General features: G+C 62.0%; 88 protein-coding genes (1 of these 88 cut by a window edge). 48 read left to right on the top strand and 40 right to left on the bottom strand.

The window, feature by feature from the left end; genetic code table 11:
• Nucleotides 1-520 (top strand): Crp/Fnr family transcriptional regulator (locus VOI21_RS20655; protein ID WP_323771849.1); only part of this gene is annotated, 520 nt, incomplete at its 5' end.
• 13 nt (nucleotides 521-533) lie between these two features.
• On the opposite strand, the gene VOI21_RS20650 is transcribed toward VOI21_RS20655, so the two are convergent.
• Nucleotides 534-749: a DUF1858 domain-containing protein gene (locus VOI21_RS20650; RefSeq protein ID WP_323771848.1), complete on the bottom strand. Its 216-nt coding sequence runs from the start codon at nucleotides 747-749 to the stop codon at nucleotides 534-536.
• Between the two features lie 118 nt (nucleotides 750-867).
• On the opposite strand from VOI21_RS20650, the gene VOI21_RS20645 reads away from it, so the two are divergent.
• From VOI21_RS20645 to VOI21_RS20610, 8 genes are read left to right on the top strand one after another with little or no spacing between them, the layout of a single operon-like run.
• Nucleotides 868-1,320, top strand: coding sequence for a cytochrome c (locus VOI21_RS20645; RefSeq protein WP_323771847.1), 453 nt, complete (start codon nucleotides 868-870; stop codon nucleotides 1,318-1,320).
• 13 nt (nucleotides 1,321-1,333) lie between these two features.
• A complete protein-coding gene (locus VOI21_RS20640) occupies nucleotides 1,334-2,683 on the top strand; it encodes a cbb3-type cytochrome c oxidase subunit I (RefSeq protein WP_323771846.1) in 1,350 nt (449 codons plus the stop codon).
• Nucleotide 2,684: 1 nt separating this feature from the next.
• Nucleotides 2,685-3,479, top strand: coding sequence for a CbbQ/NirQ/NorQ/GpvN family protein (locus VOI21_RS20635; protein WP_323771845.1), 795 nt, complete (start codon nucleotides 2,685-2,687; stop codon nucleotides 3,477-3,479).
• A gap of 5 nt (nucleotides 3,480-3,484) precedes the next feature.
• On the top strand, nucleotides 3,485-5,371 hold the full coding sequence (locus VOI21_RS20630) for a nitric oxide reductase activation protein NorD (RefSeq protein WP_323771844.1): 1,887 nt from the start codon (nucleotides 3,485-3,487) through the stop codon (nucleotides 5,369-5,371).
• A 1-nt stretch (nucleotide 5,372) separates the two neighbouring features.
• The gene (locus VOI21_RS20625; protein ID WP_323771843.1) at nucleotides 5,373-5,546 is read left to right on the top strand and encodes a protein NnrT; all 174 of its coding nucleotides are present in this window, start codon (nucleotides 5,373-5,375) and stop codon (nucleotides 5,544-5,546) included.
• Nucleotides 5,543-5,782, top strand: a complete 240-nt coding sequence (locus tag VOI21_RS20620; RefSeq protein WP_323771842.1) for an NnrT protein — start codon at nucleotides 5,543-5,545, stop codon at nucleotides 5,780-5,782. Before VOI21_RS20625 ends, VOI21_RS20620 begins: the two co-directional genes overlap by 4 nt.
• 12 nt (nucleotides 5,783-5,794) lie before the next feature.
• A complete protein-coding gene (locus VOI21_RS20615) occupies nucleotides 5,795-6,979 on the top strand; it encodes an NnrS family protein (protein WP_323771841.1) in 1,185 nt (394 codons plus the stop codon).
• A gap of 3 nt (nucleotides 6,980-6,982) precedes the next feature.
• A complete protein-coding gene (locus VOI21_RS20610) occupies nucleotides 6,983-7,651 on the top strand; it encodes an NnrU family protein (RefSeq protein WP_323771840.1) in 669 nt (222 codons plus the stop codon).
• 113 nt (nucleotides 7,652-7,764) lie between these two features.
• Here VOI21_RS20610 and tcuB read toward each other — a convergent pair whose 3' ends face one another.
• The 3 genes from tcuB to VOI21_RS20595 are packed head-to-tail and all read right to left on the bottom strand — an operon-like array spanning nucleotide 7,765 to nucleotide 10,932.
• A complete protein-coding gene (gene tcuB, locus VOI21_RS20605) occupies nucleotides 7,765-8,844 on the bottom strand; it encodes a tricarballylate utilization 4Fe-4S protein TcuB (protein WP_323771839.1) in 1,080 nt (359 codons plus the stop codon).
• Nucleotides 8,828-10,240 (bottom strand): FAD-dependent tricarballylate dehydrogenase TcuA, encoded by a 1,413-nt coding sequence (tcuA, locus tag VOI21_RS20600; RefSeq protein WP_323771838.1) that lies wholly within the window; start codon nucleotides 10,238-10,240, stop codon nucleotides 8,828-8,830. Before tcuA ends, tcuB begins: the two co-directional genes overlap by 17 nt.
• Before the next feature lie 11 nt (nucleotides 10,241-10,251).
• Entirely contained in the window at nucleotides 10,252-10,932 is a 681-nt protein-coding gene (locus VOI21_RS20595; RefSeq protein ID WP_323771837.1) for a GntR family transcriptional regulator, read from the bottom strand.
• A gap of 155 nt (nucleotides 10,933-11,087) precedes the next feature.
• Between VOI21_RS20595 and VOI21_RS20590 the strand changes: the two genes are divergently transcribed.
• The gene (locus VOI21_RS20590; RefSeq protein WP_416358997.1) at nucleotides 11,088-12,071 is read left to right on the top strand and encodes an AbrB family transcriptional regulator; all 984 of its coding nucleotides are present in this window, start codon (nucleotides 11,088-11,090) and stop codon (nucleotides 12,069-12,071) included.
• A gap of 143 nt (nucleotides 12,072-12,214) precedes the next feature.
• Here VOI21_RS20590 and VOI21_RS20585 read toward each other — a convergent pair whose 3' ends face one another.
• The 4 genes from VOI21_RS20585 to VOI21_RS20570 all read right to left on the bottom strand — a co-directional run bounded on the left by VOI21_RS20585 (nucleotide 12,215) and on the right by VOI21_RS20570 (nucleotide 17,313).
• A complete protein-coding gene (locus VOI21_RS20585; protein ID WP_323771836.1) occupies nucleotides 12,215-13,024 on the bottom strand; it encodes a universal stress protein in 810 nt (269 codons plus the stop codon).
• A gap of 1 nt (nucleotide 13,025) precedes the next feature.
• Nucleotides 13,026-14,114, bottom strand: a complete 1,089-nt coding sequence (locus VOI21_RS20580) for a 4-oxalomesaconate tautomerase (protein ID WP_323771835.1) — start codon at nucleotides 14,112-14,114, stop codon at nucleotides 13,026-13,028.
• Between the two features lie 13 nt (nucleotides 14,115-14,127).
• Nucleotides 14,128-16,158 carry a tripartite tricarboxylate transporter permease gene (locus VOI21_RS20575; RefSeq protein WP_323771834.1) on the bottom strand — a complete coding sequence of 677 codons (2,031 nt, stop codon included), beginning with the start codon at nucleotides 16,156-16,158 and terminating at the stop codon, nucleotides 14,128-14,130.
• A 75-nt stretch (nucleotides 16,159-16,233) separates the two neighbouring features.
• On the bottom strand, nucleotides 16,234-17,313 hold the full coding sequence (locus tag VOI21_RS20570) for a tricarboxylate transporter (protein WP_323771833.1): 1,080 nt from the start codon (nucleotides 17,311-17,313) through the stop codon (nucleotides 16,234-16,236).
• 147 nt (nucleotides 17,314-17,460) lie between these two features.
• Between VOI21_RS20570 and VOI21_RS20565 the strand changes: the two genes are divergently transcribed.
• Both VOI21_RS20565 and VOI21_RS20560 read left to right on the top strand, forming a co-directional pair.
• Complete coding sequence (locus tag VOI21_RS20565; RefSeq protein WP_323771832.1) at nucleotides 17,461-18,132, top strand: response regulator transcription factor; 672 nt, start codon at nucleotides 17,461-17,463, stop codon at nucleotides 18,130-18,132.
• An 11-nt stretch (nucleotides 18,133-18,143) separates the two neighbouring features.
• Nucleotides 18,144-19,493, top strand: coding sequence for a sensor histidine kinase (locus tag VOI21_RS20560; RefSeq protein ID WP_323771831.1), 1,350 nt, complete (start codon nucleotides 18,144-18,146; stop codon nucleotides 19,491-19,493).
• Here VOI21_RS20560 and VOI21_RS20555 read toward each other — a convergent pair.
• From VOI21_RS20555 to VOI21_RS20535, 5 genes are read right to left on the bottom strand one after another with little or no spacing between them, the layout of a single operon-like run.
• On the bottom strand, nucleotides 19,490-20,068 hold the full coding sequence (locus tag VOI21_RS20555; RefSeq protein WP_323771830.1) for a maleylpyruvate isomerase N-terminal domain-containing protein: 579 nt from the start codon (nucleotides 20,066-20,068) through the stop codon (nucleotides 19,490-19,492). The genes VOI21_RS20560 and VOI21_RS20555 overlap by 4 nt on opposite strands.
• Entirely contained in the window at nucleotides 20,065-21,165 is a 1,101-nt protein-coding gene (locus VOI21_RS20550) for a cupin domain-containing protein (RefSeq protein WP_323771829.1), read from the bottom strand. Before VOI21_RS20550 ends, VOI21_RS20555 begins: the two co-directional genes overlap by 4 nt.
• Nucleotides 21,166-21,180: 15 nt before the next feature.
• The gene (maiA, locus tag VOI21_RS20545) at nucleotides 21,181-21,825 is read right to left on the bottom strand and encodes a maleylacetoacetate isomerase (protein WP_323771828.1); all 645 of its coding nucleotides are present in this window, start codon (nucleotides 21,823-21,825) and stop codon (nucleotides 21,181-21,183) included.
• A complete protein-coding gene (locus VOI21_RS20540; RefSeq protein WP_323771827.1) occupies nucleotides 21,822-22,517 on the bottom strand; it encodes a fumarylacetoacetate hydrolase family protein in 696 nt (231 codons plus the stop codon). Before VOI21_RS20540 ends, maiA (VOI21_RS20545) begins: the two co-directional genes overlap by 4 nt.
• A gap of 21 nt (nucleotides 22,518-22,538) precedes the next feature.
• Complete coding sequence (locus VOI21_RS20535) at nucleotides 22,539-23,750, bottom strand: 3-hydroxybenzoate 6-monooxygenase (RefSeq protein ID WP_323771826.1); 1,212 nt, start codon at nucleotides 23,748-23,750, stop codon at nucleotides 22,539-22,541.
• A 253-nt stretch (nucleotides 23,751-24,003) separates the two neighbouring features.
• On the opposite strand from VOI21_RS20535, the gene VOI21_RS20530 reads away from it, so the two are divergent.
• Nucleotides 24,004-24,477: a MarR family transcriptional regulator gene (locus VOI21_RS20530; protein WP_323771825.1), complete on the top strand. Its 474-nt coding sequence runs from the start codon at nucleotides 24,004-24,006 to the stop codon at nucleotides 24,475-24,477.
• Nucleotides 24,478-25,059: 582 nt separating this feature from the next.
• On the opposite strand, the gene VOI21_RS20525 is transcribed toward VOI21_RS20530, so the two are convergent.
• The 6 genes from VOI21_RS20525 to VOI21_RS20500 all read right to left on the bottom strand — a co-directional run bounded on the left by VOI21_RS20525 (nucleotide 25,060) and on the right by VOI21_RS20500 (nucleotide 34,260).
• Nucleotides 25,060-28,380, bottom strand: a complete 3,321-nt coding sequence (locus VOI21_RS20525) for a trypsin-like peptidase domain-containing protein (RefSeq protein WP_323771824.1) — start codon at nucleotides 28,378-28,380, stop codon at nucleotides 25,060-25,062.
• Nucleotides 28,381-28,461: 81 nt separating this feature from the next.
• The gene (locus tag VOI21_RS20520) at nucleotides 28,462-29,700 is read right to left on the bottom strand and encodes a Tm-1-like ATP-binding domain-containing protein (protein ID WP_323771823.1); all 1,239 of its coding nucleotides are present in this window, start codon (nucleotides 29,698-29,700) and stop codon (nucleotides 28,462-28,464) included.
• The gene (locus tag VOI21_RS20515; protein ID WP_323771857.1) at nucleotides 29,697-31,181 is read right to left on the bottom strand and encodes an aldehyde dehydrogenase; all 1,485 of its coding nucleotides are present in this window, start codon (nucleotides 31,179-31,181) and stop codon (nucleotides 29,697-29,699) included. Before VOI21_RS20515 ends, VOI21_RS20520 begins: the two co-directional genes overlap by 4 nt.
• 7 nt (nucleotides 31,182-31,188) lie before the next feature.
• On the bottom strand, nucleotides 31,189-32,712 hold the full coding sequence (locus VOI21_RS20510; protein WP_323771822.1) for a tripartite tricarboxylate transporter permease: 1,524 nt from the start codon (nucleotides 32,710-32,712) through the stop codon (nucleotides 31,189-31,191).
• 13 nt (nucleotides 32,713-32,725) lie between these two features.
• A complete protein-coding gene (locus VOI21_RS20505; protein ID WP_323771821.1) occupies nucleotides 32,726-33,268 on the bottom strand; it encodes a tripartite tricarboxylate transporter TctB family protein in 543 nt (180 codons plus the stop codon).
• 53 nt (nucleotides 33,269-33,321) lie between these two features.
• The gene (locus VOI21_RS20500; RefSeq protein WP_323771820.1) at nucleotides 33,322-34,260 is read right to left on the bottom strand and encodes a tripartite tricarboxylate transporter substrate-binding protein; all 939 of its coding nucleotides are present in this window, start codon (nucleotides 34,258-34,260) and stop codon (nucleotides 33,322-33,324) included.
• 128 nt (nucleotides 34,261-34,388) lie between these two features.
• On the opposite strand from VOI21_RS20500, the gene VOI21_RS20495 reads away from it, so the two are divergent.
• Both VOI21_RS20495 and VOI21_RS20490 read left to right on the top strand, forming a co-directional pair.
• Nucleotides 34,389-35,201, top strand: a complete 813-nt coding sequence (locus VOI21_RS20495; RefSeq protein WP_323771819.1) for an IclR family transcriptional regulator — start codon at nucleotides 34,389-34,391, stop codon at nucleotides 35,199-35,201.
• Between the two features lies 1 nt (nucleotide 35,202).
• Entirely contained in the window at nucleotides 35,203-36,558 is a 1,356-nt protein-coding gene (locus tag VOI21_RS20490; protein ID WP_323771818.1) for an aspartate aminotransferase family protein, read from the top strand.
• A 94-nt stretch (nucleotides 36,559-36,652) separates the two neighbouring features.
• Here the strand turns inward: VOI21_RS20490 and maiA (VOI21_RS20485) are convergent, their stop codons facing one another.
• Nucleotides 36,653-37,270 (bottom strand): maleylacetoacetate isomerase, encoded by a 618-nt coding sequence (gene maiA / locus VOI21_RS20485; protein ID WP_323771817.1) that lies wholly within the window; start codon nucleotides 37,268-37,270, stop codon nucleotides 36,653-36,655.
• Between the two features lie 140 nt (nucleotides 37,271-37,410).
• Here maiA (VOI21_RS20485) and hmgA point away from each other — a divergent pair, with 140 nt between their 5' ends.
• Nucleotides 37,411-38,766, top strand: coding sequence for a homogentisate 1,2-dioxygenase (hmgA, locus tag VOI21_RS20480; protein WP_416358996.1), 1,356 nt, complete (start codon nucleotides 37,411-37,413; stop codon nucleotides 38,764-38,766).
• Nucleotides 38,767-38,825: 59 nt separating this feature from the next.
• The gene (gene fahA / locus VOI21_RS20475) at nucleotides 38,826-40,091 is read left to right on the top strand and encodes a fumarylacetoacetase (RefSeq protein WP_323771816.1); all 1,266 of its coding nucleotides are present in this window, start codon (nucleotides 38,826-38,828) and stop codon (nucleotides 40,089-40,091) included.
• A gap of 2 nt (nucleotides 40,092-40,093) precedes the next feature.
• Here fahA and VOI21_RS20470 read toward each other — a convergent pair whose 3' ends face one another.
• A complete protein-coding gene (locus VOI21_RS20470; protein WP_323771815.1) occupies nucleotides 40,094-40,657 on the bottom strand; it encodes a DUF2585 family protein in 564 nt (187 codons plus the stop codon).
• A 56-nt stretch (nucleotides 40,658-40,713) separates the two neighbouring features.
• Between VOI21_RS20470 and VOI21_RS20465 the strand changes: the two genes are divergently transcribed.
• Genes VOI21_RS20465 through VOI21_RS20445 form a run of 5 tightly spaced genes read left to right on the top strand, consistent with a single transcriptional unit; the run spans nucleotide 40,714 to nucleotide 44,303 of the window.
• Nucleotides 40,714-41,664, top strand: coding sequence for an MBL fold metallo-hydrolase (locus VOI21_RS20465; protein ID WP_323771814.1), 951 nt, complete (start codon nucleotides 40,714-40,716; stop codon nucleotides 41,662-41,664).
• Nucleotides 41,661-41,948 (top strand): hypothetical protein, encoded by a 288-nt coding sequence (locus VOI21_RS20460; protein ID WP_323771813.1) that lies wholly within the window; start codon nucleotides 41,661-41,663, stop codon nucleotides 41,946-41,948. Before VOI21_RS20465 ends, VOI21_RS20460 begins: the two co-directional genes overlap by 4 nt.
• 35 nt (nucleotides 41,949-41,983) lie before the next feature.
• Nucleotides 41,984-43,606 carry an FAD-dependent oxidoreductase gene (locus tag VOI21_RS20455; RefSeq protein ID WP_323771812.1) on the top strand — a complete coding sequence of 541 codons (1,623 nt, stop codon included), beginning with the start codon at nucleotides 41,984-41,986 and terminating at the stop codon, nucleotides 43,604-43,606.
• Between the two features lie 3 nt (nucleotides 43,607-43,609).
• Nucleotides 43,610-43,807: a DUF2783 domain-containing protein gene (locus VOI21_RS20450; protein ID WP_323771811.1), complete on the top strand. Its 198-nt coding sequence runs from the start codon at nucleotides 43,610-43,612 to the stop codon at nucleotides 43,805-43,807.
• A gap of 16 nt (nucleotides 43,808-43,823) precedes the next feature.
• Nucleotides 43,824-44,303 carry a MarR family winged helix-turn-helix transcriptional regulator gene (locus tag VOI21_RS20445; protein WP_323771810.1) on the top strand — a complete coding sequence of 160 codons (480 nt, stop codon included), beginning with the start codon at nucleotides 43,824-43,826 and terminating at the stop codon, nucleotides 44,301-44,303.
• Here VOI21_RS20445 and VOI21_RS20440 read toward each other — a convergent pair.
• Nucleotides 44,300-44,881, bottom strand: coding sequence for a VOC family protein (locus VOI21_RS20440; RefSeq protein WP_323771855.1), 582 nt, complete (start codon nucleotides 44,879-44,881; stop codon nucleotides 44,300-44,302). The genes VOI21_RS20445 and VOI21_RS20440 overlap by 4 nt on opposite strands.
• Nucleotides 44,882-45,001: 120 nt before the next feature.
• The gene (locus VOI21_RS20435) at nucleotides 45,002-46,024 is read right to left on the bottom strand and encodes an AraC family transcriptional regulator (protein ID WP_323771809.1); all 1,023 of its coding nucleotides are present in this window, start codon (nucleotides 46,022-46,024) and stop codon (nucleotides 45,002-45,004) included.
• 159 nt (nucleotides 46,025-46,183) lie between these two features.
• Here VOI21_RS20435 and VOI21_RS20430 point away from each other — a divergent pair, with 159 nt between their 5' ends.
• The 9 genes from VOI21_RS20430 to VOI21_RS20390 all read left to right on the top strand — a co-directional run bounded on the left by VOI21_RS20430 (nucleotide 46,184) and on the right by VOI21_RS20390 (nucleotide 56,069).
• Nucleotides 46,184-47,464: an NAD(P)/FAD-dependent oxidoreductase gene (locus VOI21_RS20430; RefSeq protein ID WP_323771808.1), complete on the top strand. Its 1,281-nt coding sequence runs from the start codon at nucleotides 46,184-46,186 to the stop codon at nucleotides 47,462-47,464.
• Nucleotides 47,461-48,999, top strand: a complete 1,539-nt coding sequence (gene peaA / locus VOI21_RS20425; RefSeq protein WP_323771807.1) for a quinohemoprotein amine dehydrogenase subunit alpha — start codon at nucleotides 47,461-47,463, stop codon at nucleotides 48,997-48,999. Before VOI21_RS20430 ends, peaA begins: the two co-directional genes overlap by 4 nt.
• Nucleotides 49,000-49,018: 19 nt before the next feature.
• Nucleotides 49,019-50,449 (top strand): quinohemoprotein amine dehydrogenase maturation protein, encoded by a 1,431-nt coding sequence (peaB, locus tag VOI21_RS20420; protein ID WP_323771806.1) that lies wholly within the window; start codon nucleotides 49,019-49,021, stop codon nucleotides 50,447-50,449.
• Complete coding sequence (qhpC, locus tag VOI21_RS20415; RefSeq protein ID WP_323771805.1) at nucleotides 50,446-50,769, top strand: quinohemoprotein amine dehydrogenase subunit gamma; 324 nt, start codon at nucleotides 50,446-50,448, stop codon at nucleotides 50,767-50,769. The genes peaB and qhpC overlap by 4 nt, the downstream gene beginning before the upstream one ends.
• An 8-nt stretch (nucleotides 50,770-50,777) precedes the next feature.
• Nucleotides 50,778-51,854, top strand: a complete 1,077-nt coding sequence (gene peaD / locus VOI21_RS20410) for a quinohemoprotein amine dehydrogenase subunit beta (RefSeq protein ID WP_323771804.1) — start codon at nucleotides 50,778-50,780, stop codon at nucleotides 51,852-51,854.
• A gap of 5 nt (nucleotides 51,855-51,859) precedes the next feature.
• On the top strand, nucleotides 51,860-53,578 hold the full coding sequence (locus VOI21_RS20405; protein ID WP_323771854.1) for an ABC transporter ATP-binding protein: 1,719 nt from the start codon (nucleotides 51,860-51,862) through the stop codon (nucleotides 53,576-53,578).
• A complete protein-coding gene (locus VOI21_RS20400) occupies nucleotides 53,575-54,210 on the top strand; it encodes a hypothetical protein (RefSeq protein ID WP_323771803.1) in 636 nt (211 codons plus the stop codon). Before VOI21_RS20405 ends, VOI21_RS20400 begins: the two co-directional genes overlap by 4 nt.
• Nucleotides 54,211-54,547: 337 nt before the next feature.
• Nucleotides 54,548-55,588 (top strand): hypothetical protein, encoded by a 1,041-nt coding sequence (locus tag VOI21_RS20395; RefSeq protein WP_323771802.1) that lies wholly within the window; start codon nucleotides 54,548-54,550, stop codon nucleotides 55,586-55,588.
• A complete protein-coding gene (locus tag VOI21_RS20390) occupies nucleotides 55,560-56,069 on the top strand; it encodes a hypothetical protein (RefSeq protein ID WP_323771801.1) in 510 nt (169 codons plus the stop codon). Before VOI21_RS20395 ends, VOI21_RS20390 begins: the two co-directional genes overlap by 29 nt.
• Before the next feature lie 497 nt (nucleotides 56,070-56,566).
• Here VOI21_RS20390 and VOI21_RS20385 read toward each other — a convergent pair whose 3' ends face one another.
• From VOI21_RS20385 to VOI21_RS20365, 5 genes are all read right to left on the bottom strand, one after another.
• Nucleotides 56,567-57,229, bottom strand: coding sequence for an aspartate/glutamate racemase family protein (locus VOI21_RS20385; protein WP_323771800.1), 663 nt, complete (start codon nucleotides 57,227-57,229; stop codon nucleotides 56,567-56,569).
• On the bottom strand, nucleotides 57,226-58,062 hold the full coding sequence (locus VOI21_RS20380) for an ABC transporter permease (RefSeq protein WP_323771799.1): 837 nt from the start codon (nucleotides 58,060-58,062) through the stop codon (nucleotides 57,226-57,228). Before VOI21_RS20380 ends, VOI21_RS20385 begins: the two co-directional genes overlap by 4 nt.
• Before the next feature lies 1 nt (nucleotide 58,063).
• A complete protein-coding gene (locus VOI21_RS20375) occupies nucleotides 58,064-58,930 on the bottom strand; it encodes an ABC transporter permease (RefSeq protein ID WP_323771798.1) in 867 nt (288 codons plus the stop codon).
• A gap of 101 nt (nucleotides 58,931-59,031) precedes the next feature.
• Complete coding sequence (locus tag VOI21_RS20370; protein ID WP_323771797.1) at nucleotides 59,032-60,303, bottom strand: PotD/PotF family extracellular solute-binding protein; 1,272 nt, start codon at nucleotides 60,301-60,303, stop codon at nucleotides 59,032-59,034.
• A 53-nt stretch (nucleotides 60,304-60,356) separates the two neighbouring features.
• On the bottom strand, nucleotides 60,357-61,331 hold the full coding sequence (locus VOI21_RS20365) for an ABC transporter ATP-binding protein (protein WP_323771796.1): 975 nt from the start codon (nucleotides 61,329-61,331) through the stop codon (nucleotides 60,357-60,359).
• Between the two features lie 246 nt (nucleotides 61,332-61,577).
• Between VOI21_RS20365 and VOI21_RS20360 the strand changes: the two genes are divergently transcribed.
• Nucleotides 61,578-62,264 carry a GntR family transcriptional regulator gene (locus VOI21_RS20360; protein WP_323771795.1) on the top strand — a complete coding sequence of 229 codons (687 nt, stop codon included), beginning with the start codon at nucleotides 61,578-61,580 and terminating at the stop codon, nucleotides 62,262-62,264.
• Entirely contained in the window at nucleotides 62,261-63,091 is an 831-nt protein-coding gene (locus tag VOI21_RS20355) for a GNAT family N-acetyltransferase (RefSeq protein WP_323771794.1), read from the top strand. Before VOI21_RS20360 ends, VOI21_RS20355 begins: the two co-directional genes overlap by 4 nt.
• An 85-nt stretch (nucleotides 63,092-63,176) precedes the next feature.
• On the opposite strand, the gene VOI21_RS20350 is transcribed toward VOI21_RS20355, so the two are convergent.
• Nucleotides 63,177-64,433: a ribulose-bisphosphate carboxylase large subunit family protein gene (locus VOI21_RS20350; protein WP_323771793.1), complete on the bottom strand. Its 1,257-nt coding sequence runs from the start codon at nucleotides 64,431-64,433 to the stop codon at nucleotides 63,177-63,179.
• The gene (locus tag VOI21_RS20345) at nucleotides 64,430-65,794 is read right to left on the bottom strand and encodes a four-carbon acid sugar kinase family protein (RefSeq protein ID WP_323771792.1); all 1,365 of its coding nucleotides are present in this window, start codon (nucleotides 65,792-65,794) and stop codon (nucleotides 64,430-64,432) included. The genes VOI21_RS20350 and VOI21_RS20345 overlap by 4 nt, the downstream gene beginning before the upstream one ends.
• A 125-nt stretch (nucleotides 65,795-65,919) precedes the next feature.
• Between VOI21_RS20345 and nanR the strand changes: the two genes are divergently transcribed.
• The gene (nanR, locus tag VOI21_RS20340; RefSeq protein WP_323771791.1) at nucleotides 65,920-66,660 is read left to right on the top strand and encodes a transcriptional regulator NanR; all 741 of its coding nucleotides are present in this window, start codon (nucleotides 65,920-65,922) and stop codon (nucleotides 66,658-66,660) included.
• Nucleotides 66,661-66,813: 153 nt separating this feature from the next.
• Entirely contained in the window at nucleotides 66,814-68,658 is a 1,845-nt protein-coding gene (locus tag VOI21_RS20335; protein ID WP_323771790.1) for a hypothetical protein, read from the top strand.
• Between the two features lie 235 nt (nucleotides 68,659-68,893).
• On the opposite strand, the gene VOI21_RS20330 is transcribed toward VOI21_RS20335, so the two are convergent.
• From VOI21_RS20330 to VOI21_RS20315, 4 genes are all read right to left on the bottom strand, one after another.
• Nucleotides 68,894-69,916: a Gfo/Idh/MocA family oxidoreductase gene (locus VOI21_RS20330; RefSeq protein WP_323771789.1), complete on the bottom strand. Its 1,023-nt coding sequence runs from the start codon at nucleotides 69,914-69,916 to the stop codon at nucleotides 68,894-68,896.
• 7 nt (nucleotides 69,917-69,923) lie between these two features.
• Nucleotides 69,924-70,751 (bottom strand): phosphogluconate dehydrogenase C-terminal domain-containing protein, encoded by an 828-nt coding sequence (locus VOI21_RS20325; RefSeq protein WP_323771788.1) that lies wholly within the window; start codon nucleotides 70,749-70,751, stop codon nucleotides 69,924-69,926.
• A gap of 494 nt (nucleotides 70,752-71,245) precedes the next feature.
• A complete protein-coding gene (locus VOI21_RS20320; RefSeq protein ID WP_323771787.1) occupies nucleotides 71,246-72,487 on the bottom strand; it encodes an L-rhamnose isomerase in 1,242 nt (413 codons plus the stop codon).
• Between the two features lie 52 nt (nucleotides 72,488-72,539).
• Nucleotides 72,540-74,642 carry a bifunctional rhamnulose-1-phosphate aldolase/short-chain dehydrogenase gene (locus VOI21_RS20315; RefSeq protein WP_323771786.1) on the bottom strand — a complete coding sequence of 701 codons (2,103 nt, stop codon included), beginning with the start codon at nucleotides 74,640-74,642 and terminating at the stop codon, nucleotides 72,540-72,542.
• A gap of 187 nt (nucleotides 74,643-74,829) precedes the next feature.
• Between VOI21_RS20315 and VOI21_RS20310 the strand changes: the two genes are divergently transcribed.
• The 7 genes from VOI21_RS20310 (at nucleotide 74,830) to VOI21_RS20280 (ending at nucleotide 81,940) form a co-directional block, all read left to right on the top strand.
• Nucleotides 74,830-75,636 (top strand): DeoR/GlpR family DNA-binding transcription regulator, encoded by an 807-nt coding sequence (locus VOI21_RS20310; RefSeq protein ID WP_323771785.1) that lies wholly within the window; start codon nucleotides 74,830-74,832, stop codon nucleotides 75,634-75,636.
• A gap of 38 nt (nucleotides 75,637-75,674) precedes the next feature.
• A complete protein-coding gene (gene rhaS, locus VOI21_RS20305) occupies nucleotides 75,675-76,676 on the top strand; it encodes a rhamnose ABC transporter substrate-binding protein (protein ID WP_323771784.1) in 1,002 nt (333 codons plus the stop codon).
• Between the two features lie 68 nt (nucleotides 76,677-76,744).
• Nucleotides 76,745-78,265 (top strand): sugar ABC transporter ATP-binding protein, encoded by a 1,521-nt coding sequence (locus VOI21_RS20300; protein WP_323771783.1) that lies wholly within the window; start codon nucleotides 76,745-76,747, stop codon nucleotides 78,263-78,265.
• A gap of 9 nt (nucleotides 78,266-78,274) precedes the next feature.
• Nucleotides 78,275-79,258 (top strand): ABC transporter permease, encoded by a 984-nt coding sequence (locus VOI21_RS20295; protein WP_323771782.1) that lies wholly within the window; start codon nucleotides 78,275-78,277, stop codon nucleotides 79,256-79,258.
• Nucleotides 79,255-80,241, top strand: a complete 987-nt coding sequence (locus VOI21_RS20290; RefSeq protein WP_323771781.1) for an ABC transporter permease — start codon at nucleotides 79,255-79,257, stop codon at nucleotides 80,239-80,241. Before VOI21_RS20295 ends, VOI21_RS20290 begins: the two co-directional genes overlap by 4 nt.
• Nucleotides 80,241-80,555, top strand: a complete 315-nt coding sequence (gene rhaM / locus VOI21_RS20285; protein ID WP_323771853.1) for an L-rhamnose mutarotase — start codon at nucleotides 80,241-80,243, stop codon at nucleotides 80,553-80,555. Before VOI21_RS20290 ends, rhaM begins: the two co-directional genes overlap by 1 nt.
• A complete protein-coding gene (locus VOI21_RS20280; protein WP_323771780.1) occupies nucleotides 80,552-81,940 on the top strand; it encodes an FGGY-family carbohydrate kinase in 1,389 nt (462 codons plus the stop codon). Before rhaM ends, VOI21_RS20280 begins: the two co-directional genes overlap by 4 nt.
• Before the next feature lie 57 nt (nucleotides 81,941-81,997).
• Here VOI21_RS20280 and VOI21_RS20275 read toward each other — a convergent pair whose 3' ends face one another.
• The 6 genes from VOI21_RS20275 to VOI21_RS20250 all read right to left on the bottom strand — a co-directional run bounded on the left by VOI21_RS20275 (nucleotide 81,998) and on the right by VOI21_RS20250 (nucleotide 89,026).
• Nucleotides 81,998-83,272, bottom strand: coding sequence for a CynX/NimT family MFS transporter (locus tag VOI21_RS20275; RefSeq protein WP_323771779.1), 1,275 nt, complete (start codon nucleotides 83,270-83,272; stop codon nucleotides 81,998-82,000).
• Between the two features lie 678 nt (nucleotides 83,273-83,950).
• Nucleotides 83,951-85,126 carry an L-rhamnonate dehydratase gene (locus VOI21_RS20270; protein ID WP_323771778.1) on the bottom strand — a complete coding sequence of 392 codons (1,176 nt, stop codon included), beginning with the start codon at nucleotides 85,124-85,126 and terminating at the stop codon, nucleotides 83,951-83,953.
• Nucleotides 85,127-85,140: 14 nt separating this feature from the next.
• Complete coding sequence (locus tag VOI21_RS20265; protein WP_323771777.1) at nucleotides 85,141-86,148, bottom strand: 4-hydroxythreonine-4-phosphate dehydrogenase PdxA; 1,008 nt, start codon at nucleotides 86,146-86,148, stop codon at nucleotides 85,141-85,143.
• Nucleotides 86,145-87,425, bottom strand: a complete 1,281-nt coding sequence (locus VOI21_RS20260) for a TRAP transporter large permease (RefSeq protein ID WP_323771776.1) — start codon at nucleotides 87,423-87,425, stop codon at nucleotides 86,145-86,147. The genes VOI21_RS20265 and VOI21_RS20260 overlap by 4 nt, the downstream gene beginning before the upstream one ends.
• Nucleotides 87,422-87,985, bottom strand: a complete 564-nt coding sequence (locus VOI21_RS20255) for a TRAP transporter small permease (protein ID WP_323771775.1) — start codon at nucleotides 87,983-87,985, stop codon at nucleotides 87,422-87,424. The genes VOI21_RS20260 and VOI21_RS20255 overlap by 4 nt, the downstream gene beginning before the upstream one ends.
• 57 nt (nucleotides 87,986-88,042) lie before the next feature.
• Nucleotides 88,043-89,026 carry a TRAP transporter substrate-binding protein gene (locus tag VOI21_RS20250; protein ID WP_323771774.1) on the bottom strand — a complete coding sequence of 328 codons (984 nt, stop codon included), beginning with the start codon at nucleotides 89,024-89,026 and terminating at the stop codon, nucleotides 88,043-88,045.
• 154 nt (nucleotides 89,027-89,180) lie between these two features.
• Between VOI21_RS20250 and VOI21_RS20245 the strand changes: the two genes are divergently transcribed.
• The 6 genes from VOI21_RS20245 to VOI21_RS20220 form a co-directional block, all read left to right on the top strand.
• On the top strand, nucleotides 89,181-89,834 hold the full coding sequence (locus tag VOI21_RS20245; protein WP_323771773.1) for a GntR family transcriptional regulator: 654 nt from the start codon (nucleotides 89,181-89,183) through the stop codon (nucleotides 89,832-89,834).
• Nucleotides 89,835-90,556: 722 nt separating this feature from the next.
• Nucleotides 90,557-91,639, top strand: a complete 1,083-nt coding sequence (locus VOI21_RS20240) for a tricarboxylate transporter (RefSeq protein ID WP_323771772.1) — start codon at nucleotides 90,557-90,559, stop codon at nucleotides 91,637-91,639.
• A 92-nt stretch (nucleotides 91,640-91,731) separates the two neighbouring features.
• Nucleotides 91,732-93,732: a tripartite tricarboxylate transporter permease gene (locus VOI21_RS20235; RefSeq protein ID WP_323771771.1), complete on the top strand. Its 2,001-nt coding sequence runs from the start codon at nucleotides 91,732-91,734 to the stop codon at nucleotides 93,730-93,732.
• A gap of 10 nt (nucleotides 93,733-93,742) precedes the next feature.
• Entirely contained in the window at nucleotides 93,743-94,837 is a 1,095-nt protein-coding gene (locus VOI21_RS20230; RefSeq protein WP_323771770.1) for a 4-oxalomesaconate tautomerase, read from the top strand.
• A gap of 16 nt (nucleotides 94,838-94,853) precedes the next feature.
• Nucleotides 94,854-96,536, top strand: coding sequence for a thiamine pyrophosphate-binding protein (locus VOI21_RS20225; protein ID WP_323771769.1), 1,683 nt, complete (start codon nucleotides 94,854-94,856; stop codon nucleotides 96,534-96,536).
• Nucleotides 96,533-96,868 carry the beginning of an NAD(P)-dependent oxidoreductase gene (locus tag VOI21_RS20220; RefSeq protein ID WP_323771768.1) on the top strand. Its footprint extends 654 nt past the window's final position, so 336 of the gene's 990 nt are visible here — the first part of the coding sequence; its start codon is at nucleotides 96,533-96,535; the stop codon falls past the right edge of the window. Before VOI21_RS20225 ends, VOI21_RS20220 begins: the two co-directional genes overlap by 4 nt.

Below are 96,868 nucleotides of genomic sequence, written 5' to 3'. Positions count from 1 at the left end.
TGTCCGCGTGGTGCGGGTCACGGCGACCGGCGAACAGGTCACGGCGTTGCACATCCCGGCGGGGCAGTTGCTGGGCATCGCCCGCGCGCTGGGGCGCGACAGCTATCCCGCAACGGCCGTGACGGCGACCGAGTCTATCGCGCTCAGTTGGCCGACGCGATTGTGGGACACATTCGTGGCCGAATATGACGGCTTTGCCACTGAGACTTACAAGACCCTGGGCCACCGCGTCGGAGAGATGAACACCCGCATCGTCGAATTGGCCACTCAGCAAGTCGAACAGCGGGTGGCAAACGCGCTGCTTCGGCTGGTCAACCAGACAGGTCGCAAGGTCGAGGGCGGGATAGAGATCGATTTTCCGATCACGCGCCAGGACCTTTCGGAATTGACGGCGACAACCCTGCACACCGCCAGCCGCCTTCTCAGCGGGTGGGAAAAACTGGGGCTGGTGGAAAGCAAGCGCAAGCGGATCAAGGTCTGCGATCCGCACGCTCTGGTTCTGTTGAGCCAAGGCCACTAACACAAGATACCGGTCAGACGCTCCCTTCGATCGCCGCGCGCAGCTCGGCGACAAAGGTGTCCTGATCAAGGTGATATTCGGCGCAGGCGTCGGTGATCGTGTGGAACGGTGCAATCAGGCACCCCACACAAAGCATCCCGTGCTGCAGGAAAACCGATACCGTCTGGGGCCACTGATTCATTAAGTCTGACAAAGGCAGGTCGGGGTCGTCAAAGCGCGGGCTGCTCATGGCATATCCTTTCATGGATATGATCCACATCTTTCCGTTCTAAATGTTGTTCTGGCGCAAACTTTGACGTTTGGGGCCGCGCTAAGCGTGGGTGACCTGAATGACAAGGAGGCCGGACATGGCTGAATTCCTAACCAAGTCACGGGCGCGCAACGTTTTCTATGGGGGCTCGATCTTTTTCGTGGTCGTCTTCATCGCGTTGACCGTGCACAGCCACCGCTACGTGGTGACAACATCAACCGCCGGCATGCCGCTGACCGAAGAGGTGGCGCTGGGCAAGCATGTGTGGGAGCGGCATTCCTGCATCAACTGCCACTCGCTGCACGGCGAAGGCGCGTATTTCGCGCCCGAGGTCGGCAACGTCATGACCCGCTGGGGCGTGCTGGACGATCCCGAAGGTGCCTATGAAATCCTTGACGGCTGGATGAAGGCACAGCCCTCGGGCGTCGAGGGTCGCCGCCAGATGCCATATTTCGAGATCACCGAAGAAGAGATGCGCGGGCTGGCCGAATTCCTGCGTTGGGCCGATCAGACCGACACCCAGGGCTGGCCGCCCAACGATGCCGGCTAAGGAGGACAAACCAATGAAATACCAATCACAAAAGGTGGCGCTGGCCTACTTCGTCTGCGCGATGGCCTTGTTCGGCATTCAGGTGCTGGGCGGTCTTCTCGCGGGCTGGATCTATGTCTCGCCCAACTTTCTGTCGGAACTATTGCCGTTCAACATCATCCGCATGATCCACACCAACGCGCTGATCGTCTGGCTGCTGCTGGGTTTCTTCGGGGCAGCCTATTTCCTGATTCCCGAGGAATCAGAGCGTGAGATCTATTCGGTCAAGCTGGCCTATCTGCAGTTGATCATCCTGATGGTCGGCACGCTGGGGGCCGTCGGCAGCTATCTTGTCGGCATCCACGGCGGGCGCGAATTTCTTGAACAACCTCTCTGGGTCAAGTTCGGGATTCTCGTCGCGGCGCTGATCTTCCTGTTCAACATCTCGATGACCGTGCTGGCGGGCAAGAAGACGGCAATCACCAACGTGCTGCTCATGGGCCTGTGGCTGTTGTCGCTGCTCTGGGTCTTTGCCTTCATCAACCCCGACAACCTCAGCCTAGACAAAATGTACTGGTGGTTTGTCGTGCACCTCTGGGTCGAGGCGACCTGGGAATTGGTGATGGCGTCGATTCTTGCCTTCTTGCTGCTGAAACTAACCGGCGTGGACCGCGAAGTGGTCGAGAAATGGCTGTATGTCATCGTCGCCACGGCGCTGTTCTCGGGCATCCTTGGCACCGGGCACCACTTTTACTGGATCGGTCTGCCGGGCTACTGGCAGTGGATTGGCTCCATCTTCTCGACGTTTGAGGTGATCCCGTTCTTCCTGATGATGAGCTTTGCTTTTGTCATGGTCTGGAAGGGCCGCAAGAACCACCCCAACAAGGCCGCCCTTTTGTGGTCGCTGGGGTCCAGCACGGTCGCCTTTTTTGGCGCGGGCGTCTGGGGCTTTCTGCACACCCTGCATGGCGTGAACTTCTACAGCCACGGCACGCAGATCACCGCCGCGCACGGGCACCTGTCCTTTTACGGGGCCTATGTGGCGCTGAACCTTGCGATGTTCACCTACGCAATGCCGATGCTGCGCGGACGTGAACCGTATAACCAAGTGCTCAACATGGTGTCGTTCTGGTTGATGACCGGAGGCATGGCGTTCATGACCTTTGTGCTGACGTTTGCCGGGACCATCCAGACGCATATGCAACGCGTCATCGGCGACTACTACATGGACGTGCAAGAGGGCTTGTCGCTCTTCTACATGATGCGCTTTGGTGCTGGCCTCGCGGTGGTCATCGGTGCGCTGTTGTTCATCTACTCGATCCTTGTGGTGCGCAAACGTGAGATCATCACCCCCGGTGCGGCCAACCCCGCTGTTGGAGGTTGAGATGAACATGCAAACCACGCCGACCCTGCCGTTCTACCAGCCCGCCGCCAAAGAGTGCGCGCTTTTCGAGACGGCCTATGACAACGGTTTGCCCCTTCTTCTGAAGGGGCCGACCGGCTGCGGCAAAACACGTTTTGTCGAACATATGGCCGCACGGCTTGGCAAGTCACTGTACACAGTGGCCTGCCATGACGACCTGTCGGCGGCGGACCTTATCGGGCGCTACCTGCTGAAAGGGGGCGAGACCGTCTGGGTAGACGGTCCCCTGACCCGCGCGGTGCGCGACGGCGGCATCTGCTACCTTGATGAGGTGGTCGAGGCCCGCAAGGACGTGACCGTGGTGCTGCACCCGCTCACCGACACGCGGCGCACCCTTATGATCGACCGCACAGGAGAGGAACTGGTCGCCCCCAAGGGCTTTATGTTGGTCGCCTCCTACAACCCAGGCTACCAGAACGTGCTGAAACGGCTGAAACCGTCGACGCGCCAGCGGTTCCTGTCGATCTCCTTCGATTTTCCGGGGGAAGAGGCGGAAATCGCCGTGGTGTCACGCGAAAGCGGGCTGGAACCGGGGCGCGTTGCCCCCTTGGTGCGGTTGGCAGGCCGGATCAGGACGCTGTCGGGCATGGATCTTGAGGAAGGCGTTTCAACCCGTCTGCTGATCTATGCCGCCACGCTGATGGCCGGTGGCATGGGCGTCGATCAGGCGCTGGAGGCCGCTATCGTGCAACCCCTCAGCGATGAACCCGACGTGGGCGTGGCGCTGCGGGATCTGATCTCGACAATCTACGGGTGATAAAGATGCGCCTCTCCGATCTCATGGAACCAGAAGAGACCGTCGGAAATCTCTGGCACGATATGGCCAACGGGATTGGAAAGGCCGTCACCTACCCCGAGTCGGGCGTCACGCTTGGCTCGGTCCGGCCCAGCCTGTCGGTGCTGTTTCGCGCTTTGGGCGGGGCGGCAGGGGTCGAACTGACCGAGGCACCGGCAACCCTTGTCCGCCACCGCATGCCGATACGGCGCAAGCTGGGCGCGGAACAAGACCGCGAATGGGTGGCGCAGTACGATGGCGAACGCCTGTCCCTGCCGCCGCTCCTCGCCGATTTTCCAGAGGCGCGTCTGAACCGCGCCGCCTATTTCTGGCTGGTGGCGCTGGCCGCCGTCAGCGATCTTTCCGAACTGGACCTTGACTCAGAAGGCCCGGCGCTTGATTGCGTACAGATCCGCGCCAATGCCGCCGCCGCCGATGCCGCCTATGCGGTCTGCCCCGGGCTGCGGGGACACTATGCCGACATCGCCGAACTCTGTGCCGCCGCACGGCCCGACCTGACACGCCCCGCACAAGAGGCGATCTTTGAAACCGCGATCCGCGATCAACTCTGCGGCGGCTCACCCGTTCTCGCGTCGCCTGACACACCGCGCGGCTACAAACCCTTTGCGCCAGTGCCGATCTGGCTGCGATTTGCCGCCCCCGGCTCAGGCAGTGCCGCGACAGAGGAACAGGCCGATCCAGCCGCCCCGCCGCCTACCGCCGCGCTGACCAGCCGCAAGCTGGGCATGCGCAAGGATCAGGACCAGCAGAACCGCAAGGACAGCTTTATCATCCACCGGTTCGAATCGATCCTGTCCTGGGTCGAGTCGATGAACATCAACCGCAGCGTCGACGATGACGACGACGAGAACGCCCAGAAGGCAGCTGACGATCAGGACAACATCACCCTGTCGAAACACGACCGAAAGGCCGCCACACGGCTGCGCCTGCATTTGGATCTTTCGCCCGCCGATGCCGACCATGAGGCGCTTGCCGGCGAACACACCTATCCCGAATGGAACCATCGTTCGCGCAGTTACATGGACGGCCATTGCCGGGTGCTGGACGCCCCCGCGCAGCCCGACGCCGCCCATCCCTACCGCGCGGATGAGCGCCGCATCCGCGAGGTGCGCCGCCAGTTCGAGGCGCTGCGCCCGCGCCGCATCCTGCAACCGCGTCAGGTGGACGGGTCAGAGCTGGATCTTGACGCGCTCTTGACCGCGCGCGCCGATCTGGTCGCCACCGGGCGCGGATCGGATCGTATCTGGCAAAGCGCCCGCCAGACCGAACGTGACCTGTCGGTCGCCTTCCTGATCGACACCTCACGCTCGACAGAGGCGGCCATCGGCGACACCTCGGTGATCGAGGTCGCACGCGAGGCGATGGCCGCGCTGGCCGCAGGCATCGACGCCGCAGGCGACCGGTTGGGTATATGGGGTTTTTCCTCGCTCCGCCGTGACCGGGTGTTCCTGACCCGGTGCAAAGATTTCGACGCACCGATGAATGCCGCGATCACCGCCAATATCGGCGCGTTGAAACCCGGCCATTACACGCGACTTGGCGCGGCCATCCGCCATGCCAGCGCGCAACTGGCGGCGGAACCGTCCGCCCGCAAGCTGCTGATCGTGCTGACCGACGGCAAGCCAAACGATCTGGACCACTACGAAGGCCAGCACGGGATCGAAGACAGCCACATGGCCGTGCGCGAAGCCCGCCTTGCAGGCCACGCCCTGCACGGCGTCATCATCGACGAGGACGGACAGGACTGGTTCGCCCGCATCTTTGGACGTGGCGGTTTCACGCTATTGCCCAACCCAGAGCGCCTGACCCGCGCCTTGCTCGACATTTATCGCAGACTCACACAGGAGACCTGACATGCGCAAAATTTACATCCTCCCCGCCTTTTTCGCGGCCCCCGCATGGGCCGAAGGATTCGACCGCCCGATCCCGCAGGCGCAATCCGCCACCGCAGAGTTCTGGTACGCCCTCGCCTGTATCGCGCTGGTCCTGTCCATGATCGCGGTGCAGCGGTTGGTGTCCCGGCGATGACCGGGCGCGGCTGGTCCACGCGCCAGATCGCTCTGGCGCTGTACCCGTTTGGGGCGGGCGCGATGGGCGTGAACGTGTTCTTTGCCGCGCTGATCTTTAGCTGGGTCGGCGGACCGATCTTGTCGACCGGCTGGGCCATCGCCATCGGCTGTGTGATCGGCGTTCCGGCCACATGGGCCTTTGCCCGCCACATCCGTCACCTGATGGACGCGGCCGACGCTCAAGCGTCAGACTGAAAGGAGCCCGTTATGGCACTGAGTTCCGCAGAGCAAATGCGCGCATGGCGGGGGCCGGCGCTGTTCAGTTTCGGGTTCCGTCCCTTCTTTCTGTTCGGTGCGATCTGGGCGGCTTTTGCAATGGTCCTCTGGATCATGGCGCTGTCGGGTGCGCTGGACCTGCCAACGCGGTTCGATCCGGTGTCGTGGCATGCGCATGAATTCCTTTTTGGCTACCTTGGTGCGGTTCTGGCGGGCTTTTTGCTGACCGCCGTGCCGAACTGGACCGGTCGTCTGCCGCTGGTGGGCTGGCCCTTGGCGGCGCTCTTTGCGCTGTGGGGCGCAGGGCGCGTAGCGGTGCTGATTTCCGCCTTTCTGCCGCCGGGGATTGCGGCGGGGACGGACCTGGCCTTTCCACTGGTCCTTGGCGCGGTGATCCTGCGAGAAATTGTGGCGGGCAAGAACTGGCGCAACCTGATGGTGCTGGGGCTGCTGACGATCTTCACGGTGGCCAATGCGCTGTTTCACCTAGAGGCCGCGCGCGGCGACTATGCGGCGCAGGGGACAGGCCTGCGCCTAGGCTTGGCCACCGCGATCATGATGATCGGTGTCATCGGCGGGCGTATCATCCCGTCCTTCACCCGAAACTGGTTGGTCAAAGAGGGTCGCGCCGCACGACCCACGCCACCGATGCAGCGCTTTGACAAAGCCGTGCTGTTGGCCAGCGTCGCGGGTCTGCTCCTGTGGGTGTTGTTACCTCTGGAGCCGATCACGGCCGTCCTCCTGCTGGCTGTCGGCGCCTTGCACCTAATGCGACTGTCACGCTGGCAGGGTCAACACACCGGGGCAGAACCGCTGGTCTGGGTGCTGCATGTCGCCTACGCCTTTATCCCGATGGGCGCGATTGCGCTGGGGCTCGCCGGCTTGACCGGCACCGGAACCGCCGCCGCGCAGCACCTATGGATGGCCGGGGCCATCGGGTCGATGACCTTGGCGGTGATGACGCGGGCGACGCTGGGCCACTCAGGGCAACCGCTGCTGGCCGACCGCTGGACACTGGCGATCTACCTGTCGTTCTTCGGCTCCGTGACGGCGCGGTTCGGGGCGGACGCGGTGCCGGTACTCATCCATGTTTCCGGCCTGTTGTGGCTCATTGCCTTTGGCGGGTTTGCCGTGGCTTATGGCCGCCTGTTGCTGCGCGAAAGGACCAAGGGGTAATAGATGAGCTGGACCGGATTTGCCGCCGTTTTCGTGGCGTTTTTCCTGACCCATTCCATCCCGGTACGCCCAGCCGTCAAATCGCGGATCGTGGGCGTGGTGGGCGCGCGGGGGTTCACGATTGGCTATTCCGCGCTGTCGATCGGAATGCTGGCGCTGCTGATCTGGGCCGCGGGACAGGCGCCCTATATACAGCTTTGGCCGCAGATGGGCTGGCAGCGGCACCTGGTGCATGTGGGGATGCTGGCGGTCTGTCTGATCCTGGCGCTGTCGATTGCGCGGCCCAATCCCTTTTCCTTCGGTGGCGCGCGAAATACCGAATTTGATCCCTCGCGCCCCGGCATCGTGCGTTGGCTGCGCCATCCGATCCTGCTGGCGCTGGCGCTCTGGGCCGGGTTGCACCTGCTGCCGAACGGAGACCTTGCCCATGTGATCCTGTTCGGCGTGCTGGGGACCTTTGCGATCGCGGGGCGTGCGATCATCGACCGCCGCAACCGCCGCCTGAAGGGGGCCGCCGTCTGGAAGGATCTGCGCAGCCGCGTGGCATCTGGACCGCGCTTTCATGCGCCTCTCTCTTGGGGTGGCCTTGGCATCCGCCTTGGTCTGGCCGTGGCGGGCTTTACCTTGCTGCTATGGATGCATCCCGTGGTAATCGGCGTATCGGCCCTTTGACGCGGGCGTCAAACCACCAATTCAAGCGGTGATCATGGTCAGCAGAGGCGCAGCCCGGCCAAGGTGAAGGCCAAGGCCGCCTCTGGAGCACGTCCAGTCACGCTGTCAGCTTTTTATCCCTGCCGCAGACGCTGATCGCTTGCATCCTTGGCCAATGCCGCCATCCGGTAGAAGCCATGCGCCATCTTGGAATAGGGCGTGAGCAGGAAAAAGGTCAGAACAGCCCCAAGGTGCAATTGCAGTAGCCAGCCAACCGACCCGGTCCCGGACGCCGCGTAAAGCGCCAAGCCCGACGCCGCCACGACAAAGAGCAAAGCAACAAAGGCCATCTCCCCTCCCCAAGCTGATGGTGCGCCAAGGTTCGGGTCTGCCTTGGTCTTGAGCCACGCCAGCCCCGCCGTTCCGAGGCAAAGCAACAGCCCGCCCGGCACACCCAGCAGTTTGGGAAGGCTGAAGAACCCGTAAGGAGCCTCCATCCCAAAGACATAGTGGAGCAGCGTCCCGCTGGAGGTCGACGCAAAGCACAGCAAAAAGCCGTAGAGCACCGCCTGATGAAAGTGCCGCCGCGCCTGACTGAACCGGTCCTCATCCTCGAAATTGCAGCCATCGCCATGGCCGCCTTCGAGGTTCTTCATCCGACCGGCAGAGCGCATGGCCGCCCCGACATCAGACAGTGTAACCCCCTGCCCGCCCACCGTGCGCCAGTAGTCTCGCAACGACACAGCAATCGCGGCCAACGGCAGCAAAAATGCAGGTGCAAAGATCGCGACCATCAATCCGTGGGACATGGAGGCATAAAACCCTTCGCCACTGGCGGGCCGCAGCCCCTGCGCCAGCGCAAAGATCAGGGCAAAGCCCAGAACCAACCCAGCGGCGATCAACACGCCGCTGCGGTCAAAAAGATTGCCAAAGCCTGCGGGCCAAGCGTGGGCCTTCCAGCTGTCTTGCCGAACCTCGGCCAGCGCCTTGGGCAGGTTCAGGTCAAACTCATGCGGGGCGGTGTATTGGCAAGCATAGTAACACCCCCGGCAGTTATGGCAGAGGTTCGCCAGCTGCGTGATGTCGCCATCGCTAAAGGCGCGCTCGCGATGCAGCGCGGGAAAAACGCTGCAATACCCTTCGCAATAACGGCAGGCGTTGCAGATTTCTGACTGGCGGCGCGCCTCGGCGATCAGGTCAGGTTGCATTTGCATGGGTCGCGGCCTCCTTGCCTGCGATGCGTCCAAAGACGGTTCCGATGGTCATGCCGAACCCGGCAAGATACCCTTGGCCAAGGATCGACCCCGCCATGGTTTCGCCAGCAGCCCAAAGATTGCTGACAGGCCGATTGCCGACCGAACATTGCGCGTGGTCATCCACCTTCAGACCCAAATAGGTAAAGGTGACGCCGGTGCGCAGCGAATAGCCATAAAACGGCGCTTCGGTGATGGGGCGGGCCCAGTTGGTCTTGGGCGGGTTCAGCCCTTGGGTGGATACGCCGTCCAATTCCGTCGGGTGGAAATCGGCCGTGTCACCGCAGGCATTGTTGAACTCATCCACGGTTGCGCGCAGCGCCTCTGGCGGCAGGCCCATCTTTTCGGCCAATTGCTCCAGCGTGTCCGCCTTGATCGGCGGAAAGACCGAAGGCATGAACAGTTCCAGCGATTTGGCGTCGATAATGACGTAACCGACTTGATCGGGTTGTGCCGCGACAAGGCGCCCCCAGATTGCGTATCGCTTGGGCCAGACGTCCTCACCCTCATCGTAGAACCGCTGCGCATCCTTGTTCACGACGATGGAAAAGGGCACGCAGTCCAGCCGCGTGACGATCCCGCCGTCGAATTTGGGCGCGCGGCCGTCGATGGCGACAGCGTGGCATTGGGTCGGGTCGCCCACTTGTTCGACGCCTTGATCCAGCAGATCGGCCAGTACGACGCCCCGATTGTAAGGTGTGCCGCGAATGAGAAAGTTCTTGGCCGCAGGTCCCCACGCGCGGGCCAGCCAATCGGTATCCGCCTGAAAGCCGCCGGCGGCGACAACCACGGATTTCGCGACGATCCGCTGGGTCTGTCCGTTCTGGGTAACCTCAAGCCACGCGATCCGGTCGTCATCCAGTTCCAAATGGGTCACGGCGGCCTCATAGCGCACCTCAACCCCCAGCTTTTCGGCGGTGCGGTAGTAGGCGTTCACAAGACCTTTGCCACCGCCGAGGAAAAACGCGTTGGTTCGCGCCAGTGACAGCGTTCCAGACAGCGACGGTTGAAACCGCACGCCGCGCTCTTGCATCCACGGCAGGCACGCCTCCGAAGTGCGGATGGCCAGCCGTGCCAACCCCTCGTCGGTCTTGCCGTCTGTGACTTTCATCAGATCGGCGAGGTATTCCTCCTCGGTGTAGCTGTCGACCAACGGGCCAAGCGGACCATGGTGCATACAGCGAAAGTTGCGTGTGTGGCGCGAGTTTCCGCCGCGATAGGGTTTCGGTGCGGTTTCGAGGATGAGAACACGGGCACCGGCCTCTGCGGCGGTCATTGCGGCGCAGAGCGCGGCGTTGCCGCCGCCAATAACCGCGACATCCCATTGCTCGGGCCGGTCCCCCGGAGTGGCTGTCATAGCTTGTCCTTTCAGAAGTCGTCCATGCCGCGGTCTCGTTCCCGCAGCGTTCGTATGCGCATACGCTGCGCGGCCTCGATATGGGCACGCATGGCCGTTTCCGCCGCCGCCCCGTCCCGTACCATGAGTGCCTCCAGAAGGTGGCGATGCTCCTCAACGGCCTCAACGGCGCGGGCACTGTCATACAGCTGTGACGGCCCGAGGATCATCAGCGCCCTTTGCAGCGACAGCATCGACCGGGCAAGAAAGCGATTCTTGGCCGCATCCAACAACGTTGCATGGAAAATGCGATTGAGGCGTGAGGCTTCTGGCCCGGTGCCCGCACCGGCCAGTTGCTCGTTCAGTGCAGCCAGTTCCAGAAGTTCGACTTCGGACGCCGCGCGCGCCGCCAGCCGCGCGGCGGTGCCTTCCAATACGGCGCGCATCTCATACAGTTCCATGACCTCGGCGTAGTCGAGTTTTCGCACACTGGCACCGATGCGCGGCAAATGGGCCACCAGCCCATCTGCCTCAAGCTGGCGGATCGCCTCGCGCACGGGTGTTCGGCTGACGCCAAGACGCTCGGCAAGCTCGGTCTCGCGCAGGCGTTCACCCGGCATCAACCGGCCTTCGCGAATCTCATCCAGCAGCCGCTGGTAGGTCGCATTGCCCTGCGAAGCACCCCCGTTCTGCGCCTCGTCTTCCGTGCTCATACGCATCCCCTTGCAAATTGTATGCAGATGGATACAGTTGCGCACATAGCGAGTCAATCCTGCCTAGGAGCCATTTATTGCCCCCTGTCCTTTCCCAATTGAGCCCCACCGGTCGCCGCGCTCTGACTTTCGCACTTGCCGCAGTGGGAACCGGGGTGTTCTGGCTGATTGGCCTGCCGCTGCCTTTCCTATTTGGTCCGATGGCGTTCTGCCTATTCGCAGCGCTGGCGCATTTACCGCTCAAGGGGTTCGGGCAGGTGTCAGTCGGCGCGCGCACCATCCTTGGTGTTGCGGTTGGGGCCTCGATCACGCCGGAACTGTTCGGGGAATTGCCGCGGATGGGGCTGTCGATCGCGCTAATTCCGGTCTTTATTACCTTGATCGGGTTGGTCGGGGTGCCGTTCTTTCGCAAGATCTGGGGGTTTGATGCGCCCACCGCCTATTACGCCGCCATGCCCGGCGGACTGCAGGATATGGTGATCTTCGGGACAGAGGCCGGAGGCAATCCCCGCACCTTGTCACTCATCCACGGCACCCGAGTCCTGATCATCGTAACGCTGGCCCCCTTCTTCCTGACGCATTTCTACGGTGCGGCCCTGACAAACCCGATTGGCGCGCCCGCGACAGAGATCCCACTACATGAACTGGCGCTGATGGTTGGTGCGGCATGGGTCGGCTGGAAAGGTGGCGAAAAGATCAAGCTGTTCGGCGCGTCGATCCTTGGACCGCTGATCGTGACAGCCGTCCTGTCGTTGTCGGGCTTCATCCATTCGCGCCCCCCGGCAGAGGCGATCCTACTGGCGCAATTCTTCATCGGCGCAGGGATTGGCGTGCAATTTACCGGGGTTACATGGGGAGAACTGACCCGCGTGGTGTCGGCAGGGCTCGCTTATGTACTCTTGCTGGCGGTGCTGGCGGAAGGCTTTTCCGGGCTTGTGACGGGTCTTGGCCTTGGTCGACCGATCGACGCCTTTCTGGCCTTTGCACCGGGCGGCCAGGCCGAAATGACAGTGCTAGCCATCGTCACAGGAGCCGACTTAGGGTATGTGATCACCCACCACCTGACGCGCATCGTGCTGGTGATCGTCGGTGCGCCGGTGGTGGCGGGGATCATGCGACGGTCCAAACCTCGGGGTTGACCGTGTTTATCTTGGGCTCCGGCGCATAGGCGCACACCTGTTCAAAGACATCCGTGATACGGATTGTCGAATTCATCCTCTGCGACAAACCCGAACTGCACACCACGGCAAACGCCTTCAAGAGCCAAATCTACTGTCCCTCTTCAGTGAGACAGCAGGACAGGAATGCGGATGTCGCGCAGGATGCTGACCGTCAAACCGCCCAGCAGATCCTCGCGGAACTTGGAATGTTCATAGGCTCCCATGACCAGCAATGAGGGATCGTGGCGGTCACAATAGGACAGGATCGACGCGGCTACGGCGTGACCATCGGGCCATCCGTGATGGACCGTCTCAACACCATGGCGCGACAGATGTAGCATCAACGCCTCCAGTTCGGACACCTCGCCCACGGTCAGCACGCTGACCTTTCCCTGCGCCTCCAGCAGGCGCAGGCTGTCGGACAATGCGCGGGCGGCGGCGCGGCTGCCGTCCCATGCCAGCGCCGCATGACTGTGACGGGCTTCGGCGTCATAGCCTTCGGGAACCACAACAACCGGCCGCCCGGACAACAGCGCAATCTTGTCCGGGTGCAGGCGAACATGCTCGTCATCGTCATCCATCTGGCGTCCGACAAGGATCATGTCATAGGACCGGGCCGCCTCGGACAGGGTTTTGTCGACGCGACCAGGGCGCGCCTCAAAGCTGAGCGCATCGCCAAGGCCCAACTCGGGGCGCAGCGCATTCAGGCGGTCCTCGATGGCCGTCAGGATGCCTAGCTTGGCTTCGGCCAGCAGATTGCGGGCCTCCTGCGGAATCCAGCGTGAGCGCGTGTCAAAGGTCTCATGGGTCGAATGCGCCAGCATCGCCGTGACATGAGCGCCGCGTTCGCGGGCCATCGACGCGGCATAGCGCAAGGCAGCCTCAGAGGTTTCGGACCCGTTGAAGGCCACGAGAAGGTTCATGATCGGCATGTCAGGCGCCTTTCCAGATGCGAGAGGGCACAAAGACGTTCCCGTCGGCCAGCTTGCGCGCGGTACGCAGAAGACCAGCTGAGTTGAGAGAAAAACCGTCGGCGGTGTCGAAATCCACCAGAACTTCGATGGTGCCGGAAGGATGTTCCAGCACTACGTTTGCGGGGCTGTCTGTGGGGCGGTCCAGCATCCCGTCGGCGACAGTCCCCGGCGTCAGCGCGCAGGAGGCAAGGCACTGAGACCCTGTGACCGCCATACTGGGATGCGTGTTCCACGGCATAAAATAGCGAGTGGCGATGGTGCCACCGTCCTTTGACGGAGCAAGGATGGCGAACTTGGGTGTGACGGATTTAGTGACGTCGCCCATGCCCATGCGCTTGCCCGCCTCGATGCGGATCGCCTCGAACCGGGCAAAGAAATCGGTGTTCGCGTCCAGTTCGCCGGCGGTCTCGTAACCCGTCAGGCCAAAGTCAGCGGCCCGGGCAATCACGATCGGCATCGCCACGTCCATGCAGGTGACTTCGATCCCGTCAATTCTGTCGCGCAGGTTTCCGGTCGGCAGGAATTTGCCCGTAGAGGACCCCACCACCCCCATGAAGTTCAGTGCAATCGGGGCCGCAGCCCCGGGCACACCAGCAATTTCGGTCTGCCCTTCGTAGGTCAACGCGCCGCCGGGGGTTTGCAAACGGGCCAGAACCCGCGCACCGGTGTTCACGGCGCGGATCCTGACCTCTGTCGCATCACCTGTTGGCGTGATCAGACCCATCTCGATGGCGGCGGGGCCGACACCGGACAGTATATTGCCGCAGGTGGGTTTGAAATCCACCAGCCGATCCTCAACCGAGACCTGTGCAAAGAAATAGTCCACGTCGGCCCATTCGTCCTCGGACACCGACAGCATGGCGACCTTTGTCGTGACCGCCGCACCGCCGCCGATGCCGTCGATGTTCAGCGGGTGCCCCGAACCTACGGCGGCAATCAGCACCTCGGCCAGTGTCTCACGGTCCTTGGGCAGGTCCGCGCGCCGAAAGTACGGCCCGCGCGACGTGCCACCTCGCATGAAGATAAAGGGAATACCGGTTTGCGTCATGACAATCCTCCGATCATTTCAGCGGCCATGGAAGGTCTGCGTAGTTCTGCAACAGCCCCGGCGGGAAGTCGCGGTTCAGCGCCCCGGCCATCAGGCACATCAACGCGATGCCCGCTGCCGTCAGGATCAGCGTCTGCGCCCACCCCGATTGTGCGCGCACCCGCAGGAAGGCGATCAGAAAGCCCACAAGCGCAAGGATAAAGCCGACAAACCATGTCGCGACGATCAATCCAACGAACCACGCCAGTGTCGACCACAGGCCATAGGGCGCATCGGCGTCTTCCCCCGCCACTTCCTTGTCGGCAAAGATCGAGTCCGTCTCGGGCCGCAGGATCATCTGCACCATCAGGATCAGGCAACACGTCAGCGTAATCCCCCCGATGACCAAGGGTATGATCTTGTCGGTCATATTGTAGTCAGGGATCATGTTGGCGTTGACCAGAGCAGCAACGGCATAGGCCGTGATGACCATCAAGAAGACGATGGGCGCACGCTTGGAGCCAGACTTGACGTCACCTTCGGCCATGATGGATTTGGCCTGACGGATGCCCAGCACAACCGACACCACCGTCACGATGATCAGGATGATCACGATGGGCGAAAAGATGTAGTCCATGCCTTCTTCGAACGATTTGCGGAACCGGAACGAGGCGATCTGGAACGCCTGGTTCGAGAATTTCTCGACTGGGTTGGACAACACGAAACCGATCAGGAAGGCCGGGCGCGACCAGTCGAACCGGCGCAGGAAGATGCCGATCATGCCAATGGCCAAGAGCGCCAGCAGGTCTTCGAAGTTCTGCCCGGACTGGAACGCCGCGAAAGAGATCAGCATGAACAGGAACGGCGCGAGGTAGGTAAAGCGGATCGTCGTCAGCTTGGCGATGCCGCCAGAGGCCGCGATGCACAGCAGGGTGCCGACCACGTTTGCCAGTGCCAGCAGCCAGACAATCGAATAGGTAATGTCTAGATTGTCACGCAGCATCGACGGTCCGACCTCGATGTCGCCGGAGCCCAGCAGGGCAATCGCCCCGATGAAGATCGCCATAGACCCGGAGCCGGGGATACCGAACAGCAAGGTGGGGACAAGGCCGCCGCCTTCCTTGGCGTTGTTCGAGCTTTCCGGCCCGATCACGCCGCGGATTTCGCCTTTGCCGAAGTTCGACTTGTCCTTGGTGGTCTGCACCGCGTGGCCATAGGCGATCCAGTCGACGACCGACCCACCAAGACCCGGAATGACGCCGACCAGCACGCCGATCAGTGAACAGCGCACGGACAGCCATTTGTTGGCGACCCAGTCGCGCACGCCGTCCATCCAGCCAGAGCCAAGCGAGGCGTCTTTGGCGATGGACCGGTCCTGCCGTAAAAGCGAAACAATCTCTGGGATGGCAAAGATGCCCAAACCCACGATCACCAGCATCAGCCCGTCCGTCAGATAGGGGATGTCATAGGATGCCATCCGCAGGCTACCGCCGGCGTCTGCCTCTCCGATAGTACCGATAAGCATGCCCAAACCAGCTGCCGCCACACCTTTGAGCGCAACACGCCCGGCCAGAACCGCGACCATCGACAGGCCCAGTATCGAGATCATCAGCATTTCTGGCAAACCAAAGGCCAGCACGATAGGACGCGCGATCAGGATAAAGAGTGTCAGGAACAGCGCGCCAACAAGCCCGCCAAACAGCGACGAGGTAAAGGCCGCCGACAGCGCGCGCGCCGCCTGCCCCTTCTTGGCCATCGGAAAGCCGTCCAGAACCGTCGCCTGCGAGGCCGAAGACCCGGGAATGCCCATAAGAACAGAGGCGAAGGTGTCTGAGGTTGGCACCACGGCGACCATGCCGATCATCAGGGCAAGACCCAGTATCGGGTCCATGCCAAACATGAAGGGCAGCAACAAGGACAGGCCTGCAATGCCGCCAAGACCGGGGAAGACCCCCACGGCAAGGCCCATGACAACACCAAGAACAAGATACCCAAGCACCATAGGTTGTAAGATCAGGGCCCATGCATCGGCGAGTGCCGGCAGGGCGGTTGCGAACGCGTCCATCGCAGCCCCTCATTTATCAAAATGTGAAAAGGGAAACGGCCCCGGGAGGTATCCCGAGGCCGCTGGAGGTCAGGCTTATTTCAGCGAAACGCCATAGGCTTCTTGAAGCCAGTTCGTGACAAATGCCTTGGCCTCTGGCGAAACGGTGGTGCCGGCCACGGTGGCTTTCTTGGCGCCTTCACCCACGAAGACCGGGTACTTGCCAACCTGACCCGCGGCCAGTTCGGCGAAACCGTCTGCCTTGCGGACCGCGTCGAAAGCGGTCGTATAGGCATCGACGACGTCCTGCGGCGTGTCGCCGGGCAGGAAGGCGATTTTTTGCACCGGGAAGCCCGAGACAAAGAACGCTTTCCATGCATCCCAGGACTCTCCGCTGGTTTCGCAACCATCGGTCGCTTCGCAGACTTCCTTGAAGGTCGGGATATCCGGGAAGGTCGGGTCACGCACGATGTTGCCGTCGTCGTCCAGCGCGCCCCAGCTCATCATCGGTACGGCAGTGCCAGCGGCGACCAGATCGGCGGAAGCGCCAAGATACGCTGACGATGTCTGGTAGTCGATGGTGGCTTCGCCGCGCTCAAACATCAGGCGACCGTCGCCACGGCCCTTGATGCCAAAAACCGGCTCGACGTTCATGCCCAGCATTTCCCATGCCAGCAGCGGCACCAGATCAAGACGAGTCGCGCCCTGCGAGCCGTAGATGAAATCGATGTCTTTCAGTCCATTGGCCGACCCGTCGAACTTGGCGCCGTCCTTGGCGTTCAGATAGGCCACGCCCCCGGTGCCGGATGCCATGACCGGGGTCCAGTCGCTGTACTCATACCGCACACGGGGATCGCCCAGCAAATAGGGGAACTGGGTAGAACCGGAGGTGCCGAACAGCAGGGTGCCGTCATCGTGTTTCTGGTTCTGGAACCAGTTCGCGCCTTTGGTCGAACCCGCACCCGGCATGAACTTGACCACGACAGTCGGGTTGCCCGGCAGTTGTGCGGACAGGAGCGGCCCAAAGAAGTTGGCCCATTTGGCCGAACCACCTGTTTCCGAGAACGGGATCACCCATTCGATGGTCTTACCCGAGAAATCGACTTCGGCCAGGGCGGGCGACGCAACCAAAAGGGCGGCGGCGGCAACTGTACTTGCGAAATTCTTGATGGTCATTGATGTCCTCCCATGGACGTATTTTGTCGTCCGGGCAGGCGCCCGGCGATGCTGTCTGACTTTCAGGGAACGAATCCCTCCTCCAACACGAGCAAAATGCGGCCTCAACCTTGCGCGAAACTTGCGCAACGTGACAATAAAGTGCTCATGCGCATAGCAGTCATCGAAGACAACACAGATCTGGCCAATGGTTTGGCCTATAGCCTGCGGGACCGCGGGCATTCCGTGGACGTGCTGCACGATGGTGCCGAAGCCGATGCCTTTCTCGCGCAAGAAGGCGCGGACCTTGTGGTTCTGGACATCAATCTGCCGGGGATGGGCGGGCTGGATGTCCTGCGCGCCATGCGCCGCCGTGGCGACGGCACTCCGGTGATCCTGCTGACCGCACGCAGCGAGATCCAAGAGCGGGTCGACGGACTGGATGCGGGTGCGGACGACTATCTGACCAAACCCTTTGAGATGGATGAGTTGGATGCACGCCTCCGCGCGCTGTCCCGGCGCAAGAACCTTGTCTATTCTGAACGCGATACGTTGGGGCGATTGGTCTTTGACCGGGTCAGTCGGCAACTGATGGACGGAGATCAACCCCTGGACGTGCCGCGCAAGGAAATTGCCACGCTCGAATGCCTGTTGGAACGGCGCGGGCGCATCGTGTCAAAGGCGCAGTTGTTGGCCCATGTCTATGGCACCGGCGCGGATGTGGATGACAGCGCAATAGAGCCGCATGTCTCACGCCTGCGCCGCAGGCTGAGTGGCTATGATGTGCGCATCAAGACCGCGCGCGGTCTTGGGTACATGCTGGAAGCCGACGGAACATGACGAAAAGCGCCATGTCCCTGCGCTTGCGGCTGTTCCTGTTGATCCTGTCGCCGTTGTTGCTGGTCTCCGTCTTGCTGGGTATCTGGCGGTTTGCCGTGGCGCAGGCCACCGCCGAAGACCTCTTTGACCGGGGTCTGTTGGCCGCCGCACTGGCCATTTCGCGCGATGTGGCGATTTCAGAGGGCGACGCGCTGTCGCCACGTACCCGAACGCTGATTTCGAACGCGGGCGGCGGTGAAGTTTTCTATCACGTCACTGGCCCGGGCGGCATCTATGTCACCGGATACGCCTATCCGCCAGCGTGGCGGTCGCCGGAAGAAACGGATGAGCCGCGCTACAAGTTCGCAGAATACCGCAAAGAGCCGGTGCGGGTCCTGCGCATGGCCGAGACGACCACGATTGGCAATCTGACCGGTAAGACAATTGTCACCGTGTGGCAGCGCATGAGCGACCGCAACGCATTCGCCGCCGACCTTGCCCGGCGGGCCTTTGCCATGATCGCCGCGCTGACCGCCACTATCGCCGTTTTGGTCTGGTTCGGCGTTGATATCGGTTTGCGCCCGCTGCGGGGTTTACACGATGCGATAGAACGCCGCTCTCCGGATGATCTAAGCCGTATTCAACGCGCTGTCCCGACCGAAGTCACCGGTATTGTCGCCACACTGAACCGGCTGTTCGGCCAAGTGGACCAAAGCATCCAGACTCATCAGGCATTTATCTCGGACGCGGCGCACCAGTTGCGCAATCCGGCCTCGGCGCTGCTGGTGCTGGCAGAGGCGCTTCCCAATGTCTCGGACCCTGACGAAAAACACCGCCGGGAGCAGGACCTGATCCACGCCGCCCGCACATCTGCCCGTCTGGCGGAACAGCTTTTGTCGCTCGAACGCCTGCGCCACGGGGGAATGGGCGAGGTCCGCAGCTTTGATCTGAACGCGATGGTCGAGGCCGTGTGTGCCGATGTGGCGCCTGATTTCCTTGGCCGTGATCTGGCGTTTTCCTTTGACCCATCGCAACAACCCTTGCCACTTCGAGGCGATCCGGTGCTGATCGGCGAAGCAGTCCGCAACCTTATAGACAACACCCTGCGTCACGCCGGTCCGGACCTGAGCAAGGTCACCGTGCGTCTGGCGCGGGATGGGTCGACTGCGTGCATCACCGTGAAAGACGACGGTATGGGCCTGCCGCCCGACGCCGAAGCCGTCATTTTCCGCCGGTTCGGACAGTTGAAACCCAGCGAAGGCAGCGGCCTTGGCCTGTCCTTTGTTCAAGAGGTCGCCCGACTGCATGGCGGCAGGGTTGCCGTCTCCGACGATAAAGGCGCGAGTTTCACGGTGCACCTGCCACTGGGCCTTGCGGACTAGGCGCGAGTCTTGGTCCCCTCTTGCAGTTCCATCGGAACGTCAACGATCCGGCCCCCGTTTCCCAAATCAAGCGCCGCCTGCCAGACAAGGCGCGCCCGCAGACGCGGCGTTGCGCGGATCGGGGTCATCGCACCATTCACCAGATGCACCGAGATGTCCCAATGCGCCTCCCCAAGATCGCGCCATTCGACGTCCAGATGTATGGCCGCATGGTGCACAAGGCTGCGCAAGGCCCGCGCGGGCAGGGTCGCGCCCAGCGCGATTTCTGCCAATCGCGCCTCATCCGACGGAACCGGGTTTGGCTCTGCCCCAACCCGAACGCCCGCCACAAGGACCGCCAGAGCCCTCGCATGATAGCCAACTTCGGCGATCACTTCGGCCCGGCTGCGCGCGACCCGCAGTGACGGCTCTGACAGCGCCGTGTCCGGCAATTCCCCCAGTTTGCGCGCAAAATAGGCGGTGCCGCGACGCGCCAGCAGCAAGTCCGCCGCGGGGGCAGAAGGCGCATCATAACGCGCCCCCGCCCCCTGCCGCGCCCTCAGGGCCGCGCGCGCCGCATCGTCGGTCAGGCTCATCCGCCTTCGACCATCGTGCGCATGAAATTCAAACGCTCCATAATCGGGGCATCCGAAAAGCGGAACAGGTCGAACTGGGTTTCCGCCTGCAAGGACCAAGGCACCCACGACGGGATCACGAACATATCGCCCTTCTCCAGTTTGTGGCTTTGCCCGCCCATCACCACGGCCCCCTGCCCCTCGAAAACCTGAAAAACGGTCGAGCCGACCTCGCGCCGCTCTGGCGTCTGGGTTCCCGCGCGCAAACGGTGGAACTCGCACCGGATGGTTGGCATCACGTCACCGCCGGTGGTCGGGTTCACATAACGGATCGCCGCATGGCCTTGCTCGACCGTCGCGGGCTGGCCCTCATCCTCCAGCAATAGCTGTTCCGTCAGGGCGCGGTCCGTGTGCTCCCACCGATAGGCCCCGATGGGGGAGGCCACGGTGTTCTGCAACTGGGACAGTGGGCGCAGGCCGGGATGGCACCACAGCCGTTCCCCGCGCGAGTAATTGGGCGTCGCATAGTCCGTCACGCGGTCCGAGCCGAACTCGAAAAAGCCGACATCCATTTGCTGGCTGAACGGAATGTCCAGCCCGTCGATCCACGCCATCGGCGCATCGCGGTCGTTGTGGTGGCCGTGGAACCGCCAGCCGGGTGTCAGAAGCAGGTCGCCCCGCGACATGCGCACCGGGTCACCGTCAACCACGGTCCAGACGCCCTCCCCCTCCACCACAAACCGAAAGGCATTCTGCGCATGACGGTGTTCGGGTGCGGTCTCACGCGGGCCAAGGTACTGGATCGCCGCCCAGAGCGTGGGCGACACATAGGCCTTGCCCCCCAACCCCGGATTGGCCAGCCCGATGGCACGGCGTTCGCCGCCCCGACCCACCGGCACCAACTCTCCCGATTTCTCGGCCAGAGGCAGCAGGTCCGCCCATTTCCAGACGTGCGGCACCGCCTGAGGTTTGGGGTGCATGGGCATCAGGTCGCCGGTCTGGGTCCAGAGCGGGTTCAGGTGGTTGTCCTTGAACCCCTGATACAGCGCGCGCAGTTCCGGCGTATCCTCGGGCGACATCCCGTGGGCGACGTTGTCGTGATCGATTTCCTGTGTCATGGGTCTCCTCCCTCGTCAGGCTGCATCCGGCTGCGCCGGCGGCGCAGCGCGGGAAAAGGCGGGCAAGTCGTCCAGCGCCGCAAAAATCCGCGCGATGGTCGGCCAGTCCGCCAGCGGAATATCGAAGCGCCGGTTGTTCCAGACCTGCGCATAAAGACAGAGATCGGCCAGCCCGGGTGTGTCGCCATGACAGTAGCGCCCGGTTTGCGGATCCTGCAATGCCTGCTCAAACGCGTCGAAGGTGGTGCGCACCCAGTGGATGAACCAGTCCTTTTGCGCCGCCTCATCCGCGCCGAACTGGTCGCGCAGCCGGAACAGCACGCGCAAGTTGTTCAGCGGATGGATTTCGCAGGCGATCATCTGTGCCAGCCCGCGCACCCGCGCCCGGCCCAGCGGATCGGCGGGCAGCAACGCGGGCTCCGGGTGGGTCTCTTCCAGCCACTCGATGATGGCCAGCGACTGGATCAGGACCGTTCCGTCGTCCAGTTCCAGTGCGGGAACCAACCCCTGAGGGTGCTTTGTCAGATATCCCGGCCGCCGCGTTTCCCCCGCCCTGAGGGCGTAAGGAACATAGCCATAATCCAACCCCTTTAGGTTCAGTGCCGCGCGCAGCCGGGTCGAGGTCGATGAGCGAAAGAAGTTGTGCAGCCGCAGGGTCATTCCCGTGGCCCGATGATGGTGGTCAGATCGCCCAGCCCCTCGATGGACACGACACAGGTGTCGCCCTCGACCAGAGGTCCTACGCCTGCCGGTGTGCCGGTCATGATCAGGTCCCCCGCTTGCAGTTCGATCGAGTGCGACAGGATCGACACGATTTCTGGCACCGACCAGATCAGCTCGGACAGGTCGGCGTCCTGTTTGACCGCGCCGTTCACTGTCAGGCGGATGCTGCCCTTGAATGGATGGCCAACCTTTGCCACGGGATGCACCGGGGCGATGGGGGCGGAGCGATCAAACCCCTTGCCCATGTCCCATGGACGCCCCTGCTCTCGCGCCGTCAGTTGCAGGTCACGGCGGGTCAGATCGTTGCCGACAGCATACCCCCAGACGTGATCCAGCGCCTTGTCCACAGAGATATTGCGACCACCGGTGCCAATCACGGCCACCAGTTCCGCCTCGTAGTGAAAGTTTCCGGTCTGGGGCGGATAAGGCAGCGTCGCGCCATCCTCGACCACCGCATCGGCAGGCTTGAGAAAAAAGAACGGCGGATCGCGATCCGGGTCCTTGCCCATCTCGCGAGCATGGGCGGCATAGTTGCGACCCACGCAAAAGATGCGGCGCACGGGGATACGGTCCTCGCTGCCTGCGACGGCGACGCTTGGCGTGGCGGCAGGTTCGAAAACAAAGCTCATGAGGCTGATCCTTTTGAAGATTTATGTGTCGGCGATCCCGGCGGGCACAGCGCTTTCCAGCCCGTTCGAGCCGTAAAGCCAGTTCAACTGCCTGTACCAATCGTCCGGGCTCATCGAGCGCATGATGCTGTTGCGCACCGCTGCCTTGGCGTCGTCAGGGTGATAGATGTACTCACCAATCAACCGCGAGTTCATCTGTACCCGCGCGGTGCGCACCCTGCGCATGTCCTGATAGCGTTGCAGCGCATCCTCGGCCGTTGCGCCAAAATGCTCGACGCAATGGGACAGCGCCACCGCGTCCTCCATCGCCATGCAGGCGCCTTGGGCGAAGTATTGCAGCATCGGGTGGGCTGCATCCCCCAGCAGCGCCACGCGCCCGTCCACCCAGTTCGAGATCGGCTCACGATCGCACAGCACCCAGAGTTTCCAGTTGTCGCCGTGTTCGATGATTTGCCGCGCCTTGGGGTGGATGTGTTCAAACCCCTGCGCCACCTCTTCACGCGGCACCGGGCGGCCCGCAATCGCCTCTTTGACGTCGCGGTGATAGGTGACGACCAGATTGTAGACCTTTCCGCCTTTCAGTGGATAATGCACGATATGGCACTTGGGTCCTGCCCAGAGCGTCGCCGCGTTCCAGCGCAGATCCTCTGGCATCTGCTCGGTGGGTATGACGCTGCGATAGGTGGTGTGGCCAGAAATGCGCGGTTCTCCATCGCCCACCATTTGCGCGCGGATAGGCGACCGCAGCCCTTCAGCGGCGATCAGCATACGGCCTTTGATCGGGTCACGCCCGTCTAGCAACAAGGTGGCGCTGCTGCCATCCTGCGTGTAGCCAAGAACCCGGTGATCGGTCCGCAGGTCTATCAGCGGGCTTTCCTGACAGTATTTCAACAGCACGCCATGCAGATCGGCGCGATGCACCACGGCGTAGGGATTGCCATAAAACGCGCGAAACGGCGCATCCAGCGGGATTGCAGTGATGTCCTCGGCGGTCTGCGCATCCATCAGGCGCAAATGGTCGATATAGACCGCACAGGCCCGCGCCTCATCCCCGACCCCCAGATAATCGAAACAATGAAAGGCGTTCGGTCCGATCTGGATGCCCGCCCCGATCTCACCCAGTTGGGCCGCCTGTTCGACGACAATGCTGCGGTGGCCCTTGCGCGCCAGCCCGCAGGCAGCAGCAAGCCCGCCGATCCCGCCGCCTGCAATGATGATTGGAAGATCATTCATGGCTCTGGTCCTTGTCCAAAAGCGGCTAATCGCTCTGCTTGGCGGGCGCCGCGCCCCTCCCCGGGGGTAGCGAATGCGCTGCCCCGACCGTTGCACCAATGGCTCTGGCGCATTTTGTATGTAAACATATCATTTGCAGGCTTATCATTGCGCGTCAAGAAAAAGATGCGTACACATATCAAGCAACGGGAAAGCCCTTTATTTCTGCCATGTTGCAAGGATGGTCGGGGCATGGCGCGCAGGAAAAAGCATCATGATAGATGAACGAATCGAACCGACTACGCCCCTCGAATCTCTCGCCGGGCATCTCATTCGGCGGCTGCATCAGACCTCGACTCAGGTCTTTCAAAGCCAGACAAAGGCGGCCGGTCTGGATCTCACCCCGGTCCAGTTCGCCGCAATGAAAGCGGTCCATGAAGCCCCCGGCATCGATCAGGCCAGTCTTGCCGCCCGCATCGCCTACGACCGTGCGACCATTGGAGGGGTGATCGACCGGCTGGAACAAAAAGGTTGGGTTCAGCGGACCATTAGTCTGCGCGACAGGCGCGCGCGTGAAGTGACGCTGACCAAGGCAGGGAAGCGGGTCTTTGCAGAGGCGTTGCCTGTCGTGCAGGACTTGCAGGCCGACATCCTGCCCGGTCTCAGCCCTGACGAGCATCGACTGTTCTTAGAACTCGCGCAAAAATCGACATTGGGGCGGGATAGCTTGGCATCTCTTGCCCCCTGACCCTGTGCGCAAGAAACCGCTCGAAAGGGCGCCAAGACCTGAGAATCCCGGCTCGGGGGCTGCGGAATTAATACGCCGTTAAGAAGAAAGTGTCATTTTGATGAAAAAAATCGAGCGGTAAGGAAGCAAAATGTACCCTGATGATCTGATTGAACGTGCTGTCCATTCTGCATCGCGCTGCGAGGCGCAAGGCTTTCATGAGACAGCAAAATCCTTGCGGGCTTTGGCCGAGGAAATGCGTTTTGTGGCCAACATGTCCATAATGTCACCGGGATTCGGCGAAGGTCCGGCCCCTGCTTTTCAGCAGCGGTCTTAATCCAGCCTTTACGCCAGCGGGTTAGCACTCACTGGACGATCTTCGGGGGCGAAAATGGACGACCTTTATGCAGAAGTCATGAGTTTGCTGCACGATACCGGCGCTTTCGCCAATTGGCAAAAAGATGAACGGATATCGCGCGCTGTTGTGGAGACGCACAATATCGCCGCCGCAGACCTACCCGACTTTCCCGATCTGGCGGTTGGGGAAACGCGGCTTTCCGAACAACCCCATACGCTGCATGATCCGGGCGGCGCGCCGCCCGGTCACTCATCTGCCGCGAACTGCTCCAACGCACGCCGACTGCCTCGACCGATGTCACCGTCAATCGGGCCCGAGTAAAACTCGGCCGCCTTAAGCTGGCGCTGAACCTCGCGGCGAAAATCCAGATCAAAGGCCAGTGCGCGCCCGTCGACCAGCAAGAGCCGCGCATCGTCGTCCCCCGCGCGCAATCGGTCCAGCAAACCGGCAACCTGCTCTTCCAGCGGCAGGTCCGCGGGGACGAAATCTGGCAACCCCTCGCGCAATACCTGCGACGCGGGCAGCAAAACCCCGTCCGGAAGGCGGACCGCCACCCGGTCCAGCAATGCGGGGTCCGACAGGAACAGCGTCGCACCCACTTGCACCACTGTACCCGCCGAGAATGGTGCCAGACGTGCTTTGACCTGCCCGTCAATCATGTCCCACAGCACCACACCCGCAGGAGCCAGCCCCGCGGCAATCCGCAGCCCGTCCGGGCTAAAGGCCAGCGCCCGCACCTCGGCACCGCCGGTCTCCAGCCGCCACAAAAACCTGTCTACCGAGATGTCCCACAGCAGGATCTGCGCCATGCCTTCTTCGGACACGGCGACAAAGCGCCCGTCGGGGCTGACTCTCATCGCGTGGGGCGGGTGGTCCAGTTCCCCGAACCGGCGCAGCAGTTGGCCGTTTTCCGCATTCCACAGGGCAAGACCCCATGTGTCCGGTTGATCTGAATCCTGAACCAGCCCAATGATTTCCGCGATCTCTCCCCGATAAGCCAACGGGCCTACGCGGGAAAAGGGCATTTCCAGCATCAATTGCGTCTCTCCCGTGGCGGGATCTGCAAGAATGATTTCGGGTGTGGGCGCATTGCGTCCAATCGCCAGCACCGCCCCCTCAGGTGACAAAGCGGCAAACTCCCCTGCCCATGACCGGCGTTGTGCCCCGGTCTGCGCATCGACAAGCGCCACAGGGCCACCCCTTGGGACGCGGATCAGAAAGTCCCCTGCTTCCCCAAAGGCCAGCGAGGCCGCCAAGGAGGCGTCGCCGAGCTCGCGCGGTTCACCGCCCTCGGAGAAGTCGTATAGGCGAAGCGGTATCCCACCCCCCTGAACCGCAAGCGCCGCCCCGTCCGGACGCCATGCCATCGCAACCGGGCCACCGGGTCCGTAGCCATCGTTGGCAAATGTGACTTTTCCGTCCTGCCACGACCAGATCTGCAACCGCTGTGTCGCATTGTCGTCAGGCCGACCGGACCCGCCCAGCGCAAGCCGCGAGCTATCGGGGCTGAAGGCAAGGGCGGACACGAAATCGCCGTCGGGATACAGGATCACAGGTGCCTCTCCCTTGTTCGGATCGGCAAAAACCAGTCCCGAAACTGCGCCCCTCACATGCCCGATCAGATGTGCGCCGTCAGGTGTCAGCGCCGCATCGGTAAAGCTGCGCCCCTCCAAGCTGCGCAGCAACACGCCGTCGTCGAGGCCAAAAAGCCGCACCGCGCCATCCACGGACGACAGGAACACCGCTGCATTGCCCGTCGCATTTAGCCCGAGCAGCCGCCCGCCCTGCACCGGGCCAATCCGTCCTGCCAAGGTGCCAGTGTCCGCCGCCCAGCGCAGGCCCTCTGCATCCTCCGCTCCGGCAATCAAAGCAGTACCATCGCCAGTGAATGCCAGTCCTGAGATAGCAAGAGCCGGTCCGTCCGCCTGCGCCATCCCGCGCAGCAAAGCCCCGGTTTCCACCTCATGCAGCGCAACACCATCAGGCATCGCTAGCGCCAGCAAACGTCCGTCCAGGCTGTACCTCAACCCGGTCACAGCTTCGGCGCCCGTCATATGCCATTGGCGCGCCCCTGTTTCGCCCTGCCAGATCGAAACACTCGGCGCCTTGCCCGCTTGCGCCACCGCAAGCCGCGTCGCATCGGGAGAGAATGCCAGTGCGGTCACCGGACCCGCGTCGCTCAGCCCAATAGCAGGCAGCGGGTCCAATGCGGGAAGCTTGAACATCTCGATTGACCATGTGTCGTCCGCGTCATTGCGCCGGGCGAGGGCAAGGCGCTGGCCGTCCGGACTAAGGGTGATGACCTCTGCACCGGGCGGGATATAGCGCCGCGCCGCCAACGATCCGTCCGCCGCGCGCCAAAGCGACAGGACTGCGTGACGCTTTCCCAATCTCGTTACAGTCGCGGCAAATTCTGTGGCCCCGGCAGTCAGTCGCGCCTCTGGACCCGTCAAATCCCCAACCGGACCTGTCATCAGGTCGATCCCGGTGCCCGGTGGCAGGTAAGGCAATGCAACCGCGTAGACCGTCGGCTTGCCGTTGGTGAGTCCAACCGGAAACGCCTTTGTCGGATCCTCGTCCTGGACGACGATATCGGCGTCTTTCCGATCCAGTGTCATAGCCGGATCACCGACCTCCGGTCCGAGCGGTGAAACCACAGGATCAGGGGTCTCTTCAGGTGGCGCCAGACCGCACCGCACCGCCAACTCCCCGACACAGGTTTCGCCCTGCGCCAAGGCCAATAGCAGGGTGGACCGCTCTATCAAGCTGGCCATAGCTACGGCGCGCCCACCCTGTCCGCGCTCATCAAGGTGCATGGCGATGACTTGGCCCTTGTCGTCCAGAACCGGCGCACCGGCGCTGCCGGGTAGGGTGGCGCATCCAAGCGACAGCCGTCCGCCGGGCGCGCCTGCGCTACGCAGGGAACAGCCGTCACGCCACACGAACAGCGACTCTCCGAAAGGATGCGCGAGGATCATCAGCGGTGTCGCGGTCGGCAGCGTTTCGGTCGACAGGGGTAAAGGCGTGCCCGCTCCGGTCTTTACCCGCAACACCGCATAGCCCGCTGCGGCATCCATCTCGAGAGGCGTGACCTCGACCGGAAAGCGGCTGCCCTGATCGCTTTCGCGCGGCGCGTCATAGCCGGCAATGAAGTCGATGCGCGCGATACCGGTGGGCTTTCGCGCGGACAGCGAGGGGTCGTCGAGCAATCCCGGCCCGCAACGGTGCGCTGTCAAAAGCAGGGTCTCGGCAACAAGGAACCCCGTGCACGCCGCGACAAACGAACCGTTGTCCCCTTGCACCTCTACCCGAACCTGCCCGACACCCCGTGCCGCCTGCCGGGCCACGGTAGGCGGCGTGTAGCGGATAACAGGCTTTGCCCCACTGTCCTTGATCCGGGCGCGGTTGCGCGCAACCACGCGGGCAGGGGATTCCATCACCATATGGTCAAACTCTGACCCGTCAAATACCGGCAAGCCCTGACCCGCAGCTCCGCCGCCATGGGCCACTGCCCAGAGCACGAAAAGGCCGAAACGCAACCGGAACAGGCGTCGGACCCGCGTCATCACCGAACCCTCTGAAATGTCCAAAACAACTTCTCCGGTCAGGAGGTTAGAGGGTTTCTCCTTGACCGTCGACCCGCGCGGTCAGGTCCCGCGCAATTGTCCGCCTGCGGCCCAGCCGTCAAAGACCTCTAGCGCCGCATCGGCAAACGCCGGGTCGTTGATATGCGCGTCCAGTTCGACAAGCCGCACATTCGCGGGGCAACAGGCGCGTATTTCCTCAAGGAACCCACGCAGTCCCTCGGGATCGCAAAGCGGGCTGCCGGGGCGGTCCCATTCGTTGCCCCCCTGTAGCGGCAGCAGCAAGACCACCGGCCCTGACGCGCTGGCCAGCTTATCACAGATCGCGCGCGCCATCTCGCGCCGCTGGTCGGGTGTCATCATGACCGACGACAACAGCCGGTTGTGGGCGTGCACCTCTTGCCCCGCCAGCCGTGCGGGCACCTCTTGCCAACCGACAAAATCCACCAGATCGTAACAGCCAATGGACACGATCTGCGGTGTCCCGCTCCGTCCCGCGCCGGTCATCCGGTCGGCCCCGGCACTGATGGTCGATCCCATCAGGTGATTGCCCACCTCCTGCGGCGCGAAATCCATCACCGCGGCAAAGGCACCCTCAGCCGCAAGGCTTTCAAACGCGCGACCGCCCATGCCGGTCGCGTGGAACACAGCCACCTCGAAGCCCCGCGCCTCCAGCGCCGGTTTCAGCGCCACCATGTAGCGCAGGACCGTCTTGCCAAAGCTGGTCATGCCGATCAGCGGGCGGCTGCGATCGGGCCGCTCAACCGCGCGCGCGGCGCCCAGCACCGCCCCCGCCGCCTGAGACAGCGACGCCTTGCAGACAGAGTTCAAACCATAAAGTCCGCCCGCCCAGAGGATCATCTGCACATCCGCAGGCAGACGGTCGGGCGGGATCAGCGCGGAAAAGGAAACGGTCGAGACGATGTATTTGGGCACCCCCACGGGCAGCGCCGAACAGACATCCAGCGCCAGATCGGTGCCCATCGTACCGCCCAGCGCGATCACCCCGTCAATCCGGCCCTCGCGGTGCAGGCGCGCCGTCAACAGCGCAGCCCCCTTGGCCATGATCTGCATCGCAAGGTTTTCGTCCCCGCCGTCGATGGCCTCGCGGATCGTGTGCCCGCCCTCTTGCGCCACGTCATGTTTGGAGAAATCCGATGGCCGCGATGGGTCGCCCAGCACGCTGACGTCCATTGTCAGCACGCCGCCGCCCTGCCCCCGGATCACTTGGGCGAGGTAAGTCAGTTCCTCGTCCTTGGTGTCATAGGTGCCGACAATCAGGATGGTGCGGTCTGCGCTCATAGTTTGATCCACGCGGTCTTGAGGTCGAGGTATTTGTCGAAGGCGTGCAGCGACTTGTCGTGCCCGTTGCCCGACTGTTTCACACCGCCCAGCGGCACCGACATATCGGACCCGCCATAGGTGTTCACATGAACGATGCCCGCCTTGATGCGTCGGATCATTCGGTGCGCGCGCGACAGGTTCGACGTCCAGACCGCCGCTGCCAGACCGTAATCAGTGCTATTGGCAATCGCCACCGCCTCTTCCTCGGATTCGAAGGGGATCACGGCCAGCACCGGGCCAAAGACCTCTTCGCGTGCCAGCCGGTCGGCGGGGTCGACTCCCGTCACGATGGTTGGCTCCATGAAATAGCCGCCCGTGTCTTGCAGGGTGCGCGCGCCGCCGATGCGGATGTCGCGGCCGAGCGACCGCGCCTCTGCCACGAAGCCAAGGTTCTGCTCCAACTGGCGCAGACTGTTGACCGCCCCGGCAGAGGTTGCCGGGTCCAATGGATCGCCGACCTTCATGTTGCGCACAAACTCTGTCAGGTCCTCGACAAAGGCATCGTGGATCGATCGCTCGACCAACAGGCGCGACCCGGCCACGCAGACCTGCCCCGCGTTGCGGAAGATCCCGTTGGCCGAAACCTTGACCGCCTCTTTCAGGTCGGGCGCATCGGCAAAGACGATGTTGGGGGACTTGCCCCCCAGCTCCAGATAGACCCGTTTCAGGTTCGACCGGGCCGAGGCCTTTAGCAGACGCCGCCCCGTGGCCCCTGATCCGGTGAACACCAACACATCCACATCCATCGACTCGGCGATGGCCGCGCCGACCACCGCGCCCTCACCCGTCACCACGTTCAGCACACCGTCCGGCAGCCCCGCCTGAAGCGCAAGTTCTGCGATCCGCAGCAAGGTCAAAGACGCGGTTTCGGCAGGTTTCAGCACCACGGAACAGCCCGCCGCCAATGCCGGGCCCAGTTTCCACGCGCCGATCATCAACGGGAAGTTCCACGGCACAATGGCCCCCACCACGCCGACAGGCTCACGGTGGACAAGGCCAAGCGCATCCGCACCTGTCGGCGCAATCTCACCATAGACCTTGTCGATGACTTCGGCGTAGTAACGGATTGTGCCCGCTGCCGACATCGGTTCCGCCTTGAGCGCCATGCCGATCTCTGTGCCGTTGTCGCGCACGCCCAGCACCGCGAGGTCCAGCGCCTGCGCCTCGATCAGGTCGGCCCATTTCAACAGCACCTTCTTGCGCGCGGCAGGCGGCAGCCCGGCCCAGCGTCCATCGTCAAAAGCGCGACGCGCCGCTGCCACAGCAGCCTCGGCGTCTACCTGCGTGCCGCGCGCCATCGTGGTCAGCACCTTGCCATCGAGAGGCGAGATCACCTCCATCTCAGCCCCATCAGAGGCGATCACAAAGGCCCCGTCGATCAGGTGACGGGCGGGCGGAACATCCGCGTTGCGCAACTCTTCGATCCGCGAAAGATCCATCATCGTCTCAGTTTCCTTGCGTGTCGTGAATGTCGTGATCGTGTTCCGACTCTTTCAACCCGGCCTTACGCTCACGCCAGACACCCCAGAAATGCAGCACGACGAGCGCGACAATGGCGAGGGCGATACAGGCGGCGATGGGCCGGTCGACGAAATCCAGCGGCGTTTTCACCCGCGCCATGGCGCTGCGCAGTTTCACCTCCATGATGCCACCCAGCACCATGCCAAGGATGATCGGCACCACCGGCAGGTTCTGCCGTTTCAGGATCAGGCCAAACAGTCCGAACCCGGCAGCGATGGCGCAATCGGTCATGGAATTGCGCAGGGAATAGACGCCGACAAAGCTGAGGATCAGGATCGTCAGGCCCAGAAAGCGCGTCGGAATGCGGATGATCCGCAGCAGCAGGTTCGACGAGAAGATCATGAAGACGATGACAATCACGTTCAGCAGGATCATCGCGATGTACAGCGCATAGACGAAATCCAGCTGGTTCTGGAAGAGCGCCGGTCCGGGCGTCACGTTGTGCACATAAAACACCGACAGCATCATGGCTGTCAGCGCCTCGCCGGGGATACCCAGCGCCAGCAGCGGGATCATCGCGGCGGCGGGCACCGCATTGTTGGCCGCCTCGGACGCAACCAGTCCCTCGGGCGATCCTTTGCCGAACGCTTCGGGCGTTTTGGAGGTCTTTTGCGCGTAGGTGTAGCTGAGAAATTGCGCCGTGAACTCACCCACGCCGGGGATCATACCCATCAGCACGCCAAAGCCGGAGCCGACGGCGGCGATGCGCTTGAACCGGAACACCTCACCAATAGCGCGCAGCATGGAACCGCGGATCGGCTGGGTATCGGGGGCGCTGTCCTCTTCGCTAAGCAGTTGAAAGGCTTGTGACAGGGCGAACAGCCCAAGCACGACCACGATCAGGTCAAAGCCGCCGACCAGCCAGTCCTGCCCAAAGGTGTAGCGCTGGGTGTATTTGACCGGCTCCAGCCCGACAGTGCCAAGGAAGATGCCAAAGGCGGCCAGCATCCCGGCGGCAAAGGTCTGCCCGCGATGGGCAAGGATCACCAGAACGATCCCCAAGAGGGCGGCAAGGAATATCTCGCGTGAGCCGAACATCGGCGCGATTTTCGCCAGCAGCGGTGACAGCAGGATCAGCGCCACAATCGACAGAATACCCGACACGAAGGACGCGCCATAGGCCAGCCCCAGCGCACGCAGCGCCTCTCCCCTTTGCGTCATAGGGTGGCCGTCATAGGTGGTCAGGGCGTTGACCGCCGTCCCGGGCGTATTGATCAGAATGGCGGGCAGCGCGCCGCCAAACATCGACGACCCGTAGATGCCCAGCAACATCGTCAACCCCACCAAAGGGTCCAGCGCAAAGGTCGCGGGCAGCAGGATCGCGATGGCAACCGGCGGGCCGACGCCGGGAATTGCCCCAATGATGACCCCGCCGATAGAGCCGATGAGCAAGGCCAGCACCACGTCGAAACGCGCCAGCATCTCTAGTCCGGACAGAAAGGCATCCATCAATCCGCCCCTTTCAGAGATATGTCATGAGGAAGGTGCGCAAGGCACCGGCGGGCAGCAATTCATAGACCTGCCCGGCGGGGATCTTGACCTGCAGAAGCGATTTGAACACCACCACGACCACAACGGCAAAGACCGCCGACATCAGTAGCCAGCGCGCAGACCGATAGCCTAACCGCCACGCCAAGACGCAGGCAAACACCACCGATCCGGCGAGGTAGCCAACCACCGGCACCATCAACACATAGGCCATGAACCAGCCTGCGTATTCCACCGACTTCAACCAGGCCAGCACCTCGACCCCGCGACCGGGGATGCGGTCGGACACCAACGCGCCGAACAGGTGCAACAGGCTGAACAGCAGCATCGCCCCGACAGAGACGACGGGCCAAAAGGCCGGTTGTGCAAACAGTTTTGTCCGCTTCACCCACTGGGTTTCCTGCGGCAACATCACGAACAGGAACAGCGCCAAGAGGCAGAATAGACCGGCAAAGACAAGGTCACCGGGTCGCCGGTAGCGTTTGAATAGGTCCTGAAAGGTCTGGAACCGGCGCATCTGCGCTCCCCCAATGAAAAGGACGCCCCCACGATGGGGACGCCCGGTCAGGATCAGTCTGCGATCAGCTCGGACACGGTGCCCAGCGTGACCGCGTCCTTGTCCATCTGCGCTTTGGCGGATTCTGCATCCTGCCAGTAGATCAGCGCGCCGGTCTCTGCCGCCAGCTTTTGCGCCGCGTCCGAGGTGACGACCTCTTGCGCCACGGCGGCGATTTTCTCACGCACATCTGCGGGGGTGTCCTTGTGCACGAACAGGCCGTTCCACAGCGAGATGTCCAGATTGGGCGCGATCTCACCCACCGTGCGCGCATCCGGCGTCAGCGCGGTGCGCTGCGACCCGATGGAGGCAAGCACGGTGAGATCGTCCAGACAGGGTTTGATCAGTTGAAGCGTGGTGTTGATGACGTCCACATCGCCCGAGGCCAGCGTGTTGCAGTCCAGCGCGTCAAACGCCGCTTCCGCCGCGTAGTCAAAGCCCATCTCTTGTGCGAGGGCGAACGTCACTTGCGTCGGGATCAGGAACGATCCGAAGTGGCCCAGCGCCACATCGTTGTCCTGTGCGTATGCGGCCAGTTCCTCCATCGTGCCATAAGGCGCGTCGCCGGATGCGGCGATGACAAAGGGATAGGTCAGGAAGATGCCGACCGGTTCGAACGGGTTGGGGTTCAGCGCCGGGATGCCGGTTTCGGGGCCGATCAGCGGCACGCCAATCACGAAAGAGCCAACCGTATAGCCATCCGCCGGGGCCTGCGCGACCTCGACCGCTCCGGGGAACGGGCCGCCACCGCCGCCGGGTTTGTTCACCACCGCCGCAGGTACGCCGTAGGTGTCCTGAAACTTCTCGGCAATGAGCCGGGTCAGCACATCCTCAAGATCACCCGGCGGCCAGGGCACAACAAACTCCACCGGTTTTTCGGGGTACTCGGCCTGAGCGGCCAGCGGCAGCGCAAGAGCCAGTAGCGCGGCGCTCGCCTTCAATAGAGCCTTCATGTCATCCTCCTGTTGATTGGTTCATTATTTGAACCTATGGTGCATTAATTGTTGCACTTGCGATGAATTTCTGTCAACGTTTCTTTCGTGGATACCCTGAAAGAGTTTGGAAAGGTCGCGCGGCAACAATGGGAACGGTCACAAAAGCCCTTGAATTGCTGAACTATTTCTCACGCACCAAGCCTGAGATCGGGTTGGTTGAATTCGCGCGCCTGGCGGGTCGGGACAAGGCGACGGTGCACCGGCATCTGGTTGAGCTTGAGGCCAATGGATTCGTCGAACAGCATCCGCAGACCCGCGCCTATCGGCTGGGCCCGGCCATCCTGCGGCTGACGGCGGTGCGTGAGGCGACCCATCCGACCCGCCGCATCCTGCGCCCGATCGTCGAGTCATTGGCCGCCGAAGTCGGGGAACTATGCCACACCTCGCTGTTGCAGGGCGACATGCTCTCTCCGCTGTTTCACTCCGATCCGATGGTTCACGGCACGCAGGTCCATTTCGACGAAGGTGAGATGTTGCCGTTGCACGCCACCTCGTCCGGCCTGTCGGTTCTGGCATTTTCGCCGCCAGACGTGATCGACCGCATCCTTTCGCAACCGCTGAAAGCCTATACCGATCTGACGCTGACCGATCCCGCCTTTCTGCGCTCTGTGCTGGACGACATCCGGCAGAGCGGGCTGTGCAACCTCGATCAGGCGTTTGACCGCGAGGTGTCCTCTGTCGGTGGACCGATCTTTGGCCCCGAGGGAACGCCAATCGGCGCGCTTGCCGTGGCGGTGCCTGCGGTCCGCGCCTCACGCGAAAAGATGGATGAAATCCTGAACGCCCTGCGCGGCGCGATCCGGCAGGCCACAACATCGACCGGGGGCATCCTGCCGCGCGGCTTTGCCGTGCTTTCAGAAACCCCGCCGTCCCGCCCTCCCCAGCCGAATGAGGTCTGACATGAAAGATTCGAACTTTCTGATCGAAAACAACGCCCGCCACCTGTGGCATCCGATGGCACATCCGGCCGACAGCCTTGCCAATCCGCCCGACATCATCGTCGGTGGCGACGGGGTCGAGATCACGGATGTGGACGGCCACCGCACCGTCGATGCCGTGGGCGGATTGTGGAACGTCAATCTGGGCTATTCCTGCGCCCCGGTGAAGGCGGCCATTGCCGAGCAACTGGACCGCCTGCCCTATTATTCGATCTTTCGCGGCACCACCAATGACGCGGTGATCGAACTCAGCACCATGCTGCGCGATTTCTTTGCGCCCGATGGCCTCAGCCGCGCCTTTTTCACCTCTGGCGGATCCGACAGCGTCGAGATCGCGCTGCGTCTTGCCCGCCAGTATCACAAGGTCCGAGGCGAGGCCGGGCGAGTCAAATACCTCTCCCTGAAAAAGGGCTATCATGGCACCCATACGCTGGGGGCCAGCGTCAACGGCAACGCAAATTTCCGTACACAGTATGAACCGATGATGCCCGGCTGCTATCACATCCCGGCCCCCTACACCTATCGCAATCCCTTCAATGAGACGGACCCAGAGCGTCTGGCGCAGCTTTGCCTTGCCGCGCTGGAAGATGAGATTGCCTTTCAGGGGGCGGGCAGCATTGCCGCCATGATCATGGAGCCGGTGCTGGGCGCGGGCGGTGTGATCCCGCCGCATCCCAGCTTTATGCCCGGCGTGCGCGAGATTTGTTCGCGTCACGGCATCCTGCTGATCGCGGATGAGGTCATCACCGCCTTTGGACGCACTGGCAGTTGGTCCGGCTCACGCCACTGGGGGGTACAGCCGGACATGATGTGTACCGCCAAGGCAATCACCAACGGCTATTTCCCCTTTGGCGCGGTCATGATCTCGGACGCGGTGGCCGAAGTCTTTGAGAGCGACACCAGCGGCAAGGGGGCCATCGGATCGGGCTACACCTACTCTGGCCATCCAGTTGGCGCAGCGGCGGCCATCGCCTGTATGCAGGAAACCGAGCGGTTGCAGGTCAAGGACAACGCCGCCGCGCGCGGCGCACAACTTTACGACGGCTTGCTTGCACTCAAGGAGAAACACACACTGATTGGAGACGTACGTGGTGGGCACGGTTTGATGTGTGCGGTCGAACTGGTGTGTGATCGCGCGACCAAGGCCCCGATCGACAAAAAGACAATCGGCGACGTGCATCGCACCACCTATGAGAACGGCGCCATGGTCCGCGTTTCTGGCCCCAACATCATCTTCTCGCCCCCGCTGATCCTGACCGAAGGCCACGTCAGGACGATCCTAACGGCACTGGATGCGGGACTGACCGCGCAAAGCTGACATCGCCACACGCGCGCGTGGCCCGCACCATGGCGGACCACGCGCCCCGGGCCTGACCCGGAGCCTCCGGCCCTGACCGCCCTCGAAGCGGACCCTACTTTGGCGTTCTGTCCGGGTGGGCGGCGGCAAAGGCCGGAACTTCGGCCAGCACCGCCTCGATCCGCCTGATTTTTGGCATTCCGTCCAGATCCACTCCCCAACGCCGGGCGTTGTACACCTGCGGGACAAGGCAGAGATCGGCAAGGCTGATCCGGGTCCCGTGGCAGTAATCCCCCCCCTCCAGCAGCGTCTCGACCGCCGCCAAACCGGGCGTGATAAAGGCCCGCATCCAGCCCTCCATCGTGATCACCCCACCCGATTGCGTGACCGCATGTTTCGCGACCCTCAGGTTGCAGACCGGATGGATATCGACCGCGATGGCCTGCGCCAGCGCGCGCACCCGCGCCCGCCCGACGGCCGCCTCCGGCATCAGCCCCAGGCTCCGTGTCTCATCCAGGTACTCGACAATCGCCAGCGACTGCGTCAGCCGCAGCCCGTCGATCTCCAGCACCGGGACCAGACCCTGCGGATTGCGCGCCAAATGCTCTGGCGATTGCTGCGCGCCCTCGACCAGATCCACCGGCACGCTGTCCCAGTCCAACCCGGCCAGTCCCAAAGCGATACGCACCCGGTAGCTCGCCGATGAGCGCCAAAAGTCAAACAATCGGATCACGGCATGTCCCCCCTTCCGCGCCCAAAAAAGAAAGAGCACGCTTGTTTCACTTGCAACGATAACCTTGACTTCATTGCAGATGCAATGAATATTACCGGCAAATCCGAATCCGGTTCAGACCGACATCTGGGAGGAACACCATGACCCGTCACGACCTGCCGCAGGGCATGATCCGCGCGACCAACACCACCGGCCCCCATGAGGGGTACATGCCGGGCTGGGCCAATGACTTTGAGACAGAGGCATTGCCTGACGCGCTGCCGCAGGGGATGAACAGCCCACAAAAGTGCAACTATGGCCTTTATGGCGAACAGCTGTCCGGAACCGCCTTTACCGATGTGCGGCCAGAGCGCACTTGGTGCTATCGCATTCGCCCCTCGGTCAAACATTCCGCGCGCTATACCAAGATCGACCTGCCCTATTGGAAGTCCGCGCCCAACGTGGACCCGGATGTCATCAGCCTGGGCCAGTATCGCTGGGATCCGGTGCCGCATTCCGACGAGGGTCTGACCTGGCTGACCGGCATGCGCACCATGACCACCGCCGGCGACGTGAACACCCAAGTCGGCATGGCCAGCCATATCTACCTGATCACCGAATCGATGCAGGACGCCTATTTCTTTTCCGCCGACAGCGAGTTGCTGGTGGTCCCGCAGGAGGGGCGCCTGCGGTTCTGCACCGAACTGGGCATCATTGATGTCGAACCGAAGGAAATCGCCATCCTGCCGCGCGGTCTGGTGTACCGGGTCGAGGTGCTGGAAGGGCCGTGCCGCGGCTTTGTCTGCGAGAACTACGGCCAGAAGTTCGAACTGCCGGGTCGCGGTCCCATCGGCGCGAACTGCATGGCCAACCCGCGTGACTTCAAGGCGCCGGTCGCCGCCTTTGAGGATCGCGAGGTACCCTCGACCCTGACGATCAAGTGGTGCGGCCAGTTCCATGAGACGCAGATCGGGCAAAGCCCGCTGGACGTGGTCGCGTGGCACGGCAACTATGCGCCCTACAAATACGATCTGCGGACCTATTGCCCGGTCGGCGCGATCCTGTTCGACCACCCGGACCCGTCGATCTTTACCGTGCTGACCGCGCCGTCGGGCGTGCCGGGGACCGCGAACATCGATTTCGTGCTGTTCCGCGAACGCTGGATGGTGGCGGAAAACACCTTCCGCCCGCCGTGGTATCACAAGAACATCATGTCCGAGTTGATGGGCAACATCTACGGCCAGTACGATGCCAAGCCGCAGGGCTTTGTCCCCGGCGGCATGAGCCTGCACAACATGATGATCCCGCACGGACCGGACCGGAACGCCTTTGAGGGCGCGTCCAATGCCAACCTCGGCCCGGACAAGCTGGACAACACCATGTCCTTTATGTTCGAAACCCGTTTTCCGCAGCATCTGACGCAATTCGCCGGACAAGAGGCCCCGTTGCAGGATGACTATATCGACTGCTGGGACAGCCTTGAGAAGAAATTCGACGGTACGCCGGGCAAGAAGTAAAGGACAAGGGGGGCCAATCCCCCTGTCCACATCGAAACACCAGACGACCGGAGCCCCGAATGCCGCTTCTCAAATCATGGGTGGAGAGTGCAAACTCCGCCGACACGGATTTCCCGCTGAACAACCTGCCCTATGGCAGCTTTCGCGCCGAGGACGGCGAAGCACACTGCGGCATCGCCATCGGCGACATGATCCTCGACGTGACCGCGCTGGAGGCCGACGGGTTGGTCCAGATGGACGATGAAGACATGATCTTTGCCTTTGGTGACTGGACAGAGTTCATGACGCTGGGTCCCGCCGCTTGGGCCGCCTTTCGCGCGACGGCGACAGAGATGCTGGCCGAAGGCGCGCCGGACGCCGAGGCGCTGACCACCTATCTGGTCCCGCAGGCCGGAGCCAGGATGCTGATGCCCTTTATGGTGGCCGAATACACCGATTTCTATGCCTCCAAGAACCATGCCACCAACGTCGGCACCATGTTCCGAGGCGCGGAAAACGCGCTGCCGCCGAACTGGCTGTCGATCCCGATTGGCTACAATGGGCGGGCGTCCTCGGTTGTGGTGTCCGGCACCGACGTGCGCCGCCCTTGGGGACAGTTGAAAGGGCCGAACGACGACCTGCCCCGCTTTGCCCCCTGCGCCCGGTTCGATCTGGAACTGGAAATGGGCGCCATTGTCGGCACCCCTTCCGAAGGGCCGGTCACGGTGACCGAGGCTGACGAGATGATCTTTGGCTATGTGCTGCTGAACGACTGGTCCGCGCGTGACATTCAGGCGTGGGAGTATCAGCCGCTGGGGCCGTTTCAGGCCAAGGCAACCGCCACCTCGATCAGCCCTTGGATCGTGCCCAAAGCGGCGTTGGAGCCGTTCCGAGTCTCCACGCCAGAACGGGAACGCGAATTGCTGGACTACCTGAAAGAGGCCAGCCCGATGCTGTACGATATCGCGCTGGAGGTCGGCCTTGCGCCCGAAGGCAAACCCGAAACGGTTATTGCCCGGACGAACTACAAAGAGATGTACTACTCATCTGCCCAGCAATTGGCGCACCACACCACCTCTGGCTGCCCGATGTCGGTGGGCGATCTGCTGGGCTCCGGCACGATCTCCGGCACCACCAAGGACGCGCGTGGCGCGCTGCTGGAACTCAGTTGGGGCGGTAAGGAGCCGGTTACACTAGACAGTGGAGAAACGCGCAGTTTTCTGGAGGACGGCGATACACTGACTCTGCGCGGTGCGGCCAAGGGCGATGGCTTCAAGATCGGCTTTGGTGAATGCACCGGCACGGTGCTGCCCGCGCTGGACGATCCATATGGGGGCCGGAAATGAGCCTAACCGCCCTGCTGCCACTGAAGGACCGAGTCCAGCGGCCAGAACAGCATCAGGACATTCAGCGCCAGCCCGTCGCGGATCAGGAACGCGGTCAGAACCTCAAGGCCAATCACGATGGCCACGCTGGCCCAGACCGGCAAGGCGCGGGCGAGGTAGAAACCGACGACCATCGCGATCACGTCAAAGACGGAGTTGATCACGCTGTCGCCGTTGTAGTCGAGAGAGACCGTCACCGCGCGATAGCGTTCAATCACCAAGGGCGTGTTTTCAAGGATCTCCCAGCCTGCCTCGACAATCAGGGCGATGGCAAAACGCAGGTTCAGGCTGAGACGTCGGGCGACCAGCGCAAGCACGCCGAAAAACAGCAGCCCGTGGATCAGGTGACTGGGCGAATAAAGATCGAACAGATGCTGGCTGCCTTCGCGCGGCGGGGCATTGGGACCGGTCCAGAAAGAGACATGACCGCAGGGGCAGATCAGATCGCGCCCCATGAGGAACAGAACCACCGCCATCGCGGCAGTGATGAACAAAAAGATCAGCGCGGGTTTAAGGCCTTGGGTCATGACTTGCGATGGAATCACAAAGACGCGTTTGCGTCCAGAGACTTGAAAGGGATCACATGACAAAGGCCTTTGCATCCGCCGGAGACATGGCAGAAAAGAAGACCAGCTTTACCCAGGTGGGTGACGGTCTGTACGCCTTCACCGCCGAGGGCGACCCCAACACCGGCGTCATCATCGGCGACGACAGCGTGATGATCGTCGAGGCGCAGGCCACCCCGCGTCTGGCGCGCAAGGTGATGGAACATGTGCGTTCGGTGACGGACAAGCCGATCAGCCACCTTGTCCTGACCCACTACCACGCGGTCCGCGTGCTGGGTGCGTCGGCCTATGGCGCGCGGGAAATCATCATGTCCGACGTGTCCCGGTCAATGGTCGCCGAACGCGGGCAAGAGGACTGGGACAGCGAGTTCGACCGCTTTCCCCGCCTGTTTCAGGGCCATGAGGAAATCCCCGGCCTGACATGGCCGACTACGACGTTTTCGGACTCGATGACTGTCTACCTTGGCAACCGCCGCGTCGACATCATGCATCTGGGCCGCGCCCACACGGCAGGTGACGCCGTGGTCTGGGTGCCCGATCAAGAGGTTATGTTCACCGGCGACATCGTCGAATACCACTCGGCCTGCTATTGCGGCGACGGGCATTTTGGCGACTGGGAAGACACCCTGTCCAACATCGCCATGTTCGAACCCAAGAGCATCGCTCCGGGACGCGGCGACGCGCTGGTCGGAAAGGAAATGGTCGCACGCGCGATCGCGGCGACCGCCGATTTTGTGAACTCGACTTACAAGCCGGTGGCCAAGGTCGTCGCCCGTGGCGGTTCGCTGAAAGAGGCATGGGACGCCTGCCGCGCTGAATGCGACCCGAAATTCTCGGACTATGCGATCTATGAACACTGCCTGCCGTTCAACGTCGCCCGCGCCTATGACGAGGCCCGCGGCATCGACACACCCCGCGTCTGGACTGCCCAGCGGGACAAAGACATGTGGGCGGAATTGCAGGGGTGAGCGTGCTCGATGCCATTGCCAGCCTTGCGACGGGGCTTGCCGCGCTGGCGCTGGGGGTAGGCATGTTGGCCCTCTGGCTGCATTTCGTCCGCCACACGGCAGGCCAGCTGCGCGAAGATGGCATGGCCCGTGCGATGCTCTCGGCGCGTTGGCTGCGCGAGGGGCTGGCCACTCTGCGCCAGTCCCGCTCCGGGCGGCTGGCACGCGCCATGGCACTACTGTTCGCCGTATCGGGCGGCGTGTCGGTGCTGCTCGCCTTCGCCCTGTCCCGACTGACTGCCTGACTGCCTGACTGCCTGACTGCCTGAGAGGAACCGCCATGATCCACGACCGTTACCAACTCGCGTTCAAACTATACCCCTACGAACGTTCATCCGATCAGGACGCAGACTCCCCCGTCCGGCACCCGGTGGTCGTCATGGGCGGCGGCCCAATCGGGGTTGCCACGGCGCTGGACCTTGGCCTTCAGGGTATTCCGGTTGTCGTGCTGGACGACCATGAGGGCATTGGCATGGGCAGCCGCGCGATCTGTTTCGCCAAGCGCAGCCTTGAGATTGCCGACCGCTATGGCTGTGGCCAACCGATGCTGGACAAGGGCGTGGTCTGGAACCTTGGCAAGGTGTTCCACGATGACCGCAAGGTGTTCGAGTTCAACCTTTTGCCAGAAGCGGGCCACAAGTTCCCTGCCTTCATCAACCTGCAACAGCCCTATTTCGAACGCTTCCTGGTCGAGCGCGTCCGTGAGGCACAGGCCAATGGCGCCCCCATCGAGTTGCGCGGCAAGAACCGGGTCGACAATGTCACCACCCATGACGATCACGTCACGCTAGAGATCACCACCCCCGAGGGGCCATACACCATCGAGGCCGATTGGCTGATCGGTTGTGATGGTGCCTCCAGCCCGTTGCGCAGCATGATGGGGCTGGATTTTGAGGGCCGCGTCTTTGAGGACAGTTTCCTCATCGCCGACATCAAGATGGTGAACGACACCTTCCCGACCGAGCGTTGGTTCTGGTTTGAACCGCACTTCAAATCCGGCGCTTCGACCCTGCTGCACAAGCAGCCCGATGGCGTCTGGCGGGTAGATTTCCAGATCGGCTGGGACGTGGACCGCAAGAAAGAGTTGCAAGAGGAAAACGTCCGCGCCCGGCTGGACGCCATGCTGGGTGAGGTCGACTATGAGATCGTCTGGACCTCTATCTATACCTTCCAATGCCGCCGGATGAGGAAATTCCGCCATGGACGCGTGCTCTTTGCCGGAGACGCCGCGCATCAGGTGTCGCCCTTTGGCGCGCGCGGCGCGAATTCCGGGATGCAAGATGTCGACAACCTTGGCTGGAAACTGGGTCTGGTGATCGACGGCAAGGCACCCGAGACCCTGCTGGACAGTTACGATGCTGAACGCGTCTTTGGCGCGGATGAGAACATCCTGAACTCCACAAGGTCGACCGATTTCATCACCCCCAAGTCGAAGATCAGCCACACCTTCCGAAACGCCGTGCTGGATCTGGCCGAACAGTATGAATTTGCGCGCCCGCTGGTGAACTCCGGCCGCCTGTCGGTGCCCTGCACCTATGATGCTGGCCCACTGAACAGCGAGGATGCGCTGCCCGGCGGCCCGGCACGCACGCGCCCCGGCAGTCCCTGCCCCGACGTGCCTTTGGAGGGTGGTTTTCTTCTGGACCAGCTGGGCGGCGGTTTTGTCCTGATGACCATTGATGCAGACGCCCCGGAAAGCTTTGAAGAGGGTGGCATTGCGCTGAATCGCGTGGCGCTTTCTGCTGCCGATGGCACGCACGATCTGCTGGCCGAGCGCTATCTGGGCGAGGCCGCGTCTGGCGTTTACCTGATCCGCCCGGATCAGCACGTGGCTGCGCGCTGGCACACCTTTGATGATGCCGCCACCCGCGCGGCGCTGCGCCTTGCAGTTGGATTGGAGTAACAGATGGCCGACCTGACACTGACCCCCAACCTCGACCGTCCGGACGATTTTTACGCCGCGTTGATCGCCGCCCATGACGGGCTGAGCGAAGACGACAGCGCCGCCTACAACGCGCGTCTGATCCTGATCCTTGCGAACCAGATCGGCGACGCGCAGGTGATCGACGCGGCCCTAAAGGCCGCCGCGAAACCGGACAGATGAGCATCGAGGCCCCTTGATGGAAAAGCTGACCCTACAGTTAGAGACCTTCTTTCCCTACCGCCTTGCGGTGGCGGCAGAAGGGTTCTCGCGAACTCTGGTGGATGTTTATGGCCGCGAATTTGGTCTCAGCCGCGAGGAGTGGCGGTTGCTGTTTCTGTTGGCGGGCGAAGAAAAGGTCACGTCGCGGGACCTGAGCCGCCGATCCACTTTGGACAGGGTTCAGGTCAGCCGCGCGTCGCAGCGGCTGGAGGACAAGGGCCTGATCACCCGGAAGGTCGCGCCGGATGACCGCCGCTTGCGGGTCTACGCCTGCACCGAACAGGGCCGCGCCTTGTTCGCCGAGGTGCTGCCACAAGTCGAACATCGGTCTAGCGAGATCTTGCGCGCCATGTCGGCCGAAGATCGCGCCGCGCTGGAACGGGGACTAGATGCGCTGACCGACGCGATTGGCAATCGGACCGGCCTTCCCGACACAGAGCGCGACCCCCTGCCCTAATACGGATTTTTGGCCCCGCGATCGGTCGACAATGACTGTTGCCGCCGTTCCACCAACAATTCGATGGCGTCGGCCAAATGCTCGCGGTCGATGTGGTGATCGCCACGCGCGACGCGGATGCGATGCGCCTCGATCATCACATCGGCATGACGGCAGCCCTCGGGCGGTTCAAACCTGTAGCTGGCCAGCTCGATGCGCAGGCCCAGTGGATCGCGGAAATAGATCGAGTCCATGAACCCCCTGTCCACCGGTCCTGAATGCGACACGCCGCGCGCATCCAGCCGCGCCGCCGCCTGCCAAAAGCTGGCCTGACTGACGTTCAGTGCCAGGTGGTGCAGCGATCCCGTCGCCTCTGGCACCGACGTGGCATCGGGCTTGCGGGTCTCATTGGTGAATATCGTGATCAAACGGCCGTCGCCCGGATCAAAGTACAGGTGCCCCTCATCCGGGGCATCAAGGTTTGGCTGATCAAAGATGAAGGGCATGCCCAGCACGCCCTCCCAGAAATCAATCGAGGTCTGACGGTCGGCCCCGATCAGGGTGATGTGATGCACGCCCTGCGTCTGAAGCTTTCGTATTTCGTCTGGCTGGCTCATTCTGGTCCCCCCGGTGATGCGCATGGCGCACGCCATGCCCTGCCAAGAGAATGGGCCAGTTTGCGCAAAGTTCAAACACTTGGTCGATTGGCGTGGTTGACGTCAGGCGCCCTGATCGGCGCTGGACCGGCGATAGGCTGCGGGCGTCTGACCTGTCCGACGACGGAAGGCGCGCTCAAAGCTGCTTGCCTCGGAATAGCCCAGACGGTCCGCGATGTCAGGAATCGGCAGGGCGGTTTTGGCAAGCAGGGTCATGGCACGGAGATCGCGGCAATGACCGAGGATCTCGGCAAAGCTGGTGCCTTCATCGGCCAGCCTGCGCCGGAGACTGCGCCGTGACAGCCCCAGTTGCCGGGCGACCAACGTCTGATCCGCGTGCCCGCTGCCCATGGTCAGCAACACCTGCCGCCTTGTCCGCGCCACCACGCTGCAGTCACGTTCCAGTCGGAGAGCGACTTCGGTCAACTTTGACGACCGCACCTGAAAGTGCCGCAGGTCCCCACCGGGCATCGGCTTGTCCAAAAGCCCTGCGCTGAAGGTCAGCGCGTTGGTATCCGCCTGATAGATAACAGGGCTGAGAGCCGCGGCCCCGATGCGATGGTCCGCCCCTTGATCGGGATGCTCAAAACACAGCTCCGTCGGGCACCAACCGGCCCCCGCCACACGCGCGATCATTGAAGCAAAGACCCCGATCGTCAATTCCGCGTCCTGATCCCGTGGCCAGATGTTCGCATCCAGAATGCGGTAGGACAGGCAAGCCTCACTGCCACGGACCTCCAACCGAAAATCCGTCTCGTCCTGCACCGTGTTGAAGGCCCGTTCGACCAGTCGCAAGGCTGCGCCCAGTGTCGGGGCCGCCATCGCCGCGCGACCCACCTCTCCGATATTGGCGAAGTCAAAATTGGCCCCCACGAAGCGTCCGAAATGCGGGGCATGCAGGCGGCTGGCCGCGATCTGGTTCAACGTAACAAACTGCCGGAGCGGCAGCGAAGAGGGCCGCGCCATAAAGTCCGGCATCTCAACAGCAGCGGCGGCGCACACTTGGGAAACGTCGCCGCCAAGATCGCGCACAATCCGAATCGGATCGCGAATGGCGGTGGCAACGATTTTAGCGGTGTCTGGCATGACGGCTTGATACGCTTGAGTTGGCTGGCCCCTGTGCGAGCTTAGCATTGCCTGATTGGAACGCAAAATCGCGCTCGCGCAAGATGCCGCCGCCATGCGGCACGCAGATTGTCCGAAAATGTCGGATGGGATGCACCTTTCTGTTTCTACGCTGACGATATGAACAAAGTTTGCTCACCCAGCGTTCCGGACATTGCGATAGCGGGCGGCGGCCCCGCGGGCGCGATCGCCGCTATTCTGCTGACCCGTGCTGGCGCGCGGGTGACGCTGGTCGACGGTGCGCCACGGACGGATTGGGTCGAGGGTGCCGGGGCGCGGCTGGTCACTGCCATGAGAGCCCAAAATCTGGCGCTGGAGGGGCTGGGTCCGATGGTGGAACGTCGGGTCACTTGGGGCGACCTGACCGGGATTCCCAACCGTGAACACATCCTGTCCCGCCGTGCTTTTGACGCCGGTTTGCGCGCGCAGGCCGAGGCAGAAGGCGTCACACGGGTCAACGGAACCGTGGCCAAGGTGCAACCGGGCGCGATCCTTCTGGCGGACGGGCGGTGCATCGCGGCGGGACTGGTGTTTGAGGCTCGAGGACGCCGCGCCCGCACTGCGCCGGGCCGCAAACGCGGCGTTCCGACCGTCAGCATATCCGCCCCCACCCAGGCCGTCGCACCCGGCGCAGAGGTCATCGCCCACGTCGATGGCTGGATCTGGCGGATCAGCGACGGCGTGCGCGGCTGGAGCCAAGTGACCGTCGACGCCGATGCTGCAAGCGATCCCGCGCAGGTCTGGCGGGACATGATCGGGTTTGACCTGCCTGCTTCGGCGCGCGTCACCGGCGCTGAGCTGCGGCTTTCCGCGCCTGATCTGGACCCGGACGTGCCGCGCCTTGGCGACGCCGCCGTGGCAATGGACCCGCTGTCCGGTCACGGGCTGTTCTGGGCGCTGGCCTCTGCGTTGATGGCCGCACCGCTGGCAGAGGCGCTGCTTGGCGGTCGAACAGACATGGCCCGCCGGTTTTACAAAGATCGCGTTGTTGCGACCTTTGACAGGCAAGCCCGCGTTGGGCGCGATTTTTACCGGGCTGCCGGTCTAGACGGCCCCTTCTGGCAGGCACGTCGCATCTGGCCCGACGACATCCCCGCAGAGCCGGTTCCGCCAGCCGCCGCCTTTCTGGAACGTCGCGTGGTGGTGCGCGGCGGTCGGCTGGCCGAAACAAACGTCTTGATCACGCCGCAGGAACCCGAGGGCGTCGCCTTTGTCGGCGGGATCGAGATCGGGCCGGTTCTGGCCCTGCTGCGCCACGGCACCCTGCCCGACAAGGACGCCTTTGCCCGTCACATCCTGACGGACGCACCGCCCGAGACCGCATTTCGCATTCACGACTGGCTGACCGATCGCGGCATTCCGACCGCACCGGCACCGAACAACAAGGAGGTTACATCATGATGAACCGAGGAGGCGCGCTGGTGCTCGCCGCCATTTGCACCGTGGCCGGGGGGTTCGCCCAAGCGCAAGACGGCAAGGAATTGCTGGAAACCACCTGCGGCACTTGCCACGCGATGACCGATGCCGGGCTGACGCGAATTTCCGGGCAACGCAAATCGCCAGAGGGCTGGCTGATGACCATTGTCCGGATGCGCATTTATCACGGGCTGGACATCTCCGTCGATGAACAGGCGGACCTTGTAGCCTATCTTGCGGACACGCAGGGCCTTGCCCCCTCGGAAACCGCCGACTGGCGCTATGCCCTTGAAAAAGATCCTACCCACGTTGAAGCCATCGATGAGCCGTTGGGAACGATGTGCGCGCGTTGCCATACGGGCGCGCGGGTCGCGCTGCAGAGGCGGACCGCCGAAGAATGGGCCCTGCACATGGATTTCCATGTCGGCCAGTTCCCCACAATCGAATATCAGGCGCTTGGCCGCGACCGTGAATGGTACAAGATCGCCTCGGAAGAGATTGTACCCCTGCTGGCCGAAACCTATCCGCTGGAAACCGACGCATGGACCGCGTGGCAGGCAGCGGACAAGCCCGATGCGGCCGGTGACTGGGTTGTGCTGACCGATCTGCCGGGAAGCGGCCCTGCCTATGGCACGCTGACCGTCGCGGGCGATGCCGCCCCCTACGCCGTGACCGGAGAAATGACGCTGGCGGACGGCACCACAGCGCCGGTTGGCGGGCAAATGAATCTCTATACAGGCTTTGAATGGCGCGCCAACCTGACCATCGGCGGCAACGCCTACCGGCAGGTGCTGGCCATGTCCGAGGACGGCAGCGCCCTTGCAGGTCGCCAGTTCCTGCGCGATGACGACAGCCTTGGCGGGCAACTGACAGCAGCCAAAGTCGGCAGCGGCCCTGCCCTGCTAGGTGTGGTGCCAGAGGCCATTGCCGGGCAAGACGCCATGGTTCAGGTCGTCGGCACCGGATTGGACGACATGCAGATCGAAGGCAGCAACGGCCTTGCCGATCAGGTCACGGCCAACGCCTTTGGCGCAACCGCGCATCTGGCTGGCGAAAGCGCCGGTTTCACCTTTAGCGCTGGCGATGACACAGCCAAGGCCGCGCTCTTTGACACCCTTGACCGCCTGACGGTCGAACCCGGCTTTACCATTGCCCGCGTCGGCGGTGGCTCTGACAACGGGCCCGCCCCGGTGCCCGCGCGGTTCAAGGCGATCGGCTGGTGGAACGGGCCGGACGGCACTCCCGATACGGACGACGACATCCGCCTTGGTGCCGTCGATGCCGAATGGAGCGTCGAAAACCACGACGATATCGCCGAGGCGATGAAGGACGCAGCCTTTGCCGGACAAATCGGCGCCGACGGGATCTTTACCCCCGCCGTGGCTGGACCCAACCCGGAACGCCCGTTCTCGACCAACAACGCGGGGGACCTGAAGATCGTCGCCAAGGCGGCGGGCCTGACCGGCGATGCACAGTTGATCGTGACCGTGCAGCGTTTCATCGATCCGCCGATCCGCTGATCCGCTGAGGGAGACACAGATGGGATACCTACGTTTTCAACCACACAATGCCCACATGGTGCGCGTGGAAGAGCGGGACTTGCTCTTTCACATCCCCACCACGTCGCTGTTTGAACTCGACGCGCTGGATGGGGAGGTTCTGGGCTACTTCGCCGAGCGGGGCGATGTTGCAGAGGCCGACATGCGCGACCGTTTCAAGGGGCAAGACCCCGCGCAGCTGGCCGAAAAGCTGCAAGGGTTGCTGGACCTCGACATCCTGACGGATGGCAGGCCGGTGACGGCAGAACGCCCGGACATCAAGATCGAGAACTTTCCGCTGTCCACGATCATCCTGAACGTGAACACGGGCTGCAACCTTGCCTGCTCCTACTGCTATAAAGAGGACCTTGATACGCCCAACGCCGGGCGCAAGATGGCCTTTGACACGGCGGTGCAGTCTATCGACCTGCTCCTCAAGGAAAGCCCGGACCGCGAGGCGTACAATATCGTCTTCTTCGGCGGTGAGCCGCTGTCGAACATGCCATTGATCCGCGACGTGGTCGCCCATGCAGAGCCGCGATTTGCAGCTTTGGGCAAGGAAGTGAACTTTACCCTGACCACCAACGCGACGCTGCTCACGGAAACGCTGGTGGACTGGCTGGACGAACATCGCTTTGGCCTGACCGTGTCGATGGACGGGCCAAAGGCGCTGCATGACCTCAACCGCAAGACCGTTGGTGGCAAGGGCTCTTACGATGCGGTCGCCGCCAAGGCGCGGATGCTGCTGTCGCGTTACAAATCGCGCCCGGTGGGCGCACGCGTGACGCTGACCGCCGGTGTGACCAAGGTCGAGGAAATCTGGGACCACCTGAAGAACGACATCGGCTTTGCCGAGGTTGGTTTCAGCCCGGTGACCTCTGGCGACATGACCGCCTTCAATCTCAGCGGCGATGAACTGCTGGAGGTCTTCGAGGGCATGAAATCGCTGGGCCGCCGCTATCACCGCGAGGCTCGTGAGGGCCGCAACATCGGCTTTTCCAACATGCACCAACTGATGCAGGACCTGTGGGAGGGCCGGTCAAAGGCGCTGCCCTGTGGTGCGGGCATCGGCATGTTGGCGGTCGACCATTCCGGCACCATCAACCTGTGCCACCGGTTCACCGGCACGGACCTCAAGTTCGGCGACGTGACGACAGGGATCGAAAAGCCCAAGCTGGCCGGGTTCCTCGAAAGCCGGCTGGACCGCACTGACAAGGGCTGTGCCACCTGCCGCATCCGGAACCTGTGTTCCGGCGGCTGCTACCACGAAAGCTATGCGCATTTCAGCGACCCGCTGAAGCCTGCGTATCACTACTGCGACCTGATGCGGGACTGGATCGACTTCGGCATCGAGGTCTACGGCGACCTGATCGCCTCCAACCCGCAGTATTTCCACGATCACATTGCCCCCAGAAAGGCGAACCACAAATGAAACCGCTGAACCAGAAAGCCGCCCGGACGCTTCAGGCCGCGGCGGAAGACAAGATGGACGAGGTCCGCGCCATGCAGACCGTGACCGCAGGCTGCGCCACCACCTTTGACCCCGGATGGGAGGTCGATCCCTTTGGTGGCGTCGCCGCCCTGTGCCAGCCGATGGAGGCCGATCTTTACGGCTGTTCCGACCCCTGCTGGTGGCCCGCGCAGGTGCCAGACACCATGGTCACCTACCCGGACTGGAGCGCGGACGCCCCCAACGCCGCCGACGACTGGCGCGCGCTTGGTACGGTTTTCCCCAAGGACTCGAACACGTGAGGCGCATGATGAAAAACGCATTTCTTCTGACGGCGCTCCTTGCGGCGGCCACACCCGCCGCCGCCAAGGATCTGTTGGTCACAGTCGCCAAACCCGGCAACCTTTATGTCTATGACGCGGCTGAGCGCGCCTTGGTCAAAGACTGCCCGATGGGGACCGAAATGAGCCCCGGCGTGATCCAGATGTCGCCCGACGGCAAGACGGCCTATGTGCTGGTCAACCGCTGGCAGGACGTGATCGGGATCGACATCGAGACCTGCGAAAAGGTCTTTTATGCCGCGCAATCGACGGATAAGATTACCCGCCGTTCGATCGCGTCACTGGCGGTCGCCGCCGACGGGTCCGAGATTTACACCGTCCGCAACCCCACGCGAAAGCTGGTCGATCGCTACGAGGTGATGGAACCGGAGTTTGCGGTCTATGCCGCCGATGGCGGGCTGGAGGCAGAGCCGGTCCGCACCTACCCAGCCCCGCGCCGGTCAACCGTGATGCAGACTGGTCAGGACGGCACGGTCTATATCGGCGGGCATGAGATCTACGGCATGGACCCCGCCAGCGGCACGCTGAAGGTGGCCATTCCAAACGCCAGCTGGGATCGCCCGCTGCACAGCCCCCCGGATGTTCTGGCCTTTTGGCCCATCGGCACCCAAAACGCAGAGTTCATGCTGATGTACACCGCCGCCGTCTTCAGCGACGAGACGCAGACCGAACTGGCGGATTTTGTCTGGGGTTTTTCCTCTGTCGATCTGGAAACCGGCGATACCACGGTGCAGGATTTTGCCTCGCTAGAGGTGCTGATGTTCTCTGGCGTGCGCGATCCGAACGCCGAGAACCTGCTGTACGGCGTCTATACCCAACTGTCGAAACATGACGTGGACACCCGCGAGTTGATCAAGCGCGTGGACTTGCCGCATACCTATTACGTCATCAATATCTCGACCGACGGCAAGGAGATCTATGTGGCCGGAACCAATGACGACATCGGTGTCTATGATGCCGAAACGCTGGAGCGGATCGGCGAGATGCTGGTGCCCTCGGGCGGCGATATGGGCACCGCGACGCTACAGGTCGTGCAGGTCGATTGACTCTGGTGCGTCCGATCAAACGGCGTGACACCACGCTGTCTGCGCGCCTCGGCCATTGGGCCGGGGCGCGCCTTTTCGATGATCGCGCGGCGGGTTGGCTACTGCCGATCCTCCTGCCCCGGCTGCGTATTCTGGGGGTTTTGCTGGGTCTTGGCCTGATAGCAGCGCTGGCGGCTCTCGCGCCACCCTATCTGACCAAACTGGTGATCGATCAGGGCCTGATGGTCGGTGATCCACAGGCGCTCATCTTCTGGTCGTTGATGCTGCTGGCGGTGGGCTTTGCCAGCCTTGCGATGGGGGCAGTCAACTCGGTCCTGCACATGCGGGCCTCTATCTCGATGTTGGCCGATTTGCGCGGGTTGCTGACAAGGACAGTCCTTGAACGCTCTGCCGCGTGGCGCGCGCGGGGACGGACGGGCGAAATCCTTGCCCGGATCGACGGCGACGCCGGCGAAGTGCAGCAATTCGCCTTCAACGCGCTGCTGACCGGGTCCTCCGGTGTGTTGCGGCTGATCGGCGGGGCGGTGATGCTGTTCCTGCTGAACTGGAAACTGGCGTTGCTGGCGGTCTCTCTGGCCCCTCTGGAACTGGCGTTCTTCGCCTTCGCACGCCCACGGACGGAAAAGCTTGCCCGGGAAACACGGGCCGAACGCGGCCAGTTCGCCGGACAGATCGCCGAGATGATCGCCGGGCACGGGGCCATTCAGGCGGCGCGCGCGGAGGCCCCCGTGGCCCGCAGCATAGCCCGCCGCCAGACCACCCTGAACGCCGCCCTGATGCGCGCGCAACTGTGGGGAGAGGTCACGCGCGGCGTACCCACCGGGTTGGCGGCGCTGGTGCGGTCCGCGATTTTCCTTGTCGGCGGGTTGATGGTGATTGACGGGACTTGGCCGCTTGGCTCGCTGATTGCCTTCATCGCCTACCTCGGGTTTCTCGTCGGCCCGATGCAATCGCTGATGGGCCTCTGGCACGCGCAGGCGCGGACCAAGGCCGCACTGGACCGGCTGTCGGGCATCATGGTGGCTGAGGACGCCTTGCTATGGCCCGACCAGCCTTTGCCCCTGCCCGAGGGGCCGCTGGATCTGCGGCTGGAGGATGTGGCCGTCTCACATGGCGCGCGAGAGATTGCCGCAGGGATCACCTTTGACGTTCCGGCGGGCACGAAACTGCGCCTTACCGGGCCAAGCGGGATGGGAAAATCCTCGCTCCTTGCGCTGTTCCAGCGCCATGCCGACCCCGAACGGGGGCAGATCCAGCTGGGCAGCTGCGACCTGCGCAGCCTGTCGCGCCAAGACTTGCGCGGCGCGGTGGCCTTTGTGCCGCAACGCCCCTTTGTGATCGAAGGAACCGTCGCCGAAAACCTTGCCATGTCTGCGCCCGATGCCACGCGGACCGCGATGCTAGAGGTCCTGTCCATTGTCGGCCTGTCGGACCGTTTCGCCGCACGAGGCGGGCTGGATGCCTGGCTGGGCGAAGACGGTTTGACCCTGTCGGGGGGCGAACGCCAACGGCTCTGCGTCGCGCGTGCGATGCTGCGTCCGTTCCGCGTACTGATCCTGGATGAGGCGCTGTCAGAGGTGGATGCCGCCCTTGTTGCCGGGATCATCGCCGCCCTCGATGCCCGACATGTCCAAGCAACGCGGATCATCGTCACCCATGGCAATGAGGCCGCCTACGGCCAGTTCGATACCACCGTCGACCTGTCACGCTGGGCTGTGACATGACCCGGATCGCGCTGATCGATGGCCCCTTGTCAACAGAAAGCCCCGGCGTTGCCGAGGTGATCGACCCTGTCGGGGGCGCAAGACTGCGCAGCCCTGCCGGACAGCACGCGGCCGCCATCGCCGCCGCAATCCGGTCTGAGGCACCCGATGTTGCCATCATCAGCATTCCGGTTTTTCAGGGGCGACTTGCAGCCTCGGTCGCCGATCTGGTCACGGCGCTGCGGCTGGCCGCCGACACCGACGCCGTAATCGTGCATTGCTCTCTGGGGTTGGGCCGGAACGCACCAGAGGTCGCCGAGGCCATCGCCGCGCTGGCGGATCGGGTCATCGTTGCCTCTGCCGTGGCGCGCGGCGGACCGGTCTGGCCTGCCGCCCTGCCCACGGTGATCGCGGTGCAGGGCGACGCACGTTGTGCGCCGGGCCAATGGTCCCACCTTGACCTGCCGACGGCCGACTTCGGTGCCTGCCCCCGCCTTGGGCACAGACCGGATGTCGCCGGTCCCAGCATCGCCGCCGCGCATGTGACCGGCGTGCTTGCCGCGCAGGGCGTGAAATGCCCATCAGCGGCGAAAGCGTTTCTTGAAACCGGCGCATCCTTTGTCGGGCGAGAACACCGGACCGCAGAGACTTGACGCGCCTACACCGCCGAGTGTTGGAAACACGCCGCCGACGCGTGCCAGTCAAAGCGTGGTCCATTGCCGATTGTTCGCAATCGCGCCCCTCTTCGACGTGAAACTCTCGCAAACATCTGTGCTTACAGCACCTTACATGGCAGCCTCCCCCGATCGACCACAGTCGATGCGGACGCGGTTCCGTCACGGCACGCTCTACCCCTCATTCGGGTCGGGGAGGAGCAGGGGACATGGCGTATTCATCGTTGAATGGGATGATGGCGGCTTTGGTCATAGGGCTGGGCGGAGCCTCTGGACGGATCCTGCCGATGATCATGCGTTTGAAAATTGCATCTCGATGCTCCTTTACGACCCCGGTTCGGTGAACCTCGATAATTTCGACCAAGTGGCCTTTGTCCGCGGCCTGCTACGGTCCGAGGGTTATACCGATACCGACTTCAGCTATGATGACGATAGCGACAAACTGACAGCGACCGAAAACGCGGCGCTGGCGAAATTCCGCGCTGATCGTGGGATCGGTGTGGATAGCAACGATCTCAAACCGGTGATCGAGTCCGTCATGCCGCGCATCCGCGACAAGGCTTTTGACGACCCCAAGACCAAGCGGCACAACAATGGGACTGCGTCGCTTGAGGCCTGCGATATGGCTTATGCGCTGCCGAACATCTCTATCACCAAGACCGGTAAAACGAACTACACCAGCAACAAGGATTTTGCATGCTACGCGGGCGGCTTTTACATCTACACCATCGAAATCACCGCAAAGGAAAGCAACTTTCTCGCCAAGGACGTAACGGTCTTTGACAAGCTGCCGCACTCTGGTTGGACTTTGGCAAGTTATGCCCCCAAGGGCGCCAACGGATGGCAATGTACACGCTACAAGAGCGATGAGATCATCTGCCAACACGGGCCGGTGGATTTGCCGAAGGGCCAATCTCTGAAACTGGAAATTGATCTCAAAGGCTATCCGCCAGAGGCCTTTCCGCGCGAACAGCAGGTGGTGAACTGCGCCCAGTTCTATTTCGACAGTGACCTGACCCCCGCCAAACTGGCCGAATTGGGCTATTATGGCTGTTACCGGCAATGGATGCTGATCAGTGATCATATCGGCTATCGTGTCACCATGGACGGCACAGGAACGTGTACACCGCCACATTGCTCTTCGCTCACCGCCAGAATCGAGCCGGACGAGACCACCAAACACCAGCCAAACCGCTGGTCGCTGGACGGAACGGGCGCTTGTCTGCCGCCAGACTGCCCGGTGTCTGCGGCCTCTGGCACCTTGCCGCTGTTCGGGCACCCAGGACTGTCGTTTCCAGTTCGGCTTTTCCAGTGCTGGCAAACAACCTGTGACAGGCCCGGTTGTGATCCGCGATAGCCTGCCAAAGCCGGGCGCTCAATTGGGTCAGGTCTACGGCGACGCGGACTGCACACAATCCGGTCAGACGATCACCTGTGTGTCGCGCGACGGTCCGTTGGCGCAAGGTTTGCCGCTGAGCTTTTCCATGGACTTGCGCCTGCCGCAAACGACAAGAGCCGAAAGCTTTCGCAACTGTGCCGAACTGGCGCTGATTGACCCAGACGACAGGTCCGCGCTTGGCCGCGACGACGTGCGGGTCCTGCAGGACACACTATCGGCCTTGGGGCATGATCCGGGTCCGTCGTATGGTGTGGTTGGTCCCCGCACGCTGCGGGCGGCAAACGCCGCGAGGGCCGACTTGGGAATGACCGAAAGCCAGACACTGGACCGGGCGCTGCTGGCCCGGTTGCTGGGCGTGTCGCCCCAGCAAAAGGATGCCAATCCCGACAATGACCGCGCATGCGCAACCGTTGGCCTGCAAGTCTGTTCGCCCGGCTAAAGCGTCAGCATTCGTACCGGAAATTGCTATTGCCCATCGTCCAGAACGGTCGTGAACGGTCGATGCGTTACTCCGGCACCCACGCCAAAACCGCGCGCACCCGCCCCACAGGCGGCCCCCGTTCCTGCCCCGGCTCCCACGCCAATCCCGGCACCGGCATCGCGAAAGCCAGTCACAGGGGTCATCAGAGATGAATTCAAGGTCCCTCCGGCTCTGATCCCTCACGCCGAGACATATCCGCAGGGCCAAGTCTTCAGCACGCAGGCCGGGCGGTGTATCCTGAAACCCGGCACGATTTCGCCCCTGCTGCCACAGGCGCTGCCCAAACTTCAGGTCATTCCGCTGCAATGCCCGCCCGGCCAAGTGATCTGCCCACAGACCGGCACCTGCGTCCTAAGCGGGGTAAAGATCGATTGAAACGAGCCACCGTCGGTCTGTCATGGTCCGCGACCGACACATCGCTGTTAAACGGAGGGGCGATGTGATCCGCGAGACCCTCAGCCGTTCCCCCCGATGCAGGCGACCGCTGCCCGCGCAAGATGGGCGGACGCGGCAACACCATCGATCAGCGGTATGCCCGTCCTTGCCTCCAACGCGGACTTGAGCGGTGCCATACCCGCACAGCCCAGCACCGCGCAGGCGGCCCCGTCTTCAATACGGGCCAGCTCGACCTCGGCGGCGATCCTGAGGATCGTCTCTGGCGCGCCCTCGTCGATGGTCAGAACAGGCAGGCCGCTTGCCCGGACCGAGGCAGCGAGGCCCGAGAACCCGAGCCTGTCGATATTCTGCTCGATGACCGGGATCGATACGGCAAGCGAGGTGACCACGGAAAAGCGCATCCCCAGCAGCGAGGCCATCACGTAGGACGCCTGTCCGATGCCCAGCACCGGGAAATCGGCCTGCGCCTGCGCTTCGACAAGGCCGGTGTCGTCAAAGCAGGCAATGACGACCGCGTCAGCGCCCCCGGACCGGGCTGTTGCCAGCCTGGACAGGACACCGGGCACCGCCTTGTCACCATCCTCGGCCCCTTGGATCGCGGCTGGGCCATCGCTGTTTGTCATCCCGGCAATCTCGACCCCGGGCAACGCCTGCCGCGCGGTGGCTACAATCCCCCGTGTCATGCTCTCTGTCGCATTGGGGTTGATATAGACGATCTTCACACGCCCTTTCCCGCATCCGACCCCTGACGCGCGCGGCGCTTGTTCATGAGCCATGCGCTCAGGACGAACACCGCGATGATCCCGAAGGAAAACAGGGTGGTCAGGGTCCCCAGCGCAAAGATCACCGGCGTGGTGACATTTGTAGTCATGCCGAAGATTTCCAGCGGCAAGGTGTTGTAGCTGCCCGCCGTCAGCAATGTCCGGGCAAATTCGTCATAGGAGAGGGTAAAGCCAAACAGGGCGACGCCAATCAACGAGGGCGCGATGATCGGCAGGACCACATAGCGGATCGTCTGCCAAGCGTTCGCGCCCTGATCGCGCGCGGCCTCTTCATAGCTTTTATCAAAGCGGTTGAAGACGGCGAACATGATCAACAGGCCAAAGGGCAGCGTCCACGTCAGCTGTGACCCGAACCCCGAGGTCGCCCAATGCACCCTCAGCCCCAACTGGTTAAAGATCAGGCCGACGCCCAGCGACACAAGGATCGACGGGATCACCAAGGATGTGATGGCCGCGTAAAACAGGATGGCCGATCCGGCAAAGCGCTTGCGAAACGCCAGCCCGGCCATGACAGAGACCACGACCGTGGTAACCATGACCAACAGCCCAAGGCCGAGGCTGCGCCGGAACGCGCCCCAGATGTCACCGACTGCCTGTTCCTGAAAAAGGTCGCGGAACCAGTGCAGTGAAACGCCGTTCATCGGAAAGGTCAGGCCCCCTTGCGGCCCCTGAAAACTGAGGATGCCGATGGTCAGGATCGGGCCGTATAGAAACAGCACAAACAGGCCAAAGAAGGCGGCAAGCACGTAGAAACTGCGCGGGCGGCGTTCCATCTTACAGCTCCTTTCGGATGTTGACGAAGCGAAGCAGGATCGCGATCACGATCAGCACCGTGCACAGCAGCACGACGGCGGTGGCGGCGGCAGAGGGGTATTGCAGCAAGGAGATATCGTTCGAGATCAGTCGCCCCACATTTGCCCGCTGCGACCCGCTCATGAAGCGCACGGTGATGAAGTCGCCCATCACCAGTGTCACCACAAAGATCGTGCCGATCATGATGCCCGGCTTGGTCAGCGGAATGATCACATGCACCAGCGTCTGAAATCCGGACGCACCATTGTCCCGCGCGGCCTCAAGCAGGGATTTGTCGATCCGCATCATGGTGTTGAAGATCGGAACCACCATGAACAGCGTATAAAGATGCACAAAGGCGAGGATCACCGAGAAATCGGAATAAAGCAGCCATTCCAGCGGCTCTTCGATCACGCCCCAACTGATCAGCGTCTGGTTGGCGATGCCATTGCGCCCCAGAAAGGGAATCCAAGAGATCATCCTGATGATATTCGACGTCCAGAACGGGATCGTGCAAACCAGAAACAGCGCGATCTGTATCGTCAGGCTGCGCACGTGGAAGGCAAGGAAATAGGCGACGGTAAAGCCGATGGACAGGGTCAGGGCCCAAGTGATGAAGGCGTATCGAAAGGTCGCGCCAAAAACCTTGTAGGTCACCGGCGACGAGAACAGGAATTCGTAGTTGTCCCAAAGAAACGCGGGGTAGATCGAGAACTCGGTCGCGCCCCAAAAGCTGACGATAGCGATCATGATGATCGGCGCGATCAGGAAACCCACCAGCACCAGCGTCAGCGGTGCGGCCTGCAACCATCCCAGAACATGCCGGTTTTTCAGATAATTCGCCGCCATCGGGCCTCCGCACGTCTCGCGCTACATTTCGGGTTTTTCGAGGTGCGGGGAGACGGCTCTCCCCGCACCGGGACGCCTCGCAGAACGCGAGGCGACACGCATCAGGCTGCGATGAACTCGTTCCACTTGCGAACCATGTACTGGTTCTCGTCCATGACCGCGTTCCAGCAGGCCACAGCGCCCATGCGGTCCTCGAAAGATCCGCCATCGCGGACATCCCCGGTAGAGGCCAGCACGTCGCCGCCGGGCGAGGTGATGTCGCCAGTGGCAGGCTTGCCTTCGAACCAGTAGCCCCACTCATTTTCGGACATGAAGTCCTTGGAAGTTTCCGGCACAGCCGAATAGTACCCCTGACGCATCAGGTAACCGCCGACCCAGCCCGAGAGATACCAATTGATGTACTCATAGGCTGCGTCCAGCTCGATCCCAGACAGGGACGAGGACAGGCCGATGCCGCCGCCCCAGGACCGGTAGCCCTCTTTCAGGGGCTGGTAGACGCAAGGAATGCCGCGCGACTTGACCGCAGTAATGGCGGGCGACCACATGGATTGGATCACCACCTCTCCGCTCGCCATCAGGTTCACCGACTCGTCGAAGGTTTTCCAGAAGGCGCGGAACTGGCCGTTCTGCTTGGCCTCGGTGAAAATCGCCATGGTCTTGTCGATCTCGTCGCGGGTCATGTTGCCCTTGTCGCCATACTGGATCTCACCCATCGCCTCGCAGACCATGGCCATATCCATGATGCCGATGGACGAAATATCGAGAAGCGACGCCTTACCCTTGAATTCCGGGTTCAGCAGTTCGGCCCATGTGTCGATCGGACGACCGATCAGGTCGGGGCGGATGCCCAGCGTGTCGGCATTGTAGATCGTCGGAATCAGCGTCATCCAGTTGGTCTGCTCATCGGCAAAGGTTTTGGCCCCCTGCTCGGGAACAAAGCCCACGGTATGCGGCGCGGTGCCCTGTGCGATCACGCTGTCCGGGGTCAGCTTGCCGGATTTGAAGATGCCGACAATCTTGTCGTAGTTGGCGATCTTCGACACATCCATGGCTTGCAGGTTGCCGGTCGGCCAGACCTTTTTGCAGATCCAGTATTCGATGTCGGCAATGTCAAAGCTGTCGGGCTGGGTGGCGGCGCGTTGGGTGACGCTGTCGCTGTCCAGCGCGGTCATTTCCAGCGTAAATCCAAGGTCTTCTTTCACCTTCTTGGCCACGTCGTTCAGGTTCGACACGCCGGTGCCGAACTGACGCAGCACGATGTCCTTGGTGTCCTGCGCCCAAAGCATGGGGGCCGGCAGGGCAGACGCGGCAAGAGTCGCGCCGCCGGCCTTGAGCATCGAACGGCGGGAATATCCGACCTTGGGTTTCGACATGATATCAGTCCTCTCTGTTTAACCGTGTGAATTTGGGTTGGTGTCGTGGCCGTTCAGGCCAGGAGGCGGTGCAGCCGCCCCTCGTCCCAGCTGAGCGTGACCGCTTCGCCGGGGGATTTTGGGGCTGCGAAAAACTGATCCTCGGGCAGCAGGGCAAGCACCTCGTCGCCGCTGTCGGTCCTGGTCGTGACCGCAACCGAAGCGCCCTGATATTCGACGGCAACAACCGTCGCAGGCATGCCATCCGGGGCCAGCCTGACCGCGTCGGCTCGCACCGTGACCTTACCCTCGGGCAAGGCAAGGACGTTATGGCCGCCGATGAAACGCGCGACGAATTCTGTGCGCGGCGCGGCCCAGACGTCACGCGCAGGGCCGGCCTGTTCGATCACGGCGTCGTTCATCACGACGATTTCATCCGCCAGTGCCAGCGCTTCGTCCTGTCCGTGGGTGACGTGGATAAAGGTGATGCCCAGCTCGCGCTGCAGTTTCTTCAACTCCGACCGCATGCGGATGCGCAGAAACGGGTCCAGTGCAGAAAGCGGTTCGTCCAGCAGCAGGACCTTGGGTTGCGTGACCAGCGCGCGGGCCAAGGCCACACGCTGTTGCTGCCCGCCGGACAGTTGCGCCGGAAGCCGGTCGGCAAGGTGGGTCATGTCCACCAGTTCCAGCAGTTCATCCGCCTTCTTGTGGCGCGCGCCCTTGTCCATGCCTTTCATGCGCAGCGAAAACGCCACGTTGTCGCGTACCGACAGGTGCGGGAACAGCGCGTAGTTCTGAAACATCATCGCTGTGCCACGCTGGGCCGGGGCAAGGTTAGAGACATCCTGCCCATCCAGCAGGATCGAGCCATCAGAGACGTCTTCGTGCCCTGCGATCATCCGCAGGGTCGATGACTTGCCACAGCCCGAAGGGCCTAGCAAACAGACGTAGCTGCCCGGCACGAACACATGGCTCAAATCGCGCACGGCGATCGTATTGCCATAGCGTTTGGTCACGTGAACCAGTTCCAGATCGTATCCTGTCCGCATGCCACCCCCATCAGATTGACAACCTCAGGATGGGATCAGGTATTCGCTTGGGGGCAATTTTTTCCGACTTCGGCACCGCCGAAAACCTGCTTCGGGTAAAATTTGTGCAGTTGCGGCACTCATGTGTTCAAAAATGATCGCAATTTTGTATACAATTCCGGATGCAAGGTGAAGGGTCGGGTCGCCCTTGTTCCTCGGTTGCCGAATCGCAAAGATGGGACGGCAGGAAAACAGTGGCAGTGCGGTATGAACAGTTTCGACAGTAAACCTTGGTCCAGCGTAACCGTCGCCGCCGATCTGGAACGCGCGATTCATGAACATCGCCTGCCCCCCGGCACAAAACTGGGCGAGGATGAACTGGGCGATGCCTATGGCATCAGCCGAACCATCGTGCGCGCCGCCTTGCTGGCCCTGTCGCACCGTCATCTGATCGAACTGAAACGCAACCGGGGCGCGTTTGTCGCGCAACCGTCTGTGCGTGAGTCGCGGGAGGTTTTTGAGGCGCGCGCCCTTCTGGAGCCGCGCACCGCCCATTCCGCCGCCGAGCGCATGACCGAAGACAGCCTCATCCTCTTGCGTGACAACATCGAACAGGAACATGCCGCGCTGGATGCCGGAGAAAACGGGCGGGCGCTGTTCCTGTCCGGCCAATTCCACGTCGAAATCGCGCGGATCGCCGACCAGACAACGATCGAGGCATTTGTGTCCGAACTGATCTCGCGGTCGTCGCTGATAATCGCGCTTTACTGGCGGCGCCGCGCGGCGATGTGCGAAACGCAGGCCCATCACGCGTTGCTGGACGCCTTTGCCGCCCGCGATGGCGCGCTGGCCGAACAGTTGATGAAAAGTCACCTTCTGGACCTTGTCGCCTCTTTGGACCTGCGCAATGTCACCCAGCCCCCCACGTCCCTGCGCGAGGCGCTGAACCGATGACCACGGCCTTTCGCATTGCCACTTTGACCGACGTCCGCATGATGCTCGACTGGGCCGCTGCCGAAGGCTGGAACCCCGGACGGGCCGACGCAGAGGCCTTTTACGCGACAGATCCCGGTGGCTTTTTCGTCGCCGAGGTGGATGGCAAGCTTGTTGCGGCCATCTCTGTCGTGAATCATTCCGACGATTTCGCCTTTCTTGGCCTGTACCTCTGCCTCCCCGAGTATCGCGGCCAGGGGATAGGCTATGCCCTCTGGACCCATGCCCTGAAGCACGGGGAAAACCGGACTGTCTGTCTGGACGGCGTGCCGGAGCAAGAGGCCAATTATGCCAAGTCGGGGTTCGTTCGGACCGGTCAAACGCGTCGGTTTTGCGGAACGCTGCCCGCCGCGCAGGTGTCACTGCCGATCGCCAGCCATTTTGACACAGACACCCTCACCGGACTGGACTACGCCGCGAACGGGTATGGGCGACGGCGCTTTCTAGAGACATGGACAGACCAACACGGCTCCCGAAAAACCGTCTTGCTCAAACGCGGGGATGCGATTTCGGGGTTCGCGACGGCGCGTCTATGTCGACAGGGATGTAAGATCGGGCCGGTGGTGGCCCCCTCCGCCGATGACGCCTTTGGCCTTGTCCTGCAGGCCGCCGCCGCCCTTAATCAGACCGAAGTCATCGTGGACGTTCCCGACCATGCCACCGGCCTGACCGATGTGTTGCGGGAAGCAGGCTTTGTCGAAACCTTTTCGACCGCGCGTATGTACCGTGGTTCTCCGCCCGCCATGGGCGAGACGCTGCACGCCATCGCAACAATGGAACTGGGCTGAGGTGTAAATCTGACCGGCCCCACGGCTGCAACCCGGGGGCAGCCTGCGCGAAACGATGTCCGCCCGGTCAACAATACAGCGCCGGTCAATGCTGTCCTTTATCAAACGCCGCCAGTGCGGCGGACAACAAGGGGTGATCCTTCGCATAGGTTTCCACCGGGATTCCGGCCCGTGCCGCGTCTGCCGCCTGTCGGAGAGATGTCACGCCAGCCCCCGGACCGTCTGGATGGCTCATGATGCCGCCCCCTGCGCAGAACAGAAAATCCTGATTGCCCAGGAAGGCCGCACATTCTCCCGTCTGCCAGACAGTCTGGCCCGACGAAAAGACAGGCAAGGCAGAACGGGCTGTTCCCGGCAACTTTTCCTGAACGGCCTTTGCGGCCTCCATCACCAGTTCATCCGGCTCTGTGAACTTGTTGCGCAAGCCGTTCACATGCAGATGGTCGACACCCGCCATGCGCCATATTTTCTGCTGCACCGGATATGAAATGCCAATGTCCGGCGACCGTGACATCAACCCCCATCCGTTCCGGTGTCCATGCAGGGGCAGGCTTGACCGTTCGCGCAGAAACCGGATGCCGCTCAGCCCGACCCAGTTGAGCGAGACCATGGCGCATGTCGCGCCAAGACGTTCCAACAGGTCAGCGCGCTGCGCCATCTCGTCAATCTCACCGGTGATATTGAACGCATACATCACCTTGCGCCCCGTCGCGTCTGCATGGCGGTTCAATACGTCCATCACGGCCTTGGCCCGCTCCTCCAGCGTATTGCCGGGTCCGCTGGACTGCAATTCATCGTCCTTGATGAAATCGACACCGGCCTCGGCCAAAGTGTCGACAAGCGCGGCGGTGTCCTCGACCGTCAAGCCGATGCTGGGCTTTATGATGGTCCCGATCATTGGCCCCTCAGGCACGCCCATCAGTTGACGGGTGCCATCAATGCCATGAGCCGGTCCCGGAAGCGCCGCGGCAAAGCTTTCTGGAACATCCAGTCCGATGAGGCGGATGGCGGATATCTCGGCCAGTTCGAACAGGTTGCCGGCGATTGTCGCCATAAGGTTCGGCAGCGACGGTCCGATGTTGGTGACAGGCCAGCTCAGCCGGACAATTCCCCGCTCATAGGTGTCCCCCGTCAACCGGCACGGCAAGGCGGGCGTCCGGGATGTGCCCGTCACCTCGATATGTTCGACCTTGGCCGCAGCGCGGTCGCGTAACTCGTCGGTCTCCGAGGGAAGGCGCACGAACGTGCCCGTTGATTGCTCACCCGCGACCACGGCTGCGGCACGTTCCAGACCGACAGGAGACTCGATTTCATAAGTTGCCTCAAAGCGTTCTGCGCTCATGTGCGTTTACCCCCGCCGTCGCGAACCCAGCCAAAGTAATCGGGTGAGCCCATTTGTCCGCCCTTCAGGGCAATTTCCAAACCTTCCATCGGCCCGGATGCCCGCGCGCGACAGATCGCGGCGCCGGGAATCGTCGGGGCCACAGCTTCCAGCGCGTAGATGCCCAGCGCCTCACAGACCCGGCCCGAGGTGTCGCCTCCCGACACCGCGATACGGCGCAGACCCAGATCATCGACCAAGGCCCGCATGATCCGCCCAAGGGAGCGCCCGATCAGATCGTTGGCGTGGTCCATGTCGCCTGCGGCTGCCTTGCGGACATGCTCCAACGCGGGATCGTCCGGACCCTCTGCGGTAAAGACAATGGGCGGCACTCCCGCGGCAAGAGCTCCTTTCGCCGCTGCCAAAGTCTGATCCTCGGAGAGCGATGCGTCGCTTCCCAAAAGACTTGCAGCTTCTAGGCGAATGGGGGCGAACCCATTGTTGCGGGCCCATGAAATCTGCGCCGCGCTGGTCGGCGAAACGGATCCCGAAACAACGGCAAAACGGTCATCGCGCCCCAGACCCGGCGGCGCAGGTTGGGTTTCGATCATGCCCTTGCTCTGCAGAAATGAGACCAGTGCATATTCCACCCCCTGCGATCCGACGACAAAGCGGCTGTCATGCCGGTGATCCCACAACAGCCGTCCGACCTCGGCCTGTTGGTCAGCAGAAATCATGTCCACCGACCAGATGTCCGGGGTGCCTGAGAATTTCTGATCCGCAAGACCTTTGGCAAAATCTTCCAGAGTGATGCATCCGGTAGGGGTCTGCGTCTGAGCCGACAGATGACGAGCAACGTCCGCCTCTGCCATCGGAGTGACGGGGTGACGGGCCATGACCGGATGCCGGTCCAGCCGATACACACCGTCGGCCGCCGAACAGAATAGAGACCCGAATGCCTGATACCGCCGCATTTCCGGGGCCGCCGTGACCACTGGAACAGGTGCCGCCCCAAAATGTCTTTGGCCTATGTCGGTGGCTTTGCCAATCGACCCGACGGTCGGAGAGGAATCGAGCGTTGAGCATATCTTATAGTGAACGAACTCAGCGCGGGTCTGATCAAGGAAATCGTAGAGCGGTGGCAGATTGTCTTCCATCCAGGCAGGCGACCGCGACCGGGCCAACGTCGCAACGCCGATGCCCGCCAGTCCGTTGCTTGCTGGCAATGCCTCAGGTCCGGGGGCCGACAAGTACAGGATCGAACGCAGCCCTGCGAAACTGAGAACCTCCATAACGGCGGCGGCGCCGGTGAAATCGTCGCCCAGCCAAGCCACCAAGGGTCGGTCGAAGTTGTTGGCAGAGACATCGCCCATGCTATACATCACCTCATCATACCAGTTTGGAGTTAACCCCGATCCATCAAGAGGTCAACGGCGCTCAGGGCCTATAGAGTTGACTTCCTGCCCCCTGTTCTGGGATTTGGCATCAAAAAGACGGACCGTGAAACATGTCGACCGACACACCACCCAAGGCCACAGACAAGATCGTCAGATTGAAGCTGTCTGAGCAAGTCCTTGATCGTCTGCGCGACATGATCCGCAGCGGCGAGTTGAGACCGGGGGACTACATGCCCTCTGAACGCGCTCTGATGGCGCAGTTCAGTGTCGGCAGACCGGCGGTTCGAGAGGCCCTACAGGCCATGCATACCCAAGGACTGATCACGATCAGCCACGGTGAACGCAGCCGGGTGAATGAGTTATCAGCCAATTTGGTGCTGGACCAAAGCGATATGGTCGCGAACATCCTTTTGGACGCGGTGCCCGCCAATCTGGAACACCTCAAGGAAGCGCGCCGCATGTTCGAACTCGGGATCGTCCGGGCAGCGGCCGAAAAGGCGACGAAAAAGGATGTCGAAAAACTGCGCGATCTGCTGACCCAACAGCAGTCGTTCCTGACCCGCGAATTGGACGTCCGAAACTTCGTCGAAACGGACATGGCGTTTCATACCGGCATCGCGGAAGTTCTGGGAAATCCTGTCATCACGGCTGCATCCAGCGCCATGCTGCGATGGCTCCAAGAATATCACACGGCTCTGTTGCATTGGTCCGACAATGAACAGATCACATTGGATGAACACGCCCGCATCATCGACTGCATCGCTGCCAATGATGCCGAAGGTGCGGTAGAAGAGATGCGCAGCCACCTTGATCGTTCGCGAGAAAAGTTCATGCCACGCCGCACGTCCTGACTTCGCCGCTCGTAAAAGGCGACGTCGCCTGTACGCTGTGATCGGCAGGGTGCACTGACAAATTGAGCACAGCAGGTGCGCCATTTCGGGAGATTTCAGGTGGAGCAAGCGGACACTCTTTTGAAACTCTACGGAACTGGGGACCCCACGCAGGTGATGCGGAAAGTCTCGACTGGTCCACTGACTTTCTACTATTCGCAGGACGGTCTGCGCCGTCTGACGTGGAATGGAACGGAACTTGTCCGCGCTTTGGCGTGGCCAATCCGCGATGAAAACTGGGGCACCTATCCGGCGCGGATCATCGCCGAGGCCATCGACGATAGCGACGGGTTTACTGCGCACCTGACGTTTGAGGTTGGCGATGGCAGGTTGATCTGTGACCTGCGTGTCCGGGCCTTAGATACCGGCGATGTGTTCGCCGATCTGGTGATGACCCCGAAGGGCGGACCCTTTTCCACCAATCGCGCTGGGTTCACCGTTCTGCATCCCATCAAAGGTATCGCCGGGGCGCCGTTGCATGTGTCCCACGCCGATGGAATATCTCAGGAAACAACCTTCCCCAAGCATATCCAGCCCAACCAACCTGTGAAGGACATCGCCGGGCTGCAATACGGCCTTGACGGCCAATCGGTCAAAATTGACTTCGAGGGCGAGGTCTTTGAGATGGAGGACCAGCGCAACTGGTCCGATGCCTCTTTCAAGACCTATTGTGTGCCACTGGTGTATCCCTTCACATACGACATCACAGAACCGACGCGACAATCTATCCGCATGAGGTTCTCAGGTGACGCGGTTCCGGTGAAGCCTGAAAGCGAACGGTCTGCCCTGAGGGTTGAGGCCTCCAGAAGTAAGGCTCTGGACATAGGGCTGGCGGTAGAGACCGGCTGGTTGCCCAAGTCTTCCGCCGCACTCGATGCTTCGTACATCCTGTTGCGCACCTCTCCGGGGGCACCCGATTTCCCCGACCTTGCCGCGTTTGCAAGGGATTTTCCCGCCACAGATCTGGAGATCGTCCTGCCGGACGACATGTTGGTCGAAGACGGGTTGCGCGATGTGGCCGGTGCCATCACGGCGGCGGGCCTTTCGCCGACCCGTGTCATCGCCTTGCGCGACTCCTACCTTGGCAGTTACCAACCGGCTGGACCTTGGCCTGAAGGCCCAGCACCGAACGACATGCTGGAGGCAGTGCGGTCCGCCTTTCCCCAAGCCGCTGTTGGTGGCGGAATGCTGACAAATTTCACCGAAGTGAACCGCTGCCGCCCGGACACCGCAGGCTGTGATTACATCACGCACGGGCTGACCCCCCTCGTTCACGCGGGCGACGACATGTCGGTTCTGGAAACGCTGGAAACCCTGCCGCAAATCTTCGCCAGCACTGCGGCCTTGGCAAAGGGGCTGCCTTACAGACTGGGGTTGGCCAGCATTGGGATGCGCTCAAACCCCTATGGTGCCGCCGTGGCCGAAAACCCGACACAGGTGCGACGCACCATGGCCCGGATCGACCCACGTCACCGGGCGCTGTTCGGGGCCGCCTATGCCGTGGGCGTTCTGGCGGCGACGGAAGGAAGCAAGGTCGAAGCACTTTGTCTTGGCGCCCCGGCGGGGCCATTCGGTCTGGTGTACAATCAGTCGGACTATCCACAAGCGGGCTATGACGGAACAGATCGGACCGTTTTCCCATTGTACCACGTCGTGCGTGCTGCGTGCTCTATGACGGGACACCCAAGAGTATCCTTAAATGGATTGCCTGAAGGTATCGCCGGTTACGGGGCTGAACTGGACGGCACGTTTTGTTTCATGCTGGCCAATGTCACGGACCGGGCGCGACGTGTCGCACTTGGCAATGCGGCGGAGACCCTGTGCCTTGACGTTGAGACTTTCGACGCGGCCACCACATCCGCCGAGTGGCTGGACACTGCGACACACTCAAAGAGTACGGATGCGGAATTGCGGCCCTTTTCGGTTGCCTTCCTCAGAACGGAACAATCCAGCCGCTAACGTTCAGAGGGAGATTTCAAACGGATCTAACTGTCCCCAGCGCGCCGGAGTGCGTTGGAAAACCGCTGAGGACGATGACCGCATTTGTGAGGCGTAACACGGCGACCTGCACCCGGACTACCGGGTACAATCTCCTGCATCGGTTGTTGGCGCCACCGGTTAGCTGGTGGCCAATCTAAGGTCAGATTTGGCCGGTCCCCAGTTGGCAACGCCGCAGCTCACTGTAGGGTCGAATTCACAACGCGGTCGTTGCAATTGTTTGTCCACCAGCGGCCGACCGATATGCAGCCTCAACCAACGTAAGTGTCTTGATGTTGTCGGCACCCGAGGTTTCCGGAGTGGTGCCATGCGTCAAGCAATCGACGAAGTGTTTTTGTATGATGTAGACGCTTTCCTGAATGTTGTGCCACGGGCGTTCCGCCCAGTCCAAAAGCGGCGGAGACACATCTCGGGTCTCTATCGATCCGTCCTTATGTATCTCAAGTTGGTAGCCCGCCTTCAGGTACAAAGACCCCTTGTCGCCATCTACTTCCAACAGCGTTTCGGGAAACGTTTCTGGCGTGCGCTGGGTGGCATAGGAACAATCGACGACGCTTGCCATGCCGCTGTCGTGCGATAGCAAGATGGTGGCGACATCCTCGCCCATGATGTTTGGATTGATACGGGTCATATGCGCGGCAACCCGCGTCACATCCCCCATCAGGGCCCGCACGACATCCAGAACGTGAATCCCCAGATCCTCGATGATGAACCGCTGTCCCTTGGCCAGATAAGGCTGACCCGCAAAGACATCATAACCTGACCGAAACGCCGCTCGGCAGAAGAAAGGCGTGCCGATTGCATTGTCACGTATGGCGTCGATGGCGGCGCGGATGGGGGACTGCCACCTGAAGTTCTCATGCACCATCAATGTTCTACCCGCCGCATCAGCGGCGTGAACCATAGCCCGCGCATCGTCCAGGTTTTCGGCAAAAGGCTTTTGGCAAATGACATTCACGCCTTTGCCAATCGCCAGCTCGACCAGTGCGCGATGGCTGGACACCGTTGTGATGATGTCGACGAAATCCAGATCTTCGCTGTCCAGCATCCTGGCCGCGTCAGAAAACAGTGCTTTGATGCCAAAGGCGTTGCCCATATTGGCAAGTCGGTCGGGGTCAGTGTCGCACAGAGCGACGATCTCGGCCCCTTCGACCATGTTCCAGCCGTTCAAATGGTTGCCAGCAAAAAAACCGGCCCCGATGATGCCCCCTCTCAACATGGCTTGCTCAGGTGATCCGCTCGATGCTGGCGGCGATTTCCTCAGGATCGAAGACACGCTTCCAGTCATCTTTCATCAAGACCGGCAGGCCGTTCTGGATGGCCTTGTAACAGGCATCAGAGAACACGCCTTCGACTTGGCCAAACGTAACGGCGGCAAGGATATTCATGTGGCCCAGCAAGAAGTCGCGGGCAGCCTCTTCCGGCACGCCTCGGGCGACCACTTCGTCCATCGCCTCTTTCATTACATAAAGCAGCGACGCGCAGACGGTTTCGGACAGTCCGGGTTCTAGAAGAGCCATCTGGTCGACGGTGACGCGGTGCGAGCGTACGACCGGGGCGTAGATCGCCTTGCCCACCTTTTCGCCAAGCGCATAGTGTTCATCCGGCCCCTGCATCAGCGCGTTGACGATGCCCTGTTTTGCGGCAATGCCCCCGAAGTGGTCATTGCGGCCCTCGGCTGTATCCTCGTCGTTGAAGATTGGCGGGTGGCAGGGGTGAGTGATGAAGTAGGTGACGTCTTCGCGTTTTGGCAAATGGCCCGCAAAAGGCCCGGCGGCGTCCAGACAGATGACGATTGCGCCCGGTTCAACCAGATCGATGATCGCATGTGACACAACCTTGATCGCTGTATCCGGCACCGCGAGAAGAACAACCTCAGCGCCTTTGAGCGCCTCTTCGGCGGGGACGCAGGTCTTGCCCAACGCATCCCTCAACCGGGCCTGCCCGGCTTCGGAAATCTCGACATGGGCGACGTCAAAGTCTGTATCAAGCAGGTTGCGGGCACTTCGCATGCCCATTTTTCCGCCCGCACCAAAGAGTGCAACCTTAGTCATGTGAATCTCCCCGCCAACTGGTATAATAAGCATATGATCACGACTCGGCGAGCACAATACCAGACTCACAGGTTCCCCGGAAAACCAGAGAACGTGACGAGCTTGCTTGGGCGAGTGTGGTATCGTCGCTTGAGAACGCGAGGTTTTTTGCGGTCTGAAACGACAGGTCAAAGGCCACGTTAGAGGGGCTTTGGTCAACATACGGACAAGGTATGTACGCCCCCTGTCCGCAGCAGCCCGTGAACCTGCCTTGACGCGCCGACACATCTGCGCGCCGTGACGAAAACGGCGCGCAGAGTTTTGCATGGAAACCGGCACGCAACCTGCGCGAAGCATTTTGGCGCTTCTATCTGTTTGCCCGGCTTTGGACCAACATGGTCGGATACGAGCGGCATCACGATCTACCTGACACACGCTTTCTTTGGAATCAGTTGGGCAAGGAAGTCGCGCCCTGACCTCGACTAAAGACCCGCTGTGATGCCCGCCCGTATCGCCTAACCGCGCGTCGCAACTTTGGTTTGATAGCTCTCCAGATCGCGGATCAGGTTCTGGCCGGAGGGCACATCCATCCGGCGACAGAATTCATCCCAGACGACACCAAAGGGCATGTCCTTGAACTCTTCGGTCACCACGAAACGGGTCGTGAAATCCAGCGCGGTTTCGGCGGCTCTCAACCGATCCAGCGGAAGCAACAAAGACCGCAAAAGCGCCTTTTGCATGTTTCGGGTGCCGATGACCCAGGCCGCCGTGCGGCTGATGGTGGCATCAAAGAAGTCCAACCCGATATGGGTGCGGCCCAACAGATCGCCGCTGACCAATTCATTGGCCATGGCCTGAATGTCGTCATTCAACAAGATCACATGATCGCTGTCCCAACGCATGGGCCGGGAGACATGCAGCAGGATCTCGTCCAGCGACAAGGCACAGGCAGACAGCTTGTCGGCGATGTTCTCGGTCGGGTGAAAATGCCCCATATCGAGGCACAGCAAAGTGCCCTTTCGGATTGCATACCCAAGATAGAATTCATGGCTGCCAACGGTGCAGGCCTCTACCCCGATGCCAAACAGCTTGCTCTCGACCGCGTCGCGCATCTGCGCCTTGTCTTGTTGCGGGGCCAGCATCTCATTCAAAGACGCCTCCAACCGGCTGCGCGCGGCCATGCGGTCAATCGGCGTGTCCTTGAATCCGTCCGGCACCCAGATGTTGTTGATGCAGGGGCTGCCCTGCGCTGCCCCCATCTGCGCCGCGATGTCCCGGCAGCGGCGTCCATGCTCAATCCAGAAGTCGCGGATACCTTTATCCGGATGAGCAAGGGTCAGGTTGTCGTCCGCTTTGGCGTGCGCAAAGAAGGTCGGATTGAAATCCAGCGCAACCCCGGTTTGTGCTGCCCAGTCCACCCAAGAGGCGAAATGGCGAAACTCGATCTCATCGCGGTCCGGTGTTTCGTCCGTATCCATATAGATGGCGTGCAGGTTCAGTCGGTGGCTGCCGGGAATGTTGGCATAGGCGAAGTCCAGATCGGCCCGCAGTTCGTCCGGGGTGCGCGCGCGCCCCGGATGGTTGCCCGTCGCCTGAATGCCGCCGCCGGATGTTCCGGTGGATGTCTCAAACCCCACAACGTCATCGCCCTGCCAGCAATGCATGGAAATCGGTATGGTCTTGAGGGCGTCAATCGCGGCCTCGGTATCAACACCCCAATCGGCGAACTGCGCCTTGGCGCTGTCATAAAGGTTCATGGTCTTTCTCCCTGCGGCGCGGTGGGAGCGCATCCCACCAGCCGCCCCTGTCTTAGCGCGTAAAGGCCTGCACGTTTCCGGCATCGACGTTGAGTATGTTGCCGGTCGACTTTGCGGATGTCTCGGCGGCAAAGAAGTAGGCCGCTTCGGCGATGTCCTCGGGCAGGACCGACCGTTTCAGCAAAGACCGCTTGCGGTACATCTCTTCCAGCCCGTCCTTGTCGGTGCCGTATGTTCCGGCGCGCTGCTCCAGCCATTCGCCTTCCCAGATTTTGGAGCCGCGCAAGACCGCGTCCGGGTTGACCACGTTCACCCGAATGCCCGCTTCGGCCCCTTCGAGCGCCAGACAACGCGCCAGATGGATTTCCGACGCCTTGGCCGTGCAATAGGCAGAGGCGTTCGGGCTGGCGGCAAGGCCGTTCTTGGAGGCCACAAAGACAATCGAGCCGCCCATTTCCTGCACGCGCATCACCTTGAACGCCTCGCGCGAGACAAGGAAATATCCCGTCGACAGGATGTCCATGTTCTTGTTCCACAGCGCCAGCGTGGTTTCCTCGACCGGGGCCGACGATGCGATACCGGCATTGGAGACAAGGATATCCACGCCGCCGAATTCGACCGCCATTTCGGCAAAGGCACCGGCAACGGCGCTTTCGTCGGTGACGTCCATCAAAACCGTGCGCACCACGTCCTTGCCGTGGCGCTTGGTCATCGCGTCCCGGGTCGCCTTCAGGCTGTCCTCGGCGATGTCGGCCAGCATCACGCAGGCCCCTTCGGCCAGATACCGTTCCGCCGTCGCCGCGCCGATGCCGCCCGCGCCGCCGGTGATCAGCGCTACCCGCCCTGCCAGCGATTTCGGTTTCGGCATCCGTTGCAGCTTGGCCTCTTCCAAGAGCCAGTACTCGATGTCGAACGCCTCTTGTTCCGGCAGGCCCGTGTATTCACTGACGGACGACGCCCCGCGCATCACGTTGATCGCGTTGACATAGAACTCGCCCGAAATGCGCGCCGTGGCCTTGTCCTTGGCAAAGGTGATCATGCCGACGCCGGGCACCAAGTAAACCACCGCATTGGGATCGCGCAGCGCCGGGGAATCGTCGTGTTTGCAGCGGTCGTAATAGGCCTTGTAGTCCTCGCGGTAGGCTTTGATCTGTGCGGGCAAACCTGCCAGCACCTCATCCAGATTGCCTTTCGCCGGATCGAAGCTCACCACTAGCGGGCGGATCTTGGTGCGCAGAAAATGGTCCGGGCAGGAGGTGCCCAGCGCGGCCAATGGCTCCATTCCCTTGGCATTGACGAATTCCAGCACCGCATCACTGTCGTTGAAATGGCCGACCATGTGCTGGTTCCCGGAAACAAATCCGCGAATGGCGGGCATTAGCCTTGCAGCAATTGCCCGGCGTTCGGCATCCGGCAGGCTATGGTGCATTGCGCCACCAAAGGCCGCAACGCCTTCGGTCTTTTCCGCCAGCCATTTGGTGGCGGTGTTGATCACTTCGATGGTCTTGTCATAGCAGGACTTTGCCGTGTCACCCCAGGTGAACAACCCGTGGCTTTCCAGTACGACACCGTCGGCATCGGGGTTTTCGACGCAGAATTTTTCAAGCCAAAGACCCAATTCGTACCCCGGTTTTTTCCACGGCAGCCAACCGATCTTGTCGCCAAACACCTCTTGGGTCAGATCCTTGGAATTCTTCGACGCCGCAATGGCGATGATGGCGTCGGCATGGACGTGGTCGACATGCGTGCGAGGCACATAGGCGTGCAATGGTGTGTCAATAGAGGCGGCCCGCGGGTTCAGCTTGTAGGTACAGTGGGGCAGATAGGCGACCATTTCGTCTTCGAATTCAACACCGCGGTACAGGCCCTTCAGTGCCTGCAGCTTGTCCATGTAAAGCGTCGAAAAACCGTCCATATTGATAGAGCCGATATCGCCGCCCGACCCCTTGACCCAAAGCACCTCGACCTGCTCGCCGGTTAGTGGATCGACCTCCATCACCTTGGCCGAGGTGTTGCCGCCACCGTAATTGGTCACCCGCTTGTCAGACCCCAGAATGTTGGAGCGATACAGCAGCAGCTCCGACTCGGTCATGTTCTGCGCTACGCTTTGGTCCCAGCGGTTCTCAAGAAGCTGATTTTCTTTGGTTTTCAACATGGCGTCCTCCCATTTGGCGCATGGCGCCCGCGATAGATTGTTGCCGGGAAATTGCGCCGGGTGCGGCGCAATGTCAATCTAAAACAATCACAATCAATCATGCTGCGCCGCGGAATGATTGATTGTGATCAAAATTGATTGACAGAGACCGCGAATCTGGCCAGTGTCATCGGCAAGGGAGGACCAAATGCACGAGAAAGAGCGCCACAGGATCATTCTGTCTGCCGTACAGGACAGGCCGGTCGTGACCGTGATTGACCTGTGCAATCTGACCGATGCGTCCGAGGCCACGATCCGTCGCGACATTGCATCGCTGGACGCCCAGAAAAAGTTGCGTCGAGTGCGAGGTGGCGCCGAGGCCATCAGCCCGCCGCAATTTGTGGGCCTTGCAGGGCGACCCTTTTCCGTCAGCGAAACCATGCACAGCCGCGAAAAACAGGCGATTGCCCGCGCGGCCGTCGATCTGTGTTCGGATGGCGATTCGATCATCATCAACGGCGGCACAACCACCTTTCAGATGGTGCATCCGCTGGCCTCTCGCCGGTGTCAGGTCTTTACCAACTCGTTCCCCATCGCCGAGCACCTGCTGAAGAATTCCAAGAACACGATCATGCTGTCAGGCGGTGTGATCTACCGCGAACAGAACATCATCCTGTCCCCGTTCGACAATGACGTGACACGCAACTTCTATGCCCGTCGCATGTTCATGGGCGCACAAGGGCTGGGGCCAATCGGTTTGATGGAGGCTGATCCACTCCTGATCCAGGCCGAACAAAAGCTGATCGGGCAAGCCGACGAACTGGTGGTTCTTGTCGACAGTTCGAAATTCGAAAACCGGTCAAGTCTGGTGCTTTGCCCACTGGACCGCATCGATACCGTGATCACCGACGAGGGGATCACGGACAAAGCCGCCGCCATGCTTGAGGCCGCGGACGTAACGCTGATCGTCGCCCAGTCCGGCGCGGTCCAGCAGGAGGGCGAGGCAGCCACATAGCTGACCTCTACACGAAACGTGATCTTAGGGAGGACACCATGATCCGTCGCAACTTTACCAAGCTTCTCGCCGGGGCAAGCCTTGCCGCCAGCCTTATGGGCACCAGCGCCATGGCGCAGGACAACATGCGCATCGCACTTGTGGTCAAGGCACTTGGCATCGGCTTCTTCGAGGCCGCTCACAAGGGCGCCGAAGAAGCCGCCGCAGAATTGGGCGGGGTCGAGATCATCTACACCGGCCCGACCGGGACCACTGCCGAAGAGCAGATCGAGGTCATCAACTCGCTGATCGCACAGCGAGTCGACGCCATCGCGGTGTCGTCCAATGACACCGACGCGCTGGTGCCGGTGCTGAAAAAGGCCATGCAGCGCGGCATCACCGTAATCTCATGGGACTCAGGCGTGGCTCCCGAAGGGCGTCAGATGCACCTCAACCCGTCGTCCAACCCGCTGATCGGCAACATGATCATCAAGCTGGCCGCCGACCACCTGCCTGACGGTGGCCAAGTGGCCTTGCTGTCGGCCACCACCACCTCGACCAACCAGAACATCTGGATTTCCGAGATGGAAAAGGTCATGGGCAACTACCCCGGCATCGAGGTCGTGACGACCGTCTATGGTGACGATCTGGCCGATAAATCCTACCGCGAGGCGCAGGGCCTTATGCAAAAGTACCCTGACCTTGACGCGATAATCGCGCCGACCAGCGTGGGTATCGTGGCCGCCGCGCAGGCCGTCGTGGACGCCGGCAAAGTGGGGCAGGTCAACGTGACCGGACTGGGGCTGCCCTCTGAAATGGCGGGCGCTATCGACAGCGGCGCGTCCAAATCCTTTGCCATCTGGAACCCGATCGACCTGGGGTACTCGGCGACAATGATCGCCCATGCCCTTGCCACCGATGCGGCCAAGGCCGAACCGGGTGCCGAGATCTCGATGGGCCGCATGGGCTCCGTCACGCTGGACGAAAACAACGAGGGCGCGATGGCAGATCCCTTTGTCTACGACAGCTCGAACATCGACGACTTCAAATCGATCTTCTGATCGTCTGATCCGATGTCCTTCGGCCCCGGCGCGTTGGCGCGCCGGGGCCCCAAAAACAGATTGCCGACATGCTCATGCAAACCCAGACAGATGCCGCCCCCCGGACGGCCCCCATTCTTGCACTCGACGGGATCACCAAGACCTTTCCCGGGGTCAAGGCGCTCGACGGTGTGTCGCTGCGGCTCTACCCCGGTCAGGTCACGGCGCTGGTCGGTGAGAATGGCGCAGGCAAGTCCACGGTGGTCAAGACGCTGACAGGTATCTACCAACCTGACGGCGGTGACATCCTGCTGGACGGCGTGGCCACCCAATTTGCAAACTCGCAGGACGCCGCAAAGGCGGGCATCACCGCAATCCATCAGGAAACCGTTCTGTTCGACGAACTCACTGTCGCCGAGAACATCTTTCTCGGCCATGCCCCGCGCAGCAAATTCGGTCTGATCGACTGGAAGACGATGCAGCGGCGCGCCTTGGAAATCCTCAACAGCATCGGGGCTGAGATCGACCCGGGGCATCGTTTGCGTGATCTGGGCATTGCCAACAAACATCTGGTCGCAATTGCCCGCGCCCTGTCCATCGACGCCCGTGTGGTGATTATGGACGAACCCACCGCAGCCTTATCCCACAAGGAGATTCAGGAACTCTACGAATTGGTGGAGACGCTGAAGGCACAAGGCAAAGCGATCCTGTTCATCAGCCACAAGTTCGATGAGATCTTCCGCATTGCCGACCGCTATACCGTCTTCCGCGACGGTCAGTTCGTCGGCGACGGGCTGATTTCCGACGTAACGGAGGCCGAACTGGTCAAGATGATGGTGGGCCGCGATGTCTCTCAGGTCTTCCCGCATCGTGAGAGCCATATCGGCGACGAGGTTCTTCAGGTTGTGGGCTACGACCACCCGACAGAATTTGCCGACATCGGCTTTACCCTGCGCCGGGGTGAGATCCTTGGTTTTTATGGATTGGTCGGCGCAGGCCGGTCCGAGTTCATGCAAGCCCTGTTCGGCATCACCAAACCGTCGAAAGGCGTGACCAAGATCGACGGAGATATCCGCATCATCCGGTCCCCGGCCGACGCCATCACCTACGGGATTGTCTACGTCCCCGAGGATCGCGGCAAACAAGGGGCGATCACCGCGCTGCCAATCTTTCAGAACGTTACCTTGCCGTCTTTGGGCCGCACCTCTCGCAACGGGTTCCTGCGCATGGCGGAGGAATTCAGCCTTGCGCGTGAATACACCCGTCGGCTCGATCTGCGCGCCGCCTCACTGGACACAGAGGTTGGCAACCTGTCCGGCGGCAACCAGCAAAAGGTGGTGATTGCCAAATGGCTGGCGACCCAGCCCAAGGTGATCATCCTTGATGAACCGACCAAGGGCATCGACATCGGATCAAAGGCGGCGGTGCACGAATTCATGGCCGAACTGGCCGCACAGGGACTGGCCGTGATCATGGTCAGTTCGGAAATCCCTGAGATCCTTGGCATGTCCGATCGGGTGATCGTCATGCGCGAAGGCCGCATTGCCGCCGAACTGGCAGGCGACGACCTGACCCCCGAAACCCTTGTCCGTCACGCGGCCGGCATCTGAGGACCCGTCATGCTCCATCGCATTATTACTTCGCGCGAAACCCTGCTGCTCGGTGCGATTGCCGTGTTGCTGGCCCTGATCGCCACACGCTTTCCGGCGTTTGTCGCGCCGTCGAATCTGGCGGATGTGTTCAACGACACCTCGCCGCTGATCCTGCTGGCCATCGGGCAGATGGTGGTGATCCTGACCAAGTGTATCGACCTGTCTGTTGCCGCCAATCTGGCCCTGACCGGCATGGTCGTTTCCATGATCAACGTCGCCTTTCCCGGCCTGCCGGTAGCGGTGATCCTGCTTGTCGCCATCGCACTGGGAACCGTCATGGGAATGGCCAACGGCGTCCTCGTGTGGAAGCTGGGCATTCCGCCCATTGTGGTGACGCTTGGCACCATGACCATCTTTCGCGGTATCATCTTTCTGATTTCAGACGGAAAATGGGTCAACAGCCATGAGATGAGCCCGGCGTTCAAGGCGTTTCCGCGGGCCGAGCTTTTGGGCCTGCCAATCCTCAGCTGGACTGCGATCCTTGCCGTAATCGTCCTGTCCGTTGTCATGTCACGCACATCTCTGGGCCGCGCGGCCTATGCGGTGGGCGGCAATCCCCACGCCGCGACCTATACCGGCATCAACGTAGGCCGCACCCAGTTCTGGGCTTTCACCATCTCTGGGGCGCTGGCCGGGCTGACCGGGTATCTTTGGGTATCGCGCTACGCGGTGGCCTACGTGGACATCGCCAGCGGGTTCGAACTGGACGTTGTGGCGGCTTGCGTGATCGGCGGCATTTCCATCGCCGGTGGCATTGGCACTGTCGGCGGCGCGCTGTTGGGCGCGCTGTTCCTTGGCGTGATCAAGAATGCCCTGCCGGTCATCAATGTCTCACCGTTCTGGCAACTGGCCATCTCGGGCGCGGCGATCATCATTGCCGTCGCAGTCAACGCCCGCGCCTCACAGACCAAGGGCCGGATCATCCTCAAGTCAGCGGAGCACGCGGTATGACCGATACAACCCGTTTCATCCCCGACCGGCTGCAATCGCCGTTTCAGAAGCGCCTGAAAAGCTGGGAATCGCTGCTGCTGGTGGTGGCCATTGCCATCTTTGTCGCCAATAGCTTTGCGTCGCCCTACTTCCTGAACGCCTGGAACCTCAGCGACGCGACCTTCAACTTTACCGAAAAGGCGATGATTGCCTTTGCCATGGCGCTGCTGATCATCTCGGGTGAGATTGACCTGTCGGTTGCGGCGATCATCGCGCTGGCCTCGACCGCAATGGGCGCGGCTGTTGAGGCCGGGGCGGGCACACCTGTGCTGGTCGTTGTCGGGCTTGGCACCGGGCTGATCTGCGGCGCGTTCAACGGCGTGTTGGTTACCCGAATGGGATTGCCCTCGATCGTGGTCACCATCGGCACGATGAGCCTGTTTCGCGGGATCAGCTACATCGTGCTGGGCGATCAGGTCTACAAAGGCTATCCGACAGACTTTGCCTTTTTTGGTCAGGGCTACGTGTTCTGGGTGATCTCTTTCGAACTGGTGCTGTTTGCCATCCTTGCGGTGATCTACGGCATCCTTCTGCACAAAACCAATTTTGGCCGCGCAGTCTACGCCATTGGTAACAACCCGACGGGGGCATTGTTCTCGGGCATCCGGGTGGCACGCGTCAAATTCATCCTGTTCCTGCTGACCGGGCTGATGGCCGGTGTTGCGGCGGTCTGTCTTACCTCCCGGCTGGGCTCTACCCGCCCCTCCATCGCGTTCGGCTGGGAACTGGAGGTGGTGACAATGGTCGTCCTCGGTGGCGTCAACATCCTTGGCGGGTCTGGCAGCATTCCGGGCGTGGTGATCGCGGCCTTTGTCATGGGGCTGGTGACATTTGGTCTGGGGCTGCTGAACGTGCCGGGCATCGTGATGTCCATCGTCATCGGTGCACTTTTGATCGGGGTCATCGCCCTGCCGCGGCTCTGGTCCATGTGGAAGGCACGATGATGGAAAAACACGCCTTCAAGATGCGGCTGACCCCGGGCTGCGAGGCCGAGTACCGCAAGCGCCACGATGAGATCTGGCCGGAACTGGTAAGCCTTCTGAAAGAGGCTGGTGTTTCTGATTACTCGATCCACCTCGACCGGGACACCGATACCCTGTTCGGTGTCCTCTGGCGGAAAGAGGACCACGGGATGGATGCCCTCCCCACAACTAAAATCATGCGGAAATGGTGGGCACATATGGCGGACATCATGGAAACCCACCCCAACAATGAACCCGTCGTGACGGAGCTTGTCTGCGTCTTTCATATGCCATGAAGACGGGTCATGTCGCCGTCATCGACATCGGCAAGACCAATGCCAAGCTGGCGCTGGTCGATCTTGCCGACCTGTCGGAAATCGCCGTTATCACCCGGCCCAACACGGTGCGACCCGGCCCACCCTATCCGCATTTCGACACCGAAGGGCATTGGGCATTCCTGTTGGAAGGGTTGCAGAAATTCCATGCGCAGCAGGGTATCGAAGCGATTTCGATCACCACCCACGGTGCCTGCGCCGCGTTGCTGGATCGTGCTGGAACGCTGGCGGCGCCCATTCTGGACTATGAGCACACCGGCCCCGACGAGACTGCCGCCGATTATGACGCGATCCGTCCGCCCTTCTCTGAGACGGGGTCACCAAGATTGCGCTTGGGGCTGAATATCGGCGCGCAGTTATTCTGGCAGTTTGCGACCCATCCCGGGCTGGCGGAACGCACGCATCAGATCGTGACCTATCCGCAATACTGGGGACACCGCCTGACCGGAATCGGGGCAACCGATGTGACCTCCTTGGGCTGTCACACCGACCTTTGGAACCCGCATCGCCGCTGTTTTTCGTCGCTTGTGGATGCGCTTGGCATCCGCAACCAGATCGCGCCGGCCAAGAAATCCAGCGACATTCTGGGACCGGTGCTGCCGGAAGTCGCCGCGCTGACCGGGCTGCCCCCGGAGACACCAGTCTATTGCGGCATCCACGATTCCAACGCGTCGCTGCTGCCGCATATCCTTGCCAACAAACAACCGTTCAGCGTGGTATCGACCGGAACATGGGTTGTTGCGATGACCGTCGGCGGCAAGGATGTCACGCTTGATCCGGAGCAGGACGTGCTGATCAACGTCAACGCGCTTGGCGACCCGGTCCCCTCTGCCCGCTTCATGGGCGGGCGTGAACACGATCTGGCGACGTTGGGGCCTTACCCGGAACCGGACGACGCCGCGCTGGCCGTCATCTTGGCGGAACAACGTATGATTCTGCCCGGATTTGCCCCGGAGACCGGCCCCTTTCGCGGTCAAAAGGCTCAATGGATCGGTGCCCAGCCTGCGCCCGGCACCGCTTTGCGTGGCGCGGAAGTTGCGCTCTACCTTGCGCTTGTCGTCGCGCGGTGCCTGCAAAACACGGGCCATCAGGGCTCCATCATCGTTGAGGGGCCCTTTGCCGCCAACCCTATTTTCTTGCGCATGTTGGCGGTCGCGACACAGTCGACGGTTGTGGCGTCGAAGGGCCAGACCGGGACAAGCCAAGGTGCCGCGATTGTCGCCTGCCAAGAGGCCCAATTCGCTACTGAAGGTGACACCATTTCACCAACCAAAGAGCGACACTTGGCCGAAATGCGCGCCTATGCCGAGGCATGGACCCAGTTCGCAGGCGATCTGGCGCTTTGAGTTCCGACCGCCGCAGGTCACCGTGGGCTTGGCCAAATGGCGCGGCGCAACTCTGACCTACGGCCAGTTCGGGGGGCAGCGATCCCGCGCCTCGGGCGGCACTCCGTCAACATGTGCGGCGACTGGCTCTGATCCGCTGCGCGGGCGCACGTTGGAGACGTGGCCAAGCAGCCAACCGGCAAACAGCGTCAGCACGCAGGCCGCAAGCATCGGAGCCAGCGCCGCGCTCCATGCCCCTCCGGCATGGGACACGGCAAAGGCGACAAGCGGCGCTCCAATGAATTGCGCGATGGCCGATCCCTGCAGCAGCATGCCATTGCCCGCGCCGACCAGCGCCACCCGCGGCGCGACCCTAGGCACCATATTGAACAGGGCCGGAGGGATCAGGCCACCGGCCAGCGAAAACAGGCAGGCCAAACCAATGCGCGCACCGTCCGGCAGCACGGACAGCAAGATCCCCACCGAACAAAGCCCCATGACCGCCGTGCCGAGATAAATCTGAGACCGGGCCGAGGCACCGCGCCGCAAGCACCAGCCGCCAATCAGGCATCCTGCCGCATTCAGGAACACCACCGAAGCGGTTGCAAACGAGGCTTGGGCCAGTCCAAGACCAAGGCTCTCTGTCAGAAATGTCGGCAGCCAGACCATCAGCGTCATCCACTGAAAGACGTAGGCCAGAAAGGTCAGCGCGATCACCAGAAAGCCCGTTGTCGACAACCCCGCGAGGGCGAGTTTGACCGGGTTGATCCGCACGACGCGGGGCAACTCTACCTGCGCCAATGCCCAGAGCACGCCCAATGCGACCACCGGGCAGGCGGCGACAATGATCCACCATGTGCCACGCCATCCCAGCGATCCAAGCATGACCGGCGCTGCGAACATGGCAATCGACATGCCAAGCGGCGTGTAGACGCTCCAGAGCCCAAGCACGAGTGACTTGTCACGCTCGCTGGCCGCCGCAGAGATCGCAGAGGGCAAGGCCACGCAGACGGAAATAAAGCCGAGCCCCTCAAAGGCGCGACTGACAAGCATCAGCCCAAGCCCGTCAGACAGGGCCGCAATCGCGCCTCCAAGCGCCAATGACGCGAACCCGCAAATCACCAACCGCTTGCGCCCCAACCGATCGGCCATGCCGCCCAGGAACACCGACAGGGTCATCCCCAGCAGGCTGAACATCGACAGCACATAGCCTGCCTCGATCAGGCTGAACCCAAGCTCCTCGCGGATAGGCACAAGCGCCGGTGGCAGCTTGCCGATATGCAGCGCTCCGAATATTCCCGCCAACAGCATCAGGGCCACTGCTGGCCAGTTTGTCTTGTTCGGGGAGGTCAAATTATGCGCCCTCGCTCTGGCTGACGACCGCCGGAGAGTGTCCGACCAGACCGCGCCCCGGACAGAGCGCGGACTCTCTGAATGTTCGCGCGAAACAGGTCGCACAGATGTCTGGGTCAAGGAAGGGGGCAAACTCGGCGATTGCGTGCTTCTTGGACGGAGGGATTTGTTTTTGGTGAGGCACTTCATACCCTTGAACCGGGCAGGTTTCGAGATCGTCCGGGGCGCATTTGTTTGAATATGCGCGCCACAAGGCCCTCAAGAGCGCCAATCGTGGCATGGCCTGCCTCTTCACCGCCAGGAGCCAAGCTTTTCCCTGTGGCCAGCGCAATCAGACATTTTGGCCATGCTAAATGGGCATGCAGTCCCGTCACGAAACTTTGCGCGCGTGTCGCAGGCGGATTTTTTCGGGCTACTCACGCCTAGCTTTGCCAAAGGGGCTTTGAAAGCCGACCTCAATCTGGTGCTCCGGCGCTGGACAGGCGATTTGTGTTCGCTTGTCGTGGTCGACGATGAGGACCGGCCGCGTCGTGTTGAATATTTGCGATGCGGATCGGGGACAGGTGCTGCCCCCTGCCCCACTGTGGATTTTGGTAGCGCACCGTATGGGTTTTCATGCCTCTGGCGCAGGTCCGTGGTGACCGGGCCCGCGCCAAAAGAGCTGACGTGGAGGTTACCTCATTCGACGATCTCGAAATTGTGCAGGTGCCTTTCCGAGATGGAGATTCCCAGCCCCGGCTTATCGTCATCCAGTTGCAGATACCCGTCGCGCGCTTCCGGGTCACCGTCGAAGATGTAGTAGAACAACTCGTTGCCCACCTCGACGTCGAAGACCGGAAAGTATTCGGAAATCGGGCAGTTGGTGTTGGCCATGGTCAAGTGATAGTTGTGAACCTGACCAGCGTGCGGGATCACCGGGATCTGGGCGGCCTCGGCAATCGCGTTGATCTTTTGCGCGGCAGTGATGCCACCCACCCGGTTGGTGTCGTATTGCAGGACGCTCACCGCCTTCTTCTCGATCAGGTCCTTACACCCGATGACAGAGAACTCATGCTCGCCGCCAGAGATCGGAACGATGCCCATGGCGTTCAGTTCGGCATAGCCCGCCACATCGTCAGCGATCACCGGCTCTTCGAGCCAGCGAGGCTCGTATTTCGCCAGTTTGGGCAGCATTCGCTTGGCATAATCGTGGTTCCAGCCCATGTAACATTCCAGCATCAGGTCGCGGTCATAGCCAATCACCTCGCGCAGGGCCTCGACCCGTTTGAGGTTTTCGCGCATGCCCGCCATGCCGTCCTTTGGACCATAGCCAAAGCGGGACTTGTAGGCCGTGTAACCGTGCTTCATCGCCTCTTCCGCCTCGGCCTGCATCTGCTCGACAGGTCCCGCGTAAAGCTTGGAGTAATAAACCGGGATCTTTTCCTTGGTGCGCCCGCCCAGCAGCTTGAACACAGGTTTTCCGACCAGCTTGCCCATCAGGTCCCAGATGGCGATGTCGATGGCGGAAATCGCCGTCATGCCAATGCCCTTGCGGCCCCATGCATGGGTGCGGCGGTACATCTTTTCCCAGATATACGCATAGTCGAAGGGGTCTTCGCCCACCACCAGCGGCGCGTACCAATCGTCGATGGCTTTCTTGACGACGCTCGGGGCCAGCGCGGCATTGCCGATCCCCACCGTGCCGTCCTCGGTCTCGATCTCGCAGGTCAGCCATTGGTGAAACCGGAACGACGCCATGGCGTCGCCCCGCATCCAAAGCGCGTCTGACGCGTTGGTGCAAAAGTTGCCGGTGGGCGGAACGGTGGGTCCGGTCCAGTTCCACACGCGGGTGCGAACGGATTTGATCTTGGTCATGACGTTGATCCCTTTCAGGCGGCCGCGCGGTGTGTGCGGGCCATGCGGACGAGCAGGTTGAAGGCTTGCAGCGTTGCGCCGACGTTGGCGCTGTTCTGTCCGGCGATGTCAAAGGCGGTGCCATGCGCCGGTGTCGCCACCGGGATCGGCAGGCCGCCGGCAATGGTCACGCCGCGTTCAAAGCCCAGAAGCTTGACCGCGATTTGCCCTTGGTCATGGTACATCGTGACAACCGCGTCGACCTCGCCGCGTTTGGCCTTCAGGAACACGGTGTCCGAGGGCCAGGGGCCGGTGACGTGCTTTTGCCTGGCCTGTGCCGCCGCGATCACCGGCTGGAGAATGTCGATCTCTTCCCGACCGTATTTGCCGTTGTCGCCCGCGTGTGGATTCAGCGCGGCAACGGCAATGTGGGGGCGCGCGTTGCCCGCGCTGGTCAGGGCCGCTTCGGCAAGGCCGATGGCCTTTTCGACGGCCTCGCGGGTGATCCGCGCCGCGACATCTTTCAACCCGATATGGCTGGTGACCCGCGTCGTCATCAGATCATCCAGAACGTTGATTTCGCTGTGATAACCGGTGAAGCCGATGTAGCGCGCGATATAGCGGTGCTCGTCCTCGGCGTTCAGCCCTGCGCTGGTCAACGCGGCCTTGTTGAACGGACCGAAAAGCACGCCATCGACCATCCCGGCCATTGCCAGATCCAGCGCCTTGTCGAGGCAACGCAAGCTGCTGGTGCCGCCCGCCACGGTGACCTCGGCAACCCGGACATCTTTGGGGGCAATGGTTTGCATCGGCAACCACGACAGACCCGCTTGCCCTCCGACGTCGCTCTCGGCGATGGGGGTCAGGTCGACCGGCAGACCGGCCTGTTCGGCGCCTTGCTGCCAGATGTGTTCGTCGCCAATCAGCAGGATGTCCGCAGCGTCGTGCACGCCGTCCTCGTTCAGCAGCTTGGCGATCAGTTCGGGTCCGATCCCCGAAGGGTCGCCCGGAATGACGGCGATGCGGGGCTTGTCAGGTGTCATTGGATGATCTCCGTCAGGGCCAGCGAGACCTGAGGCACATAGGTCACCAGCAAGAGGATAAAGGCGAGGACGCCGATAAACGGCAGGTTGGCGCGCGATGTCTCCCAGATGCCGGACTTGGCAATCGAGCAGGAGGTGATCAGCACCGAGGCCACGGGCGGCGTCTGCTGGCCGATGGCAAGGTTGAGCGTGACCATGATGCCAAAGTGAATCGGATCGATCCCGACCGCGTTCACCAGCGGCATCACCACCGGCACCACCAGAATGATCGCCGCAGCACCATGCAGGAACATGCCCAGCACCAACAGCAGCAGGTTCAGGAGGGCCAGAACGATCAGCGGATTGGTCGTGATCTGGGTGATTTGCGCGGCCAACTGTTGCGGCACCTGGGCCTGCGTCAGGAAAAGCCCCAGCGATGCCGAGGTCGCGACCAGCAACATGACGACGCCGGTCTGGTTGACGCCGTCCAACATGGTCTGGCGCAGGCGGCGCAGGTCAAGGTCGCGGTAGATGACCAGCCCGATCACCAGCGCCGCCAGCACCGCGAGGCCCGCGCCTTCGGTCGCGGTGACGATGCCTGAAAAGATGCCGCCAAGGATGATGACCGGCATCGTCAGCGCCCAGAACGCCTCTTTGAAGCTTTTCCAGACGTGGCAGAGGTCAAACCCCTCGGCGCGGGGCAGGTCATAGCGGATCGCCAGCAGGTAGGTCACCAGCATCAACAACCCACCGCCCAGAACCCCCGGAACCACACCGGCGACAAACAGCTTCAGCACCGAAGTTTCGGCAATGGCCCCGTACAGGATCATCGGGATCGAGGGCGGAATGATGATGGCCAGCGAGGCTGAGGAAGAAGTGATCGCCGCCGCCAGCGTCCGCGAGTAGCCGCGTTTCTTCATTTCCGGGATAAGCACCGTCCCGGTGGCGGCGACATCAGCCACCGCAGAGCCAGAAATCTCGGCAAAGACCATCGAGACGCCGATATTGACCATCCCCAGACCGCCGCGCACAAAGCCGATCAGGGCGGTCACGAAGTTGATCAACCGCACAGATATGCCGGAGGTGTTCATCAGATTCCCGGCAAGGATGAACAGCGGGATCGCAATCAGCGGAAATGAGGTCGCGCCGGAATAAAGCGCGATGACCATGTCATAGAAACGGTCGCTTCCAGAGGTCAGGTAAAAGCCCCCGACCGAGACGATGCCGATGGCAATCGCGATGGGCACGTTGATCATGATCAGCAGGATCAGCGCGACAGTGGTGAAAAGCAGGATCACGGGCGGGTCCCTTTGCGGTCAAACGCCTCGGCCTCTTTTTCGGCTTCGGCGATGGCATGTTCGATTTCGGCATGTTCGCGATCGACGCCGTCGGCGGCATCGCGGATGGCGCGGGGCATGGTCAATAGCGTGCCCAGGGTCATCAGAACGGCGGAGATCGGGATTATCGATTGCACGATATCCAGCGTCATCCAGCGCAAGCTGAGCAGCGAGTCGTAGGCGGCAACCCTCAGCACGGCGTTGCCGTACCAGGCGACCAACACAAAGTAGCCGATGACAAGCAATTCGGTGAACACAGAGAGCGCAACCGCGAAACGCCGGGGAAGCGCAGACACCAGTCCGGCAAAGCCCATGTGCGACCGCGTGAAAACCGCGTAGCTGGCGCCAAAGTAGGTGAGCCAGGCAAGCAGCACGCTGGCAATTTCGTCGTACCAAGAGGGCGACGCGCCGAGATAGCGCATTGTGGTAGAATAGACCACGGACACGGCCAGCACCACGAGCAGGGCAAGACAGATCGTCTCGATCAGGCGCAGCAGTAGCTTCTCGGTCAAGGCAATCATGGAATGTCCTTCCAATGGCGTCCAGCCGGGTCCCCCGGCCGGACGTTTGGCGTGGTTTTACTTGGCCAGAGACTGGGCTTTTGCGACCAGATCGGCACCACCCGGCACCTGATCGGCAAAGGCGGCATAGATCGGCGCGGAGGCCGCCACAAAGGCAGCCTTGTCGGCGGTGTTGACCTCGACACCTGCGGCCTTGACCTTGTCGACCAGTTCGCTGTCGGCCTTTTCGCCTTCGGCCAGCGACCAGTCCTGCACCTCGGCGGCAACCATCACGACGGCGGATTTGACCTCATCGGGCAGATCAGCCCAGGTTCCCGCGCCCGTGGTCAGGTAGGTCGGCGAATAAACGTGGCCCGACAGGCTGAGGTACTTTTGAACTTCCTGAAAATTGGCGCCGGTGATGTTGGTCAGGGGATTTTCCTGTCCGTCCATCGTGCCGGTTTGCAGCGCGACGAAGACTTCGGAAAACGCCATCGGCGTCGGGTTCGCGCCCCACTGCTTGAACATAGACAGCCGCCACTCAGAGGACGGCGTGCGGATCTTGAGGCCGTCCAGATCCTCGGGTTTATTGATCGGACGGACGTTATTGGTGATCTGGCGGAAACCGTTTTCCCATGTCGAGATCACATGCAGCCCCTGCGCTTCGGCCTTGGGTGCGAGCTCTGCCTGAACGATCTCAGCGTCGATGGCCTTGAGATGCGCGCGGTCCTGCACAAGGAACGGCATGTCGAAGAGCGCGAATTCCGGCGAAACGTTGGTCATGATAGAGGAAATCAGTGTGAACTGGACGGTCCCCAACCGCAGCTTCTGCATCAGTTCCTTTTCGTCGCCAAGCTGCGCGTCGGCGTAGAACACCACCTCATGAGCGTCGCCAAGCTGTGCCTGTAGCTTTTCTGCAAACTGCGCGGCGCTGCGGCCCTGAAGGCTGTTGGACGCGGCACCGACGGCCACGATGTAGCTATCGGCCAGAGCCGGCACGGCACCCAGCGACAAGGCGCAGATCGTCAGTCCGGCGGCAAGTCCGGTACGAAGGGTTTTCATGGGATGGTCTCCTCTCTCCACGGAATGCGATCTGCATTTCCGCTCCATGTATTTTGTATACATGATGAAAGTATGGACACGCAATGCGTCTGTCGCTATTTTGCGGCAACGCCGGCTTGGCCCAATAAAATAACATCAGGACAAAGGGTTGGACATGGGATCGTCCATCGCCATTACGAACCGCTCGCTGCACGATCAGGTTGCCAGCCGCATCCGCGACCTCATAATCGAGGGCAGGCTAGAACCAGGAAGTCGAATCGACGAGGCCCATCTGATCGAGGAGCTGGGTGTGTCCCGCACTCCGTTCCGCGAGGCGTTGCGCACGCTTGCCGCCGAGGGGCTGGTGATCGTGCGCCCCTCCAAGGGCAGCATCGTACGCAAGCTGACGCACAAGGACGTGTTCTCGATGCTTGAGGTTCTGCGAAATCTCGAACGCCTTGCTGGCGAACTCTCCTGCGAAAGGGCCAGTGATGAAGAGATCGCGGCACTGGTCGACCTGCATAACCGCATGATGGATTGTTACCGCCTGCGCGACCGGATGCCGTATTACAAGCTGAACCAGGAGTTCCATTCCCGTCTGGCCGAGTTGTCGAAGAACGAGACACTACAAGAGATGCAGGCGAACATTCAGGCCCGTCTCAAACGCATCCGCTATATCGGCAATGAAAAGCCTGAATTCTGGGCGGGCGCGGTAGCCGACCACGAGGAAATGGTACTGGCGTTGAAAGACCGGGACGCGATCCGACTTGGCAATGCCATGGCGCATCACCTGAAAAACACATGGGACCGTGTCAAGGATAGCATATGAGCGGCGTTCGTAACTATCGCGCGAAAACCGTTATGTTGGCCTCTCCGGAGGGTCGGACAGGCAAACCTAAGGCGCAAGCGCCAAGTCTAACTTGGCCTCGCCCTGCGCCGCGCGAGCCATGACGCCCACATGCCAAGATGCCCGCGTATTGGCATGTTCTGGCCATATCGTCCTTGGAAACCAGAAGACCTCAATCCGTTGCTGGCGTCACTGTACGATCTGTGGGGATGGCTTATGTCGGACGAGGCGCGGGCGCTCTTTGCACGTTTCATCCTGACTGACCGCGCCTCACATGGGTGCGCCCCGACCAACCTCCGCCTTGCTCTTGATGAGATTTTCTAAAGTGCGCTGACAGTCGCTCCAAGGCGTGACCTATCCGATGGGTTCGGAAAATGGTCAAGTTCCCACCGGTCGTTCCGACGCTGGACGCTGGTTGTTGTGGGACGACATTATGGACGCCGCGAACCAATGCGGTGTGTTTTCCGACGCCCTGAAAGTGATCGGCAGCACCATGTTCCGCGTTCATCAACCACTGCCCAGTCGGGCCGTGGAAATGCAAACCATGAGCCGCTGGCAATGCATAAGTTTTTTGCATCCGACCTTTCCTTATATAGATTTGATTTATGACGGAGGCGCTGTCATCGTGATCGGGCCGGCCAGTCACTGCGCAGGCCAAAAAACCTGCGCCGGGAAACGCGCAGAGATACCATCGGGAGGACTACATGAAACGAACATCGTTCGGCGCAACCGCCGCCGCGGTCATTGTGGCCATTGCCGCTCAGGGTGCATTTGCCGCTGATTTCTCAGGCAAGACCATTGAATACACGATCCCCTTTTCGGAATCCGGCGGCTCCGCGAAATGGGCCAACTTCTTTGCCCCGCTTTTGTCCGATGCCCTGCCCGGCAAGCCGACCGTGGTGGTGCGCTACCGCCCCGGCGCCGGCTCTACCGAAGGCGCGAACTGGTTTCAGGGCCAGCAGGATGAGGGCGACGGGCTGACCATCTTCGGCGACTCCGGTTCGACCAAATTCCCCTACCTGCTGGGTGATCCGCGCGTGCGCTACGAATATCACGACTGGCAACCGGTTCTGGCCTCCGCGACCGGCGGCGTTGTTTACCTGCCCCCCGATCTGGCCGCCAAGTTCGACGGCGACATGGATGATCTCGGCGACGAAGTCTATCTGTACGGCAGTCAGGGCGCCACAACGCTCGACCTCGTGCCGTTGCTGGCGTTCCGGATGCTTGGTCTGGATGTCGATCCGGTCTTTGGCGTCGAAGGTCGCGGCGACGGTCGCCTGATGTTCGAACGTGGCGAAGCCAACATCGACTACCAGACATCATCTGCCTACCTTGCCAACGTGCAGCCGCTGGTGGACGACGGGCTTGCCGTGCCTATCTTTAGCTGGGGCGCGCTGGACGACGCGGGCAATATCGTGCGCGATCCGACCTTCCCCGACATGCCGTCGTTCAAGGAGGTTTGCGAAGCGACCGCCGCATGCGAAACCGAAGGCGTTGCATGGGACGCGATCAAGGCGTTCATCATCGCGGGTTTTGCCAACCAAAAGACCATCTTCTTGCCGTCGTCCGCGTCGCAGGATGTCGTCGACACCTACACCGAGGCGCTGCGCTCGATCGTGACCGCAGAGGGGTTCAAGGATGCCGCAGCCGAAGTGCTTGGCGTCTACCCGCAGCTTGTGGCAGGCGGTGCCATCGAGGCAACCGAGCAGGCGACCTCCATTTCGCCAGAAGCCAAGAAATATGTGCTCGACTGGCTGGTGGACGCTTACGGCATCTCCATGAACTGAACCGTTCTGACCTGATCTGATCGCCCGCCCGGAGTCCCCTCCGGGCGGGTCCATGTTCATTCAAGCCTGCGGAGCCCGCCGTGGAAACAATCATGGAAGCCTTGCCATACATGGGGCAGGCCTTTGCGCTAATCTTCCAACCCGAGCAGTTGTTCTACCTCGTCTGTGGCGTGTTGCTGGGCCTTTCGGTCGGCGTGCTGCCGGGCCTTGGCGGAATCGCAGGTCTCGCCCTGTTGTTGCCGTTCATGTACGGTATGGAGCCGGTCGCGGGCCTTGCGCTGATGATTGGACTGATTGCCGTGATCCCGACGTCGGACACGTTTTCGTCCGTGCTGCTGGGCATTCCCGGGTCTTCCGCCAGTCAGGCCACGGTACTTGACGGCTTTCCGTTGGCCAAAAAGGGTCATGCGGCGCGCGCTTTGTCCGCAGCCTTTACCTCATCGCTGTTCGGCGGTTTGTTTGGCGCACTCATCCTGTCGTTCTTCATTCTCATTGCCCGCCCGCTGATCCTTGCTTTCGGTCTGCCCGAAATGCTGATGATCACGATCCTTGGGCTGTCGATGGTCGCGATCCTTGCTGGCCGTGTCCCGCTCAAGGGGGTCGTCGCTGCGGGGGCGGGTATCCTGTTCGGCACCATCGGGGCAGCCCCTGCGGGCGGCAGCCTGCGCCTGTCCACCTACGATCTGCCCTATCTCGTCGATGGTTTTCAGTTGGTGATCGTCGGTCTTGGCATCTACGCCGTCCCCGAAATCGTCTCATTGCTGCGGCAAGACAAAGCCATCGCCGAAGGCGGTAAGCTGGGCGATGGCTGGGGTCAGGGCGTGCGCGACTGGTGGCAGAACAAATGGCTGTCCCTGCGCTGCGCGGTGATCGGCGTGCTTGTCGGCGTCATTCCCGGCCTTGGCGGGTCGGTGGTGGACTGGCTGGCCTATGGCTCTGCCGTGCAGACGGCCAAGGACCGCAGCCAGTTCGGACAGGGCGACATCCGCGGCGTCATCGCGCCGGAATCCTCGAACAACGCCAAAGAGGGCGGCGGTCTGGTCCCCACCCTGATCTTCGGCATTCCCGGTTCTGGCTCGATGGCAATTTTCCTAGGTGGTCTGGCGCTGTTGAACATGACGCCCGGACCGCAAATGGTGCGCAACAACCTCGACATCACCTACACGATCGTGTGGTCCTTGGCGCTTGCCAATGTGTTCGGCGCGGGCCTGTGTATCCTGCTGTCAAAGTACATCGCCAAGATGACAACGATCCGGTTTACCGTCATCGCCCCCTACCTGTTCATGATCATCGCATTCGCCGCGTTCCAGTCGCGTCAGTCGGCGCTTGATCTTGCCGCGTTGGTGTTCATCGGGATCATCGGCATCATGCTGCGCCGGTTCGACTTTTCCCGGCCCGCGTTCCTGATCGGCTTTGTGCTGTCCAACCAGACGGAAATCTTCGTCAATCAGGCCTATCAGATCGCCGCCGCGCGGTTCCGCCGGTCGGCCGAGTTGGGGTGGGATTACATCCTGTCGCCGATCACCATCGGGCTGTTGCTCTTGACCATCGTTTCCGTCATCGTCGGGATCCGGGCGTCCAAGAACATCCGCGAGAACATCGATGCCCCCACCGGAACCAAGACCGCGCCCGCCATCTTCCTTGGCCTGCTTGTGGCTTTTGCCGCGATCTCTTCCCTTGATGCGTGGGGTGTCTCGCGGTTTCAGGACAAGGTCTTTCCTCTGACCATCGGCATCGTGACGCTGATCGGCGGGGCCTTCCTGTTGCTACGGATGTCTCGCACTCCGGCCAGCGACGATGTCTTTATCGATCTCGAACAGGGTGTCGAAGGCGAAGCCCCGCATGGGTTGTGGTCAACGCTTGCCTGGTTCATCGCCCTTGTCGCAATGACCTTTGCGGTGGGTCTGTTTCTGGCGCTGACAGCGTTCCTGATCGCGTTTTTCCGCATCCGCGGGCGGTTCGACTGGCCACGAACAATATTTGCCTCGGCTCTCGGGCTGGCCTTTATCTGCGGCCTGGCCTGGGTGCTTGGGCGCGACCTGCCGCCGGGCTATTTGCAAACGCTTATCGATCTTCCCTGGCCCCTGACGTAAGGCGCATAGCATGACTCAAACTGCAATTCGCTACCATTTTCTGCGCGGCGGCACGTCTCGCGGGCCCTATTTCCAGCGCTCTGATTTGCCGCAGGATGAGGCAACCTTGTCTCAGGTTCTCATGGCGGTGTGCGGCGCGGGCCATCCGCTCAACATCGACGGGATCGGCGGCGGCAACGCCGTGACCACCAAGGTGGCCATGCTGTCGCCGTCCGAGCGTGACGACTGTGACGTCGACTATTTCTTTGCTCAGGTCGCGGTGGAAAAGCGCGAAGTAGATTACCGCCCGACCTGCGGCAACATCCTTGTGGGTGTGGGTCCTGCCGCCATAGAAATGGGGCTGGTGCCTGCGCTGGACGGGGAAACAACCGTCAAGATCCACGCCGTCAACACCGGTGCCGTGGTCGAGGCGGTGATCCAGACACCGGGCGGCAAGGTGGCCTATGAGGGCGATTTCGAAATCGCGGGTGTCCCCGGCACCGCCGCCCCGATCCGTCTCGGCTTTATGGAGACGGTCGGGTCGGTGACCGGCGCGCTACTGCCCACGGGCAACCTGATCGACGTGATCGACGGCGTCGAGGTGACCTGCATGGACGTGGCCATGCCGGTGATGATGGCGCGCGCGGCGGACTTTGGCCTGACGGGATACGAAACACAGGCCGAACTCGATGAGAACCGGGCCTTTTTTGAGCGGGTCGAGCCAATACGGCTGGAGGCAGGCAAGCGGATGGGGCTTGGCGATGTGACAAAGTCCGTCACACCCAAGATCACGCTGCTGGCCAAACCGCGTTTTGGCGGGACGGTGACGGCGCGCTATTTCATGCCATGGTCGGCGCATCCGTCGATGGCTGTCACCGGCGCACAATGTATCGCCACCTGTGCCATCCTGCCCGGCACGGTGGCCGACGGCTTGACCGAAGGGCTGGGTGCCCTGCCCACACCCGTCACCGTCGGGATCGAACATCCCTCTGGCACCTTCGAGGTTGTCGTCGACCACGAACCTGCCGGCGCGGGCATCGCGATCCGTTCGGCGGGCGTGGTGCGCACCGCACGGCTGCTGGCGCGAGGTGAGGTGCTTGTACCCGCCCGCGTCTGGACTCGCTGAACAGGATCCACGCTCCATGGCCCATCACGTCTTTGAAACGCTTGCCGACACTTTCGCGGCTGAGGGTGTCGACACCTGCTTTGCCCTGCTGGGCGACGCCAACATGCATTTCGCCACAGCGTTGTCAGAACGCGGCGCGCGCATGATCTATGTGCGCCACGAGCATTGCGCCGTGGCGGCGGCGACCGCCTACGCCCGCAAATCCGCAGGCGTCGGCGTGGCAACCGTGACCTGCGGGCCGGGGTTGACGCAGGTGCTGACCGCCCTGCCCGCGGCCGTGCGCGCAGGCTTGCCGCTGGTGATCTTTGCGGGCGAAGCGCCCCTTAGCGCGGCGTGGTACAACCAACAGATCGAGCAAGCCCCCTTTGTCACCGCCTGTGGCGCGCGCTATCACCGCCTGCACCATGTCCCGCGCATGGCCGAGGCGATCCGCAACGCTTTTGCCGAAGCAAAACAGGACCGCATCCCGGTGGTCGTCGGCGTTCCCTTCGATCTTCAGGCGCAGCTCTTGGACATGCCCCCGGCCCTGCCCTCGCCTTCGGCAGACATCACACTGTCACTTGCCCCGGCACCACCCCATCCTGACGCCATTGCAGCGCTGGCCGCCCGCGTCGACGCTGCCAGTCGCATCGTGGTGATGGCCGGACTGGGGGCTGCAGCCTCGGGGGCGACACCCTCCTGTCGCGCGTTGGCCGAAAAAACTGGCGCGCTGTTGACCACAACACTGCCCGCCCGGGGGCTGTTCTATGGCGACCCTTTCAATGTCGGCATCGCAGGCGGGTTTTCCTCGACGCTAGGCCGCGCGCTGTTCGCCGAGGCCGATCTGGTGATCGCCGTCGGCTGCCGCCTGACCCAACACAACCTCGACAAGGGCAAGCTTTTTGCCGGGGCCGAGATTGTCCAGATCGACACCGACCCACAGGCCCTGAGCCAAGGCAGGGTCGCGGCCACGCACCACCTGCGCGGCGACGCGCGCCTCAGTGTCGAGGCCCTGACCGCTGCCATCGCGCCCGCACGTGGATGGCGCACTGACAGACTGGCTCGCGCCATCGCCGAGGCCCCCTCGGACACAGCAACTTTTCCGCCGGAACCGGACGTTCTCGATCCTCGCGATGTGGTCCGCGCGCTTGACCGGGCCCTGCCGCAAGACTGGCAAATGGTCAATTCATCGGGTCACTGTTCATTCTTCTTCGCCCATATGGACCGCCCCTTTGAGACCTTCTTGACGATCCGCGAGTTTGGGGCCATCGGAAACGGCATCTCTTATGCCATGGGCGTTGCAGCAGCGCGCCCCGGCGACACGGTGGTGATGTTCGACGGTGACGGCTCTCTCTTGATGCACATACAGGAACTCGAAACCATCCGTCGGCATGGGCTCAATATCGCGATCTGCGTGCTCAACGACGGCGCGTATGGGTCGGAAATCCACAAATTGCGCGATGACGGCCTGTCAGACGCGGGTGCCGTCTTCGGGCGGACCGATCTTGCCGCCATTGCGCGCGGCTTTGGCATCGGCGGCGCGCGTGTCACGGATCTTGCCATCCTGCCTGCACTGGTTTCGGAATTTGCCAGAACTGGCGGGGCGGCGGTGTGGGACTTCCATGTCTCTGACCGCGTCGCCTCACCCGTGATACGGCGCGCACATCCGGGCGGCCATTGCGGCACCGATCATCCTGTTGCCCTTGGAGAACTGCTATGAAAGTGCATATTCTTGACGATTGGTATGACTGCCTGCGCGGCCTGCCCTCCTTCGAGGCGCTTGACGGCCACGACGTCACCGTCTGGACCGACCGTGCGCCCGATGCAGCCACGCTTGCCGCGCGTCTCAAGGGGGCCGAGGCGGTTGTCCTGTTCCGAGATCGCAGCGCCATCACACCTGAGGTTGCCGAAGCGCTCGACGGTGTACAGCTCATTGCCATGCGCGGCCAGCACACCCATGTCGATGTCGGTGCCCTAACCCGCGCGGGCGTTCTGTTCTGCTCCAGAATGACCAAAGACGGGCCGTCCACATCGACCGCCGAACTGACCTTT

Source organism: Antarctobacter sp., from assembly GCF_034670325.1.
Lineage (GTDB): Bacteria > Pseudomonadota > Alphaproteobacteria > Rhodobacterales > Rhodobacteraceae > Antarctobacter.
This window is presented reverse-complemented; position numbering and strand designations above follow the sequence as displayed.

What these genes read in the sequence shown, in the direction of transcription:
- VOI21_RS20650 (WP_323771848.1), bottom strand. Translation starts at nt 749, where the DNA reads ATGAGCAGCCCGCGCTTTGACGACCCCGACCTGCCTTTGTCAGACTTA.
- VOI21_RS20645 (WP_323771847.1), top strand. Translation starts at nt 868, where the DNA reads ATGGCTGAATTCCTAACCAAGTCACGGGCGCGCAACGTTTTCTATGGG.
- VOI21_RS20640 (WP_323771846.1), top strand. Translation starts at nt 1,334, where the DNA reads ATGAAATACCAATCACAAAAGGTGGCGCTGGCCTACTTCGTCTGCGCG.
- VOI21_RS20635 (WP_323771845.1), top strand. Translation starts at nt 2,685, where the DNA reads ATGAACATGCAAACCACGCCGACCCTGCCGTTCTACCAGCCCGCCGCC.
- VOI21_RS20630 (WP_323771844.1), top strand. Translation starts at nt 3,485, where the DNA reads ATGCGCCTCTCCGATCTCATGGAACCAGAAGAGACCGTCGGAAATCTC.
- VOI21_RS20625 (WP_323771843.1), top strand. Translation starts at nt 5,373, where the DNA reads ATGCGCAAAATTTACATCCTCCCCGCCTTTTTCGCGGCCCCCGCATGG.
- VOI21_RS20620 (WP_323771842.1), top strand. Translation starts at nt 5,543, where the DNA reads ATGACCGGGCGCGGCTGGTCCACGCGCCAGATCGCTCTGGCGCTGTAC.
- VOI21_RS20615 (WP_323771841.1), top strand. Translation starts at nt 5,795, where the DNA reads ATGGCACTGAGTTCCGCAGAGCAAATGCGCGCATGGCGGGGGCCGGCG.
- VOI21_RS20610 (WP_323771840.1), top strand. Translation starts at nt 6,983, where the DNA reads ATGAGCTGGACCGGATTTGCCGCCGTTTTCGTGGCGTTTTTCCTGACC.
- tcuB (WP_323771839.1), bottom strand. Translation starts at nt 8,844, where the DNA reads ATGCAAATGCAACCTGACCTGATCGCCGAGGCGCGCCGCCAGTCAGAA.
- tcuA (WP_323771838.1), bottom strand. Translation starts at nt 10,240, where the DNA reads ATGACAGCCACTCCGGGGGACCGGCCCGAGCAATGGGATGTCGCGGTT.
- VOI21_RS20595 (WP_323771837.1), bottom strand. Translation starts at nt 10,932, where the DNA reads ATGAGCACGGAAGACGAGGCGCAGAACGGGGGTGCTTCGCAGGGCAAT.
- VOI21_RS20585 (WP_323771836.1), bottom strand. Translation starts at nt 13,024, where the DNA reads ATGCCGATCATGAACCTTCTCGTGGCCTTCAACGGGTCCGAAACCTCT.
- VOI21_RS20580 (WP_323771835.1), bottom strand. Translation starts at nt 14,114, where the DNA reads ATGACGCAAACCGGTATTCCCTTTATCTTCATGCGAGGTGGCACGTCG.
- VOI21_RS20575 (WP_323771834.1), bottom strand. Translation starts at nt 16,158, where the DNA reads ATGGACGCGTTCGCAACCGCCCTGCCGGCACTCGCCGATGCATGGGCC.
- VOI21_RS20570 (WP_323771833.1), bottom strand. Translation starts at nt 17,313, where the DNA reads ATGACCATCAAGAATTTCGCAAGTACAGTTGCCGCCGCCGCCCTTTTG.
- VOI21_RS20565 (WP_323771832.1), top strand. Translation starts at nt 17,461, where the DNA reads ATGCGCATAGCAGTCATCGAAGACAACACAGATCTGGCCAATGGTTTG.
- VOI21_RS20560 (WP_323771831.1), top strand. Translation starts at nt 18,144, where the DNA reads ATGTCCCTGCGCTTGCGGCTGTTCCTGTTGATCCTGTCGCCGTTGTTG.
- VOI21_RS20555 (WP_323771830.1), bottom strand. Translation starts at nt 20,068, where the DNA reads ATGAGCCTGACCGACGATGCGGCGCGCGCGGCCCTGAGGGCGCGGCAG.
- VOI21_RS20550 (WP_323771829.1), bottom strand. Translation starts at nt 21,165, where the DNA reads ATGACACAGGAAATCGATCACGACAACGTCGCCCACGGGATGTCGCCC.
- maiA (WP_323771828.1), bottom strand. Translation starts at nt 21,825, where the DNA reads ATGACCCTGCGGCTGCACAACTTCTTTCGCTCATCGACCTCGACCCGG.
- VOI21_RS20540 (WP_323771827.1), bottom strand. Translation starts at nt 22,517, where the DNA reads ATGAGCTTTGTTTTCGAACCTGCCGCCACGCCAAGCGTCGCCGTCGCA.
- VOI21_RS20535 (WP_323771826.1), bottom strand. Translation starts at nt 23,750, where the DNA reads ATGAATGATCTTCCAATCATCATTGCAGGCGGCGGGATCGGCGGGCTT.
- VOI21_RS20530 (WP_323771825.1), top strand. Translation starts at nt 24,004, where the DNA reads ATGATAGATGAACGAATCGAACCGACTACGCCCCTCGAATCTCTCGCC.
- VOI21_RS20525 (WP_323771824.1), bottom strand. Translation starts at nt 28,380, where the DNA reads ATGACGCGGGTCCGACGCCTGTTCCGGTTGCGTTTCGGCCTTTTCGTG.
- VOI21_RS20520 (WP_323771823.1), bottom strand. Translation starts at nt 29,700, where the DNA reads ATGAGCGCAGACCGCACCATCCTGATTGTCGGCACCTATGACACCAAG.
- VOI21_RS20515 (WP_323771857.1), bottom strand. Translation starts at nt 31,181, where the DNA reads ATGGATCTTTCGCGGATCGAAGAGTTGCGCAACGCGGATGTTCCGCCC.
- VOI21_RS20510 (WP_323771822.1), bottom strand. Translation starts at nt 32,712, where the DNA reads ATGGATGCCTTTCTGTCCGGACTAGAGATGCTGGCGCGTTTCGACGTG.
- VOI21_RS20505 (WP_323771821.1), bottom strand. Translation starts at nt 33,268, where the DNA reads ATGCGCCGGTTCCAGACCTTTCAGGACCTATTCAAACGCTACCGGCGA.
- VOI21_RS20500 (WP_323771820.1), bottom strand. Translation starts at nt 34,260, where the DNA reads ATGAAGGCTCTATTGAAGGCGAGCGCCGCGCTACTGGCTCTTGCGCTG.
- VOI21_RS20495 (WP_323771819.1), top strand. Translation starts at nt 34,389, where the DNA reads ATGGGAACGGTCACAAAAGCCCTTGAATTGCTGAACTATTTCTCACGC.
- VOI21_RS20490 (WP_323771818.1), top strand. Translation starts at nt 35,203, where the DNA reads ATGAAAGATTCGAACTTTCTGATCGAAAACAACGCCCGCCACCTGTGG.
- hmgA (WP_416358996.1), top strand. Translation starts at nt 37,411, where the DNA reads ATGACCCGTCACGACCTGCCGCAGGGCATGATCCGCGCGACCAACACC.
- fahA (WP_323771816.1), top strand. Translation starts at nt 38,826, where the DNA reads ATGCCGCTTCTCAAATCATGGGTGGAGAGTGCAAACTCCGCCGACACG.
- VOI21_RS20470 (WP_323771815.1), bottom strand. Translation starts at nt 40,657, where the DNA reads ATGACCCAAGGCCTTAAACCCGCGCTGATCTTTTTGTTCATCACTGCC.
- VOI21_RS20465 (WP_323771814.1), top strand. Translation starts at nt 40,714, where the DNA reads ATGACAAAGGCCTTTGCATCCGCCGGAGACATGGCAGAAAAGAAGACC.
- VOI21_RS20455 (WP_323771812.1), top strand. Translation starts at nt 41,984, where the DNA reads ATGATCCACGACCGTTACCAACTCGCGTTCAAACTATACCCCTACGAA.
- VOI21_RS20450 (WP_323771811.1), top strand. Translation starts at nt 43,610, where the DNA reads ATGGCCGACCTGACACTGACCCCCAACCTCGACCGTCCGGACGATTTT.
- VOI21_RS20445 (WP_323771810.1), top strand. Translation starts at nt 43,824, where the DNA reads ATGGAAAAGCTGACCCTACAGTTAGAGACCTTCTTTCCCTACCGCCTT.
- VOI21_RS20435 (WP_323771809.1), bottom strand. Translation starts at nt 46,024, where the DNA reads ATGCCAGACACCGCTAAAATCGTTGCCACCGCCATTCGCGATCCGATT.
- VOI21_RS20430 (WP_323771808.1), top strand. Translation starts at nt 46,184, where the DNA reads ATGAACAAAGTTTGCTCACCCAGCGTTCCGGACATTGCGATAGCGGGC.
- peaA (WP_323771807.1), top strand. Translation starts at nt 47,461, where the DNA reads ATGATGAACCGAGGAGGCGCGCTGGTGCTCGCCGCCATTTGCACCGTG.
- peaB (WP_323771806.1), top strand. Translation starts at nt 49,019, where the DNA reads ATGGGATACCTACGTTTTCAACCACACAATGCCCACATGGTGCGCGTG.
- qhpC (WP_323771805.1), top strand. Translation starts at nt 50,446, where the DNA reads ATGAAACCGCTGAACCAGAAAGCCGCCCGGACGCTTCAGGCCGCGGCG.
- peaD (WP_323771804.1), top strand. Translation starts at nt 50,778, where the DNA reads ATGAAAAACGCATTTCTTCTGACGGCGCTCCTTGCGGCGGCCACACCC.
- VOI21_RS20400 (WP_323771803.1), top strand. Translation starts at nt 53,575, where the DNA reads ATGACCCGGATCGCGCTGATCGATGGCCCCTTGTCAACAGAAAGCCCC.
- VOI21_RS20395 (WP_323771802.1), top strand. Translation starts at nt 54,548, where the DNA reads ATGCTCCTTTACGACCCCGGTTCGGTGAACCTCGATAATTTCGACCAA.
- VOI21_RS20380 (WP_323771799.1), bottom strand. Translation starts at nt 58,062, where the DNA reads ATGGAACGCCGCCCGCGCAGTTTCTACGTGCTTGCCGCCTTCTTTGGC.
- VOI21_RS20375 (WP_323771798.1), bottom strand. Translation starts at nt 58,930, where the DNA reads ATGGCGGCGAATTATCTGAAAAACCGGCATGTTCTGGGATGGTTGCAG.
- VOI21_RS20370 (WP_323771797.1), bottom strand. Translation starts at nt 60,303, where the DNA reads ATGTCGAAACCCAAGGTCGGATATTCCCGCCGTTCGATGCTCAAGGCC.
- VOI21_RS20365 (WP_323771796.1), bottom strand. Translation starts at nt 61,331, where the DNA reads ATGCGGACAGGATACGATCTGGAACTGGTTCACGTGACCAAACGCTAT.
- VOI21_RS20360 (WP_323771795.1), top strand. Translation starts at nt 61,578, where the DNA reads ATGAACAGTTTCGACAGTAAACCTTGGTCCAGCGTAACCGTCGCCGCC.
- VOI21_RS20355 (WP_323771794.1), top strand. Translation starts at nt 62,261, where the DNA reads ATGACCACGGCCTTTCGCATTGCCACTTTGACCGACGTCCGCATGATG.
- VOI21_RS20350 (WP_323771793.1), bottom strand. Translation starts at nt 64,433, where the DNA reads ATGAGCGCAGAACGCTTTGAGGCAACTTATGAAATCGAGTCTCCTGTC.
- VOI21_RS20345 (WP_323771792.1), bottom strand. Translation starts at nt 65,794, where the DNA reads ATGTATAGCATGGGCGATGTCTCTGCCAACAACTTCGACCGACCCTTG.
- nanR (WP_323771791.1), top strand. Translation starts at nt 65,920, where the DNA reads ATGTCGACCGACACACCACCCAAGGCCACAGACAAGATCGTCAGATTG.
- VOI21_RS20330 (WP_323771789.1), bottom strand. Translation starts at nt 69,916, where the DNA reads ATGTTGAGAGGGGGCATCATCGGGGCCGGTTTTTTTGCTGGCAACCAT.
- VOI21_RS20325 (WP_323771788.1), bottom strand. Translation starts at nt 70,751, where the DNA reads ATGACTAAGGTTGCACTCTTTGGTGCGGGCGGAAAAATGGGCATGCGA.
- VOI21_RS20320 (WP_323771787.1), bottom strand. Translation starts at nt 72,487, where the DNA reads ATGAACCTTTATGACAGCGCCAAGGCGCAGTTCGCCGATTGGGGTGTT.
- VOI21_RS20315 (WP_323771786.1), bottom strand. Translation starts at nt 74,642, where the DNA reads ATGTTGAAAACCAAAGAAAATCAGCTTCTTGAGAACCGCTGGGACCAA.
- VOI21_RS20310 (WP_323771785.1), top strand. Translation starts at nt 74,830, where the DNA reads ATGCACGAGAAAGAGCGCCACAGGATCATTCTGTCTGCCGTACAGGAC.
- rhaS (WP_323771784.1), top strand. Translation starts at nt 75,675, where the DNA reads ATGATCCGTCGCAACTTTACCAAGCTTCTCGCCGGGGCAAGCCTTGCC.
- VOI21_RS20300 (WP_323771783.1), top strand. Translation starts at nt 76,745, where the DNA reads ATGCTCATGCAAACCCAGACAGATGCCGCCCCCCGGACGGCCCCCATT.
- VOI21_RS20295 (WP_323771782.1), top strand. Translation starts at nt 78,275, where the DNA reads ATGCTCCATCGCATTATTACTTCGCGCGAAACCCTGCTGCTCGGTGCG.
- VOI21_RS20290 (WP_323771781.1), top strand. Translation starts at nt 79,255, where the DNA reads ATGACCGATACAACCCGTTTCATCCCCGACCGGCTGCAATCGCCGTTT.
- rhaM (WP_323771853.1), top strand. Translation starts at nt 80,241, where the DNA reads ATGGAAAAACACGCCTTCAAGATGCGGCTGACCCCGGGCTGCGAGGCC.
- VOI21_RS20280 (WP_323771780.1), top strand. Translation starts at nt 80,552, where the DNA reads ATGAAGACGGGTCATGTCGCCGTCATCGACATCGGCAAGACCAATGCC.
- VOI21_RS20270 (WP_323771778.1), bottom strand. Translation starts at nt 85,126, where the DNA reads ATGACCAAGATCAAATCCGTTCGCACCCGCGTGTGGAACTGGACCGGA.
- VOI21_RS20265 (WP_323771777.1), bottom strand. Translation starts at nt 86,148, where the DNA reads ATGACACCTGACAAGCCCCGCATCGCCGTCATTCCGGGCGACCCTTCG.
- VOI21_RS20255 (WP_323771775.1), bottom strand. Translation starts at nt 87,985, where the DNA reads ATGATTGCCTTGACCGAGAAGCTACTGCTGCGCCTGATCGAGACGATC.
- VOI21_RS20250 (WP_323771774.1), bottom strand. Translation starts at nt 89,026, where the DNA reads ATGAAAACCCTTCGTACCGGACTTGCCGCCGGACTGACGATCTGCGCC.
- VOI21_RS20245 (WP_323771773.1), top strand. Translation starts at nt 89,181, where the DNA reads ATGGGATCGTCCATCGCCATTACGAACCGCTCGCTGCACGATCAGGTT.
- VOI21_RS20240 (WP_323771772.1), top strand. Translation starts at nt 90,557, where the DNA reads ATGAAACGAACATCGTTCGGCGCAACCGCCGCCGCGGTCATTGTGGCC.
- VOI21_RS20235 (WP_323771771.1), top strand. Translation starts at nt 91,732, where the DNA reads ATGGAAGCCTTGCCATACATGGGGCAGGCCTTTGCGCTAATCTTCCAA.
- VOI21_RS20230 (WP_323771770.1), top strand. Translation starts at nt 93,743, where the DNA reads ATGACTCAAACTGCAATTCGCTACCATTTTCTGCGCGGCGGCACGTCT.
- VOI21_RS20225 (WP_323771769.1), top strand. Translation starts at nt 94,854, where the DNA reads ATGGCCCATCACGTCTTTGAAACGCTTGCCGACACTTTCGCGGCTGAG.